Annotated in this window: 97 protein-coding genes, 2 pseudogenes and 1 riboswitch; of the genes and pseudogenes, 20 read left to right on the top strand and 79 right to left on the bottom strand. The window is 45.5% G+C overall.

The features are described from left to right. Positions 1 to 103 precede the first annotated feature (103 nt). Positions 104 to 310 carry a DUF6366 family protein gene (locus tag F4V51_RS13730; protein WP_236146759.1) on the bottom strand — a complete coding sequence of 69 codons (207 nt, stop codon included), beginning with the start codon at positions 308 to 310 and terminating at the stop codon, positions 104 to 106. A gap of 227 nt (positions 311 to 537) precedes the next feature. Between F4V51_RS13730 and metE the strand changes: the two genes are divergently transcribed. Further along, positions 538 to 2,832, top strand: coding sequence for a 5-methyltetrahydropteroyltriglutamate--homocysteine S-methyltransferase (gene metE, locus F4V51_RS13725; RefSeq protein ID WP_153978397.1), 2,295 nt, complete (start codon positions 538 to 540; stop codon positions 2,830 to 2,832). A gap of 90 nt (positions 2,833 to 2,922) precedes the next feature. Here metE and F4V51_RS13720 read toward each other — a convergent pair whose 3' ends face one another. The 8 genes from F4V51_RS13720 to F4V51_RS13685 all read right to left on the bottom strand — a co-directional run bounded on the left by F4V51_RS13720 (position 2,923) and on the right by F4V51_RS13685 (position 10,086). Beyond that, positions 2,923 to 3,759: an alpha/beta fold hydrolase gene (locus F4V51_RS13720; protein ID WP_153978396.1), complete on the bottom strand. Its 837-nt coding sequence runs from the start codon at positions 3,757 to 3,759 to the stop codon at positions 2,923 to 2,925. A gap of 232 nt (positions 3,760 to 3,991) precedes the next feature. Next, a complete protein-coding gene (locus F4V51_RS13715) occupies positions 3,992 to 5,077 on the bottom strand; it encodes a YhgE/Pip domain-containing protein (RefSeq protein ID WP_153978395.1) in 1,086 nt (361 codons plus the stop codon). A gap of 99 nt (positions 5,078 to 5,176) precedes the next feature. Then, positions 5,177 to 5,608: a MarR family winged helix-turn-helix transcriptional regulator gene (locus F4V51_RS13710; protein WP_162009932.1), complete on the bottom strand. Its 432-nt coding sequence runs from the start codon at positions 5,606 to 5,608 to the stop codon at positions 5,177 to 5,179. Between the two features lie 178 nt (positions 5,609 to 5,786). Then, positions 5,787 to 6,461, bottom strand: coding sequence for a bacillithiol biosynthesis deacetylase BshB2 (bshB2, locus tag F4V51_RS13705; protein ID WP_153978393.1), 675 nt, complete (start codon positions 6,459 to 6,461; stop codon positions 5,787 to 5,789). 23 nt (positions 6,462 to 6,484) lie between these two features. Further along, positions 6,485 to 6,829, bottom strand: coding sequence for a YojF family protein (locus F4V51_RS13700; protein WP_095287272.1), 345 nt, complete (start codon positions 6,827 to 6,829; stop codon positions 6,485 to 6,487). A 160-nt stretch (positions 6,830 to 6,989) separates the two neighbouring features. Continuing rightward, positions 6,990 to 8,375, bottom strand: a complete 1,386-nt coding sequence (locus F4V51_RS13695) for an MEDS domain-containing protein (protein WP_153978392.1) — start codon at positions 8,373 to 8,375, stop codon at positions 6,990 to 6,992. A gap of 200 nt (positions 8,376 to 8,575) precedes the next feature. Continuing rightward, entirely contained in the window at positions 8,576 to 9,259 is a 684-nt protein-coding gene (locus F4V51_RS13690; protein ID WP_153978391.1) for a hypothetical protein, read from the bottom strand. A 59-nt stretch (positions 9,260 to 9,318) separates the two neighbouring features. After that, positions 9,319 to 10,086: a hypothetical protein gene (locus tag F4V51_RS13685; protein WP_153978390.1), complete on the bottom strand. Its 768-nt coding sequence runs from the start codon at positions 10,084 to 10,086 to the stop codon at positions 9,319 to 9,321. A 257-nt stretch (positions 10,087 to 10,343) separates the two neighbouring features. On the opposite strand from F4V51_RS13685, the gene F4V51_RS13680 reads away from it, so the two are divergent. Continuing rightward, a complete protein-coding gene (locus F4V51_RS13680) occupies positions 10,344 to 11,123 on the top strand; it encodes a DUF817 domain-containing protein (RefSeq protein ID WP_153978389.1) in 780 nt (259 codons plus the stop codon). 159 nt (positions 11,124 to 11,282) lie between these two features. On the opposite strand, the gene F4V51_RS13675 is transcribed toward F4V51_RS13680, so the two are convergent. Next, positions 11,283 to 12,029, bottom strand: coding sequence for an SDR family NAD(P)-dependent oxidoreductase (locus tag F4V51_RS13675; RefSeq protein ID WP_153978388.1), 747 nt, complete (start codon positions 12,027 to 12,029; stop codon positions 11,283 to 11,285). A 327-nt stretch (positions 12,030 to 12,356) separates the two neighbouring features. Between F4V51_RS13675 and F4V51_RS13670 the strand changes: the two genes are divergently transcribed. Next, the gene (locus F4V51_RS13670) at positions 12,357 to 12,803 is read left to right on the top strand and encodes an Lrp/AsnC family transcriptional regulator (protein ID WP_153978387.1); all 447 of its coding nucleotides are present in this window, start codon (positions 12,357 to 12,359) and stop codon (positions 12,801 to 12,803) included. 77 nt (positions 12,804 to 12,880) lie between these two features. On the opposite strand, the gene F4V51_RS13665 is transcribed toward F4V51_RS13670, so the two are convergent. From F4V51_RS13665 to F4V51_RS13625, 9 genes are all read right to left on the bottom strand, one after another. Further along, positions 12,881 to 14,434, bottom strand: coding sequence for an acetamidase/formamidase family protein (locus F4V51_RS13665; RefSeq protein ID WP_153978386.1), 1,554 nt, complete (start codon positions 14,432 to 14,434; stop codon positions 12,881 to 12,883). 336 nt (positions 14,435 to 14,770) lie between these two features. Continuing rightward, the gene (gene tnpA, locus F4V51_RS13660) at positions 14,771 to 15,244 is read right to left on the bottom strand and encodes an IS200/IS605 family transposase (RefSeq protein WP_153980694.1); all 474 of its coding nucleotides are present in this window, start codon (positions 15,242 to 15,244) and stop codon (positions 14,771 to 14,773) included. Between the two features lie 186 nt (positions 15,245 to 15,430). Continuing rightward, positions 15,431 to 18,001 (bottom strand): glycosyl hydrolase family 95 catalytic domain-containing protein, encoded by a 2,571-nt coding sequence (locus F4V51_RS13655; protein ID WP_236146758.1) that lies wholly within the window; start codon positions 17,999 to 18,001, stop codon positions 15,431 to 15,433. Further along, positions 17,998 to 19,101: a glycoside hydrolase family 88/105 protein gene (locus F4V51_RS13650; protein WP_153980692.1), complete on the bottom strand. Its 1,104-nt coding sequence runs from the start codon at positions 19,099 to 19,101 to the stop codon at positions 17,998 to 18,000. The genes F4V51_RS13655 and F4V51_RS13650 overlap by 4 nt, the downstream gene beginning before the upstream one ends. A 126-nt stretch (positions 19,102 to 19,227) precedes the next feature. Further along, the gene (locus F4V51_RS13645; RefSeq protein ID WP_153978385.1) at positions 19,228 to 21,285 is read right to left on the bottom strand and encodes a glycoside hydrolase family 65; all 2,058 of its coding nucleotides are present in this window, start codon (positions 21,283 to 21,285) and stop codon (positions 19,228 to 19,230) included. 37 nt (positions 21,286 to 21,322) lie between these two features. Beyond that, on the bottom strand, positions 21,323 to 23,614 hold the full coding sequence (locus F4V51_RS13640) for a helix-turn-helix domain-containing protein (RefSeq protein WP_153978384.1): 2,292 nt from the start codon (positions 23,612 to 23,614) through the stop codon (positions 21,323 to 21,325). 179 nt (positions 23,615 to 23,793) lie between these two features. Further along, positions 23,794 to 25,326, bottom strand: coding sequence for an extracellular solute-binding protein (locus tag F4V51_RS13635; RefSeq protein ID WP_153978383.1), 1,533 nt, complete (start codon positions 25,324 to 25,326; stop codon positions 23,794 to 23,796). A gap of 23 nt (positions 25,327 to 25,349) precedes the next feature. Beyond that, a complete protein-coding gene (locus tag F4V51_RS13630; protein ID WP_153980691.1) occupies positions 25,350 to 26,219 on the bottom strand; it encodes a carbohydrate ABC transporter permease in 870 nt (289 codons plus the stop codon). Further along, the gene (locus F4V51_RS13625; RefSeq protein WP_153978382.1) at positions 26,219 to 27,178 is read right to left on the bottom strand and encodes an ABC transporter permease; all 960 of its coding nucleotides are present in this window, start codon (positions 27,176 to 27,178) and stop codon (positions 26,219 to 26,221) included. Before F4V51_RS13625 ends, F4V51_RS13630 begins: the two co-directional genes overlap by 1 nt. 79 nt (positions 27,179 to 27,257) lie before the next feature. Here F4V51_RS13625 and F4V51_RS13620 point away from each other — a divergent pair, with 79 nt between their 5' ends. Continuing rightward, positions 27,258 to 27,404, top strand: a complete 147-nt coding sequence (locus F4V51_RS13620) for a hypothetical protein (RefSeq protein ID WP_153978381.1) — start codon at positions 27,258 to 27,260, stop codon at positions 27,402 to 27,404. Positions 27,405 to 27,453: 49 nt separating this feature from the next. On the opposite strand, the gene F4V51_RS13615 is transcribed toward F4V51_RS13620, so the two are convergent. The 4 genes from F4V51_RS13615 to F4V51_RS13600 all read right to left on the bottom strand — a co-directional run bounded on the left by F4V51_RS13615 (position 27,454) and on the right by F4V51_RS13600 (position 32,070). Then, a complete protein-coding gene (locus tag F4V51_RS13615) occupies positions 27,454 to 28,146 on the bottom strand; it encodes a hypothetical protein (RefSeq protein WP_153978380.1) in 693 nt (230 codons plus the stop codon). A gap of 146 nt (positions 28,147 to 28,292) precedes the next feature. Next, positions 28,293 to 29,021, bottom strand: coding sequence for an amino acid ABC transporter ATP-binding protein (locus tag F4V51_RS13610; RefSeq protein WP_095358210.1), 729 nt, complete (start codon positions 29,019 to 29,021; stop codon positions 28,293 to 28,295). Continuing rightward, complete coding sequence (locus F4V51_RS13605; protein ID WP_153978379.1) at positions 29,014 to 30,456, bottom strand: amino acid ABC transporter substrate-binding protein/permease; 1,443 nt, start codon at positions 30,454 to 30,456, stop codon at positions 29,014 to 29,016. Before F4V51_RS13605 ends, F4V51_RS13610 begins: the two co-directional genes overlap by 8 nt. Before the next feature lie 378 nt (positions 30,457 to 30,834). Next, positions 30,835 to 32,070 carry an MDR family MFS transporter gene (locus F4V51_RS13600; RefSeq protein WP_153978378.1) on the bottom strand — a complete coding sequence of 412 codons (1,236 nt, stop codon included), beginning with the start codon at positions 32,068 to 32,070 and terminating at the stop codon, positions 30,835 to 30,837. Positions 32,071 to 32,209: 139 nt separating this feature from the next. Here F4V51_RS13600 and F4V51_RS13595 point away from each other — a divergent pair, with 139 nt between their 5' ends. Further along, positions 32,210 to 33,982 (top strand): ABC transporter substrate-binding protein, encoded by a 1,773-nt coding sequence (locus F4V51_RS13595; RefSeq protein WP_153978377.1) that lies wholly within the window; start codon positions 32,210 to 32,212, stop codon positions 33,980 to 33,982. 115 nt (positions 33,983 to 34,097) lie between these two features. On the opposite strand, the gene F4V51_RS13590 is transcribed toward F4V51_RS13595, so the two are convergent. Continuing rightward, entirely contained in the window at positions 34,098 to 35,822 is a 1,725-nt protein-coding gene (locus F4V51_RS13590; RefSeq protein ID WP_153978376.1) for an ABC transporter ATP-binding protein, read from the bottom strand. A 450-nt stretch (positions 35,823 to 36,272) separates the two neighbouring features. Between F4V51_RS13590 and F4V51_RS13585 the strand changes: the two genes are divergently transcribed. After that, positions 36,273 to 37,085, top strand: coding sequence for an undecaprenyl-diphosphate phosphatase (locus F4V51_RS13585; RefSeq protein ID WP_153978375.1), 813 nt, complete (start codon positions 36,273 to 36,275; stop codon positions 37,083 to 37,085). A gap of 187 nt (positions 37,086 to 37,272) precedes the next feature. Here F4V51_RS13585 and F4V51_RS13580 read toward each other — a convergent pair whose 3' ends face one another. From F4V51_RS13580 to F4V51_RS13570, 3 genes are all read right to left on the bottom strand, one after another. Continuing rightward, the gene (locus F4V51_RS13580; RefSeq protein WP_153978374.1) at positions 37,273 to 37,899 is read right to left on the bottom strand and encodes a spore coat protein; all 627 of its coding nucleotides are present in this window, start codon (positions 37,897 to 37,899) and stop codon (positions 37,273 to 37,275) included. A gap of 161 nt (positions 37,900 to 38,060) precedes the next feature. Next, positions 38,061 to 40,895: a glycoside hydrolase family 2 TIM barrel-domain containing protein gene (locus F4V51_RS13575; RefSeq protein ID WP_153978373.1), complete on the bottom strand. Its 2,835-nt coding sequence runs from the start codon at positions 40,893 to 40,895 to the stop codon at positions 38,061 to 38,063. A 162-nt stretch (positions 40,896 to 41,057) separates the two neighbouring features. After that, on the bottom strand, positions 41,058 to 45,131 hold the full coding sequence (locus F4V51_RS13570) for an S-layer homology domain-containing protein (protein ID WP_236146757.1): 4,074 nt from the start codon (positions 45,129 to 45,131) through the stop codon (positions 41,058 to 41,060). A gap of 358 nt (positions 45,132 to 45,489) precedes the next feature. Here F4V51_RS13570 and F4V51_RS13565 point away from each other — a divergent pair, with 358 nt between their 5' ends. Together F4V51_RS13565 and F4V51_RS13560 are read left to right on the top strand one after the other, a co-directional pair. Next, on the top strand, positions 45,490 to 46,125 hold the full coding sequence (locus F4V51_RS13565) for a TetR/AcrR family transcriptional regulator (RefSeq protein ID WP_153978372.1): 636 nt from the start codon (positions 45,490 to 45,492) through the stop codon (positions 46,123 to 46,125). A 263-nt stretch (positions 46,126 to 46,388) separates the two neighbouring features. Next, entirely contained in the window at positions 46,389 to 48,155 is a 1,767-nt protein-coding gene (locus tag F4V51_RS13560) for a methyl-accepting chemotaxis protein (RefSeq protein ID WP_153978371.1), read from the top strand. A 65-nt stretch (positions 48,156 to 48,220) separates the two neighbouring features. On the opposite strand, the gene F4V51_RS13555 is transcribed toward F4V51_RS13560, so the two are convergent. From F4V51_RS13555 to F4V51_RS13540, 4 genes are all read right to left on the bottom strand, one after another. Further along, complete coding sequence (locus F4V51_RS13555; protein WP_153978370.1) at positions 48,221 to 48,844, bottom strand: ABC-2 transporter permease; 624 nt, start codon at positions 48,842 to 48,844, stop codon at positions 48,221 to 48,223. Beyond that, positions 48,837 to 49,703, bottom strand: a complete 867-nt coding sequence (locus F4V51_RS13550; RefSeq protein WP_153978369.1) for an ABC transporter ATP-binding protein — start codon at positions 49,701 to 49,703, stop codon at positions 48,837 to 48,839. Before F4V51_RS13550 ends, F4V51_RS13555 begins: the two co-directional genes overlap by 8 nt. Further along, positions 49,700 to 50,083 carry a GntR family transcriptional regulator gene (locus F4V51_RS13545; RefSeq protein WP_095287751.1) on the bottom strand — a complete coding sequence of 128 codons (384 nt, stop codon included), beginning with the start codon at positions 50,081 to 50,083 and terminating at the stop codon, positions 49,700 to 49,702. Before F4V51_RS13545 ends, F4V51_RS13550 begins: the two co-directional genes overlap by 4 nt. Before the next feature lie 189 nt (positions 50,084 to 50,272). After that, entirely contained in the window at positions 50,273 to 51,679 is a 1,407-nt protein-coding gene (locus tag F4V51_RS13540) for an outer membrane protein assembly factor BamB (RefSeq protein ID WP_153978368.1), read from the bottom strand. A gap of 265 nt (positions 51,680 to 51,944) precedes the next feature. Between F4V51_RS13540 and F4V51_RS13535 the strand changes: the two genes are divergently transcribed. Beyond that, complete coding sequence (locus F4V51_RS13535) at positions 51,945 to 52,295, top strand: AMP-dependent synthetase and ligase (RefSeq protein ID WP_153978367.1); 351 nt, start codon at positions 51,945 to 51,947, stop codon at positions 52,293 to 52,295. Between the two features lie 75 nt (positions 52,296 to 52,370). Here the strand turns inward: F4V51_RS13535 and F4V51_RS13530 are convergent, their stop codons facing one another. After that, the gene (locus tag F4V51_RS13530; protein WP_153978366.1) at positions 52,371 to 53,225 is read right to left on the bottom strand and encodes a manganese catalase family protein; all 855 of its coding nucleotides are present in this window, start codon (positions 53,223 to 53,225) and stop codon (positions 52,371 to 52,373) included. A 166-nt stretch (positions 53,226 to 53,391) separates the two neighbouring features. On the opposite strand from F4V51_RS13530, the gene F4V51_RS13525 reads away from it, so the two are divergent. From F4V51_RS13525 to F4V51_RS13510, 4 genes are all read left to right on the top strand, one after another. Further along, positions 53,392 to 53,904 (top strand): DUF3231 family protein, encoded by a 513-nt coding sequence (locus F4V51_RS13525; protein ID WP_153978365.1) that lies wholly within the window; start codon positions 53,392 to 53,394, stop codon positions 53,902 to 53,904. A gap of 167 nt (positions 53,905 to 54,071) precedes the next feature. Then, complete coding sequence (locus F4V51_RS13520; protein ID WP_095287311.1) at positions 54,072 to 54,911, top strand: manganese catalase; 840 nt, start codon at positions 54,072 to 54,074, stop codon at positions 54,909 to 54,911. Between the two features lie 106 nt (positions 54,912 to 55,017). Next, positions 55,018 to 55,209, top strand: a complete 192-nt coding sequence (locus F4V51_RS13515) for a spore coat protein (protein WP_153978364.1) — start codon at positions 55,018 to 55,020, stop codon at positions 55,207 to 55,209. A gap of 14 nt (positions 55,210 to 55,223) precedes the next feature. Then, positions 55,224 to 55,535 carry a spore coat protein gene (locus F4V51_RS13510; RefSeq protein ID WP_153978363.1) on the top strand — a complete coding sequence of 104 codons (312 nt, stop codon included), beginning with the start codon at positions 55,224 to 55,226 and terminating at the stop codon, positions 55,533 to 55,535. Positions 55,536 to 55,654: 119 nt separating this feature from the next. Here F4V51_RS13510 and F4V51_RS13505 read toward each other — a convergent pair whose 3' ends face one another. Genes F4V51_RS13505 through F4V51_RS13495 form a run of 3 tightly spaced genes read right to left on the bottom strand, consistent with a single transcriptional unit; the run spans position 55,655 to position 59,631 of the window. Continuing rightward, entirely contained in the window at positions 55,655 to 56,752 is a 1,098-nt protein-coding gene (locus tag F4V51_RS13505) for a GerAB/ArcD/ProY family transporter (RefSeq protein WP_153978362.1), read from the bottom strand. Positions 56,753 to 56,772: 20 nt separating this feature from the next. Beyond that, positions 56,773 to 57,996 (bottom strand): Ger(x)C family spore germination protein, encoded by a 1,224-nt coding sequence (locus F4V51_RS13500; RefSeq protein WP_153978361.1) that lies wholly within the window; start codon positions 57,994 to 57,996, stop codon positions 56,773 to 56,775. A gap of 15 nt (positions 57,997 to 58,011) precedes the next feature. Continuing rightward, positions 58,012 to 59,631, bottom strand: coding sequence for a spore germination protein (locus tag F4V51_RS13495; RefSeq protein WP_153978360.1), 1,620 nt, complete (start codon positions 59,629 to 59,631; stop codon positions 58,012 to 58,014). A 146-nt stretch (positions 59,632 to 59,777) separates the two neighbouring features. On the opposite strand from F4V51_RS13495, the pseudogene F4V51_RS29060 reads away from it, so the two are divergent. Beyond that, a pseudogene (locus F4V51_RS29060) lies at positions 59,778 to 59,849 on the top strand (amino acid transporter); the annotation flags it as partial. A gap of 19 nt (positions 59,850 to 59,868) precedes the next feature. On the opposite strand, the gene F4V51_RS13485 reads toward F4V51_RS29060, so the two are convergent. From F4V51_RS13485 to F4V51_RS13465, 5 genes and pseudogenes are all read right to left on the bottom strand, one after another. Further along, entirely contained in the window at positions 59,869 to 61,299 is a 1,431-nt protein-coding gene (locus F4V51_RS13485) for an amino acid permease (RefSeq protein WP_153978359.1), read from the bottom strand. 138 nt (positions 61,300 to 61,437) lie between these two features. Beyond that, positions 61,438 to 62,427 (bottom strand): aldo/keto reductase, encoded by a 990-nt coding sequence (locus F4V51_RS13480; protein ID WP_153978358.1) that lies wholly within the window; start codon positions 62,425 to 62,427, stop codon positions 61,438 to 61,440. Between the two features lie 16 nt (positions 62,428 to 62,443). Then, positions 62,444 to 63,343, bottom strand: coding sequence for an AraC family transcriptional regulator (locus F4V51_RS13475; protein ID WP_153978357.1), 900 nt, complete (start codon positions 63,341 to 63,343; stop codon positions 62,444 to 62,446). Between the two features lie 208 nt (positions 63,344 to 63,551). Further along, positions 63,552 to 64,139 carry a sugar O-acetyltransferase gene (locus tag F4V51_RS13470; protein ID WP_153980689.1) on the bottom strand — a complete coding sequence of 196 codons (588 nt, stop codon included), beginning with the start codon at positions 64,137 to 64,139 and terminating at the stop codon, positions 63,552 to 63,554. A gap of 168 nt (positions 64,140 to 64,307) precedes the next feature. Continuing rightward, positions 64,308 to 64,887: pseudogene (locus F4V51_RS13465) on the bottom strand (esterase/lipase family protein). A gap of 213 nt (positions 64,888 to 65,100) precedes the next feature. Between F4V51_RS13465 and F4V51_RS13460 the strand changes: the two are divergent. After that, the gene (locus F4V51_RS13460; RefSeq protein WP_153978356.1) at positions 65,101 to 66,162 is read left to right on the top strand and encodes an S-layer homology domain-containing protein; all 1,062 of its coding nucleotides are present in this window, start codon (positions 65,101 to 65,103) and stop codon (positions 66,160 to 66,162) included. 76 nt (positions 66,163 to 66,238) lie between these two features. Here F4V51_RS13460 and F4V51_RS13455 read toward each other — a convergent pair whose 3' ends face one another. The 4 genes from F4V51_RS13455 to F4V51_RS13440 form a co-directional block, all read right to left on the bottom strand. After that, entirely contained in the window at positions 66,239 to 67,273 is a 1,035-nt protein-coding gene (locus tag F4V51_RS13455) for a helix-turn-helix transcriptional regulator (protein WP_153978355.1), read from the bottom strand. Between the two features lie 190 nt (positions 67,274 to 67,463). Then, positions 67,464 to 69,434 (bottom strand): 5'-nucleotidase C-terminal domain-containing protein, encoded by a 1,971-nt coding sequence (locus tag F4V51_RS13450; protein WP_153978354.1) that lies wholly within the window; start codon positions 69,432 to 69,434, stop codon positions 67,464 to 67,466. A 256-nt stretch (positions 69,435 to 69,690) separates the two neighbouring features. Further along, positions 69,691 to 69,999, bottom strand: a complete 309-nt coding sequence (locus F4V51_RS13445) for a hypothetical protein (RefSeq protein ID WP_095287322.1) — start codon at positions 69,997 to 69,999, stop codon at positions 69,691 to 69,693. 194 nt (positions 70,000 to 70,193) lie between these two features. Further along, positions 70,194 to 70,526 (bottom strand): antibiotic biosynthesis monooxygenase, encoded by a 333-nt coding sequence (locus tag F4V51_RS13440; protein WP_153978353.1) that lies wholly within the window; start codon positions 70,524 to 70,526, stop codon positions 70,194 to 70,196. Between the two features lie 225 nt (positions 70,527 to 70,751). Between F4V51_RS13440 and F4V51_RS13435 the strand changes: the two genes are divergently transcribed. Together F4V51_RS13435 and F4V51_RS13430 are read left to right on the top strand one after the other, a co-directional pair. Next, entirely contained in the window at positions 70,752 to 72,026 is a 1,275-nt protein-coding gene (locus F4V51_RS13435; RefSeq protein ID WP_153978352.1) for a stalk domain-containing protein, read from the top strand. Between the two features lie 122 nt (positions 72,027 to 72,148). Then, the gene (locus F4V51_RS13430; protein ID WP_153978351.1) at positions 72,149 to 72,574 is read left to right on the top strand and encodes a hypothetical protein; all 426 of its coding nucleotides are present in this window, start codon (positions 72,149 to 72,151) and stop codon (positions 72,572 to 72,574) included. A gap of 135 nt (positions 72,575 to 72,709) precedes the next feature. On the opposite strand, the gene F4V51_RS13425 is transcribed toward F4V51_RS13430, so the two are convergent. The 9 genes from F4V51_RS13425 to F4V51_RS13385 all read right to left on the bottom strand — a co-directional run bounded on the left by F4V51_RS13425 (position 72,710) and on the right by F4V51_RS13385 (position 82,648). Next, positions 72,710 to 73,897 carry an aminotransferase-like domain-containing protein gene (locus tag F4V51_RS13425; protein WP_153978350.1) on the bottom strand — a complete coding sequence of 396 codons (1,188 nt, stop codon included), beginning with the start codon at positions 73,895 to 73,897 and terminating at the stop codon, positions 72,710 to 72,712. A 180-nt stretch (positions 73,898 to 74,077) separates the two neighbouring features. Then, complete coding sequence (locus F4V51_RS13420; RefSeq protein ID WP_153978349.1) at positions 74,078 to 75,223, bottom strand: NAD(P)/FAD-dependent oxidoreductase; 1,146 nt, start codon at positions 75,221 to 75,223, stop codon at positions 74,078 to 74,080. 60 nt (positions 75,224 to 75,283) lie between these two features. Then, entirely contained in the window at positions 75,284 to 76,006 is a 723-nt protein-coding gene (locus tag F4V51_RS13415; RefSeq protein WP_153978348.1) for a methyltransferase domain-containing protein, read from the bottom strand. Continuing rightward, positions 75,993 to 77,153, bottom strand: coding sequence for a type III polyketide synthase (locus tag F4V51_RS13410; RefSeq protein ID WP_153978347.1), 1,161 nt, complete (start codon positions 77,151 to 77,153; stop codon positions 75,993 to 75,995). Before F4V51_RS13410 ends, F4V51_RS13415 begins: the two co-directional genes overlap by 14 nt. Before the next feature lie 207 nt (positions 77,154 to 77,360). Beyond that, positions 77,361 to 78,284: a UDP-N-acetylmuramate dehydrogenase gene (murB, locus tag F4V51_RS13405; RefSeq protein ID WP_153978346.1), complete on the bottom strand. Its 924-nt coding sequence runs from the start codon at positions 78,282 to 78,284 to the stop codon at positions 77,361 to 77,363. A gap of 286 nt (positions 78,285 to 78,570) precedes the next feature. Beyond that, a complete protein-coding gene (locus F4V51_RS13400; RefSeq protein WP_153978345.1) occupies positions 78,571 to 79,452 on the bottom strand; it encodes a carbohydrate ABC transporter permease in 882 nt (293 codons plus the stop codon). A gap of 15 nt (positions 79,453 to 79,467) precedes the next feature. Continuing rightward, entirely contained in the window at positions 79,468 to 80,358 is an 891-nt protein-coding gene (locus F4V51_RS13395) for a carbohydrate ABC transporter permease (RefSeq protein ID WP_127535888.1), read from the bottom strand. A 49-nt stretch (positions 80,359 to 80,407) separates the two neighbouring features. Then, entirely contained in the window at positions 80,408 to 81,682 is a 1,275-nt protein-coding gene (locus tag F4V51_RS13390; RefSeq protein ID WP_227780144.1) for an ABC transporter substrate-binding protein, read from the bottom strand. Between the two features lie 87 nt (positions 81,683 to 81,769). Then, positions 81,770 to 82,648 (bottom strand): AraC family transcriptional regulator, encoded by an 879-nt coding sequence (locus F4V51_RS13385; protein ID WP_153978344.1) that lies wholly within the window; start codon positions 82,646 to 82,648, stop codon positions 81,770 to 81,772. Positions 82,649 to 83,112: 464 nt separating this feature from the next. Here F4V51_RS13385 and F4V51_RS13380 point away from each other — a divergent pair, with 464 nt between their 5' ends. Beyond that, positions 83,113 to 83,538: a MaoC family dehydratase gene (locus F4V51_RS13380; RefSeq protein WP_153978343.1), complete on the top strand. Its 426-nt coding sequence runs from the start codon at positions 83,113 to 83,115 to the stop codon at positions 83,536 to 83,538. A gap of 340 nt (positions 83,539 to 83,878) precedes the next feature. Here F4V51_RS13380 and F4V51_RS13375 read toward each other — a convergent pair whose 3' ends face one another. The 18 genes from F4V51_RS13375 to F4V51_RS13290 form a co-directional block, all read right to left on the bottom strand. Next, entirely contained in the window at positions 83,879 to 85,645 is a 1,767-nt protein-coding gene (locus tag F4V51_RS13375; protein WP_153978342.1) for a glycoside hydrolase family 2 protein, read from the bottom strand. A 257-nt stretch (positions 85,646 to 85,902) separates the two neighbouring features. Next, positions 85,903 to 86,544: a carbohydrate ABC transporter permease gene (locus tag F4V51_RS13370; protein ID WP_236146756.1), complete on the bottom strand. Its 642-nt coding sequence runs from the start codon at positions 86,542 to 86,544 to the stop codon at positions 85,903 to 85,905. After that, entirely contained in the window at positions 86,541 to 87,431 is an 891-nt protein-coding gene (locus F4V51_RS13365; RefSeq protein ID WP_153978341.1) for a carbohydrate ABC transporter permease, read from the bottom strand. The genes F4V51_RS13370 and F4V51_RS13365 overlap by 4 nt, the downstream gene beginning before the upstream one ends. A gap of 78 nt (positions 87,432 to 87,509) precedes the next feature. After that, positions 87,510 to 88,802, bottom strand: coding sequence for an ABC transporter substrate-binding protein (locus F4V51_RS13360; RefSeq protein WP_153978340.1), 1,293 nt, complete (start codon positions 88,800 to 88,802; stop codon positions 87,510 to 87,512). Between the two features lie 188 nt (positions 88,803 to 88,990). Beyond that, entirely contained in the window at positions 88,991 to 89,932 is a 942-nt protein-coding gene (locus tag F4V51_RS13355; protein ID WP_153978339.1) for an ArsR/SmtB family transcription factor, read from the bottom strand. A 282-nt stretch (positions 89,933 to 90,214) separates the two neighbouring features. Continuing rightward, the gene (locus tag F4V51_RS13350; protein ID WP_153978338.1) at positions 90,215 to 91,552 is read right to left on the bottom strand and encodes a DEAD/DEAH box helicase; all 1,338 of its coding nucleotides are present in this window, start codon (positions 91,550 to 91,552) and stop codon (positions 90,215 to 90,217) included. Between the two features lie 109 nt (positions 91,553 to 91,661). Continuing rightward, positions 91,662 to 91,976: a DMT family transporter gene (locus tag F4V51_RS13345; protein ID WP_153978337.1), complete on the bottom strand. Its 315-nt coding sequence runs from the start codon at positions 91,974 to 91,976 to the stop codon at positions 91,662 to 91,664. Beyond that, positions 91,973 to 92,314, bottom strand: a complete 342-nt coding sequence (locus tag F4V51_RS13340; protein WP_095358261.1) for a DMT family transporter — start codon at positions 92,312 to 92,314, stop codon at positions 91,973 to 91,975. The genes F4V51_RS13345 and F4V51_RS13340 overlap by 4 nt, the downstream gene beginning before the upstream one ends. Before the next feature lie 104 nt (positions 92,315 to 92,418). Continuing rightward, positions 92,419 to 92,517, bottom strand: a riboswitch (guanidine-I (ykkC/yxkD leader). Between the two features lie 51 nt (positions 92,518 to 92,568). After that, positions 92,569 to 93,201: a pentapeptide repeat-containing protein gene (locus tag F4V51_RS13335; protein ID WP_153980688.1), complete on the bottom strand. Its 633-nt coding sequence runs from the start codon at positions 93,199 to 93,201 to the stop codon at positions 92,569 to 92,571. A gap of 151 nt (positions 93,202 to 93,352) precedes the next feature. Then, positions 93,353 to 94,432, bottom strand: coding sequence for a threonine aldolase family protein (locus tag F4V51_RS13330; RefSeq protein ID WP_153978336.1), 1,080 nt, complete (start codon positions 94,430 to 94,432; stop codon positions 93,353 to 93,355). Then, positions 94,429 to 94,851 carry a MarR family winged helix-turn-helix transcriptional regulator gene (locus tag F4V51_RS13325; protein WP_153978335.1) on the bottom strand — a complete coding sequence of 141 codons (423 nt, stop codon included), beginning with the start codon at positions 94,849 to 94,851 and terminating at the stop codon, positions 94,429 to 94,431. Before F4V51_RS13325 ends, F4V51_RS13330 begins: the two co-directional genes overlap by 4 nt. Positions 94,852 to 95,062: 211 nt before the next feature. Continuing rightward, on the bottom strand, positions 95,063 to 96,781 hold the full coding sequence (locus tag F4V51_RS13320; RefSeq protein WP_153978334.1) for an ABC transporter ATP-binding protein: 1,719 nt from the start codon (positions 96,779 to 96,781) through the stop codon (positions 95,063 to 95,065). 2 nt (positions 96,782 to 96,783) lie between these two features. Then, on the bottom strand, positions 96,784 to 97,146 hold the full coding sequence (locus F4V51_RS13315) for a hypothetical protein (RefSeq protein ID WP_153978333.1): 363 nt from the start codon (positions 97,144 to 97,146) through the stop codon (positions 96,784 to 96,786). Between the two features lie 203 nt (positions 97,147 to 97,349). Continuing rightward, on the bottom strand, positions 97,350 to 98,723 hold the full coding sequence (locus F4V51_RS13310) for a sensor histidine kinase (RefSeq protein ID WP_153978332.1): 1,374 nt from the start codon (positions 98,721 to 98,723) through the stop codon (positions 97,350 to 97,352). Then, entirely contained in the window at positions 98,720 to 99,394 is a 675-nt protein-coding gene (locus F4V51_RS13305; protein ID WP_153978331.1) for a response regulator transcription factor, read from the bottom strand. Before F4V51_RS13305 ends, F4V51_RS13310 begins: the two co-directional genes overlap by 4 nt. Positions 99,395 to 99,503: 109 nt before the next feature. Continuing rightward, positions 99,504 to 100,265, bottom strand: coding sequence for a hypothetical protein (locus tag F4V51_RS13300; protein WP_236146806.1), 762 nt, complete (start codon positions 100,263 to 100,265; stop codon positions 99,504 to 99,506). A gap of 89 nt (positions 100,266 to 100,354) precedes the next feature. Further along, positions 100,355 to 100,993 carry an NAD(P)-dependent oxidoreductase gene (locus F4V51_RS13295; RefSeq protein WP_162009931.1) on the bottom strand — a complete coding sequence of 213 codons (639 nt, stop codon included), beginning with the start codon at positions 100,991 to 100,993 and terminating at the stop codon, positions 100,355 to 100,357. Between the two features lie 26 nt (positions 100,994 to 101,019). Continuing rightward, positions 101,020 to 101,622, bottom strand: coding sequence for a TetR/AcrR family transcriptional regulator (locus F4V51_RS13290; RefSeq protein WP_153978329.1), 603 nt, complete (start codon positions 101,620 to 101,622; stop codon positions 101,020 to 101,022). 283 nt (positions 101,623 to 101,905) lie between these two features. On the opposite strand from F4V51_RS13290, the gene F4V51_RS13285 reads away from it, so the two are divergent. Next, the gene (locus F4V51_RS13285; RefSeq protein WP_236146805.1) at positions 101,906 to 103,345 is read left to right on the top strand and encodes a DHA2 family efflux MFS transporter permease subunit; all 1,440 of its coding nucleotides are present in this window, start codon (positions 101,906 to 101,908) and stop codon (positions 103,343 to 103,345) included. A 132-nt stretch (positions 103,346 to 103,477) separates the two neighbouring features. Here the strand turns inward: F4V51_RS13285 and F4V51_RS13280 are convergent, their stop codons facing one another. From F4V51_RS13280 to F4V51_RS13265, 4 genes are all read right to left on the bottom strand, one after another. Continuing rightward, positions 103,478 to 103,774 carry a hypothetical protein gene (locus tag F4V51_RS13280; protein ID WP_153978327.1) on the bottom strand — a complete coding sequence of 99 codons (297 nt, stop codon included), beginning with the start codon at positions 103,772 to 103,774 and terminating at the stop codon, positions 103,478 to 103,480. A 21-nt stretch (positions 103,775 to 103,795) separates the two neighbouring features. Then, a complete protein-coding gene (locus F4V51_RS13275; RefSeq protein WP_153978326.1) occupies positions 103,796 to 104,923 on the bottom strand; it encodes an NAD(P)/FAD-dependent oxidoreductase in 1,128 nt (375 codons plus the stop codon). A gap of 206 nt (positions 104,924 to 105,129) precedes the next feature. After that, positions 105,130 to 106,407, bottom strand: coding sequence for a BNR-4 repeat-containing protein (locus F4V51_RS13270; protein ID WP_201281198.1), 1,278 nt, complete (start codon positions 106,405 to 106,407; stop codon positions 105,130 to 105,132). Positions 106,408 to 106,683: 276 nt separating this feature from the next. Then, positions 106,684 to 107,571, bottom strand: coding sequence for a LysR family transcriptional regulator (locus F4V51_RS13265; protein WP_153978325.1), 888 nt, complete (start codon positions 107,569 to 107,571; stop codon positions 106,684 to 106,686). A 123-nt stretch (positions 107,572 to 107,694) separates the two neighbouring features. On the opposite strand from F4V51_RS13265, the gene dapA reads away from it, so the two are divergent. Further along, positions 107,695 to 108,591, top strand: coding sequence for a 4-hydroxy-tetrahydrodipicolinate synthase (dapA, locus tag F4V51_RS13260; protein WP_153978324.1), 897 nt, complete (start codon positions 107,695 to 107,697; stop codon positions 108,589 to 108,591). Positions 108,592 to 108,694: 103 nt separating this feature from the next. Here the strand turns inward: dapA and F4V51_RS13255 are convergent, their stop codons facing one another. From F4V51_RS13255 to F4V51_RS13240, 4 genes are all read right to left on the bottom strand, one after another. Next, complete coding sequence (locus F4V51_RS13255) at positions 108,695 to 110,959, bottom strand: hypothetical protein (protein ID WP_153978323.1); 2,265 nt, start codon at positions 110,957 to 110,959, stop codon at positions 108,695 to 108,697. 139 nt (positions 110,960 to 111,098) lie between these two features. Further along, positions 111,099 to 112,261, bottom strand: a protein-coding gene (locus tag F4V51_RS13250; RefSeq protein ID WP_416226484.1) for an IS3 family transposase whose coding sequence is annotated in 2 segments (ribosomal slippage) — positions 111,099 to 111,997 and positions 111,997 to 112,261 — 1,164 coding nt in all. Because the reading frame shifts where the segments join, the coding sequence is not laid out codon by codon here. 103 nt (positions 112,262 to 112,364) lie between these two features. Next, positions 112,365 to 113,327 carry an AEC family transporter gene (locus F4V51_RS13245; RefSeq protein ID WP_153978322.1) on the bottom strand — a complete coding sequence of 321 codons (963 nt, stop codon included), beginning with the start codon at positions 113,325 to 113,327 and terminating at the stop codon, positions 112,365 to 112,367. A 181-nt stretch (positions 113,328 to 113,508) separates the two neighbouring features. Continuing rightward, positions 113,509 to 115,209: an NAD-dependent malic enzyme gene (locus tag F4V51_RS13240; RefSeq protein ID WP_153978321.1), complete on the bottom strand. Its 1,701-nt coding sequence runs from the start codon at positions 115,207 to 115,209 to the stop codon at positions 113,509 to 113,511. Positions 115,210 to 115,343 lie beyond the last annotated feature (134 nt).

Here is a 115,343-nt window from a genome sequence, read left to right as displayed (position 1 = left end):
TTTACTCTATTGGTTTTATTGGTATTACGGATGTGTCTAAAATAACACCTGTTGATCCCAGCGTCAATCATTCCATTGATAGATCTTTTGTATAAGCAAAAAATTATTTCAACCATACAAAAACAGCAATAATTACTACGATCACCACGCCTGTACCGATCCATCCCAGACTGCTGGCCAGTTCCCCCAAATTACCGAATTGAGCACGATCCAATCCGTTCTTGAACGTACCCGCAGCATGATCACGCTGCTCTTCTCGTTGTAGTCGCTCTCTGATCATCTCGGGAGTTTCTTGATCTTTATTCATCATTTCCCCTCCATTGGTTCAGATCGAATACATACTCTCATCAGAGTCAATGTTTGTGTATACATTTAGGCAATCATACCATATGGAGTAAACTTCCAATTCTTTTTCAACCGATCTCCGCACTTCTGATATAGCTTCAAGCTATATCTAGATATAATTTAATGGAATTACGTTATAACTTCACAACTGTGATAACTTTTCTGTAGCACATTTGAAGAGGGGTTATGAAGATGACTAAAAGCAGTGTATTGGGTTACCCGCGAATTGGCGCTGATCGGGAATGGAAAAAAGCTCTGGAAGCCTTCTGGTCAGGCAAGCTGGATGAAGCCTCGTTTCACACCCGTTTACAGGAGATTCGATTAGACCATTTGCGCAAGCTGCATGATCAAGGAATCGACCTCATTCCAGTCAACGACTTCAGTTATTATGATCACATTCTTGATACTGCGGTGATGTTCGGGATCGTTCCCAAACGATTTACATATGATGGCGGGGTCGTTCCTTTGTCCGTATATTATGGCATCGCACGAGGCACCAAGGATGCTGCAGCCAGCGAAATGACGAAATGGTTTAACACCAACTATCATTATATTGTCCCGGAGCTGAATGATGTAACTCCCGTACTTACCGAAAATAAACCTCTTATCGCTTATCGCGAAGCCAAAGAGAAGCTCGGGATTGAAGGCAAGCCGGTGATCGTCGGACCTTTAACCTTCCTGAAGCTCTCCAAAGGTTATGACAAATCCGAGACGGAGACCTGGCTGGAACGTTTGCTTCCACTCTACACGCAGGTGCTTCAGGAACTTGCAGAAGAAGGTGTACAGTGGGTCCAGATGGACGAACCTGTTCTGGTTACGGAATTAAGCAAGGATGACTTACAGCTTCTGCAAAACATCTATACGACGTTTGCAGCCGCAGTCCCTAACTTGAACATTTTATTACAGACTTACTTTGAATCTGTGGAGAATTATAGCGACATTATTACCCTTCCGGTTCAAGGAATTGGACTGGATTTCGTCCATGGGCTCTCGGGCAACCTGCAATCCATTAAGACCAATGGCTTCCCCGCTGATAAGGTTTTGGGCGCTGGCATTATTGATGGTCGCGGAATCTGGAAGGCTTCACTTCAAGAGAAACTGTCCCTGCTTGATGTGCTGATTGAACAGGTCGCACCTGAACGTCTCATTGTACAATCGTCCTGCAGTCTGCTGCATGTGCCTGTTACGACAGAACGCGAATCGAACCTCGACCCTGCGCTCAAGAGCTCGCTCGCCTTTGCAGATGAGAAGCTGAAGGAAGTTGCTCTTCTGACAGAAGCATGCACATCAAGACACGCCGACATTCTGGAGTCGATTGCTCATGCAGATCAGGCGCTGCTGCCTCTTAAGCAGTCACAAGAACGTAATCGCATTGACGTGCAGCAGGCTGTTGCAGAACTGCGTATACAAGAGCCAGTGCGCTCCCTCCCGTTCGCTAAACGTTATATTGCTCAGCAGGAAAAATGGAAGCTGCCTCTTTTTCCAACAACCACGATCGGCAGTTTTCCTCAATCGGCAGAGGTACGCAAGACGCGGCAGCTATGGCGCAAGAGTGAGTTGAGCAATGAGCAATATGCCCAATTTATTCGCGAGCAAATTGATGCCTGGATTCAAATTCAGGAAGAGATTGGACTCGATGTTCTTGTTCACGGGGAGTTTGAGCGTACAGATATGGTGGAATTTTTCGGTGAGAAACTCGCAGGATTTGCCTTCACCCAGTATGGCTGGGTCCAATCCTACGGTTCCCGTTGTGTAAAACCACCGATCATTTTCGGTGACGTGGCGTTTGTTGAGGCAATGACGGTTGAAGAAACCAAGTACGCTCAGTCCCAGACCCAGCGACCGGTAAAAGGCATGCTGACCGGACCGATCACCATTATGAACTGGTCCTTTGTCCGAGATGATATTCCGCGCGAGCACATTGCTTATCAGCTGGCCTATGCGCTCAGACAGGAAGTGGAGGCTCTCGAACAGGCGGGTATTGGCATGATCCAGGTGGATGAACCTGCTGTTCGTGAAGGCCTTCCACTTAAGCAAAATGAGCAAGCCGATTATCTGGCCTGGGCGGTCAAAGCTTTCCGCATCTCCACATGTACGGTACAAGAAACAACGCAAATTCATACCCATATGTGTTACTGTGAATTCCATGACATGATCGATTCCATTGAAGCCATGGATGCTGATGTTATCTCCATAGAAACATCACGAAGTCACGGCGAGCTCATTCACAGCTTTGAATTAAATACGTACAAACTCGGCATAGGCTTGGGTGTGTACGATATCCATAGTCCTCGTATCCCGAGCGTGGAAGAAATGACAACCATGATTGAGCGCGCCCTGCGTGTGCTGGATCCCAAGTTGTTCTGGATTAATCCCGATTGCGGCCTGAAAACCCGTGGACATGAAGAAACAGTTGCTTCCTTGCGCAACATGGTTCAGGCGACCCAAATTGCTCGTGAACAACATCATGCCATCAAAGCGGTATAAATTGAAAAAGCAGGACGCCCCTCCTTCATATGGGGTGTCCTGCTCTTTTTCATTTCGTGCTTTTTTCAGAAGCCTTCAGTCCAGTTAACCTTAGCCCTGTAAAAAATCAATCAATGCAGCATTAAATTGTTCAGGGTGAGTCGCATTAAACCCGTGTGGTCCACCTTCTACAACCACCAGACGGCTGCCAGGGATCGATTCATGGGTGCGTTGTCCACTCACTTCCAATGGAACGATGGCATCGGAATCACCATGGATAACCAGTGTCGGAATATTGAATTTCTCCAGATCCTGACGGAAATCGGTAAGAGCAAAGGCAGCAATACAATCCAATGTTCCTTTAGGGGAAGCCAGAGCTGCGATATCCCGGTTATAGATGCGGAATGGTTCGCTCACGAGGTCCTTACGGTCTCCTGCAGTGAAAAAGTTAGTTGTGAAGCCATCCAGGAATGCGAGGCGATCCCCTTTTACGCCATTTTGGAATTCTGCAATCGTTGCATCATCCAATCCACCTTGAGGATTGTCTTCCGTTATATATAGATAAGGGGGCACTGCTCCGGCAAACACGGCTTTGGAAACACGTTCTGTTCCGTAAGTTCCGACATAGCGAGCTACCTCGCCGCCTCCCATGGAGAACCCGACCAGTGTAACATCGTGCAGATCAAGGTGCAGAATCAATTTATGTAAATCCGAAGCAAAGGTATCATATTCATAACCATCCCAAGGCTGGGAAGACTGGCCAAAGCCGCGACGGTCATACGTAATAACCCGGTAGCCTGCTTCGATCAGGGCAGGTACTTGCTTCTCCCAGGATCGTCCGCTCAAAGGCCATCCATGAATAAGGATGATGGGTTTTCCCGCGCCATGATCTTCATAGTACAGTTCGATTGGTTGTGCATTCTCTTCGCCTACATTTACTTTAGCCAAGGAAAATCCCTCCGTTAGTTATTATATTTTTGTTTGTTACTATTTAAATGTTACATATGTAAATGTGAATTGTCAATCGTACCCAAGTATTAAATGGAGTATGCCATTTGAACTGAATGCAGCAAAAAACCTTCGAAATGCCACCTTTCATTCCAGCAAAAAAGCCGCCTACTAGGCGACTTATCATGCAAACATATTTTCTATTTCTGTGCGTATATATTGCTTGTCATGTTTAATGTGCGTTACTGGTTGCTGAGCCAGGTGCTGGTGCTCTATGCAAAGCTACACGTACACAGGTTATTCCCCATGTAACCAGTGCAATCAACATAAGGTTAATCACGATTGAACTCACTGGCGCTCTGCTATAGATGAGTCGGACGTATCCCCGAACAGCGTTGGATGCGGGCAGGAAATCCCCGATGTGACGATAGAATGGTGTGAGCATTTCGGTTGCGATAATGTTGCCAGCTGTCATGAGCTGGAAAGGAATCATGGCTACGTTAAACAGTGCTCCCAATCCACCAAACAGTACAAATGACATTTGAGTCAGGCATACGCAGGCAATATATACGAGAATATGGAATCCCCACATTTGCCAGAAGGAAGCGACAGGTGTGACAAACAGCATGGCTACAGTCGTTATAATGAGAGGCGCTACGATACACACCATCAATAACAGAAGCTGTCTGGCCCAGAAAATGTTCCATCGGTCGTACTTGTGGCTAAGGATCATGGTTGACAGATTCAATTGAATATTCATGGTCATCACTGCGATATATGTGATAAATCCAAGGATCATAGGCAGCATGCTGAGTGCAAAATTGGTGATGTTGTTAGACTTGACCACATTTGTCGTGACCACTTCTTTTTGAACGATTCCTGTTAGCTGAGCGCCTACGCTGGCAGATATCCCTTCAGCCGAACCCTCCAGTATGGATCTGGAAACTTCCGAAGCGGCCTGATTCACATAATACGTTAATTGCCCCTCCCCTTTGTCCAGATTCGCAGCGAACTCGGCAGGAATGCTTACAATCATGCCAATATCCCCATCATTCATGACTTGCTCCGCTTCTTTAAGAGATGCATAGTTCTCTGTTTGGAAAGGGACTGTTTCCTGAATGATCTTTTCTATTTGCTGTCCATTCTCGCCGTCCGAGTTAATAATACCTATTTTAAGTTGGTCCACTCGTTCCGTTGCTCCGTTGTATCCCGTTAACCAGACAATGGTGAATATCAATGGAACAACCAAAGCAAAGACCAATCCGATCTTGGTTTGCAGAATCTTCATAAAATCCTTTAGTACTGAAAAAACAGACATGTATTTCTCTCCTTCTTGGATATGGCTCCAATATCAAATTAATAGGCTAGCATATAATAGGCTATGCATGTATATCCGCAAAAAAAGTCAGCTGACGAATCAGCTGGAGATTCCTTCATAAATTTTGTTGAGCAGTACGGTAAGTTGTTCTGCCCCTTCCGGGGTAATTAACTCTCTCAAGGACTGATCCATATCATTCATTAGAGGAACTACCTGTAAATAAAGCTCTTTTCCTTCCTCGGAAAGCCGCAGCAGGATGGCTCGCCGATCAACAGGATCAGTGCTTCGAATAATAAGATCCTTATGTTCCAATCGTTCCAATGTCTTGCCGACACTCGTTTGATCTTTCCCATGAAGTTCGGATAACTTCTTCTGTGTAATGCCTTCGTTCTGATACAGTTGTTCAAGCATCCCGAATTGTTCAGGGGTAATGCCGTAATCCTGCAGCAGATGGGTAACTCTTTTTTTGTGGACAAAGTACGTTCTGGATAATAACAATCCAATGGGATCTTTCTCTTGATGAGTTGACATCAGGTTAAGCCCTCCCCGAAATACTAGCATAGCCTATTAATATTCTTTATGAAGAATATCCCTAATTTGAACCTTTGTCAATCTAATGTTTCTGAGTCCTACGCCCTACTCGGTTAAAATGAAAAAGCCGCCATAATGGCGGCTACGCTGTTCTTGGGTTGAACAGAGATCAGATATTTTACTCAAAGCGATACGTCCAGAATGCTTCTCTGCCGAATCTGCGCTGGATTTCTTCGTCATCCAATTTTCGGTTGCCGACAAGCTCTGCAGCCTGAAATTGCGAACGGTGAGCCTGAATGGCTCCCATTTTTTGTTCCAGATATCCCCTTACATCAACATGTACATCTGGCTTTCCGATGGCCTGCTCATGGTTTTTGGAGAAGGCTACACAATATACGATAGGTCTCTCTTCTGCCGGCAGCCGGGAAATAGTCCGTATGACTGAAGCACCCGTAGCATCATGATCGGGATGCACGCTGTAACCTGGGTAAAAGGTAAATACGATGGTTGGTTTAAGTTCCTCTATCAAATCCATAATGCGGCTATCGAGCAGATGTGCATCCTCGAATTCGATCATCTTGTCGTGAAAACCAAGCATTCTCAAGTCCTGAATACCAATCGCCTGAGCAGACTCTTCGAGCTCCACCTTGCGGATCGAAGGCAGAGTGACCCTGTTCGCAAATGGCGGAATGCCCATATTGCGCCCCATCTCGCCTAAAGTCAGGCAGGCATACGTAACATACGCACCGCCATCAATATATTTCGCGAGCGTTCCGGCAACGGAAAAGGCCTCGTCGTCAGGATGGGGATATATTACTAAAATGCGTTCATTTTCGTGTGACTTATTGTTCATGCTGTTTCGATCCTCCGCTTCCATCAGAAACTCTCCCGACTAAGTTGGAAGGCCACAACCAATTTTCCCTGACTGTCATGACCAGCCAAAATCAGTCGATCCTTCTCATTTTCATCAATATGGGTAAGGCCTTCCGCATAAACCCAACCCGTCGTCGTTTTTAAGCCTACCCGGTATGGGTTCGTGCCTGAAATGGATCCCTGTGTGTACCGAATGGCCGCATTGGAAATGAAAGCCGAGGCAGGGTGACGTGTGCTATCGTAGTGATTGGCGTACGCACCTGTCGTCATTTCGAGGTGTAAGTATAAATCCTGATCAATGAAACCATTGAGCCGGGCTTGGACATCTTGAGGTTGTATAAGTTGCATAGTGATCTCCTTATGTGGTCTAAAAGATAAATACTTCATCCATTTTACCATATGTCCATGGGTAAATAACAATTCGTAATCACCTGACCGCTTACATTCATCAGTGAGCACTACTATGTCTTCTAAATGAGCCTCTAAGTAAATAGGTTTATTGCATTCCTTATGCTGTATACGTATCGAATTCCGCAGTGAAGGTAATTGTGGTCCCACGCTCAGTCAGATCTTCCGCTGCAATAGCAATTTCACCATTCATTAACTGTACAATTCGATGACATATTGCCAATCCAAGACCTGTACCTTCCGTCCGGCGAGTAACACTGTTATCCACTCGGTGAAATGGCTTGAACAACTGATTCCGTTTATCCTGAGGAATTCCGATCCCTGTATCCCTGACCGTAAAATGAAGCCTGACCTTACCAGCATCTGTGATGAGCAATCTGGCCTCCAGGGAAATATCACCTTCATCCGTGAATTTCACGGCGTTCCCCAGCAAATTAAGAATTACCTGTCTGAATCTTCCATCATCCCCCATCAGAATCTCTGGAATATCCGGATCAATGGAAACATGAACTTGCAGTTTCTTATTCAGAATTCCAACCCTAAGAATATCCAGCGTATCCGCTACGGCTTCCCTGATGCTAAAGGCTTCCTTCAGAAGCTGTTCATGATTTGAATCCAATTTGCTGAAATCCAGAATATCATTGACGATGCGCAGCAGAGACTTCCCGCTTTTTTGCAGTGTGGCCACATATTCCTTCTGCTTATCGGTAAGATCGGTTGATGCCAACAGATCCGTGATTCCCATCACGCCATTCATCGGGGTCCGTATCTCGTGATTCATGGTAGTGATAAACTCGCTCTTCACCTGGTTGGCCATTTCCATGGCTTCCTTTTCGATTAAGAGATGCTTCTGTTCGTTAAGCAATCTTCTCTGTACTGAAAGTGAAGGAAATACGACCTCGTCCGAGGGCAGATGGCTATATAAGGGTGATTTTACAAATTCCACGTCAGTCATCATGTACTCATGCTCTCTCATCATCTTAAGCTGTAATGACGAAGAAATGGCAGATGCGTTATATGCACATACAGATACCATTCCAAATTCACGGGCTACACCGCAAGTTTGCCGCTCATAATTGACCAAATTCCCCTGGATCTTGTCTTCGCTATGCTCCCCCCACGTCATAACATTGGCCCACGTACGAATGGACATGTTATTCTCTTGTACCGTCCCCATTACTTGATGAAAATGATTGAGAATATGCTGAAAACTAAAATCCCCTCGTGATCCGTAATACTCCACATTGTTAGCATAATGAAGATACTGAAGCTGGTCACCGGAAATAAAATCGTTAAGCTTGTTATAAATGTCAAGATATGTGTCTGCTTCTTCTATCAATAAGATGTGATGACCTTGGTCTATACCCGTGAGAATATAGGATACCGCATTATCAACATAACGATCGAAATCCTCGAACAAATAAATGATATGGCCTCCATCCGTGACACTGGTCAACGAATTTAACGGTACTGCTTGTTTGTTCATATAAGGACTCCTCGAATCTTGCTTTTATTTTCTACTATAAAGGATATGGATTCATACGTCACATTTATTATGGAAAAAATACGAAACTGTCGACATCATCGAAAAAAGCCGCCATTTCGGCGACTTGTATCGTAAACGATGTATCTGGTATCTATTTTGTTTATGGAACATTTATACGTCTTTCAGTGACACGATCTGGACTATCCTCCACACTCGCTCTTCAATTGGATTAGCTTCTCTAAATGAGGCTTAATGGCTCTCTGAGTAAGATCCTTAATCTGCTCTTTGTCTGAAAATTCTCCCCACTCCATCGTGTAAACAGCCTTTTCCTTGAACTCCTGCAGGGTATCATCCAGGGCTCTCAGCACTTTGGCCATGGAATGGAGCATTTCTTTTGTTTTCGGTGAAATCTGTTTGGGTTTATCTTTCCAATAGTTGTAACTAATCTCGTACATGGGCATAAAGACACCTGCTTGCGAAGCAAGAAGATACAGATCCTCCTGCTTCTTTGAATTCATAACTGTTTGATTAACCATGAATTGAGGATTAACATCATTCACATAACTATCACTAAACTGAATAAGCGTTCGAAGATAATAATCAGCTTCGTCTGCTTGGCTCTTGGCCAGTTCGATGAGTTTCTGCACCTTAGCAGGATCATCCTCGTCGGTTACTCTACTAATGTGCTCGAGTGATTCCGCCAATGGGATATAGGAATGTCCTTCTCTCAACAGCGTCAAAAAGCCACTATCATTCTTGGTTTGATACAGTTTTTTCAAATTATTCGTTTGTACCCTCGCCGCATGGAGTTGATAATTGTAGAACCCCATAAGGACTAGAAGAACGACGACGCATATCCAGACCAACTTGGCATTTCTCTTCATCCTATCATCATCTGCCGTTTCTAGACATATTACATGCCGAAATAAATATCGTTATTGCGTTACTTGTCATTCATGGTCACCACTAACGTTCGGGGTGTACCGTTCTTAACGACGATGGAATAGCGACCCTCATTAAAGTTAAAACTTTTACTTTCCAACGTTTCCACATCAATATCCTTATAACTCGCCAGGATTTGATCAATGGTTTCCTCACTAACGTTAAGCGCATGTAACATCAGAACAGGATATTCAAGATCTGCACCAATATAATAAATCTCGTTTAAAGTCCCATCCTCTTCGATTTCCAAATGCATCTTGTTCGAATATTGATTCGCATCATTAATCATTGCTGGATCGGATACCGTAATGATCGTGCCTTGTCCATCGTAAAAAGTTGTTCTTTTAAAATCCAGGCCTTCCGTCGAAATCGGCTGAAGGAACTCCCTGTCTTGATTTTGACTGACAAGGTTGTTGAATGTGGAGATGAACTCCTTCAGTTCTCCTTCCGGGTTATACTTTTTCTCTTCGGCCTTGGGCGCCTCAAACAGTTTTTTCTGAGATTTGAACAGAACCTGATCCTCTTTCGAAAATTCGATTCGCACCGTTGCGCCTCGTTCAATTCCATCTTGTCCATTATAAATCCATACATCATAGGGATTATTGGCTTCTTTCTCAGCGGGCTGACCCGCCAATTCTTCTACTTCCTGCTGGCTCATGCCTTCCCGAATCTGCTTGTACACTTCCGGGGTTACCCCCTTCTGCCCTCCACAAGCAACAAGTAAGCCTGTAAGCATAAATGTTAATAAAGGGTAATGCCATTTCTTCAACCCAATCTTCCTCTCTCATATGTATAAATCCTAATTTTCTCTCATGAAGAAACTTTTGTATATAGATTTAAACCTTTTTGGGCCATTTGACACGTATATGCCTAACCGAAAACAAGAAGAGATTCATCATTTAATTTCTCTTTTTTCTTCGGTTTCGACTCTGTATGATTAACGGTAGCTCTACATATGTACTTATAGAAGACAAACATGAATTCCACAACATATTTTGAACAAGTACCGGAAGGAGATTTCCCGATTTGAAAGCTTTTATTCAATTGCTGCATTTCGGCTATCATCAGGCGATGAGTTGCATTTTCCCTGTGGCCATCTTCGGCACCCTAGCCATAACCAGCGTGATCGAGGTTCCATTCTTTCATCGTTACGACGCCATTCTGCTGATCTTGCTTGGTGTCCAATATCTCATGTACCGAAGTGGGTTGGAGACCCGGGATGAAATTAAAGTCATATGTGTATTTCATATTATTGGCCTGGTTCTTGAACTGTACAAAGTAAGCATGGGTTCATGGTCCTATCCAGAGCCTGGATTCACCAAAGTATTTGGAGTACCGCTGTACAGCGGCTTCATGTACGCGAGTGTGGCAAGTTTCATGTGTCAGATCTGGCGGAGATTACGCATGGACATGACTGGATGGCCTGGATTTGCGCCCTCCTTTCTGCTCGGAGGAGCCATCTATCTCAACTTCTTCACCCACCATTTCATTCCTGATTTTCGTTGGTGGCTCACGGCTTTGGTCTTTATCGTTTTTTGGAAAACATGGATCATCTACCGAGTACGGACCAAGACATATCGTATGCCCTTATCGCTCGCTTTTATCATTGTAGGATTCTTCATCTGGGCTGCCGAAAATATTGCTACATTCTTTAATGGCTGGAAATACCCTGACCAGCACGATGCCTGGCAATTGGTTAGTTTCAGCAAAATCAGCTCCTGGTTCCTGCTCGTAATCATTAGCGTCATCATTGTCGCCCAGCTTAAATATGTCAAAGCCAATCGAACGAGCACTGGACCCAACTAAGTATAAGACTTGCTAATACAGGCTGATGATTTTGACAGCAAAGCTTTCTTGAAGCTTATTCCTCAATAACCACAACTCTAACGGTTTCCGCCCGGAAGATAATATTAAAGGGAATTAAAAAAGGCTCCCTCTTAAGGGAGCCTTCTTCATATTAAAATCTTATTTAGCCAGGTATCCGCCATCTACGAAGACGGTTGTTCCAGTAACGAAATCATTTTCAGCCAGGAATACAACGGCATGTGCAATTTCTTCCGGATTGCCCAGACGTCCAAGTGGATGTTTGGCAACCAGGCTATCATAGAACTCACCAAGAGCTTCTTTGTTAACCATGCCACTTTCCACAAATCCAGGAGCAACTGCGTTGACGCGGATGTTACGGTCAGCATACTCCAGCGCGAGTGATTTTGTAATTTGGTTGACTGCACCTTTACTAGCGGCATACGGCATCGATGTTGGTTCACCAACAGAACCCAGGATCGAGGAAGTGCTGATTACAGATCCACCACCGGTTTTCAGCATTTCACGGATCGCATATTTTGCACCGTAGAAGACGCCGTCCTGATTGATTGCAATGACACGTTTGTATTCTTCGTCCGTTAATTCATGCGAAGGTTTTTGAACACCAATACCTGCATTATTAAAAATGACATCCAGTTTACCAAACTGCTTCACTGTCTCGGTAACCAGGTTTTCTACTTGTTTTTCGTCGGCAACATTCACTTTGATGAACACGACATTATCATTATATGTTTGTTTCAATTCCTGCTCGGCAGCTTTGCCGTGCTCTTCATTGTAATCTGCAATAACAACTTTGGATCCTTTATCCAAGAAGGCTTTTACTGTAGCCAAACCAATTCCGGAAGCTCCGCCTGTAATGATCGCTACTTTGTCTTTAAGATTAGTCATGGTGATTCCTCCAGTAATTGTTGAATTTTAGACAAAACTAACGTGATTTTATATGTAACCATAATCATATGATTTAGTTAAAACGTAAGTTTTGTCGTTTATTTGACACAATTAATCGTACTCCTGTTAATGAGTATTGTCAAGCTACTATATATTTACCAGTTAACATGCCGAGTAATATTAAGCGGAAATATGGAAGCAACTCAGCAATTACACTTCATCCCACTACGGTTGTTAGCGTGTTCCAATTTTCAGGGGATTATGTACCCCGCACGGGCGGGTTGTCTTTTTTTCTGTTACAATATGAAGCGGAAAGGAGTGAAACACATGTTAGATTCAATTGATAGTCATATTTTACGAAGACTGGCTCAAAACAGCCGGATATCCTATACCGATTTGGCTAAAGAGGTTGGATTGTCTGGTGTTGCCGTCAAAGAGCGCATAGACCGGCTTGTCAATCAAGGAATCATTGAACAGTTCTCCATTGTAATTAGCGCTGAAAAGCTCGGCAAAAAGATATCGGCCTATTTGGAGCTTGAAGTGGAGCCTGCATATTTGAATGAGATCATAGACGCGTTGAAACAAAACGATAAAGTCGCTGTATTATACGAAATGACGGGTCCCTGCATCCTCCATATACATATTCTTGTCGAGAGCATTGAAGAGATGGAACAATTCATGAACGAATCCATCTACTCGCTAAGAGGTATCGTCCGTGCTGAAACGCAGATACTGATGAAACGGCACAAAAATCAGGATGGATTGAATATATAAAAAAACAAGAACCGTCAGGCATAGAGACCAACGGTTCTTGTTATGAATATGAAGGAATTGTTGCTTAATGAAATGAGTTAGTTTGTCTTGGAAAGCTTGGCTTGATAGAAATCGACGAAATACTCGCTGACCTCAGCTGACTTCTGGGCATTTAATTGAATAGGAGCAATCAGTCTAATGGTTTCTCCATTGAATGAAGCCTTCGTTTCTCCAAGTTTCGCTGATAGTGTATTGCCATTATACAGGATGGATACCCTTTTCGATTTTGGTTCCCATTCGATCTTGGCGCCAAATTGTTCAAAGCTGCTGCGTAATGGTGCCATATTTCGTTCAGCTTCTCCAAACAACTTTTTGTCAATGATCGCATGAACTCCCCAGTTTCCATCGACTACCTGTGTAACTCCAAAATCGGTAGTTACCGACATTAAAGAGTAAGCCTCGTCTTCGGTTAGTTCCATGCCTCTCATTAGAAAAGCCTTGGTTTTATGCGCAGCATCTTTCATCGCCTTATCGAGGGAAGATTTTTCGAAGATTTCCTTCTGGGCATCCTCACCCAGTTCTTCGAGATAGTTGGCGTAGCTGAAACCATGGACCACCCACTCGTTCTCATTTTCCAGCAATGGGAAGTTTAACGACTTTAATTTGTTATCCAGCTTATCCTTTTTATGAAGAATAATCTGAACATCACCAGTTACAGAAGTCTCAATGGCTGTTCCATTTAACTCAGAGTCTCCTTGTCCTGCGTGTGGATCACCGATCGACAGCAGTGCTCCCGGAACAGAAACCGGATAGTACATGGTTGCTCCTTCGGTAACACGCCAGTCATCGATATTTCCGCCATAATAGGAAGGTGGAACCGAATCAACGATATCTGCTTCCTTTGGAGCTACGCTCATGGTACCAAAATGGAGCCTTACAGGCACTCGAACGTCTTTCAGAACATTGTGATTTTCCTTCACCGTTGTATGATCAACCACAACACCAGGATAATCAATTGTAGGATGCACATTTCCATCCGGATCGGTTTGAGGCGTCCATCTGTAGCTATATAGTGCCTTGGCATAATCCGTACCGCCTTCTGAATCCATTTCGTATATTGTCACAACCTCCCGTGTCACCGGTTCTTCTTCCATCTCTCCATATAGTAATCCCCAGTTTGCAGCCACGTTGGAACCATATGTTTTGCCTGCATATTCGCCGTTGCCATTAGGACGAAGTTTCATATCCAAAATCTTCACTTCCAGCACATCTCCCGGTTCTGCTCCTTCAACCGCGATTGGGCCTGTCATGATATGTACTCCCGGACCACGATCTGCTTCCGTCTTCTCGGATTCGGTCCAATGAAAAATATCTTCGACGCCAGCGTCACCTTTGATCATTCGTTCATAATCGTCGCCGGAATGGTGAGTAATCGCATCCACCGTAACGATATCTCCGGAGTTAACGGTGAGTACTGCTTCACCCTTGCCGATGTTGCCCCACCGGACATTTTCGGAATTGGCCTTCAGAACATGTGTCTTTGGCTTCACAGACACTTGATCGATGTCAGCATTAACTACATTCACACCTGGTATAAGCAGTGAACCAATGGATAAAGCAGCGAAAACCTTCCATTTCAATCGATTCCCCATTCATAACTCCTCCTGTCATTTTCCCATGTTATATTATCTAACTTGTTATGAATCGAAGTATAACAGACAATTTCGGAGTTAACAATATAAAGTTTTAAGCGTATTTTAATTTATTTTCTTAATATAAACGGTGTAAATATATTAATAATATTAACTTTTACAAATCCACCAGAGATTCTATGGTCTATTAACACAATCAGGACCACCCGTCCAACGGGTGGTTTGCTCTTGGGGTATAACCCCTTGTTGCCAAACTGCGCCTAAAGACGCTAGCCTGACCACAAATCCGTTCAGGCTCAATGTTTTTGTCACTTTCACTTACCAGTTAAACTGGTCTTATTTCTTTTTGCTCCGGTTACTGCTAAATGGATCTTCATATTCTTTTACACTCAGCTTGTCTACCGCTTGATCATGTGCTTCTTGCTCACGAATATACTTTCTTACGGTCGCTTCATTTAGACCCACTGTACTCACATAGTACCCTTCTGCCCAAAACTTCCGATTCCCGTATTTATACTTCAACTGGGCATGTTTTTCGAATATCATTAGCGAACTTTTTCCCTTTAAATATCCCATGAACGTTGAGACTGCAATTTTTGGTGGAATGGCCACCAACATGTTGACATGATCGGGCATCATGTGACCTTCTATAATTTCTACTCCTTTGTATTTACACAAACGTTTGAAGATTTCGATTAAATCTCTTCTGACTTGATTATAGATTTCTTTCCGTCTATACTTCGGGGTGAACACAATATGGTATTTGCACATCCACTTTGTGTGAGCTAGACTGTAGCTCTTGGTTGCCATGAATGACCATTCCTTTCTTTTTGAGCCTGAACATCTCAATTGTATTGGAATGGTCATGGTGGTCAAACCTTCAATCCCTCCACCCGCATAGCGGGTGGTTTTTTGTTTCGCGCGTTTCACGCACTCAACTGGCTAAAGCCACAATAAAAGAAGTCGCCACTTGGGCGACTTCTTAAGCGTCTCATATTACACCGTGTTCAATTTCACTGACCACCTTTCCCCCTCTTCTAAATGAAGCAGGAATGCACCGTTCCCCATGGAGATTGATTTAAAATTCTTATTTCCGTGCTGTTTACACAAAGAGATATCGATCCAGTCAGGGAGCTGAACTTTCGAGGATATTCGCCGAGTGGCAGCTATCTCGGCTTGAAATGTCCCTGACTTGCGGTCCCATGCTAGTGACAGAGCTCCTCCGGGTATACGCCAATTGTGCAGCTCTCCACGCAGCATTCTGGCAGGTAGTGCCGGAAGCAGCTTGATCCGCTGAGGCGAGACCTGAAGCAGCATTTCCTGTACGGCATTAACCCAGCCCATATTCGCATCCAACTGAACTGGAGCTGCATCTAACGTCAGGCAAATTCCCATATTACGCCAATCGTTATGGATTGTGAATCCGTTAGATAGAACACAGGAACGGGCGAGATGATCCAGGCTGCACAGAGCCCGTTCTCCGTCGCCCAGCCGGGCATAGATTGAAGACATATGAGCCAGGGACCACCCACTCTGTGCTCCAAGTTTCCGGTGGTGTACTGCTTTCTCGAAGGCTTCGAATAGTAGTGGCTCCTCTTCCCTACTGAATTCCTGTCCAGGAAAAATAGGGTATAGATGGGACAGATGACGATGATCTTGCCGATCCTCAAACGCAGGATGAAGCCATTCCTTGACAGCTCCCTCCTTATTCAACATGTAGGAAGGCAGTCGTTCAAGTATGCCTTCCCACTCTGATATTTTGCTGCTATCAACACCGATGATCCGACTCGCTTGTATGGTATGCTGCAATAATTCCTTGATGATGGCGACGTCCATTGTGGCATTAATGGCTGTAGGCATGGGATGTGCGAGCTGTTTACCATCCTGAGGCATGAAATTCTGCGGTGTATTCTCGGGTGAAACGGACGGATATATCTTATACAAGCCCTCTTCATCCAGTACCAGAAAATCTTCATAGAACTGTAATGCCTCTCTCATAAAGGGCAGCGCCTGCTCACGCAGAAATTGCATATCACCGGTATACCAAAAATGTTCATAATAATGTCTGGCCAGCCACCCGGCTGCTCCGGTCCAGTTCATGATTACAGGAACAATCTGATTAGGGATGCCTATACCAGGCGTAGTTCCAGCAGGGATGTAGATCCCCCGACAGCCATAGAGCTTGCGTGCATTTTCCTTGAAGACATCCATCAAACCGGTATAATACCGAAATAAAGACAGATTCATGCGGGATAATCCGCCAACCCCCGAATGCCAATACATCATCTGAACATTTTCATTCGCCATGTGATGACCCCAGATTAATCGGTAATCTCCTCCCCACAGCCCGTAAAGCCCAAAAGGCATATTGCCTTCCTCAGAGGTTCCGCTAATGAATAAATATCGACCATACGCCCACATCTTCCGAATCAATCCCAAGGGAGCTTCGCCTTCATAGGCATCTAACAGAAGCTCCTCATTACTGCGCCCGTCATCAGCCGTATCATCCAGATCAAGCTCTGCGGAGTAAAACAAGGGCTGATGAAGCTCCTTATGTCTGGATCGTATTGAATTATAATCAGCCTCTAGTCCTGCCAGCTCCTGCTTCAGCCGTACCCATTCCTCTTCTCGCTTGCCTGTAACAAACATTTTTACGAGAACGAGCACATCGCCTGACGTTTCAAACGGGAGTGCTGCGTGAATTGCTTGTTTCCCGCTGTCATTTCGCTGTTCTTTGTCTGAAATGTCAACCCCTTTTCCCGGGAAATGTAATGGCATACGGGAAGCCATCATTCCAGCCCCAAGTTCATCTCCCACACAGATTAGCCGCATGACAGCACCATAATCCTGCCCATCGTCATTTCTGCCACCATAAAAAACATATTGCTCATCTTCATCCGTTCTGGCCGTAACGGACATTTTCAATTCCTTAAACTCTTCATCATCCCGCTCACGGTCACCCGGCGGAAATTGAAGACCCACACTTCCCGATATGACTAGCTTACTTCCGGTTTCCCGTACCTGTACCGAATCGCTCCTGCTCAGTATTTCAGCGTGTATTCTGTACACAACACAATCATCTGCACGAGAGACAAAAAGACTTCTTGAAATCTGTCGCTCCCCTTCCTCCCAACAGACATGAACTTCTCCCGTTTCCATATCCAGTTCCCTGCGATAATGGTGAAAAGCCTTGTCACAATGCATGGTGAGTGTCAGTTCAGCAAGAGGAAACCGGGAGGACAATTGGGAAGCATATGCTTCTGCTTGCACGGCACGGGTCAGATGCCAGCTTGCCTCCGAAAATTCCCCAGCGTCCATAAGTCTCCGGGTCTCCTGCAATGTGTGACTGACGTCAGGGAGTTCATCTTTTTTTCCCCAATGCCATAGTTCACCATGCTGCAGTAAAATCACTTCTTGATGTATACCACCTCGCACAGAGGCACCCATTATTCCATTACCGGAAGGAAGCGCCTCCCGCCACATCCCCTTCCACCATGAAGCGGGATACTTGAGAATCATTTTGTTTTTGTCGGGTCTGCCCGCTTGAGATCCGATAGATTTCTTCACGCTTTCCCTGCTCCCCGCATCTCCATTTCAATACTGGCCAGCAGGAATGGCGCTACTCCCATTTGGGCATCGCTGACGATCTGTTCGCTTATATAGTAAGCATAAGAACCGTCACGATATTTCTTGCCTCCAAGTCCAGCCCCATGACAAATGCGGTGCAGGTGTACCCCCTGTTCATCCTCCGTGACCAAGTGACGGAGAATACCGGCATACGCCTGATCAACAACTTTGCGATCCAGTTCAGCCAAATAATGCAGACGCTGACCCTTGGCGAGGGCGTAGGTCAGCATACACGAAGCCGATGCTTCCAAATAGTTGCCTTCCCTGCCGTTCTGGTCCATGACTTGATACCACAGCCCGCTCTCCTGATCCTGGGCACGGGCGATTGCATAGGCCATTCTCTCGAAGATGCCCATGATCTGGCCGCGCTGGGGATGATCCATTGGAAAATGCTCCAATGCATCCAATATAGCCATCGCATACCACCCCATCGCCCTGCCCCAGACATGGAACGATTGACCCGTGTCTTGGTCACACCAGCGCTGTTCCCTGCTCTCATCCCATGCATGATGCAGCAGACCCGTTCGCGGATCCCGGGTCTTCCGCTCAATTAGCAGGATCTGATGCGCGACTTCATCGAAGCTCTCACGGTGATCGAACACACGCCCATACTCGGCCAGAAACGGAGAAGACATATAGATCCCATCAAGCCACATCTGGAATGGATATATTTTTTTGTGCCAGAATCCGCCCTCACTGGTTCGAGGCTGCCCTTTCAGCTGGTCGACCAGTCGCAGGATGGCTTGACGGTATTTCTCATCCCCCGTATGCTTCCACATAAAAAAGAGATTTTTGCCTTCATTGATCATGTCCAGGTTATAATCCTCAAGCTGGTAGTTTCGGATGGTACCATCTTTATCGATCAGGCCGTCCATATGATGGAGAACCAGTTCACGATATCGAGATTCACTGTTCCATACCGCCGCACGTTCGAGGGCCAGAAGCGTCATTCCGGCAACGTACCCCCATTTCCCGGCAATTTTGGGGTGGTTTCCATCCCGACATTCGGAGACCAGCGTATCCGCAATTTTGGCAGACATTCTGCGATTCTGAGTAGAGTCCTTTGTTAACGTTTCAACCAACGTAATCGCTCCTTTTTCGCTCGCGTTTTATTGCCAAGCCATTCCCGACACCTCAAAGTGTGAACAAACGATCACCTAATCCGATCAGGTCAGGGGGTGCAGCCCCTCCCATTGAACGGACCAGCTCCCGTCCTGCGGAAATCCCGGATTGTTCCTGCCTTCCTCACCACTCCATCCGGCAGCCATCATCGCTACTGCAGTTAACAGTCCACCATTTCCAGGCAGATACGCCCATAATCCTGGCCTTTGATAATTATGTCCATTGGGCAAATAGGTGTTTTTGGTGGCATCCATCAATAAAAAGTCAACGGCCAGCTCAGGTTCACCCAACCTTGCTGCAGTCATCGCACACATCGGAAAGTCCCACCCCCATGCGGATTCCCAATCCCAGCATTCTTTCACTTTGAGAAGTGTATTTTTCATAATTTTGTCGTCAATCAGCGTTCCGGGAAGCAGGCCGAGCGCTCCGAGCATGGAAGGATGATCATGGTTTTTGGCCGTAAATGTGTCAGGACAATTCTCGTGCGCAAGATACACTCCATTCTCATGCATAGGACTTGCCATATGAGCCGCAACCTTCTTCCATTCCGGATTCGCAGGCTGCTCCAGCCGCTCTGCCCACATAGCGGCGATTTCCAAGCCGAATTTCCAGTATTCCAGCTCATATGGCGGATTCAGACTTTCACTCATGGCATGATTTTCCTGAGCCGGAATCAACGGCGGACCGAGTACATATGCCTCTTTTTCTGCATCCCAGTGGGCAAAGGAAACCATAAAGTCAGCTGCCTCGAATACGATGTCCTTATACCTTTCCAATACAGCCCTTTCAGGCTCCGCCAAATAACACATCTCGGCAAGTGCCATCGGATGAGGCTGCTGCCAGATTAACCCTGGTGCAACCGGTGAAGGGCTCTGCTCACCGTTATACCCAACCATTTTGGGCCAGCGTGCGCCTGCATATCCCTGTGAACGTGCCAGTTCACAAGCCTTGGGCAAAATGGCGATATACCAATCCATACTTTTGCGAAGCAGCTGTGTACGATCCCATAGAGGAAAATGTGAGGCATGCCACCAGTGCATTTCCAGATGCATTTTACCGAACCAGCTATTATACATGTAGCCCGTTTCCTGAGGCGGCATGGAGCCGCCACTGTGTATGGCACACAGGAACTGGGACAGTACAATTCGTCGCTCCAGTTCTTCTGCTCGGGGATCTTTACTGCCGGATAGATCCATAGCTGCTCCACTGTTCCAGAATCGCTCCCAGTGGACCGAGCTGGCGTGGAATACGGCCTCAGCTGGTTGAACAGATGGGCTCGACGCAGCAAAAGCAACACTGCAAGACCAGCTATCTGAATGCTCCATTGCCTCAGGAATAAGCGTAAACTCATGTGCTCCGGTCTGCTCCAGACTCCCCTTGTCCCAGATCCACCTCACACCATATTCGTCTTCATCCAAGATCCGTTTGAGTGAAGCTGAGATCGAATCCTTCGCCACTAGCTCGGTGCGATGTCTGCTGTCCTGTTCCCAATCAGGAAATACGGACTTGGACCAGCTTCGATGCGTCATATCCGGACAGGGGAAAATAAGGAACAAATGCAGACGTCCCTTGCGGATTAATTCTGAATGTACACGAATGCCGATGCCATCCTTCTCCGGATCACAGGCAGTCTCCACCTGAACCTTGACCCCATTTACGGTGAACTCACTGTGAATTGTACCTGTCCACAGATTTAATTCCTGTCGTACCGGATTCACATGTGACGTATCTGCTTCTTCTCCATCTTCTTTTAGTATCCGAAACGCAAGGCGTCCCAGTTGAAGACGATGCGGATTCTGCCGCAGCCAGTGATACGCCTCTTCTCGGTTCTCAGGTTTCATGGGGTACGCCACCTTCCGTCCATACGTTTCAAACGACTGGTAGACGATATCCTGATCGCTAAATACCTCATGCCCTCCGGTATAATGCCATCCCCAATTGGACTGCGAGCCAAGAGGAATTTCGTATGCTTCCGGAAAGGTCTGAAGGCCGGTAAAATCAGCACTGAACGCAAATTCGCCGTTGCCAACAGACAAAGGAGACCTGGGCTGAAGCTGGGTCAATACCGGATGGTTTCGAGTGACAATCGTTTTACGGTTCATGGGCGCTGTTCCTCCTTCTCTTCATTGGGATGAGGGACTAGGATTCCAACAAGGAATCCCTGCGGGCCCGCATCCTCTCTCTGTATTTCCCCGGTGTAATATCCTTGGTTTTGCGGTATACACGGATAAAACTATTCTCATGCTGATATCCCACCATGGAGGCGATCTCAGATATTCTGTAGTCGGTTTCCCTCAGGAGCTCACAAGCCCGGTCCATACGCAGCTTCGTAAAGTAACCAAGAATGGTGTCGTTCATTTCCTGCTTAAACAGCTGACTTGCCAAACTCGAACCGATACCCGCATGCTCAGCAATGTCCTGTATGCTAACCGGGTCTTTCAGATGATCATTCATAAAAGCAATCATCGTTTGGCAGATGATATAGTCCTTCCTGAGCTGCATGCTGTCATACCATGCTGCGAGCACTTCTGCCTCATTACGCAGAAGTGACCATGCAGACTCTAGATTCATCGTCCGCATACCGGAAATCCGGAACCCACAAGCCTCAGGATCCCGTTTCATGTGAATTCGTTCCAGCGTCTCCGCTACAGATTCAAGAAATACTATCGCCGAGGACGGATGCCACCGTTCACTCTTCATTCGGTGAAGTGTTTTTTCCATGAGCCTGATGGCCTCTTCACCACTTCCAGCTTCGATCGTTTCAATCAATTGGGACAGGAGTTCATTTTCCTCTGCACGTACATGTTCTTCGTGACCAGAGATGTCCCTAAACCGTATCACTTGTTCATATCCGCGGTACAACCTGAAATTCAGAGCGCTGTCTGCTTGCTGCATCGCCTGTTGAAGCTCCTTGAATCCATCGTGGTTCTCGCTTATGCCTGCGGAGACCTGGAACTTGAGCAGTTTCGGAATCATTTTCAGCGCTTCATCAATTGATGTGCATGCATCCGTCTCTCTGCTGGGATCAAGCGGTTGCAGCATGATGATGACTCGGTCCCTACCCAGATCTGCAGGAAGGAGACGCCACTCTCCTGACAGCAGTTCTGCAATGATATTGGCAATGGCAAATTTCAGAAGGGATTGATCCGACTTCTTAAACCTTTCGCACCATGCGTGATAATTATCAATAGACAACATAGCCATTGTCAGTGGACGATCACTCCATTCTTTGAAGTATCGATTCCACTTTTCACCAATTTCACGGTAACCCGTCATGTGTCCCGCATAGATATCGGTCAGAAATTTGGAGCATGCTTCAGGAAGTGTTTGTCTGAGATTAATGGCTTGCTGTGCATGGTCGGTCAGCAGTTGTCCTGTTATTTTCTCGAGATCAATCAACTCTGGACTGATACGGTGATGGTCATATCCGCTAAGCAGTTGTCTCATCCGTTTCACCGGTCTCAAGGCTGCTCTGTTATAAAAAGCAATCGTAGCGGCGCCTGCAGCAAGTGCCAACAGGGAAACGAAGAATACAATGTTCCTAATCTTCTGGGCATTGGACAGTAAACTTTCCTGGGAAATAATTGAAAGATAGCGCCAACCTGTATATGGGGACATCGTTTGTGAAGCGAGCAGCACTTGGCCCTCGTGCTTGAACTCACCAAGCTTTTCGCCTTCCAGAGTCGCGAGGACCTGGTCCACCGCTTCCTCTCCTATTGGATAATTTCCAAGATCATATAATGGCTTATTGTTGGCATCCAGAATGAAACGATGATTATCAAGGTCAGAGACAGAAGAGAGAAGCATGTGCTTGAAGATTTGATCCGTTTTGAAATTGATGGCAATGATCCCTTTGAGTTGACCCGCCAGCATAATCTTGCGATAAAGTGTGATCTGGGAGGCAGGAACTCCTGAACCTGCAGCAGTCTCCCGCCGTTTTACCAGCATGGGGCGGTCATTTAATTCAGCAGCCACACCCACCCAGCCCGAATCGGGAAAATTAACTTTGCTTGAACTATATCCCTGGGGAAAAGCGACCATGCTTTCCCTTTCCACATCATAAATGTAAGCGCTTTTAATAAAAGGAGTACTGCTCGTCAAGGTTTCAAGATACTGTACCAATTCGGTGATATTGCGGTATGACCCCTGCACCTCACTCGTGAGAAATTTAAACACATGGTTATTCAGTGCAATTTTCACAGCGATCTGGTCGCTTTCTCGTATCACTTCATCAATATCATTCATGCTGATGCGCAGCATCTGGTGCTGCGGTTCACTGAGCTCTTGTTGTAATACCGACTTGGCCGAATAATACGTTGTCATGCCTACTGCGATAATAATTGTGAAGACTACAATGGTCAAAATAAGCAGCAGCCGGGTCTGGGAATTGGTGAAATTGAATTTTAACCACTTCAAAAAGGAAAGGGTCACTGATATCTCCCACCTTATGTGCAATATACCGCAATTATACAGTTTCGACCTGCCCGGTGCGACCCGGCCTTACTGCCTATTTTGACTTCTTCAAGCATTTTGATCTCACACTTGCCCGCTGTTCTGACTGTATTCACCATCATTTAATATAATTAAATGTTCACGCACTTATTGCACTTTCACTTTTTCACCTTCTCATACCATTCCTGGACCCGCTGGGTGACCACTTCGCCTCCTGAGGCATTCCACTTTTTCACGTATTCATCATAAGCCTCCAGAGGCAGCTCACCAATAACGATCTTGGTCAACACTTCCTGAAACAGCTTATGTGACTGAATATCAGGAAACCCTTCATACACGGAAGCCGGGAGACCATCACCCGCAATTTGCCGGGCATCGGCTGTGCTCACAACGAACATATCTTTCACCATTTGCTGTTGGTCCTCCGGATACGTCTCTTCAATACGTTTGTTCATGTCCTCTGCAGTTGTCAGATTCTTCATTCCCAACGCAAGCGGTTTGTTGTCGGCAGGCGGAAGAATAACTTTGCGTCCGTCTTTGACTTCATGCTGCTCCCCTTCCAGGCCGAAACGGACAAATTCATCATTTTCAGGGTTGTAAAAGAAATCCAGCAACTTCAATGCATTTGGCGCATTATCCTGCTTCACGGCCGGGATCATCCATTCCGGCTCACCCATGCTCTTCTGCGTCACAAACGCCTCGAAGCCTTCGGCTTTGGGCAGCGGCATCGCTGCGATATAAGCATCCGGTGCCTGTGTCTGCATGGCATTAAGTCGATCGCGCACATTCGCCGGCAAGTGGTACCAGCTGCCCACCAGGTTATTGTTAATTTTGGCTTGCCATACTTCCCCTTTGTTCAAAAACGTTTCATTATCGAGCAGTTTTTCTTCATATAACATCCGGATGAATTTAATAGCTTCTCTCATGTTATCCGTTGTCCCCGCATACTGAATCTTGCCGTTGTATTCGTCCCATTCCGGATATCCTTCCCACATGGCGACTCCGTACATGGCAAACAGATGGTCCATCCACCTCCCGAATTCCCTTCCGCTCGTGGGCAGTTCATCTGCTTTGCCATTGCCGTTCGGGTCCTTGTCACGGAAGGCTTTGAGTACTTCAACATATTCATCAACGGTTGCTGGCATTTCCATGCCTACCTTATCCAGCCAATCCTTCCGGATCAAAGGTGCCCGTTCCGGGACGAGGAATACTTTAGGTACATAATAAATTTTGCCGTCGGGAGAAGCTGAGCGAACAATATCCCAAGCTTCCTGGGGGATACTTTCCCAGACATGTGGAGCGTATTCAGGGAGCAAATCATCCAGGGGCAAGGCTCCTCCTTGTTGGATCAGTGTTTGTTCAACGCCTCCGATCGGGCGCAAAATATCCGGCAGCTCATCGGAAGCGATCATCAGGTTCAGATATTCCGAGGGTTCCGAGCCGGGAGGCGTCGTAATCAGCTCGTATTGGACGCCCGTCTTCTCAGCGACATATTTCACGTGTGGATCGTCAGCTGCGGGCATGCTCCCGATGCCCATATGACTCTTGAATACTTTTACGATTGGAATACCGGAGTTCCCTTCAGCAGAACCACTCCCTGAATTGCTGGTGTTGGAACTGCAGCCGGCGACTACAAGCATGGCCATACTGAGCACAATCGGTACAAACTTTTGGGTCAGTCGTCTTCTCATCGAATCATCCCCTTGATCATGATTTATTCTTTCAGTGATCCAAGCAGCGAACCTTTCACAAAATATTTCTGTAAATAAGGATACACCAATATAATGGGAACGCTTGCAAAAAGAATTGTCGCTGCTTTCAATGTAGTTGTGTTGAAGTCGTAATCATCAAGGAACATATTAACCTGAGCCAGTTCTTCCGGACTGGTCAAGTAGGCACGCAGCTTCATCTGAAGCGGCCATAGATCAGGATCCCGAACGAAGAGTACGGCGCGTTGGAACGTATTCCAGTATCCTACGGCATAGAACAGGCTGACTGTGGCAAGAACCGGTTTGGACAGCGGCATATAGATCTGGAACAGGATTCGAAAATCATGGCAGCCATCAATCCGGGCAGTATCATCCAATTCCTTCGGCAAGTTCATGAAGAACGTGCGCAGAATGACCATGTTGAACGTACCAATGACCCCCGGAATAATCAGTGCCCATATGGAATTCATCATACCCAGCTCTCTGACCGTCAGGAAGAAGGGAATCATTGGCGCATTGAAGATCATCGTGATGACAATCCCGAGCATGACCTGTTTGCGGATTAGAAACTCTTTGCGTGATAGCGGAAAGGCAGTCAGCACAGAAAAGAGCATACTCAGCGCTGTCCCTGCGACCGTTATGAATACGGTTACGCCAAACGATTGCCAAAGACCCGTGCTCTGTAAAATATGTTTCCAGGAAGCCATCGTAAAGCCGACCGGCCACAGGAAAACTTCCTTGGAATCGGCTGCAACAGGCGAACTTAAAGATACAGCAAGCAGGTGAAGCAATGGTAGGATCATGGTTAGGGCAGCTGCTGTCAGGAAGACATAATTGGCGACTTGAAAGCATTTTTCACCAAAGGTTTGTTTCATCACCACAACCCCTCCCCTGTCTTTTTGGCCAATCGATTGAAGACCCAGAGCAGGATAAATCCGATGACGGATTGGAACAGTCCAATGGCTGTCGTGACACTATACTGTCCCTGCAGCACACCTGAGCGGTATACATATGTCTCAATAATATCCCCTACCGAATAGGTCATTGGCGTCAGAAGGTTATACACCTGATCGAAACCAAGCTCCAGGAAATTGCCGATATTCAGCAGGAACAGAATCAGGATCGTTGGGAACAACGCGGGCAGCGTAATATAAATTGCCTGTTTCCACTTATTAGCTCCGTCCATAACGGCAGCTTCATACTGGGTCGGATCAACACCGCTGATGGCTGCGAGATAAATAATGGTCCCCCACCCGACTTCCTTCCATATCGAAGATAAGACAACAATGGGCCGGAAATATTGCTCCTGCTGCATATACAGAATGGGCTCGAAGCCAAACCAACCACGGACAGCGTTTACAAAACCACCCGAGGCAAGAACTTCAAAGACGATTCCACCCACAACAACCCAAGAGAGGAAATGCGGTAAATAAAACAGGCTTTGCAGGAAACGTTTGGCCAGCATCTTCCGTACCTCATTAAACAGCAGCGCAAGCAGGATGGGAGCTGGAAATCCGAAGACCAGCTTGTATAACGCAATCAGAGCTGTGTTTCGAAGTACATGATAGAAGTCTTGATACGTGAAGATAAATTTAAAGTTATCCAGGCCTACCCATGGGCTGCTCCAGATCCCTTTCATGATCTGAAAATTCTGAAATGCAATGACGCTTCCTCCCAGAGGGATATACTTAAAAATAATGTAAAACAATATACCGGGTAAGATCATGACATACAGCATCCAATGTTTCCTCATGTTTCGCAAATACCCTTCTTTGACGCGTTTGCCCACTGTAACTCCGGGTTGCCGTGCAGGTGTTTCCGTGAGCTCAGCCATACGATCTCGGGCCCCCTTTAGCAGTTAATAGTGTGAATGATGAGCAGGATCCTCTGTTCACATCATATGGGCGAGCAGCATGATCAACAATCGTGCAATCGGCCAAATCATGAACCAATCGCTTACACAGCAAGCTTTTGCAGGATCGGTTCATTCGCTGGAGAATCGGTTGGTACGGGTAAAACCATCAAAAAGGCCGCCACATGTGGCGGCCTTGGCGACCTAAAATACTAGCAGTCCTATTGTTTTGTCGGTTATGTCTCTTGAAGGCTCCATTAATCTTTAATCATTACGGACCCGATGTCGTTTGGATCCTCAATCTCCTTACTCGCGATAAGAATTCCTTCTCCATTAAATGCCTTTATGTTGAGTGGAGTGCTTGCAGACGAGGGAAGCAATACGAACCATATGCTTCTTCCAGCCCCTACCTCAACCAATTTAGCTTCAGTTGAAATGTGTTTTCCATTTCCCTTCGTCTCGACCGTTATTCGCTTGATTGCAGGGTTCAGTACATTTCCGAATACGATAGGAAAGGGAGATTCAATGTGTTCCAAGCGAGGCATACTCATATAGTCCATTGCGGGTGAATTTGAAGAAGATTTACTAATCCCGTATCCTCCACCCCATCCCCATTTCCAACCGAAAATCCTCTTTCGTACATATTCTATCTGAAGGTTGCTGGATTCCGAGCTTGCTCTTTGTGTAAATACAATCATACCGCCTTCCACTGGCTCTTCATGGATAATTTGTGATGGTAACTGTTCTGTTCTATACTTTTGAATCGCTATTTCTGGAGTTTTCCCGGTAGGGATATGTATGGTCTCATCCAATCCCAGCAATCTAGACATCCGTTGATCTGAAAATCCACCCGGTCTATCGTTAAGATAGACATAAGATAAAAATGAGGAAATCAAGAGAATAATCACAACTAAAGGTATCCCACTCCGTCGTTTTATTTGAAATTTCAATATCTCCGAACCCCCTTGTTATTTAAAACAACTTATCCGAAAAACAAAACCCTTCTAATATTACCATATTTAACCTCTCAATTTCTGATTTATATATAACAAAAAAACCTTCAAGCACCGTGTCTTGAAGGTTTTTCCGCCAAATATTAAAGTACTTTTTCCAAAAAGCTGATCGTACGCTCATGCTTCGGATTACCGAAGATTTCGGCAGGTGTACCCTGCTCGATGATGTATCCGCCATCCATGAAGATCACCCGATCGGCAACTTCACGGGCAAATCCCATCTCGTGGGTTACGATCATCATCGTCATTCCCTCGCTTGCGAGATCCTTCATTACACCCAGAACCTCACCAACCATCTCGGGATCCAGCGCGGAGGTCGGTTCATCAAACAACATAACGTCTGGATTCATCGCAAGCGCGCGAGCAATGGCAACCCGTTGTTTTTGACCACCCGAAAGCTTGTTAGGATAACTGTCCGCCTTATCCGACAAGCCTACCCGCTCAAGCAAGCGCAGCGCGGTTTCCCGAGCTTGCTGCTCATTCAACTTACCAAGCTCTCTTGGTGCGAACATGATATTTTTGAGCACGCTGAAATGCGGAAACAAGTTAAAGTGCTGAAACACCATTCCGATATTTTCACGAGCTTTATTGATATTGGTTTTCGGATCATTCAGATCCTGGTCATCCACGATAACCCGGCCTGCCGTGATCTCTTCCAATTGGTTTATACAGCGCAGAAATGTACTTTTTCCCGAGCCGGACGGGCCGATGACACAGACCACTTCACCTTCGGAGACCGTCATATCGATACCTTTCAGAACCTGATTCGAGCCAAAACTTTTCTTCAATCCTTCAACCTTAATTTTACCCACGGCGAACTCTCACCTCCAGATAGTCAGCGATTTTAGTCAATGCAATGATGACAATCAGATACATGATCGCAACCGTTAACCAGATGTCAAAAGAGGCGAACGTTCTAGCGATGACAATTTTACCCGATTGCGTCAACTCCACCAGACCAATGACGGACAAGATTGACGTATCTTTCAGTGTAATGACCATCTGATTAATGAAAGAAGGAATCATAATCCGGATGGCCTGAGGGATAACGATCTTCATCATCGCTTTGCGATAAGGCAGCCCCAGTGAACGGGCAGCTTCCATCTGTCCACGATCAATCGATTGAATCCCCCCGCGGATAATTTCGGTAACGTATGCTCCGGCATTCAGACTTAGCGTCAGAATGGCGGCCAGGAACAGAGGCATCGTGAAGCCCAGTGCCTGCGGAATCCCGAAGTAGATGAAGAAAGCCAGGACAATCAATGGAATCCCGCGGAAGACATCCACAAATACGGTAGCAACACCGCGAAGGAATTTATTATGTCCCACTTTCATAAATCCGAAGATTAAACCTAGAATAAAGGCAAAAAATAGTGAAACGATGGTGTATAATAGCGTTTTGCCCAGACCTTTGATCAAAGAAGGAAGAGATTTTTGAACCAGCTCCCAACGACCCATTGTTGTCTGGGTGTTATCACCAACATATGTCTCAGTAATGCGTTTATACTCCCCGTTTGCCTTGATATTTGTTAGTCCATCATTGAACATTTGCAGAAGTTCCTGATTCTTGCCTTTGCTTACGGCGAACCCATAAGAACCTCCTTCTTCTTTTTCGGTAACAATCTTCAGGCCATTATTCTGCTTCACCCCATAAGCAAGTACGGGGAAATCTTCAAAACAGGCGACAGAGTTACCGGTTTTTACATCATCATACATTTGTGAAGAATCATCAAATGGAACAATCGTGAAGCCATACTTCGAGGCCACAGACTCTGCAAAAGTGTATCCCTCTGTTCCCGTTTTCACAGCAACTTTTTTACCTCTGAGGTCTTCGTAGCTTTTCACGGTATCGTTATTGGCACTAACGCCCATAACCACGCCTGATTCGAAATATGATTCAGAAAAGTCAAACTTTTGCTTTCTCTCGTCGGTAATACTCATCCCCGCAATAACGCCATCCACCTGGTTTGCCTCCAGTGCCTGCACGGCTGCGTTGAATCCGAGAGCTTTAATTTCATACTTGAAATTTTGATCTTTGGCAATGGCATCAAGCAAATCCATGTCGATTCCGACAAAATCACCATTCACATCCTGAAATTCAAACGGAGCAAAGGTAATGTCTGTGCCGATGACATAGGTTTTGCCGGTGTTGGATTCTGCATCAGCAGCCCCCGCCCAACCGGATAGTCCGGTCACCAAGAGCAGCACTAGCGAAAGTACAAAAAACGAGACCTTTGTTGTTTTCATATGTCCTCCCCTTCTCGGTCTACTACGTTACTGTGTTACATATTTTTCAGACGTATTGCCCATTATACAGTCATATTGTTTTTGTGAAAATAAACATTTTAAATTTTAAGTATTGATTTCTTTTCCAATAGGATGCTTCCCGTGTGACGGGTGAAGGCTCTTATGGCATTCACTCTTTATTTACCGTTGTAAAGCGCACTCGTCCTTTCTATCGTTCCACTACTCGGCCAATTTTTGGTGAGTGATGAATTTGTGTTTTTTCTTACGGGATTCATCCGGAATATGTTTATCATTTACAATATTCCCTCTTTCAATCAAAAATGTTTCGTCTCAACCATGTACTTATAACTGTCAACAGCCGCACCTTCCATTACCTTTTTAAGCACTCGCTTGAAACACTTTTTCTTGACGTTCCCGCGAAGTTTGATGTTGACGTGCCTTCCATAGAAAAGGGAGACCCAGCGCTGTTGCGAGTGCCAGCGGAACAAAGACGAAAACCCCATTCGCTGCACCAAAATGGCCAAGAAGCAGACCACCAAACACAGGCGCTATCACACTGCCCAAATGATTAAAGCCAATGGTTCCAAAATAGATCCCTTTGTTCTCCGGCTTAGCAATCCGGTCAATGAACAAGTCCATCATGGTAAACAGCAGCACTTCTCCAATGGTAAACAGGATGACGCTAATGAATAACAGAACCATTCCGTCTGCCCATCCGAACAGCAGCAAGCTTCCAGCGATAAGAATATTACCAAGAATGAGCGAGGCAATTGGCGAATAAAGCCTGGCCGTCCGTACAATCGGGTATTGTACGAGGAGCACGGTCATGGCGTTAAGAGAGAACATATAGGAGAATATTTGGCTTCCGTTCTCTATATTCGGATTCAGGGTCAGATACTGCGCTAACGTTGAACCGAAATGTCCATAACCCAGTTCGCAGAACGTTGTTCCAATGAGGACCATCAGGAAAACCCGGTCTCTAGTGGTTGTACTCAGAGCAGCTCTCAGGCTAGGTGCAAGAGCGTCGACTGGCCTAGGGAGATCGGTATGCCTAACGCTAAACTGAAGCAACAAGACCAGTCCGTACATGACATATACCATGCCTGCTATGATAAACGGAAACGTCGATTCTGCTGATCCAAGGTAAAGTCCGATTATTGGGCCGAAAACAACACCAAGATTAATTGCGGCATAGCGCAGATTAAAAACGAGCAGCTTATGCTGTGAAGGCGTTATATCCGACAATAATGCCCGTGAAGTCGGCTCAAAAAAAGCACGGCATAAGCCATTTAGGGTGTTGGCAGTGAAAAATACCCATAAATGCTGCGCCGATGAAAAGATGAAAAAAACGCCTGCCCAGCTAAACACTGAGAACAGCATGACCATTGGACGACCTATCCGATCCGAGATGTATCCTCCGTAGAAGCTAATGAGTACACCAGCCAGAGAGCTTACTGCAACGGTTAGGCCCGTTTCTGTCGGTGAAGCCTCCAATACGCGAGTTAGATAGATGGATAAGAACGGAATGCTCATGGATGTCACCAGACGTCCGAACATGGTACCGAGAATAATGGTCCACGCCAAAGGATGTATTTGCCGAAGAAGCTGCTTCATAAGGTATATCTCCTATTCCGGGTGATTAAAAAAGGACTGCGCATGTCACTTTCATTAGTTATAATTGTAAGGGTCAAAGGGGGAAATAAAAGTGTAAGCAATTTATTTTGCGTTTCACCTTTTATAAAGGAGCAGACCTATGGATACATACATCACACACTACCTTCGGCTTGTCACATCAGAGCAGCTGTCGCTTAAAGTGAATGAACCTGCTGCAATAACCATAGAAAATCTCTCGACCGCGCTGTTCTGTACTCCTCGGAATGTCAAATTCATATTGCGTAAGCTGGAAGCGGCTGGTTTCATTTGTTGGCAGCCGGGGATTGGCAGGGGACATCACTCCAAATTAACACTTCTAAAGAGTATGGACGAAGTAATGGAAGATCACTTTCTTGGCTTAATAAGCAATGGCAAAATGAAGGAAGCTGTCGAACTCATCGGTTCGCTGGAATCTTCGGACTGGAATGGCGTGATCAGGCAGAGATTGCTGCGTCTGTTGAACCAGCAGATGGGTTTTCACAGCCATATGGAAACAAGCTCGGGTCAGGATGTACTTCGAATGATGCGTTCTCGCCGTTTGGGGGATCTGGACCCGGCTTCAGTCTATACGGCATTTGAGACTTATCTGCTTGGACAGATATGCAACACATTACTTACCTTCGATGCTCAGTCCGGTACTTTTCAGCCAAGTCTTGCACACTCATGGGAATGCAGTGAGGACTACAAAATGTGGGTCTTTTATCTGCGTAAGGGTGTCCGGTTTCATCACGGACGCATCATGACTTCAGCAGATGTGCAGTCAACGTGGCAGCGGCTGCATGAGGTGCAAAGTCCTTCGCTATGGCTGTACAGGGATATCAAGCACAGCGAATTAGATGGTGATTACTGTATTCGTTTTTATCTCCATCGGCCCAATCGCTTTTTTCTACACCTGTTCAGCTGCATTCCCATGACCATTCTTCCCTATGATGTTGACAGTTCGAACCAACTGATAGGTACAGGTCCTTTTCAGATTGGTGAACTGAATAATGAAGTGCTCGTACTTCGTGCATTTGACAGCTATTATGGGCTTCGTCCCCTCCTCGATCAGGTATATATCTGGTTTGTACCGGACTTGGGCAGCCAGCATCGATATTATGAATTGCAAGGAACCGATCGCTTGAAGAAGTCTGCAAACGATGAAACGCCAACAGATATTGACTATCCTGCACTCGGATGCCAGTACTTGCTGTTTAACTTCCAGAAGCCTGGCGTTCACCATCATCCCCATTTTCGGCAAGCACTGAGAATGGTGTATGACTCTGCAGCTCTGGTCGCAGAACTGGGTGAGAATCTGATTAGACCCGCTAACAGCTTTCTCCCATGGAGAAGTGTACAGCAGCATTGGTCGGAAGCATCGCTTGATCATGCTCATCCATTGCTCGACAGCAGCGGTTATCAGGGCGAGACCCTCATTCTGTCCTGTACCGCTAACAAGGATATGCGTGTTGCACATTGGATACAGCAACGTGCAGCAGCAATTGGACTGCACATTGAGATCGCTGCTTCTATCGATAACCTCCAGCCTGAAGAGACATCATTTGCGGATTTAATCATGGCCGAGGAGATTCTGGAGCAGGATTGGCAATACGGCATGATTCACTATTTCAAGACGTCGTCCAATCAGTTCAATGCCTGCATGTCACCTGAGCAGATCTCCATATTGGATGATAAGCTGGAGCCTTTTGCACAGCTGGATGAACCTGATCGGATAAGCCTGCTGAATGAAGCTGAGGATATATTACGCCGTAATTGCTGGATATTGCATGGTGCTCATGTGAACAAAAAGGCTCATCTTAATCAGAGCCTGTCAGGCCTGCAGACGTCGGACTTTGGTTTTATGGACATTTCTAAGATATGGATCAAGCAGTAAAATAAAAAGAGGACTTCCGTCTAATGACGGAAATCCTTTTTTTGTTGTTACATCTTCTCATCTGTTCTGGAACAATCCAAACCTAGGCTATATATGAAATGGTTCTACCCCACCACTAACATTCAATCGGCTGCAAAACTTGCTCCTCGTCCTTTCTTAGCCACAGCTCCCGGAATGGTTCGCAGTTCTGAATCAATTTATCGAAAGGTCCATGACCGACAATGTCTCCTTGGTCCATAACCACGATCTGATCGACCTGCCGGATGAAATTCAATCGATGTGCGACGATAATGACCGTTTTGCCGCTGAACTCTTCCAGAATCGTTTCCATGATGCTTTTCTCCGTAATATTGTCCAGAGCCGACACCGGTTCGTCCAGAATCAACACGTTTCTACGCTGTAACAGGATTCGGGCAAAGGCAAGCCGCTGACGTTCCCCGCCGGACAACTTCAACCCTCTTTCGCCTACAAGCGTGTTTAATCCCTCCGGCCATTTCAGAATGGTCTGTTTAAGATGAACTTTATCCAACAATTCATAGAGAGCTTCATCCGAGACCGATTGATCAAAACAAATATTGTCCCGGATGGTCGCATCGAAGATTGGTGTCTCCTGTGACAAATATGAGATATGGTCATAGTAGCTATTCAGTTTCAGCTCGTCGATATCCACACCATCTACCAGCAGCTTGCCGCTCTTCTTTTTTAACAGGCCGGTTAACAGCTTGATCAACGTTGATTTTCCACTCCCACTCATGCCAACCAATGCGACTGAAGACCCTTGAGGAATGGTCAGCGAGATCTCATGTAAGACGCTATTCTTACCGTAACCGAATGACACGTCGCGAAATTCCACATTCCCCTTGAGCCCCATGACTTCATGACCATGATCCAGGTTGCGGTCCTCCGGAGCTTGAATGAACGCTTCAAACCGCTTATAGGTCACTTGATTCAGCCGATAATCCACAAACAGCACATTGAATATGGCGATAGGTGAGTATATCTTTTCTATGAAAAGAAACAATGCCACAATAACGCCAATGGAGGATTCACCTGTAACAACGCTCTTAACTCCAAAGAACAGGATCACAAGCTTAATGACGGTGATAAACACCTCAAATATCGCAAAAAAAGCTTCATGAATCATCCGCAACTGCGCGCTTTTGTTAATCATTAGCCTTGCTGATGCGCTGAGTTTCGCCATTTCCTTCTCATATCGCTTGTTCGTCCGAAATACGACCAGTTCCATGAATCCGCGTATTGAATATCTGGAGATGGACTCCTGTTCATTCAATATCATTGATTTCATTCGGTACAGAAATTTCAAGATCAGGTTCGTTACTCCAAAAACGAAGACATAACCCACCGCAATAACAATCATAATCCGTGGATCGTAGAAGGTGATAAACAGCAGACTGAACAAAATCGTCGGCAGGAGTTCATGCAATGTTTTAAGGTAAAAACCATAAATGATCTCATTCCCTGCTTCTGCACCATTTTCAATGACTTTGATCATTTGTCCAGTACCCACATTTTGATAGGCCTGATAGTCGATTTTTGCTATTTTGGCCAGTGCCATGATCTTCAATTGCTCGGTCAACCGTTTGGACAGATAAACGCTCGGGTACTCATCCATGTAGTTCAGAATGACCGTCCCCACAAGAAGTGCTCCGTAGATCATGATCAAATGGATCATCTCGTCCATCCGATTAACCTGTATTGCCGTATCCAATATCTTCTGGAAGAAGAATATCCCCAGGCTGCTGAATAGCTGAATGCCCCAGCCTAAGGCAATGTATAGGAAAATCCACCATTTTAACTGAAATAAACATTGTTTTAACACCGTTCTCTTGCCCCTTTATCTTTTAAAATGAGAAAAAGGCCAGGACGAGTCAGTCATGGACCTGTGCAAGACCTTCTCCATGAGAAGGTCATTGTAGTTTCCATCGATCTGATGTGTCCTGGCCTGCGAACAAAATGATTGCCTGGGCACCATCCGAAGTTTCCAGTTTCATGCGATCAAATGGGCAGACGCCCCCCTTGATAGCCGGTACGCGTTTTGATCCGGCCCGAAAACTAGTTACTTCGAACGATACGATAAGACAATCATTTCACCTCAATTCAAAAGATATGGTCTAGTATAGCCGCTAACCTCCCTTAAAATCAACCAATGATTTCAAGTGAATTCATTCAACTTTTATTAAAACTTGCAACTCAACAAAGGAACAGGCTATGATCATGATAGAATGAAAACCTATGTGTTTTTTCTGGAAATAACGTCAAGGAGGAGAAGATGGAAGACATTATTTTGTGGTTGAAGTACTTGTTTTTGGGTGTGGTCCAAGGAGCAACGGAACCCATCCCTGTTTCTTCTAGCGGACATCTGATCATTGCACAGCGGCTGATGGGCATTAAACAAAACGGATTATCGTTTGAAATTCTAACCAACACAGCTTCACTAATAGCTATTGTTTTTATCTTTCTTGAAGATATCAAGAAGCTGATTATTGGCGCGGTTCAATACCTTCGTACACGTGACCAACAATACAGGGCAGAATTTATGTTTGTGTTATATATTATTATCGGCACGATTCCTGCTGCGCTCGCTGCAGTGCTGTTCAAGGATCGCATTGAAGAAGTTTTTGCTTCCGTACATACTGTTTCCATTGCTCTCTTAGTTACCGGTGTTGCCTTATGGCTCATTCGCAACCTGCGCGGCCGCAAACGTGATGGAGATTTGTCTACCAAAGATGCGATTTTGGTTGGGTTGGCTCAAGCCGTAGCCCTGATTCCAGGCATCAGCCGTTCCGGAGCAACCGTAATAGCTTCCATAGCGGTCGGCATGAAGCAGGAAACGGCCCTGAGATTTTCCTTTATGCTCTATATCCCCATTAGCTTGGGGGGTCTGGTCTTGGGAGCATCCGATATCGCAAACGATCCCAATCGGTCAGAGCTTGCCATTCCTTATCTGATTGCCTTCATAACGACACTCGTAGTCACATATTTCTCAATGAGATGGTTCATGGGCATTATGGCCAAAGGAAATTTGAAATATTTCTCCTACTACTGTTTTATTGCCGGAACATTATTGCTTATCTTCTTGTAACTTTAAGACCTGTATTCGCAAAGGAACATCTGGCGTTCAGCCCGGTGTTCTTTTTTTATAGTTCACCTCGGATCAAAAACGACTCAAGATTAATGTCTCAGATATTTAAGTATATGAACAAAGCGCATGACAAACCCCATAGTAGACATGGGCATGTCCTCTATGGGGCCGGGTTATACGTTAAAGATTAGTGCGGCAAGTTTCCACCTATTTGTGATGCAATCATGGATGGAGCAAACCCATTCAGCATTTGCTGCATATCCTGCTGAGGCAGCTGCGGCACCTGGTAGAAACCATTTTTATTCTGATAAATGGAAATCTCATATGCCATCTCGATACAGTTGGGCAGCGAATCTGCCAGTACACGACGCACCACCGGATTTGTTGATTCAAGCGCAGCCGTTGTTTTCATTACTGCTCCCGATTTCACTGCATTTAACATGCTTAGAGAGATGCTTTGATCACAAATTTCAGTTGCAGAGAGCATTGGCTTCTTCGGTTGGCTTGGTTTCATGCCATATGTGAAGTCGTTGTCTTGTGACATTTTATAGCTCTGCGTTGGTTTGGATGGATCTTGTCCTGTTCTGAAGCATTCCAGCGTAATGTTGTACTCTTCGGACATGAACTGCTTCTGACGCAGCAAAATATCACGCAGTTCCGGATCTTGGACATGCTGACTCAGCATCGTATAGCTATTTAACGTATTGATAGCTCCAGCAAGCACCTCATGGACATCAAACATCTCATGGCCGCCATGGTTGAGTTGGGGTGGGATCGTTCCTGTTTCAATGTTTTGATGATTTTGCAATTGCATGTAGAATTACCTCCCATTAATCTGTTATTTTTGGCTGTCCCATTTCGCAGACTCATGTATTATGAAGTTTCGTTCTTCAAGATATTCGGTATAAATTTTGGTTAACGTATGCTGCAAAAAAAGAAAGACCATCACAAGAGACGGTCTTTCCTACATCCATTTTATTTAAACAGCAGTTGATTCATTGCATGAACAGTCATCTCGTGCGTCGGTTGAAAATCATCACTTTCCATATATTGCAGCAGACTGTGAATAAATTGTCGCCCTTCGATCTGACCGAGTAGCTGGTCATAATCCAGTGCCCCAACTAACACTTGGCCGTTGCCTACTTTGCACTCAAATAACAGTCCAAGCTTATGATTACGCTCAAAGTTATCAATTGTCTGCACAATCGGCTGTAAATCTGACGGGAGGTCGTCCAGAATGATGGAGCTCGAATGGGTAACTATATTCCACCATGGGTAAGTGGAGTGCATCTCGCTCGGGAAATGCTGAAGAGCCGGATGATCATTCTGAATTAGCAAACCAAGCGTACCTACCGGAACAGGTTTATTCATGCTTTCCGAGATCGAGCGGAACATGGGATAACACCAGAAATCAGTACTATATAAGCCCTCAATAGCGTTGCTAACCTGTCCGGGAGAAGCCAGCAGAAGAACTGAGCCCCCCTCTTCCAACCTCTGCAGCGCTGCATCTGTGAGCTTCTTAAACACAGGCGCATCAACAAACTGACGATCCTCTTGCTCAGGGTAGACCCAGATGTTATAGGATTTGTATATATCCGTATTCGATATGGACAACTTTAAAGATACCTGAGACATATTATCTACATTTGGCAGAGTTACATGGATGTTCCCAAGCTTCTGGTAAGGCTTCATGTGATCCTCTGTAATGAGCTGTTCTCCTTCGGATATAACGCGGTTTCCTAGAGTACATTCCCATCGCAACGTTTCCCCTATCAGAGGGACCTGACGATAATAACTCAACTCTACCAATGCGTTAAATGTCTCACGAGCCGCATAGTTGTACTTCTCAAAACGAGCCAAGAGCACAGCATCCGAGCAGAAGGTTCGCCATTCTTCAGCACGGATTAAACCTTTGGAGTCCATAAATGCGTCCAATATGCCGACAAGGGCCGTTCCTTGTCCGCTAAAGTCCTGCAAATCAAGCAGTTGAAAGCCTGCAAGTCGCTCAGATCGAAAAGCTGCCTCAAGCTCTTCCTTGTAACAATCTACGGCCAATTGACCTGAGGCACGGAAGAACGATTCAGCGAGATGCCCCATCCCCTTAGCCTGTAATCGTTCTCGAAAGATTTCAAAGTTATGAGCTTTGATCGAGCCTGTATACTTTTCAATCTCCGCAAAATCCGGATACATGGCATACTGCCCAATCTCGTGTGAGACCACAGGAAGATGCGGAATGAGCTCCTTGTCTGTTGCAGCCGCTTTCACCGTTTTGGAGACTGTCCCGTATTGGATCTGAATCTCCTGTTCCTGCGAATGGGAATCCTCTAGTCCAGTGTGCTGCTGAGGGTGAATATGCTCATCATAATCCTTCATCGTACCAGGCAGATCGGTTTGAACATGGCCCAGCGGCGCGTCACACATCGCATAGGAACCTCTGATCAAGCGGTCACGGGAGAACCGCACACCACTGAAGAAATCTTCTTCCTCCAGAATAACCGGGGTAAACTGAAAATTGTTGGAGCCTTGAGTATATAAATGACGCTGATCATATGCCTTATAATCTTTCAGAATAGCACTTAGCTTTTCCTTGCTCCCCCACAACTCATTCCCCAGTGACATCATGACAAACGAAGGATGATTCCCGAAGCTGCGCAGAATGGCGAAGCCTTCCTCAATCAAATAGTCCTGTTCTGCCTGGTTATGGTTCGCATCGCTCTCATCCGTAATCGTGCCCCAAAATGGCAGCTCGGGTTCCATGTAGATTCCCAGCATATCAGCTGCAGCAAATGCTGCTTCAGGCGGACAACAAGTATGGAAACGATAATGATTAATACCGTAGGATTTCGAAATGCTGAGGATTCTCACCCATTCGTTCACGTCCGTTGGTGCATAGCCAGTTAGCGGGAAGATCAATCCATCATGCTTGCCTCGTAAAAAGGTTGGTCGATTATTAATTGTAAACTTGTCTCCACTCGCCTTGAAATCCCGCAGTCCAATTACGATGTCACGATCATCGATGATTCTCCCGCTCTCTTCTCGCAGCGTGATGGCAATCTTATATAAATGAGGTGCATCATCACTCCATAAGAGCGCTTTATCTCCCAACGCATAAGAGATACTCATCTCGTTATGATCAACCGGGTACAAACGCTCTCTAACTTCATGTACAGCTTCTTCAAGGCCGGAAGTTTGTTCATCAATGGCGAAACTTTTGGCAGACACGGCGATTTGGGTGTTCTGCTGCTCTCCATCCAATTTCACCGAAAGCGTTATCGATTTATGCATCGCATCCGTGTAAATTTGCACATCACTCATCCGTGCTTCATTGCTGAATTTCAATTCCAGTTTGCCCGTAATGCCGTTCCAGTTCGTCTGTGTATCCTTGGAAGTCATATGCCCGCCTTTGGTTGGATAGCTGGTGTTGTCCACCTTGATTCGAACGGTATGTGTACCGGCAGAGAGCCCTTCCTTAAGCACATACTCATGGGGCGTATTGAGACTGTTGCATGTACCTAGTGGAATATCATCAACCCAGACTGTTGTAACCCGTGTACGCTCCAGATGCAGACAGCAGTACTTTCCTTCCAATTCCTCCGGAACCTCAAATTCCCGCTCCAGCCAGAGCCATCCCTCGAAAGCGTATTCGTCTGTGAGCGCCCCAACCTCGGCCAGCTCGTTTCTCTTTCCATTTCTGGCATGAGACGTTGTATTAGGCATGGTAATCGTGTCGTCATACGGAGTATTGATTCCCAGCTTGTTCTCGTCAAGCTGCATTCTCCAGACTCCTTGCAAGTTAATGATGGGCAACATGATTTCAACTCCTAATTATGGGTTAACCGCACTTGTCTATCATTGTATCAGAGAATGGATTATCGATCTGAGAAATTTAATGATAAGGATTGTTCTGTTACACAAAAAAACCTGACCCCAGGTAAATAACCGTCCAGGGTCAGGCTGACTATCAACGAATATTTAGTTTTCATCCAGAATACTTAAGATTAATTTGACCGATTCAGCTCGCGTTGCTGTTTGCAATGGTGCAAATCGATTACCGCCTACACCATCAATCAAGCCGGCCTCAACCATCGAAGCCACGTACGGCACTGCCCATGCAGGAATCTGATCCCGGTCTTCGAAAGAAATCGAAGCCGTGGAACCTTCCGGTGTGCTGCTTGCACGAGCAATCATGGTCACCATCTCAGCGCGGTTCAGTGGTTTATTCGGCTTAAATGAGCCATCCGTGTACCCACTTATAATGCCTGCTGAAGCTGCTTCCACGATGTATGGCGCAGACCAGATTGGAATCTGTTTTGCATCGGTATACGTAGTTGCCGTGCTGCTTGTATTCATTTTCATGGCTCTGCCCAGCATGGTAATGAACTCCGCCCGGGTTACTTTTTGATCCGGACGGAAGGTTCCATCGCCATAGCCTTGTACAAACTCTGCAGTCACAGCTTGATCGATTAGCGATTTCGCCCAGTGTCCTTCGGTATCTTTCAGCTGTGGTAGATTTCCATTGCTGCCGCCAACAGTTCCAGTGCCAGGTTGACTAGGATTACTGGTGTCCGGATTACTTCCCTGCTCTGTTCCTGGCTGCGTCGTCTCAGAACCCGTTCCAGGTGTTGGGGTAGTGGTTCCAGACCCTCCACTGCTTCCAGAACCGCCATTGTTTCCAGAACCGCCACCTGAGCCAGGGTTGGATGTACCCGTTCCTGGGTTCGGCGTTTCCGTATTCGACTTCTTGATCATGCCAAATTGATCAATAATAAACGGTTTTGCATCATTCATATTCTGATCAATCTCGTACGTTACGGCTGTAAGCTTGTTCCCATCGATGGTGATGCCCACAAAGTTTTGAACCTGTCCGCGTTTCGGGCGACGATCGTCATTGGGATCTGGTCCATACTTTGCAGCATGATTTTCTTCGGCCAACTCAAACAGGCTGTAATACGTATTCCCAAGAACAGGATCCTGATTTTTGTAGTATACTTTCGGTCCGGCTGTCGCTGGAATCAGATAAATGGTGCCATCCGGGTTCACTGCGTATTCAATCTTGTTACCGTTCAATGTTTCCGTAATCTTGACTGCTTCTTTCGCTTTCCCTGTCTTATCAATCGGTTTGGTGCGGGCGTAAATATGATCATGCCCCTGTAACACAAAGTCGATATCCAGTTCTGCCATCAGCGGAGCAATTTTGTTACGTACTCCGTTTGGTCCGATAATATCCGAATCTGTTGCATGATTGGACGTTGTATAAGGACCCTTATGAATATTGACGATGATCCAATCTGCCCCGTTTTTGCGAGCTTCTTTTACATCGTCCTGCAGCCACTGAACCTGTTCTGCCGAGAAATTGTTATACTCTTCTGAATCTTCGTTAGAATTCAACACCACGAAGTGTGCATTACTATAATCGTATGAATAATAAGCCCCTGTCTCTGTTGCCGAGTCCTCCGGTACATCCAGGTTGAAATGATCGATAAAAGCGAAGTTTTCATCTTCATGATTCCCCGCCGATGGAACGATTGTTGTATTCAGAAGGCTTGATTGAGAATGTCCGAGAAGCCAGTTCCACTGCTCTTCTTTAACACCTTTATCCACAATATCTCCATTGTGCACCACAAATTGTGCATTCGGAATGGTTGCAAGTGCCTTGTCCAGTGTCTCGGAGGAAAGGATTGCTTCATCCTCTTCCTTCGCCTGCGTATCGGCCAGATCAATAAACGTAAAGGCTCCTGTCTTCGGCGCTGTACGGAACGTGCCCGTCTTGCTCCACGTATTGCTGGAAGCTTCGCCCACTCTGAAGAAATAAAGCGTATCTGGCTTCAGATTCGTTGCTTCCGCTTTGTGTACAAGTTCATTAGGCGAATTCACGGAGCGGTCGGAACGTCCTTCATAAGAGATTGCACTTGAGAAGTCAGCAATATTAGCTGTTTTTTCAACAACCTGAAGATCACTTCCTGGAGCCTGTTCGGATGTGTACCAGGCAAATCCTTTGCTAGTGGTTGGATCTCCATTAAACGTAACCGTAACCTTGTTCACTTGCTCATCATTGGATTGTGTGTCCTTGGTAATTCCAAATGTATCAACGACAAAAGGTTCAGCATTAAATCGATTCTGATCGATTTCATAAACGATCGCTGTAAGCTTGCCTCCATCAACAGTCAATGAGGTAAAATTCTGTACCTGACCTCTTGCTGCACTCGTTGTATCCCCGTACACACGGGCATGATTCTCTTCTGCACGTTCAAACAGGCTAAAATATGCATCGCCCAGTTGAGGTTTCGTATTTTTGAAGTATACTTTGGCCCCTGCCGTACCTGGAATCATGTAAATAGTTCCATCCGGGTTAACGGTGTATTTAATGCTTTGTCCTTGAAATGTTTCCTCTATTGTGGAAACTTCTTCAGCAGTTCCATCCTGCTTGATCGGTTTGGTTCGAGCATAGATGTGATCATGTCCTTGAAGAACAAGATCGATGCCAAGCTCATTCATGAGCGGGGCAATTTTATTTCTAACCCCGTTATCACCAATAATATCACTGTCAGTCGCATGATTGGACGTGGTATACGGTCCTTTGTGGATATTGACGATGATCCACTCGGCACCAGCAGATTTGGCCTGCTCCACATCCTGCTTCATCCACTCCACTTGTTCGTTCGAGAAGTTCGCATAATCCGTCGAATTTTCATTGGAGTTCATAACGATAAAATGTGCATTACTGTAATCATAGGAATAATAAGCACCTGTGACCGTCGCCGCATTCTCCGGCTGTTTTACATTAAAATGATCATAGAATGCATAGTTTTTGTTCTCATGATTGCCTGCAGAAGGTACAATTGTCGTTCTCATCAAATCCTCTTGAGAATACCCAAGCAGCCAGTTCCATTCTTGTTCCGAGGTCCCATTCTCAACAACATCACCGTTGTGCACGACAAACTCTGCATTCGGAACGGTAGCTAGTGCCTTTGATAGCGTTTCCGCGGATAAATGGGCCTCTTCCTCATCCTTCGCTTGAGTATCCGTTAGATCAACAAAGGTAAAGGCTCCACCCTCTGGAGCTGTCTTGAACTCTCCTGTTTCACTCCAGAGGCCAAGCGTCTCGTCACCGACACGATAATAGTATGAAGTATTTGGTTCAAGTCCTGCAGCTTCTGCTTTATGAACCATTTCTCCCGGAGAGTTTCTGGAGATGATCGCTTCACCGGTATAGGATTGAGCCGTGCTGAATTCGGGAGCTCCATCCTGTTTTTTAACCACTTGCACATGACTATTGGTCGAAGCAAGTGGTGTATACCAGGTAAACCCTTTACTTGTTTTGGCGTCACCATGGAACGTAGCTGTGACTTTGGTAATATCGATTGCCGGTGCCTCAGCTAACGCTCTCAATTCCATATCGAAGTATAAATCCGAGCTTCCATCGCTTTGCTGATGGACTTCCACTGCAATGATGTTCTCCCCATCATGCAGGAGCGTTTGAAGCGGTTTGGTCAGATCCACATCGGTATACATAACGGGCAGATCCATAGAAGATGTTGCTTTGGTAGAGTAGTTGATCTCCCCATCAGGCATACCGAATCTGCGAACTTCCGTGCCATTTACATATAAAACAGCACCGTCGTCAATGCCGAAGGTACCCAGAATTTGACCATAATTTTGGATTTGCTCCTGATTAACTGTCAGCGTTGTCCGAAAATATGTAGTGCGGTGTTTCAGATCTTGGTTACCACCATAGCCCACTTCTGTCTGAAGCGGTCCGAAATATGTCGTTGATATGCCGCTACCATTGTCTTTGTAACCAAAAGGAGCTTTGTCTACTGCCCAGGTATTGTCTTCATAGACAGCCTGCCATACCGATTTTAAATCCTGACCTTGATCAAAATACTTCCACGTTGAATTTTTGCTAAGCAAGATGTCTGCTTGAGATTCAACCGCCTCCGCTGCTTTAACTACTGGTGCCGAACCCAGTCCCCCAAACCATCCAATAACCAGCGCGGTTGATAGCAGGATGGCCAGAACCTTTTTGTACAATGGGTTAATCATCATGTTCTCCTCTCATTTGGCATGAATGTGCATCTAGTGCTATTTCATTCATGATTACTAGATTAGCCAGCTATATCATACGAGAGGAATATGTTGATATTTGCATGTTTATGTAAATTACATGTTAATATATTCATATTTATTGAGAATTATGGTCGCCAGTTATGCCGGAGATCATCAAGGATATGCTGCAGGATTAACACAACCTATTCCAGCATAGGGATCAATATTGAACCATTGTTTGCTGGATTGCGGTTTGACAAACACATTCATATTCCTTATATTGTTGGTGCACTTATCCTTGGGCTCGCCCTTGTACGGACGATGCAAAAAAACCATGTGAAGGAACAGGTTATCTCCTATGACTGAGAACTGGCACCAAAATTTTAAAAACAAAAACCGCGAAGCTCTAATTGCAGCAGCCAAAGAATTATGCATGAAGCAGAGCTTCCTTAATGTGAATATCAAAGATATATGCAGCGAAGCGGGAATAAGCCGGGTTACCTTTTACAAGCACTTTCAATCCATGGACGAACTTATTCTGGCGGTCCAAGTGGAGATTCTGGAGAGTATGACCGGATACGTGAAAAATGCTGCTTCACCAGAAATGAACGGCCAAGAGATGCTTGCTTCCATGCTTGAAGCCTGGGTCCATTACGCCTCCACTCATCTCGGTTATATCAAATTCGTATTATTATTCGACCTGCACTATGATGCCTATGATTCAGGCCAAGAATTGAAAGAACAATACAATCTGTTTATCAAACGTAAAAAGGAACAACATTTCCTGTTAGATGCTCTGGAGACCGGATATCAAGATGGTACGCTGAAGCCTGATCCTGATCCCCTTAACACAGCCCATTTTATCTTTGTATCCATGATGAGTATGCTGCAGAAAATGAGTCTGGCTTCAGAAGAAGATCACGTTACTGTTCAAAGCGATCTGAAATTCGCCAAACGATTCGTTGAAATGCTGGTGCAGCATTTGAGTAACTGAAAAATCCCATGAACTCTTTTAAGACCAATCCAACCGGATAGGTCTTTTTTGTTTGTACAGCCTTCATTCTATCTCAGAGGTCCGGATCGTTTAGTTGAAACCGATTTATATCAGGGTCTTCGCTGTTTTCTGAGCAGCTCATCTTCACATATGTCAATCTAAATCTAGGACTGATCTTCATTTCTTCCTCTCAATTTACGATAAATAGTATGGGGTTATACGAAACACCCGTTGTTTTAACTACTTCCAAGGGGGAACAGAACGTGAGACAGACTCGCAAGATCAAGATGGACTTAAGACTCAAACTGTATTTAATCATTCTGGTGCCACTACTGGCCATGGGCGGTCTCATTATGTGGACGACCATCCACTCCAGTGAAAATGCATCTGTTTTGACCATGCAGCATAACAATCAGCAGTTAGCTGTAAACACCGCCTCCCTGCTGGGCCAGGAATCAGAATCGATCAAGACATTATACTCCACGGCTTCGGAGGAAAGCGAAGAATACAAAAGTCTTAGAGACGAACTCGTTAAAGTCCGGCTTCAATCGGGAGCCCTCTATGTATATATGTATAACAAAACGCCAGACGGCTGGATGTACACGATAGATGGAGCTGATTGGGACGATACGGAATATAGCCCTTACGGAACGGCAATGGAATTCAATCCCCAGATTCAGGAACGCCTGCTAAACGGTGAAGTCGTGACTACAGGCATTGTGGATGATCCAACCTGGGGACAGCTGCTCTCCTCCTTTACACCAATCAAGGATCCTCAAGATGAAATTGTTGGTTATTTGGGCATTGATATTTCTGCTGCAGCAGTGAATCAAGTATCCTCTGAATCGGTGAATAATGCGTATCGGACCATTATTCCGATTTTTGTGGTTGTATTGATTCTATCGCTGGTCATGATGCTATTGGTGGTAAGAGGCATTCTCAAACAAGTGCGCGATATCAAGTCAAGCCTCGAACAGGTCGCGGAAGGGAATCTCACAGTGGTATCCAAACATCTATCCAACGATCAGCTCGGTGACATCAGTGACCTGATTAACGTCATGGCTTCGCAATTGACGAACATACTGAAGGGAATACAGCAAGGGTCTGATACGCTGCAGCAGTCTTCGGCAAATATTGCGGAAACCGCTCAGACAAACCAGCGCCAGACCGAGGAACTTTCCAGAGCAATCGAGGAAATCGCCATAGGCTCCATGAAACAGGCGGAAGAGACAGAACACTCCGTCCAGCATTCAGAGAACCTCGGCAAGATTATGGATGAAGTTGGTACATACGTGCAGCAGTTCACCCATACTTCTGAGCAGCTATCTTCCGTACAAGTACAAGTTACACGCGAACATGAGGTTCTACTTGAAAAGGGCCGGGAAAATGCCAAGCGGGTTGAGCATCAGCAGGAAATTTCCAGGTCTTTAACCACTCAATCAGAGCTCGCTGCTTCCATTAGTGGACAAATTCATAATATCCTGAAACAAACCCAGATTTTATCGCTGAATGCTTCCATCGAGGCAGCCCGTGCCGGTGAGGCGGGTAAAGGCTTTGCCGTCGTTGCTGGTGAAATGGGCCAGCTCGCTCAGCAATCTGAACGTTCCATCCAGGAGATTGATGGGATTCTGAGTTCATTTGTTCAAGAAATCCAACGGATGGGCAGTCATTTTGAAGCGAATATGGTTGCGGTCAAAGAGCAGGAACAACAGATTGCTGATTGCCTTCAGGCGTTCAGACAGGTTAGCCAATTATCGACTGAAGTGCACGAGCTTGCTCAGCGTTTGGAGAACCGCACAATGAATATGCATTCCATTCGTCAGGAAGTGGAACAGCACCTAAGCTATATCGCTTCTGCAACAGAGGAAACTTCGGCCATGGCGGAAGAAGTTACGGCCAGTGCAGAGGAGCAGCAGCGATCCGCGAGCGAACTATCGAACATTTCCGGGCAGCTCGCTGGCCTTGCAGGCAACCTCAAATCTTATTCCGATCAATTTCAGATTGAAGTGACGAAATCCGATCCAAAATAATAAAGAACCCCGTTACCTGATGAATCAGGCGGCGGGGTTTTCTTAATATCATTTGTTTAAATTTCTTATAAATCCTTTCTCGCAAACAAATAAGTAGTTAACACATAGGATGCACCGAAGATGAATATTATCCCAATCGATATCATGGCTATAAGTTGCCCATCCAGACCTTTCTCATTGACCATGGTCATAAGAACAGCAAAAGGCTGAGCAAGAAGAATGAGTGCAACCATAAATATAGCATTGATTATTCCTGCTCCCTTTTTACTCAGTGCATAAAAGAGCGGCATATAGATGGATACCAGCACCAATACCATGCCTATGGAAACCATAATGTCCATGAAGGTATAGCTTGGCTTATTCAGCTGAGGGAAATTCAAGTGAACCAGCCAGTGAATTCCGAACGAGGCGAGCACACCAAATAAGGTATACAGGATCGCAGATACATACTTGGCTTGCACGATATTTTTGCGGCTGACCGGCAGGGTAACCAGGAAATTATGATTATGGTTTTTGATATCAATCATGGTTGCCAGAATCACGGAACCAAATGCCGTGTAGATCCCGACAAAATACATCGACATTTCATGGTTGGGTATGAATGCCAGGCTAAACACAACGAGATATAATCCAATCGTCCACAGTGAACTTCTTAGCGCTATGAAATCTTTGCGAAGCAGGTTAAGCATGTTTGCGTCCCCCTTTTGCCGTAAAGTAGATCAGATCCTCCAAGGTAGGTCTTTGCAAAAGGGCAAAGCTTCCGAATAACCTTGCAGCCTCTTCCCTATTGTCTGCCAGTGCCTCAAAACCAACGGCTGTCTCGCGAATTCCGATAAATTGATTTCGGGTATCCCCATCTAACAGCTCCCTATCTCCTTTTACGATCGTATATCTCTCCAGTACATCATCTTTCGTTTCGTTAAACACAAGTTTGCCCTGATTAACAAATGCAATATAGTCCGCTATACGCTCCAGATCCGTCGTGATATGCGTTGAGAAGATAATGGATCTTGTCTCATCCTGTATCAGATCCGAGAGCAGATCCAGAAGCTCTCTTCTAAATACAGGATCAAGACCGGATGTCGGCTCATCCATAATGAGAAGATCAGCATCGTGTGACATAGCGATGGCCAGAGAGAACTTGATTTTCATCCCCTTGGACAAATCAGCGATCTTCTTCTTCGGCGACAATTCGAATTGCTCCAGGTATCCATTGAATTGCTGCTCATCCCACTGCTTATAAAAGGGTGCAATCATTTTTTTCATTTCACGGATCGTCAGATGTTCATAATAAAAGCATTCATCCGATACGACACCAATACGCTGCTTAATATTTACTTCCTGAGCGGGCATCTCATGTCCCAATGTCCTGATCGTACCCGAGTCTGGGTGGATCAAGCCAATGATCATTTTGATCAGGGTGCTTTTCCCCGCCCCATTCGGTCCAATGAGCCCAGTAATATACCCCTGTTTTACATCCAGAGATATATTATCCACCTTAAATAAGGGATACACCTTGCTTAAGTTACGCAGTTCAATGGCATTCATGATGAAGTTTCCTCCTCAGACAACATAGTGAAAAGTTGAATTACATCTTGCTCCGTCATACTTAATTCCTTACTTTCCCGAATAATCTCCAGCATTTTCTCTTCCAGCCGTTTCATCCGCTGCTCCCGAATAAAGTCCTGATTGGCTCCTGAGACGAAACAGCCCTTGCCTACGACGGAGTCAATTAACTTCTCTTTTTCCAGCTCTTCATAGACACGTTTGGTCGTAATCACGCTGACTTGCAGATCCTTGGCGAGCTGCCTGATGGAGGGAAGACTATCCCCGGCAACCAACTCTCCGCTCAAAATACTCTGCCTGATCTGGGTTAATATCTGCATATAGATGGGATCGCTCGAAGCGTTGGATATCAGAATTTTAATGGTCATTCACCTCGTTGGTGTTTATTAAGTGCATAGTGTGTATATATAATATATACACTATGCACTCATTCGTCAATCCATATTTGCCCAGCTTATAAGACGATTACGCGCACAGCAAAAAAGGACGGAAATGTCCGTCCCTCTAAGTTCCATTTATTTTCCCTCATGGCACCACTCTTCAATCGCCCACTATTTCAGCGATGCTGGCAGCTTGACGCCAATCAGTTTGCCTTCGGCCTGTATAATAATCATGCTGCCGGTCTTCAGCGTTGCTTCATGCAAATCAGCCCCGGTTTTCACACGGAATACAGGCTGGCTTGTCAGCATATTGATTCCAAGCAGTGTACCGTTACGCTGCGCACGATAGATTCCTTTGCCATATATGCTAACCTGCGACACTGGAGCATCGCCATTCCATTGAACCGCACTGCCGTTTACCAGCTTAACACCCTTTAATTCGCTATCTGTAACAGAGTCCCTGTAGATTAGACGATCCTGAACAACCGCTACCAGTTCTCCACTCACCCCGCCAGGAGGCTGAAACGTCCTCGTTGGAGCATCACCATTCTTATACGTATTCAGATCATATTCAGCAATCTTGCCTGCCTGTTCAATATATATCTTCCCATTATCAGCCAATGCACTCCCTTGGCCGTGCTCATACGGCGGGTCGCCGGACATTTTCCAAGTGAAGTCCATACTTCCTTTACGTGTTCCTGTCTTGAGATTAAAGGCATTCACCTGTACCTTCCGGTCCGGGTCAGATTCATAATCTTGAAGCAGCGGAGTGTAATAATCGACGGAATATACCAATCCATTTTTAATTTGAAGTGCCTCTCCCTGTCCAAACTCACTCCATAGCTTTTTCCCGGTTTTCTTGTCATAAGCGTTTAATTGCACAGAAGTCAGTGCACCCTGCACAAAGAAGGTTCGCAGCACCACTCCATCGGATTCCTGCAGATACGCTGTACCATTGCCTTCGGCTAATGCTTCATCAGCCTTCCACCGCAGCTTGCCTGTCTTCCGATCAAAAGCATATGTGGTGCTTCCTTTGATGACGTATAGTGTATCTGCAGTAGGAATTAATGCTTCGGTCCGCTCACGCGTATCCACCCATGTGGATGTGCCCGATTGCCATACAGCCTTTCCAGTCTTGGCATTTACCGCATATGGCTTATGGCTGGAGGTTAGACCATACAGAACGCCATTGTCATAAACGATGCTAGGGGTCAGATCTTTACCATATGTCCAGAGCTGTTTGCCCGTTGCTGCATCCAAGGCGACCAGCTTGCGATTAGAAAAGGCAAATACTTTACCGTCTTCTGCAACAGCCTGTTGTCCTTGATAGCTTTCATTCTGATCTGTATAAGAGTCTACCTTCACTGTCCAGGAAGGTTTACGTTCAGGTACAGTTAAATTGGAATATGAATTCCAATTGTAGATGGAGATATCCGCTTTCTCCGCGAGTGCCTGGGAAGGCATCGCGCTGAACCCTCCGCTAACAGCGATGATGGCTGCGGTTAACCCTGTAAGCGTGCGAACGTAGGGATGAGATTTACGTTTTTCTGTTCGTGATTTAGTCTGTTTGTTCGGCATGGAAATCCTCCTTCATGAAAGTGTAAGCTATTAAATCTACTTAATCTTTATTGCGTAAAAAGTAAACATTTGGAACGAATCTAGTATACAAGAGGATTAATATGGGAGCAATTAACAAATTATATTTTGTCTGTAATTTTTTCAACTTGGATCATCTTAAGGTAACCTTTTAAGCTCCCTTTTTCTTAGTAAATAGTGAATATTTCACCAATCTGATTTGCATACTACTCCAAGTAATCCAAATGACATGTAGGAGGCTACTCACTTGAATCAATTTTCACAGTCCCAACAAATTTCCCATCTGGCTCAGCAGCTTACGCAGCAAACACAGCAAGCTTCCATGCAGTATCAACAACTGCTGAGACAGGAGCAAAGCAATGCTCAGCAGCTTGAACAATTGGCTCAACGCGAGCAGCAAGCGGCTCATATGATTCAAACCGCACTTCAAGGACACCAAACCGCTATTCAGCAATTACAACAAATCGCCAATCTCGCTCAACAGCTCGTGAGCACGACTTCTCAACATGTTTCATACTTAGAACAACCTTATAACAACCCAAATGTCAGTATTACTGGGCAAACGTTCGGACAGTATCCAAACCAGCATCGTCAATAAACATATGTATAAAAAAAAGGAACCCAATGATATGGGTTCTTTTTTTTGCAGTTATTATTTCATGTAAGTAAGTACTCAGGCATTCAAGTCATGCAGGCCAGGGCTATGCTCATTAGGAAGTTCCGGCATATATGGGAGTGGGAATCCCTGCGGAGGGTCAGTAACTTTCAGTTCGCCGCCATTACGACTAGGTGATTGGCCGCTATATATTTCAGCAATCCGGGTATTATCCAACCGGAAGTTAAACTGGGCATTATGGAAGCCAAGGTCAACGTATTTTTGGCATTCCGGGTATTTGTTGATATCGTAGTTCGGCACTGGAAACACTTTTCCCCAATTTACACCCAACGTTTCGAGGGCCTTCGCGAATGCATTTTGATGTGAATTATCACGAACGATCAGGAAACCCAACGTTTCACGAAACGCTTTGTTTGTACTCATTTCATAGATTCTTGTTTTTTGTAATACTCCCGTCGATTCCAATACAACGTTGTCAAGCAAATTGCTGACCAGATTGCCATGATCGTAGACGTAATTCCCAAGCCATGGGTTACCTGCTGCATCTACAGGCAGAGAACTCTGTGCCCCCATAATATAATGATGCGGATTCGCATGTTTGATGGCTTCGTCGAGTGGAGCTCCGTCCAGGCCGGCATCGCCTGCCCCCTCCGCTCCTGCTCCGGTCAATAATTGATTTATCGTTTGCTGTACCAATTCGATGTGGCTTAATTCCTCCAGAAATACACCACGAAGCAGGTCTCTGTATTGTGTTGCTTTTCCGCGGAAGTTGCTGCTCTGGAAGAAAAACTGCATCATCGTACGCATTTCTCCAAATTGTCCGCCCAATGTTTCCTGTAACACTTTGGCTGCTGCCGGATCCGGTTTATCCGGAACAATCATATTAATCAGATCTTCTCTATAAAAAAACATGGTTGTCCTCCATTCAAGTGAATTACAGCCTTAGTTTCTGCCTTCTTCCTGGATTTATGTGATATCAAGCTCACCCAATGATTGGATTCGGAGCAAGAATATAATTCTTTGATTAAGGAGAACCTAACCCGGTAAAACGACTGAATATTTGGAGGGATACGATAAAATGGGTATATTGAGTGGCAATCCCAAAGACGAACCCATGCACTACGGAGAAATCTTCAGCGTGTGGCAATGCTCCATGGTGGCAAAAGGCTCCATTTCCTGTTACCAGGCGTACATGAACCATGCAGGAGATAAGGATCTGAAAAAAATCCTTGATGACCTGCTGGATCAGGCCAAACTGGAAATTAAAGAGTGCGATGCTTTGTTGACCGAGAATGGCATTGCTCCGGCCCCAATGCTGCCCGAAAGACCTCCTGTCAAATTGGAGGATATCCCCGCTGGCGCAAGGTTTACTGATCCTGAAATCGCAGCCAAAATCGCAGCAGACACCTCGTTGGGTCTGGTTGCTGCGAGCCAGGTCATGGGACAATCCATCCGGGAAGATATCGGTGCATTATTCGCCAAATATCACGTAACCAAGACGGCACTAGGCGTGCGCATTTTGCAATTGGTCAAAGAAAAAGGCTGGCTTGTTCCTCCTCCTCTTCAAATCAAAAGACCAGATTCGGAGTAAGCATACGCAGCGCCTAATTTAAGGAACATTCAATGCCCGTTCAAGACAAAGAAGGAGCCGTCATTCTGCTCCCTCTTTGTCTTTTTTGTGTTTCCCTTTTGTTTAGAATTAATTGGACAGGTTATATAGATTTAGAATTAATCAACCATACCATTGGAGGGATTCACATGTTCAGACACCAAAAGGAATTACAATTCGAAGTAAAAGTAGATCGCCCGGATCCCGTATTTGCCCGTCAGGTCCAGGAAGTATTGGGTGGACAATTCGGCGAAATGACCGTAATGATGCAGTACCTCTTTCAAGGATTCAATTGTCGTGGCGAAGAAAAATATAAAGATATGCTTATGGATATCGGCACCGAGGAAATCGGCCACGTTGAGATGCTCTGCGCTTTGATCAGCCAGCTGCTGGATGGCGCCACACCTGCTGAACAGCAAAAAGCAGCTGAGGATCCTGTTACTGCTGCCATTATGGGAGGAATCAATCCTCAACATCTACTGGTGAGCGGACTCGGCGGTTTACCTACGAACTCTACTGGCGTACCTTGGAATGGTTCATATATTGTGGCAAGCGGCAACCTTCTTGCAGATATGCGTTCTAACCTGCATGCCGAAAGTCAGGGCCGTCTCCAGGTTGCACGACTCTATCACATGACTACCGATGAAGGCGTTCGGGCGACGTTCCGCAAAATGTTGGCACGTGACCGTTACCATCAGTATCAATGGATGGCTGCCATTCAGGAATTGGAGGAAAAGAACGGCGTCGTTGTTCCTGCTTCCTTCCCACCAGAGGCCGAGCAGGAATCTCAACCTGAAGCCTATGAGTTCTGGAATCTTTCCGAAGGTACAGAATCCAGTGAAGGTTTGTGGGCGAAAGGAAGTGCTCCAGATGGTACCGGGGATTTCGTGTACGTTTCCAATCCTGTTCCAAAAGGGCAAGTCTACGAGCCTGTCATTCCTGCCACAGAACTACATCATGACCTCGATGGAAAAGCGAGCGATAAATAATCGTTAACCCATTGAAGTATTCATTATATATATCATTTCTTTTACGTTTCTACTCTATTATTTTGGGTACTAATCAATAGACAACGATATCTGGAGGTGTTTCACGATGGCGACGAAAGAACTTGCAGTACACGAGAAACTTGAAATTCATGAACTGCTAACGCTCAAAACATCATGTGCTACTAAAGCGGTTACCATACTGGAACTGGTCCAAGACGAGAAACTAAAATCCTTGATTGAAGACGATCTGAACAATTCATCCCAAGCGATTGAAGAGTTGAAATCCCTATTGAAATAAGGAGGATTCTTATTATGTCTACGACAATGACCAAAGAAATGCTGGTAAAGGCCATCAAGCCAATGGATGATCTTGCGATTGCCACCGATATGCTTCTGTCAGCCAAGTCAGCTGTACGCACTTATGCGATTGCTCTTACCGAAACGGCAACACCACGAGTTCGAAAAGTGCTGAAGGCCCAACTGGACACTGCAATTGATACGCATCAAAAAATCGCCGACTATATGATCAAAAATGAAATGTATCATCCTTACAATATCGAAGAACAAGTTGAGCATGATTTGGAAAAATCGGATACGGCTTTGAAATTAGCGGACTCCAAATAAAATGTTAAAGTTAAACGACTCAGTGTCTACTGAGTCGTTTTGTAGTTCACTATTCCACATTTTCCTATATTCCAATATGTATTTAATATTCATTCCAACTTCATGATTGTCTTAAAGCATCACTTATTAATCTTCATTCTTTTCTTGATAAGAATAACAATTAATAATATGAGCGGAAGAACAATTTGAAATAACGGTGAAGAATAGATCAACGCAATGCCTCGCCCAACTTCAAGATGCTCTGTAAAATTCGGAGACAAGAATGACAGTCCATACAACACAATCCCTGCAGGCAGTACCCATCTCCGGTAACTAGCTCCAGTGATTCTTTCAAGCCCTATTACAGCACCTTGGAAAAAAAAAGCGATCTTAATCCCTAATCCCAAGAACAGGAGCAGCGTGAACAGGGCGTCCATCCGTTCAAGCACCTCTGTCATGTCAATTAATTGAACGGTTTGCAGCAGAGGGAGCGTACTAAACATTGCGATGTCGGGTCCCATAACGAAAATAATGAGTTGATTGATAAATGTTAAACTGACCGCGGTAGCGATATATGCTATGATCACGACTTTGTTCAGATTCTTTCCTTTACGGCCATAAGGATAAAAGACCAAAAACAAAACAACTTGTCCGAATGGAAAGGATATAATTTCTGGAATAGCAGCCTTGAATATGTTTCCCCACCCGTTTTCCAATACAGGCAAACTCAATTCAGTATGAAAAAGACCAGTGGCAGGAATAAGAATACTGATTAACACGTAACCGAAAACTATTACAGGGAACAAAATCATGCAAATGAGGAACAGCACACGATATCCGTACCGCACGGTGTTGGCTACAACCAGCAGACTGATTATACTGATCAACCACATGGGTGTTTTATTTAACAACGTCAACGTGGTAACCTCACTCAGATCCCGCAGATTCCGGGAAGCTTCATAAGCGAAATAACCGATAAATGATAAGCTTACTACTGTTCCCAGTATCTTGCCCATGTAGCGTTTCAACAAAAGGAACAAATCCAGGTCGGGTTCCTGGTGATGAATGGTAAGATGGATAATTAGCAGCAATAGGCCAGCAAATGCTCCAATTAGCATCGCTAACCATGCATCCTGCTTCGCTTCTCCGCCCATTAGAAACAAGGTTGTACTTCCAACTTCGAACAGGGAAAGACCAGCGGCCAATTCGGATACACGAACGGATCCGGCTGAATTCATATTTACACATCTCCTTGGCGTTAATGTTCCCCTTCACTTTCTCCACTTTCCTTATGAAGCAACCGACTGAATGAATCCTGCAGCAGCCCGGTTCGTCTTAGGCTTACGTCGACGTTTACGTTAATCTCCATCTGTGCCAACTCCTGCGGCCACTTTTCTTTTAATGTTTTCCAGTCCTTTGGATGTCTTTGATGAATTTTGTTAGCAATGCTTAACATGTCGGCATGGAGCCGCTGACTTGCTTTCCACCCCTCCATCATCTGCGAGGTAATGATTCGCTCAGCTTGCAGCTGCAATTCGTCAATAATATGTGGGCTTGTTATATCTGCAAGTGTTGTGCTCTCATTCAGTTCAGCTTTGACTTTGGCATTCACCTGAATGCTGTAATGATGACCCGACTTCACGGGCTCAACCTTGACACTTGCTTTTTGAATCAAAAAAGAATTGATTTCACCATGTGTATTGACATAACTCAAATTAGTTCTATTCACTCGGTCAGTTAGCCACGAAATGCCCATACTCTCTCTTTGATTCAATACACCGATTTGCTTATCTTTATAAAATACACTTAATCCTTGAAGTCTTAGCTTGCCTCGCGTTGATGTCTGCCTAAAAATATCGATGGACTCCAGTTGTTTAGTGTCTTGCCCTTTTACTGTGAGGATGGGAATGCCCGCTGAACCACTGTCGGAAGTTATTTTCAAAGCAATTTCATGCAGATTCATGACCGGATAATAGGATCCAAGCTCATGGTTACGTTCTATAATCTGAGATAGTGCCCGGCCAGGTTGTTTTTCTGGTGGTACCAGTTTCTTTAAGTAATCTTTCGCCTGCCCATCTGCGATGATCACCTTAACCGATTCCCTGGCATCGATATTGCGATAGTAGTCATCCAAGATCTCTGACAGTCCATATTGTGCGGCTTCTTGGCCAATTAATATGACATTGGTATGTGAAAAGTATAACTTTTTGGGATTCTCCAGACTGCTTTGGGCTACCGCTTCCCTAATCGTTTTCCCTTGAGATGAAAAGGTAGTCACCGCGGATTGGGATCCACCAGAAGATCCGTTTGTACTGCTTGCAGGAGGAACAATGATCTGATAGGTAATCAACCAGTTACCGTTCTTTCTGTCATATCCTGCTGCAGTCGTAATGCCCAGTTCATTCAGCTCCGTACGATTACCACACCCGGCAATAGAGATCACTGAAACGAGGAGTATAAGGATGTAGAAACACCGGATCACAAAACTGCCTCCCTCTTATCTATCAGGTTCAGGTTCTTGAATATGTTCTACAACACTGTTGGAGCCTGAGGGATATTGATTTGCCGATTGCCTTGTTTTGTTGGGCCCTGCTTTTTCATTCGGTCTCGTCTTCATCGCCCACCAAGGTACCCGCAAGATCAGATCCTTCATGTTTGACTTGTAAAACGGGCTGAAAGGCATCATATAATCCGCACCCAATGACTTGAGCGATATCAAATGAACCAACAATGGCACTGCACCTACCAATATACCGAACAATCCAAGGGTACCAGCCAGCAGCATGAATGGAAAACGCATCAAACGTACTGCTGTTGCCATGCTGAAGTAAGGAATAACAAAGTTGGAGATGGCCGTGAACGATACCACGATAACCATCGCTCCGGAAACCAATCCCGCTTCTACTGCCGCTTGGCCAATAACCAATGCACCTACAATGGATATCGCTGGCCCAATCGCTCGTGGCATCCGAACGCCTGCCTCACGAATGACCTCAAACGTAATTTCCATAAGTAACGCTTCAAGTAACGCAGGAAAAGGCACACCCTCCCGCTGTGCGGCAAGTGTAATTAATAAGGTAGTAGGAATCATCTCTTGTTGGAATGTGGTTAATGCAATGAAAGTAGATGGGAGCAGCAAAGAGACCAAAAAAGACATTAATCGAATGGCTCTCAAAAAAGTAGAAATATCATAACGCTGGTAGTAATCTTCTGTCGTTTGAAAAAAGTTAAAAAAAGTCACGGGGCCAATAAGAGCAAATGGTGTCCCGTCAACAAGTATCGCTACTTGTCCATCGAGCAAACTGCCGGCTACTGTATCGGGCCGCTCGGTATTGATCAGCGTTGGAAAAGGGGTGATCGGAGCGTCCTGAATGAACTCCTCTATGTAACCACTCTCGAGTATACTGTCCGTATGAATGGCGCTTAAACGCTTCGTCACTTCTGCTACCACTTCCGGCTTGGCTATGCCCTGAATATAAGCCACAGCAACCGATGTTTGTGTATAGTCTCCGATATGATGCATTTGAAATTTCAAATCAGGAGTCCGTATTTTTCGCCGAATTAAAGTCATATTGGTATTGATTTCTTCGGTGAAACCTTCCTTAGGTCCCCTAACTACAGTCTGAGAAGTCGGCTCTTCCACTGACCTTCTTGCTCCTCCGGGAATGGGAACTGCTATGGCATAACGCTCACCATCAACCAGTACAACCACATGCCCGGTTAAAATTGCGCGGTAAATCAGATCTGGTGAATCCAGATTTTCAATATGACCCGTAGGTAAAATCCTTCTCACGACATCGTCCGCTCGTAATTCCTCATTAGATGGGGCAGTATTAACAAAATGGACGACATGTTCCATTAGCTCTACAAGCAGGACTGGGTCAGTTAAACCTTCAATATAGCAAACCGCTAATGGGATATCATAGGCTGCAGATTCAGCAAATTCACGAACCACAAAATCCGGACTATTCTTAAAAGCTTCTCTAATGGAGCTAAGTGTATTTGAAAGTGATGGATCCAGTTTTGCAAATGGCTTTGTTTGATTTTGAAAGGATTTCTCGTTCTTCTGAGGTAGCGGTTGTGATTGAAATACTCTTTTCATCCAACGGAGTAGCATAATCTCACCTCCTTTATTTCCGTTTAATATGGATCATTTCCGTAAAGATTATGCCAAAATCTAGATGTTGTCCTATTTAAGTATTCCTTGGAATAAGCTGATAAAGTACATGAAAGGAGAGGACAACGTTCATGGTACTAGGATAAATCTTACTGGGGATTTCGTTATCAGCCCCAATCGGTCCCATCAATGCTGCTCAGTTGGACAAGGGTGCGAAAGCCGTTAAATTCCTTTTTTTCATTTAAGCTTGCTTTTGCGAAGTCTCATCCCGGTAATGTGGAAGCTGGGACTTTCCAGGGGGTTATGCGGCTCTTCTTCCTGAGCTGTGCTGGTGGGCTCTTCCTTTTGCTTCTTCCGAACCCTTTGCACAATCATATCGCTAATTCCAATAACTAAGACAAGCAGCAGACTGATAAAGAAGCCGGGTCGACTCAGGGGATGGAAAAGCGTACCTGTTACAGCGAGGCCAATCAGTACCAGCCCAATCCATCGTTTGACAACGCTGAACCTCCCTGCTTTCAGAAGGCGGCCAGAAGATAACAAAATGAACAACCAATTGTACATGAGCATCAATCCAGCCGCAGTTGTTACATATTCATAGACCTTGCCAGGAAGCAGCAAAGACATGACGATGGTTGCGATAAGGCCGCATCCGATCAGTGAGAGTGCGGATAATGGATACTTCTTCTTCCATTTTCGCGAGAACAACCGCGGAGCGTCTCCTTCCTGTGCCAATGTCAGCATCATGGAGGTCACCGCATAAAGTGACGCCGTCATGGTAGAGAAACCTGCTACAATCAACACTCCATTGAACAAATGCGGAACAAATGCCAAATGATCACTGCTCAGTGCCAGTACAAAGGGACTCTCTTTGGGATTAAAGGCACCAAGCGGAACCATGGTCAAAGCAAGTCCGATCGACACAACGTAAACCGTTGAAAGCGAGATCAGCATCACTTTGCCTGCCTTGGGAGCCTCTTCCGGCTTTTGAAGCCGGTAGGACATAATTCCGAGTACCTCAATTCCCCCATAGGCATAAAAAGCAAATAGGAATGCAGACCACAGACCGATCCCACCTTTCGGGAAAATTTCAGTCATGCTCAGCGGTACGTTATGCTCGTACTTCGTTCCCCCAATCCACCCTGCGAGAAGCGCGATAGCAAGTACCAGAAACATAAGAATGGCTGCGATCTTAATAATGGCAAGTACATTTTCAACCCGGTCAAACCCTTTATTTCCGAAGAACACGATGCATAGCCCTACAATTCCAAATCCGGCTGCAAATATCCAGAGAGGAACATTCGGGAACCAAAAACGCGAAAAAATGGACAAGGCCGTCAACTGACTTCCCATAATTAGCAGCTCGGAAAACCAATACACCCACCCACTGGCAAAGCCAGCCCAGCTTCCGAATGCCTTCTTGGCATAGGAACGAAAAGATCCCTGCTCTGGGTGATCCGATGTCATTCTAGCCAAGGCATCAAAAACTACATATGTACCGAGGGCAGCCAAAATGTAAGCCAGTAATACTGCCGGGCCACCGATCGAAATCGCGAGGCTGGAGCCCAGAAAGTAGCCTGTACCAATCGTGCCTGCTACACCAAGCAAGCTGAGCTGCCACCATTTTAGTTTCTTATCCTCCGTTGAGGTCTCTGATGCTTTACTCATTTCTTCATTCCTCTTCTGTAATATTTTGGACCGCTTAAGGTATCCTTTCCCAATTGGTCCTTTTTCATGTTGAAGGCAGAAAAACAAAAAAAGCGAACGATAGGGCAAGCCCTTCATCCGCTCATATATTCACATTAATTATTGAATTGGAATTAAACCCACAACCGGATGTGGCACATAAGTTTCTTCCAACCACGCGACTTCTTCTGCTGTCAGCTTCAGGTCCATGGCTGCAAGGGCATCCTCCAGATGTGATATCTTCGTCGCACCGATAATGGGAGCTGTTACGGGCTGCTTCTGCAGAAGCCATGCCAGAGCAATGTGAACCCGCGGAACACTGTGCTTACTTGCGATCTCTGCAACCCGCTCTACAATGAAGCGATCCGTATCGGCAGTAGAGTCGTATTTGGATTTCTGCACCTGATCCGTCTCCGAGCGATGCGTTGATTCCGACCAGTCACGTGTCAGTCTACCTGAAGCAAGCGGGCTGTAGGGAATGACTCCGATCCCTTCCTCCTTGCATAGGGGAAGCATCTCTCGTTCCTCTTCACGGTACAGTAAGTTCAGATGATTTTGCATGGAAACGAATTTGGTCCAGCCATTGCGCTCAGCGACAAACAAGGCCTTTTGGAACTGCCAGGCGTACATCGCAGAAGCACCAAGATATCTTACTTTTCCGGCTTTGACTACATCGTGTAATGCCTCCATGGTTTCTTCGATTGGGGTATGGTAGTCCCAGCGATGAATTTGATACAGATCTACATAGTCAGTTCCAAGCCGCATCAGACTCTTATCAATTTCGCTCATGATCGCTTTGCGGGACAATCCGGCGCCGTTCGGTCCTTCATGCATTCGTCCATGCACCTTGGTGGCAATAACAACCTCGTCTCGTTTGGCATAATCTTTCAAGGCCCGCCCAAGGATCTCTTCACTTGCTCCCAGAGAATAGACATTCGCTGTATCAAAAAAGTTAATACCAAGCTCCAGAGCCTTCTTAATGACAGGCCGGCTATTCTCCTCGTTCAGTACCCATTGATGAATCCATCGGCTGGCATCCCCAAATCCCATGCATCCCAGGCAAATTCTAGAGACATCCAACCCTGTCTTCCCCAGCTTCACATACTCCATTTTCTCATCCTCCTCGTTATTCTTTTCTTAAGTTCTGTCGTCTATATTCCGTTGGCGAAAGATCAAAGCGCATTTTAAACACCTTGGAAAAATGAGTCGTATTTTCGAAGCCGCAGGCGTAACAGATATCCGTTACCGATTGTGTCGACTCGAGCAGGAGCTGACTGGCCAGATCCAGTCTGCGATTACGTATCCATTTTAACGGAGAAGTGTTATACAATGCCCGAAATTCCCGCTTGAACGTCGACAGGCTTTTGCCAGACAAATAGGCCAGATCTTCGATGGAAACGGGATTGGTCACATTCTCTTCTACGACTTGTTCAATCTGACTCCGTTCAGTAGGATGGGGATACAGCAGCTGTTGCAGCAAGTTTGTGTTTGCTTCAGCAAGATGAAACAGCAGCTCCATGAACTTGACGCCGACCAATCCGTCGCTGATCGAATCAGATTGGTGAAAATATGATTTTAGGGAGTTAATATATGCTCTCATTGGGGCGGTAACTGTAATGACAGATACCTGGGCGACCTCACTTGTGAAAAGAATGGCCTTCCAATCTGCAAAATCTGCGAACTTATGAAGTATATCCCCGTTCAGATAAAACATCATATAATCCAGCAAATATTCAGTACCAGGCTCACCCGACTTTTCGTAGTCTACTTTGATCGCTTTGTGCAAGAATATCATTTCATTGCTCCGTACCGTATGCTTTTCGTTCTTGTATTTAACCGTATATACACCTGATTTAACGAACAGCAGCAGATGATTTTTCAGGAAAAAGCTTCCTCTGGTTCCCTGCGTATGCAAGCAAAACTGGATGACTGTCAGCCCATTCCATTTCAAGCTTCCCTCTTTGTCTGGTGCCTGTTCCATTCCTTTTGGAGCATGAATTAGTTTTTCAGTTCGTTGTACATCCATTCTTCTTCCTACCTTCTGTCATCTCCTGCAAACATAACCATAACGCTTTTCTGCAAGAAATACTTTGCTCTGAAGCTCAAGACATGTGATCATTTCGTTCATTCTTCTAAAGGGAATGCATCCGTCAACGCCAAATCAATGAAACTAAAAACGGGTTCCAGTAAACTGGCTCCCGTTCTCTCTTCTATTCTCTTGGGTTATGACCCATTTACCCTCTAGGATATTTATTCTTATCCGCTTCCGTAATCGCTCGAATGACTCTGCATGGGTTGCCTGCAGCAATGACTCCTGCCGGTATATCCTTCGTCACTACGCTTCCCGCGCCGATCACCGTATTATCTGCAATCGTTACACCTGCAAGCACAGATACGCCTCCGCCAATCCACACATTGTCCCCTACGGTAATCGGGAGGGCAATCTCCAACCCTTGATTGCGCTGTTCAACATCCAGGGGATGGCCAGCAGTGTAAAATCCACAATTCGGTGCAATGAACACATTGGCGCCAAAGGTAATCTTCGCTGCATCCAGCATCACCGTATTATGATTACAATAGAAGTTTTCTCCAATCTCAATGTTGTATCCTTGATCACAATAAAAGGGCTGTTCTATCCAAAACTTCTCTCCTGTTTTCGCCAAAAGTTTTTTCATAATGGCTTCTCTTTCGGATATCATGCGCGGACGAAGCTGGTTGTAGTCGTAGCACAGCTCTTTTGCTTCAAGGCGTTCGTTTACCAATTGTGGGTCGTTGTTATTATCATATAAGAGTCCTTGTTGTGCTTTTTCTTTCTCGGTCATCGTCATTCGTGTAAGCTCCTTCGATGTGTCTATTTGGGTAGCCAATATTCTATGTATGGACGCAGCAATGCACAATACAACTATTATAAATTCATCCATTAGCAAATTACAAAAAAACACGAGTGACCTCCTGGATCACTCATGTTTCATTCAGCTGCCGCTGTCTCTCTATTCATTCAATGCTGTCTTAATTAAGGCATTAACCCGTGAATTGAAGAGCAGACCAATATGGGAAACCAGCGAAACCTGTATGTTATTCGCGCCGCTCAAACGGGAAAGTGCAGGAGATACAATCGTGTCACTGGTAGAGTAGATGGAAGTAACCTCAACTCCCTCTGGCGCTGAAGATGTTGTCAAACGATTGGCGCCTCCCAAGGTGACCAGCTTGTCTACTTTGGTAGAACCCCCACGGTTTAATATGTAATATAAACTATTAGCCCCGCCCATACTATGAGCCACAATGTTGACTTTGCTATGACCTGTTTCCCTAAGTACATTGTCTACGAATTGACTGATAGCTGCAGAATTCAACAGCTGATTTTCCCTGCTTGCTGGGCAGATCAATCGCAAACAGCTCATCTCTGGACCAGCCTTGACCACGCAGATAACTTTCAATATAAGTGAAATTGCTATCGGAGCCTGTTAATCCATGAACAAAGACAACAGGTGTCCGTTCTGTCGCAGCGAATGTCTTAGAGCTCTGACCGATACCAGGTAACGAAATGGCTATAAGTATGCTCATGACCATGGCAAAAAACAATTTACTCTTTTTCACATCATTCACTCTCCTAAAATATAATTTACACTATATATAATATAAGTTAATATATGGAATATAAATGGATCTTTAGTCTCAAATTTAATAGATTAAATCGTTAGTAAAGATTTCCTTTAGCCATCCACCCCCTTCTCTGTTATGCTGAATGACGGCAAATTTCAATTTACAGGAGGAACTTCCTAGATGAGACAAACGATTAACCGCATCACTCTTTGCTTCTTCGCCATGATCCTTGTGGTATTCCCTATTTCGTGGAGCAAAGCCCAGGCTGCCGATTCGTACAAATCGCTGGATTTGTATTTCCCGACAGATATTGATGGCCACTGGGCATACGATACGCTTGACAACTTCGTTAACGCTGACCTTCTTAACGGTTACAGCCTGGGCAATGGCGAGGTCGCTCTTAAGCCCAATCATCCCATCACTCGTGCAGAATTCGTAGCTATTCTTGTTCAGGCTACAGGACTACATAGTACAGCTCAGGGAAAATCCTTCAGTGATGTAAAAGCAGGCAAATGGTATGCGGAGTCCATTCGGATTGCCAGTTCACTTGGCGTCGTTGGGGGTGTAAGCAGCACTGAATTCGGACCTGACCTCCCGATCACACGCGGTGATATCGCGGTAATGGTCGTACGTGCGTTCTCCGATACAGTCGAGTTTAAAGGTGAATCCATAACCTTCAAGGACGTTCCAAACTATTATGCAGCTTCCGCCATTACCAAAGCGAGCCAGGCTGGTATTGTTTCAGGAATGACAACAACTACGTTTCAGCCTTTCGCAAAAGCTACACGTGCTCAAGCTGTAGTTATGCTTGAACGAGCTTTACAATTGGAGCAAACCGAGCTGCCGGAGGCATCTGAACTGACGGCACTGGCTTCCACTGCTACGGACTCGGAAATTCAAGCCATGACGGATCATAACTATGATCAGCTGTCCGTAACCTATGCAACCTATTACACCGGATATCAGCTTTCATCCAATTTTACGTCTCTGGAGGATATCACTTCTGTAGTAGATGAGGGAACCACAATGGATATTGAGATGCTCTCCCAACCGAATTTTACTGTCATCGAAACCTCTAACCGTTTGGCTGTATTAGAAGCAGAAGGCGGCAAGATGAAAGTAACGATCCATTCGGGTAAAGAACAACAGGAAGAAACGGTTTCCATGGACGGATTGTATAAACTCAAAAAAATGAATGATAACAGCTGGAAAATCTATGCCATCCTGCCTTATGAAGAATAGGGACTAATCTATCATTCATTTCATTAACACTAAAAAACCACTGAATCCTCATTCAGTGGTTTTTGGTTCTAATAGATTATCCATCAATTCGTAACACCCTGTTACGGCAGCTTTCTTGCTTTGAGCGCCAATTCGTAGGCGTTTCCCCCTCCCATAGCCGGAATGCCCGATAAAATGAATTCTGGTCTTCATACCCTACAAGAAAGGCCACTTCTTTGATATCAAGTGACGGATCAGCTAGGTATACTCGAGCCTGCTCATGTCTGGCTTGGGTCAGCAGCTGCTTGAAGCTGGTGTTCTCATCGGTGAGTCTGCGCTGTAGTGTCCGATTACTTACGCCTAACTCCTGCGCTACGATTTGGATATCGGGACGTCCACCTGTTAGGCTCCGTTTAAGAATCCATACGACCGCTTCTGTCATGGATTGAGCCTGTTTCTGTTCGTCCAGCGAGCGATCCAGTATGGGCGTCAGCATCTCAAGCAGCTCTTCGTTATAGGAGATGAAGGGCAGATCCAGATCTTTTTGACGCAAAATCAATCGATTCCTTGGTGCACCCATCCGGATATGGCAGCCGAAGTAAGCTTCCAGAGCCTTTACGTCTCCCATGGGCTGTGAGAATTCGACCTGCATTGCATTCAAAGACTGCCCTGTACCACGACGTCCCAGCTCCAGAAGAAAGGCCAGCGTAATTCCAACCAGGACGGGAGGTCCGAATGGTCCACCATTCATCCACTCCAGTTCAATAATACAGCGATCCTCCTCCTCGGTAATGTGCAAGCTTTCGGGAGGACACATTCGTTTGTACCGAGCCATCCGATATAGCGCATCACGGTAGTCACGGGCATGGTAAGTGGCTAGTACACTTGGTGGATAGTGGGCTGTTTCATAAGCGGTTGCCAGTTTGATGATTCCTTCAGCCGTGTCACCCATGAGGTCGGAATAAGCCTGCCAGATTGCAAAATATTCGTCAGTATTGACGATTGTATTCGTAAGCTTGGTGAGTGGCAGTTGTGCTCTGCGGGCTACGACACGGGTGTCGATCCCCATTTGCTCCAAGCCTGCCCAGAATCCGGCTGGAATCTTAATACGTTCAATGGAATGCGGCTTCATCTTTCGGTCTCCTTCGATTGATCATAAGTATAAACAAGAATACTCCTTCATCTACCAGATGTCTAATCTCATGGTCATGCCAAATAGAAGAACAACCAAAACCACACCCCCCTCATAAACTGACCTAACCCCTTTGCCTTCAATGCAAAAAAGCCGCCATGATGGCGACTTCTTGTTCTTGCAATATAAATTATTTCTTAATAATTCCTTGCTTGATCAGCTCGTTCACATTAAGCGATTGGTCATAAGGAACATCGATCTTGCCTTCATTCACCAGTTGAATGATCTCATCCCGATAAGGGCTTTCGAGGTCGATTCCAACGATCTCCCAGTTATTGTCCACTTCCGGAGAAATCTCCTGATGCTCTTGAATATATTCCACCAGGTAATCCCGAATGCTGCGTGGTGATTCCCAATCGCGGTTTGCTTCTACCAATTTGTAAGCTTTCAGTGCACTGCTGTATCGATAGTTGTTTACAGCAAGCTTCAGTTCTTGTGTATCAGCCAGAGGCTTGCCTTGATACATTACATCGATGATACGCTGCCCTGCAGGCTTGGACAGGTCGATTTTGTAGTCTACGCCAGCAAACATGTCATACAAATAACCTGGAACCTCAGGATCGAAGCTGATCGAAACGTCTCCCTCTTTCCACTGATTGTAGTGTGAGGCAGACCATTCCATATACGCCTTCAGTTCTTTACCCGTAACCTTAACGGTATAGAGCACATTATCGAATTTGTAAATATCGAAAATATTCGCATATGTGATATTGCCTTTTTTCAGATTGGAGGTGTCTTTGAAGAGTGCAGCGGCCGAAACATCCGCTCCGCTCACTTCCATCTGAACCTTGTTGATCAGATCAACCACGGCTGTATCTTGAAGCTTGCCTTCAGGAATCCCATTAATTTCATTCACAGGCTGGAAGTCCTCGGTTGCCTGACCGAAAATACCACCAGACGATCCTTCCGCTCCAGCAGAACCACCACCTGTAATGAATTGGATCGTAGCTTCGTGCTCTTCCTTCACCAGGTCACGAATCGCTTGATCAGGGGTGTAGGAAGCCATGTCTACCACTTGAACCTGACGGTCCGTCACTTTATTTTTACCTTTTTCTTTTTTCACTTCGATATCAAAACGCACAATGTCACGGCCAAGGTTGCGAGGGCCACCGATAACGGTTTGTCCGATTTTTTCGTTAACCACGATGTGCATGTGCCCAACCAGCATGGCATCAAGTTCAGGCACCATATTTACAATTCGTTCAGCGGAGTCTGAAGCTCCGTCTTCGTCGAACTCAGCAAACATGCCTGCATGAGCGCTCGCGATAAGTACATCCACTTTTTTCTCATTTTTGAGGTATTGTGCATACTTCTTCACCGTTTCACCCATATGCTCGAACGTAAGGCCGTCTACCTTATCACCGTCCCAACGAGGTACATTGGGTGTCGTTACACCGATAATCCCTACTTTTATGCCATCTACATTGATAATCGTGTACGGCTCGCCAAGTGTCCCGCCATCTTCTGTCTTGATGTTGGCTCCAAGTACGGGGAAGTTCAGTTCTTTCATAATTCGATCCACATGATCCAGTCCAAAATTGAATTCATGGTTACCAAAAACCATGGCATCGTACTTCATGGCGTTCATGGCTTTGGAAACAGGATGAATGACATCCGTGTTTTTACGATAAATATCATCTGTTAAAATATTGCCTTGATATGTGTCCCCATTGTCAATCAACAGCACGTTAGGGGAGGTCTTCTTCACTTCATTGACATATGTAGATATCCGTGCGAGCCCGTTATTCGTTGTTTCCGCACTATCTTCATAAGTATAGCCCCACAGATTCCCGTGCACGTCAGAGGTGCCCAGAATGGTGATTGTAGTGGATTCGGCTTGCTCTTCTTTTTGAGGAACCTCAATCCCTGTGGATGGCTTCTCAAGAAGCTTTAGCTTTTGGCCCACTTGAAGGACATTCACGTTTTTCAATCGATTGAGCTTTTGCATCTCTGCTACGGTTGTCCCATTTGTTTTGGCGATGGTCCACAACGTATCTCCTTTTTTAACGGTGTACGTCTCGGCAGCCGCAATTCCACCAAAAAGAGTAGAGAACACCAAAACCATGATGACAATCCAGCTGAGCTTACTACGATGCTTCATAAATCCCTTTCACCTCTTGTCTTATGATGTATGTTACCAGGTCTTTCCTCTAGATCATAACAAGATAAATGAAATAATTGGAGATTAAATTTACGTTTTGAGCTAAATTATTACATTTTGCAACACATTCTTTTCGTTACGGCAGATACATTACATATATTATTGATAATCATCCAACATTTAGGAGGTTATGAATCGAATTATTGTATTGTCATAAAAAAAGCCTGATCCACTTAAGGACCAGGCTTCAAATGAACTATCCTTCCACGATATCTGCTTGCAGAGCAGTCGCGACTTCAATCATCTTGGGAACCACAGCTTCACTGGAAATAGCCACGTACAAATCCCCAGAATATAGCCGGAAAGGAATGTCCACGTTGTCCTGCTTCCACATAAAGAAATCTCCATCAATGGACATGGTACTTTCGGTTCCCTGTACAGTGTAAACCTGTGAATACGTAAAGTCAGGCTGGGTTGCAAAGTATGCCTTGCACTCTTCCAGAGTAATGGATGGTTCCCCATTTTGTTCCTGCATGGTTCGGGTGATACGGAAACGCTGATTCATTGATATGCCTCCAGATTGATTAATTCAAGACTATATTATCATTCATAATAGCAATTTACGTATCGTTTCGGCAAGAAAGGTGCTCGGCAGCCGACAGGCATGTTCATTTTTCTATATAGGCATGCGATCTATACGTTGCTGGTTGGAATGGAAAAGAACCTCCCTTGGGAGGTCCTGATGATCTTCATATGGACTTATTGTTGAACCGTGCCTTTGCCTGCTTTTACAGTTTGGACTTCATACATATTTACGGTTGTGCTGATCAGATATGCAGGTTTTTCCTGCCCTCTCTTGTTGCGGTGGCCCTGGATGTGTGCATCGCTTTTCTCCCAGTTTTTCCACGCTTCCTCCGATTCCCAACGAATCATAACCATAACCTCTTCATGTTCCTTGCTCTTCTTGTTGACCATGACGCTAAAATCAATCAGACCAGGCATGTCCACCACTGGGGTTGGGCCATTGAAACGTTCCAGCACCTTGTCACTGTGCCCTTTTTCGATAACCATACTGCGTGTTTGTATCAACATCTGTATTCCTCCTGATTGCAGTTACACTGGAAACCTACCAGCCTAACCGCATTTGGTTTACTCTTTCCACTATTGTAGCCCAATTGAAAATGATTATCAATAAAGCCGAATTAGTCTATCTTGTAATTGGAACTCTATGAAAATTTTGCTATACTACACTATGCTAGATTACTGTCCATACGTCCTTTTTTCTACTATTTTATGAATGTGGAGGAATATAAAAACATGGCTCGTAAACACATAGGCAAAACCATTGCTGCCACCTTGATTGGTTTGTCCTTGCTTGGAACGACGGTAAACATCGGTGATGTGCATGCAGCACCTGCCATATCAGTCAAGTTGGATAATGTAGCACTCCAATTTGATGCCGCCCCTCGAGTTGACAAAGGCGTTACTTATGTCCCCTTCCGTACCGTAGGTGAAGCATTGGGGATCCAGATTACGTGGAATAGCAAAACACAAACCGTCAAAGCCGTAGGCAGTGTAAAAGGTCAGGCTACAGAGGTCCTCCTTCAAGTGGGAAATACCAGCGCTACCGTTAACGGCACCAAAGTGAAGCTTGCCGCAGCCCCGGTTCAACGAGAAGGACGCGTACTCATTCCGCTGAGTTCGTTCAGCAGCCAATTCGGCGTAGGTGTGAAATGGGATCAGGCCACACGTACAGTTTCTCTCGTATCCCCACAGCGTGAAATGCATTTGAGAGCCTTTTATGCCGTGCGGGCATTTCATGAAATCGATCTGGTCCCATCCATGAACTCTATAGCTTTTGGCTGGAGTCGAATTGACCGGAATGGCCAATTTACGCTTCAAGGAGATGAATATTATCTGCCTGAGGCAGCAGGCGAAGTGACCCCTCAGACCATCGTAGCGGATGCTGCAGATCAGAATATCATACCGTACCTTATGGTATACGCACTGGATGGTCAAGGCGAGCTAACCAAAGTTTTGAGTGACAGCAGTCTGCGCGACAAGTCGATTCAGGGCATTAACGAGGCTGTGACTGAGAATGGATTTGGTGGCGTTGTTCTTGATTTTGAAGGTCTGGGTTTCAAACTGGATGCCAAGCAGCAGCAGAAACTGCTTAACGATTATGTCAAACAGTTAAAAGCCTCTCTGCCTCGTGACATTTCGATATCACTGGCTGTTCCGCCTCTGAACAGCGCATATAAAGGCTATGATTACAAAACGCTCGCTTCCTTGGCAGACGATCTTATTATTATGGCTTATCAATATAACCCTGCCGGTACCAAGGCACAGGTCCCTGAACCCAACAGTCTTGTTGACCAAGCGATCCAGCTTGCACTTAACGCAGGTGTTCCAAAAGACAAGCTGCTGCTTGGGATTAACTTAAACAGCGAAACGGGAACCTCCGTTGATGACAAGCTTGGCTTGGCCAAGAGATATGATCTCAAAGGAGCAGCATTCTGGCGCCTTGGCTTATTCCGTGAATTCAACAATCAAATGGTAGATGCGGTGAATTCGTCAGTGATCAAAGAGTAAATGAACATTCATTTTGATGTGTAGGGCATGATGAAGGATCTCCTGCCCTACAGGAGTTTGTCCACGCAAACTTGTCTTCTATGAATATACTATTCTATCTTATCGGATAGGAGGTATGCAGAATGACTCAGTTTCTGGACGCAAGAGTCTCACAAAATGCAACGTGGACCAATTCCATCAACATACCGATTCCAGCAATCAATACCCCTATGCTATTTGCCCAGATCGGTCTTGTGACCACGGGTACTGGGACCAATCCCAGGGTTCAACTCAAAGGGACGATTACAGTTCAGTTACCTCTGGCACTTTTCGTAGTGAGAATTACCATTGTGAGAGGTACGCTGGCGACAGATCCTATCATCTATTCGGCAAATAGCACCTATGGATTGAGCGGTATACTCGCACCTGAAATCATTACTTTTTCAGCGAATGACTTCAACCCGCCCATTACACCACAACTGACGTATTCAGCGTTTATCAGTACGAACCTGCTCGGAACGGTTCGAGTCGGACCCGAAAATTTTGACGGCTTCCTCGTATCAGATTGATCATTAATCGATTTACATTCAAAAACCCTACCGCTGCAAATCCGGTAGGGTTTTTTGAATGAAGAAAAGCCCCCTCACAGTTGAAAGGCTAGATGCCACTTCAGCTGTACAGGGAGCTACTTTAATCAGACGTTATTAAGAATACTGCTTCAATACCTGCCCCAGAATTTCAATCCCCTTCACAATCTGTTCATCGGAAGGTGTGGAGAAATTCAATCGGATCGCATTGCAAGGTTCACTCTCATCAACGAGGAAAGCCGTGCCTGGAACAACGGCTACGCCGCTGGCTGCAGCTGCCTTGGCATAATCCAGCATCGGAATATGAGCCGGCAGATCACACCAGAGGAAGAGGCCACCATCCGGTTGGGTAAATGTTATTGAATTCCCCATGTGTTCCTTGAGTTTGTCCATCATTAAGGCAGATTTTCTGCGATATATTTCGCGAATACTGCTGATATGTTCTGCATACTGGTATTCTGCCATGAACTTGTAGGCCAAGATCTGAGGAAGCATCGCCGTATGTACGTCTTCTCCCTGTTTGGCAACCACCATTTTCTGCACGACTTCGTTTGGTGCCAGCACATAACCAACACGCAAGCCAGCAGACAGGATTTTGGAGAAGGAGCACACATAGATCACTAGTCCCTCTTCGTCCATGGATTTGATCGTAGGCACATCTTCGCCACTGAACCGAAGCTCACCGTATGGATTATCTTCCAGAATCATTACACCATACTGTTTGGCAAGAGCATAAATGGCTTTGCGTTTCTCCAGACTTGTCGTTATTCCCGTGGGATTTTGGAAACTCGGAATCAGGTAGATCAATTTCACATTCTGCTCTGTCTGCAGTGCCTGTTCCAGCTTGCCGATATCCATACCGTCACTTTCCATTGGAACACCAACCAGTCTCGCACCTGAAGCCCGGAAGGAGTTCAACGATCCTATGAAGCTTGGGCTTTCACAGATGATCGTGTCTCCCTCGTTGCAGAATACTTTGCAGGCAAGCTCAATGCCTTGCTGTGCACCCGAGACAATAAATAGCTCGTCCGATGCTGTGCCCGTGTTATAGTTCGTCTTCAGGTGATGGGTCAATGTATCGCGCAGCGGGCCGTAACCTTCGGTTATCCCGTATTGCAGAGCCGTTACCGGATCCTGCTCCAGAATGGACTGTGTGAATGTCCGAATGGCTTCAATGGGAAACGTCTCCGGAGCGGGATTACCCGCAGAGAATGGAATAACGTTCTGACCCGAGGATGCCTTCAGGATCTCTCGAATAATGGATGGCTGCAGCGCAGCAATCCGGTTAGAAAATGAATAGTTCATCTTAATATAATGCCTCCCTGCTTCAAATCTGACGCTCAATACTACTTCTACATTCTTTTCTATTATACGAGTACTTCTCTGTTTTCAAAATGGTCTGCTTCAAATTCATCAAAAACAATAAAAAAAGAGGTCGACATACGCCGCCTCTTACAGATCTACCAATATGCTCGTTTTCCCACATTATCCGCGAGCTGCATTCATTTCTGATAACCTTGTAGCCTTGATCAGATATGCTGCCAAACCAGGAAAAACGCGTGCGAGCGCGGGATAATATTTATTAGTTTTGGCAAAAGCCAGCTTCTGAATTCTGCGTGCACGCCGAAGCAGCTCTGTAAATTCCTCACTCGCGTCTTTTGTGTATCCTTCCTTCCACTCCGCAAATCCGATGTCCTTTTGCAAGTAACGGTGGGTCCACTCTGCACACAGGATGGAAGATCGCAGCGCAATGGACATGCCATCACCGCACAGGGGAGGAATCATCAGCATCGCATCTCCAATCTGCGGGAACTGAGACCAAGGCTCAGGCATGTTCGACAAGTGAAGTGGAGCGATGGAAACCTGAGTTCCCTGAACAGGCTTTCCAGCTGCCAGTCTTGCTGCGAGCCTTCCATTCGTTTCCGAGGCGGCCTGCAGGATATCGGTTACAGACTTGCCGCTTCCCTGCACCGTATCCAGCGTTAATAAGGCTGCAACATTCGCATAGCCATTCTCGATCGGTGAAATGCCGACGTATCCTCCCTCACAGAAATAAAGTTCAACTCTAGCAGGCATATCAAGTCCACTGTAATGAGACTTTAGCCCAACGTATACAGTATCATCCCGAGTTTCAGGCGGAGACGTCATTCCTCGCGGCTTTTTCGTTCCATACGCTCCGATGACAGCCTTCGTTCTATAGCTTAACCGTTCATTCCCTTGTTTGACCTGCACCTCGTAACATTCATCTTCAAGCAGCTGAATACCAACGATGGTCGCTTTTGTTATTATCTCCACCCCCGCAGCTTTAGCTTGCTTGTGGAGAAGGCGATCCAGTTCATGTCGACTGATACCATAAGCGGGTCCTGGCAAGGGGGCTTCAATCTGACCACCCTGAGGCATAATGATCTGTGCATGATCCATCGTGCTGGGCTTCACTTCCTGAAGCTGAATATTTAGATACTCCAGCATTTCTTTGGTCTCCGGTGACATGAATTCGCCGCAGGTTTTGTGTCTGGGAAATGACTGTCGATCCAACAGAAGCGTACGATGACCCTGTCTGACCAGCTGCAGGGCGCACGAACTGCCAGCGATTCCAGCACCGATAACTATGACATCTATTGATTCGGACACCTAGTATCACCTGCCTTTACATTGAATTTTGAGCAGCCGTGACGATACACGCCACTTTCATTAACCTGCCTGATGATTCGGTATCACGACAGAGTAGCGAAACAGCGGCTTCCATTCATAGGTCATGGTGTCATGGTTCAATTGCTGTTTTAACTCCTGCCAATCCTTTGCCGTGAAGCCCTTGGCAACAGACAGCGGACCGTCATGCCGGATATAACGATTACGCGAGATCATCCGGGTTGTCAGCCAGACCGCAGTATAAGATACCGGGTGGCGGTGGATATCGTTAATCACAACACCATATCTGGAGACACGCAGCATATGTGAAACGATATCCAGCAGCAGCTGTCCGTCAAAATGATGTACAAACTGCGATCCTGTAACGATATCTGCCGATGCATCCGACAGTTTCATGACATCGGCACGCTGTACTTTGACCCTTGGTTCATTTTGAAAGAGCAGTCTTGCCTCTTCGCAAGCTTCCTCGGTCAGATCGACCAATGTAATCGTGAGGTCAATCCCCTTCTGCTTCGCCCACTGAAGCAGCTTCTGATTCACGTCTCCTGAGCCTGCTCCTACATCCATAATGCTCAGCTTAAGAGGTCTACCGACAGATATCCATAATTTCTCCACACCATCAAGAGTAGGACCAGGAGCGGCAAATATTTTATTGAGACGACGTAAGTGCTGCAGTGCTTCACGCAATTCTTCCCCGCCCATGGAGAAATCATCCATCAATTCATCTTCCTTCGCCCGGATCGACAAGTTTCTAAAGAAGGACATGATCCTTCTCCTTCAGCGCAGGCGTATAGGACGGAACGTACGTAAATTTCATGAGCTCCGCGATCAGCCCAGGTCCAAAAGCCATCGCCACACCCTCCGTTACAGATTCATTACGGGCTTTCATATCCTCCCGCATGGCATGAAGTACAAATAAAATGGTATTGGATGATAGGTTACCTACGGTTCTAAGAATTTCCCTGCTGTACATCGTCTGTTCTGCTCTTAAATTCATGACTTCCTGGACAGAGTCAACGATCCCCCGGCCGCCTGGATGAATGGCCCATAGTTCGGGTAAACTGTCGCTTCCGAGCAATTGATAGAGCTCGTTCTCCAAGTGCGTACCCAGCAGTTTGGGGATGCGAGGTGATAAGTACAGATCGTAACCTTGATTGCCTACCTCCCATGTCATATCCTCGGTTGAATCAGGAAGCAGAACTGAATATCCGGTTCCAAGCGCGAGATAATGCCGCTGCTCGGATGCCGGTGCTCCAACGATACAGGCAGAAGCCCCGTCCCCGAAGAATGAGGCTGCAAACAGCGCCCCTCTCTCCTTAACCGGTTGAAAATGCAGGGTACAGAGTTCAACGCACACGACCAGCACTTGGGCATCAGGCGTTCCCTGGACGACATCCCGAGCCATCTGTATGGCTTTTAATCCCGCTGCACAGCCCTGAAAAATAAGCGGTAACCGGTTTACGCGGGGAGATAATCCCAAATCACGAATAAGCATGACATCCAGACCAGGCAGATATTGTCCCGTGCAGCTGACCGTTATGATATGTGTAATCTGTTCAGGAGACATGCCCGCATCCTTCAATGCCCTCTGGGCAGCCTCCATCCCAAGCGGGAGAGCCTCCCGTTTATATGTATCCATTCGTTCCTGCGTGGACGGAATCTGAGAATGGTCCCCCGAAGGAATGTAACGACAGTCCTCAAGTGTCCCCAGATAACTGGGTTCAACCGTATAGCGTGTTTCTACGCCGCAGGACCTGAACACTCTTTTGGCAAACCGGGCCAAATCCTGTTGATCCTCAAGCGATGAGGCAATGAGTTCAGCAATATCGGACTGGGCAACTTCATGAACAGGCAGCGCAGTCCCCATGCCCAGGATGGCGATATCCGTATGGTTATACGAGGGTTGATTCATTTTAAACCTCCTATGGTGGATGAGAGACATCCTTTAATTAACAACATTTACCCTTAAGAGCGTCGTTGTAATCTGTCGTATCCTTTATATTTATGTATATGGTTTATGCTGACCCACATTCTCCATTCAGCTGCTCTTCTTCGGGAAAGTGTAAAAAAAGAAGCCGCCCGAAGGCGACTTATCGAAAAAGTGTGGACTTGCGTCCAATTATTTATTCAATTCATCGCCAATGATGACGACTTCCGTTTCCAAATTCACATTGAACTGGCTGCGCACCTTCTCCTGAATGAGCGCAATCATATCGATGTAATCCTGCGCTGTAGCATTATCCACATTCACGATGAAGCCCGAATGTTTGCGAGATACTTCGGCACCGCCGATGCGAGTCCCCTGAAGTCCGCAATCCTGAATCAATTTGCCCGCAAAGTGGCCTTCAGGACGTTTAAAGACACTTCCGCAGGAGGCATATTCCAGTGGTTGCTTGGACTCTCTGGCATAAGTAAGTTCATCCATCTTCGCCTTGATCTCTACCGGATCTCCCGGCTGCAGCTGGAACTTCACCTCGATGATGATATCCCTTTTGCCCATAAATACACTCTTGCGATAACCGAGCAGCAGCTCCTCGCTCTGCATCGTGATAATTTCGCCTGCCTCTGTTACGACAATGGCAGACTCGACCACATCGGACATCTGTCCTCCGTATGCTCCTGCATTCATATAGAGCGCACCACCTACCGAGCCCGGAATGCCGCAGGCAAACTCGAGTCCGGTAAGACTTGCATCTAACGCCTGCCGGGATACATCAATAATGGCTGCACCGCTCTGTGCTGTCATCGTATGACCATTCACAAGGACCTGATTCAGATTCTGCAGCGACATGGTAATCCCCCGGATGCCGCCATCTCTGACAATCATGTTGGAGCCGTATCCCAATATAGTCAGCGGGATATCATGCTGAACCGCCAGCTTCACAATTTTGGCTACTTCATCTATAGTCTCGGGGAATATGAGAATATCTGCTTCCCCGCCGAGTCGCGTGTACGTATAATTTCGGATCGGTTCGGAATATCGAATGCGGTCTTCGTGAAAGTTGTCAAACAGGGTTTTGCTTAATAACTGATATGAATTCATGATTTTCTACCACCTTGTCTTGATTGCATCGTATAGGTTATTTTACTCTGAATAGCTCCATTTTGTCGCAATTAATTCGAATTAATCATTAATTATTTAAAATGATGGTGCAGGACTGGAAAAAGCCGCCATATGGCGACTTGGTAAAGCGTTGCTTTGGCCTTACTCATTATAACTCATTTCAAGTGAGTGAGCACAATGCTTGCTGTCTTCCTTTTTTCATTTTTAAATATAAGCACAAAAAAAGGGCACTTGGCCCAGAGGTTAATCTTTCTATATAAGGTACCTATCCCTTCACAGCTCCCAGCGCCACGCTGCCAATAATCTGCCTGGAGAAGATCGCAAAGACGATGATGATCGGCAGGATGGAAATCGCAACTCCCAGATATAACAACCCATAATCCATACCATAATAGCCCTGAACCAGAGCAACGAGGACCGGAAGCGGGTATTTATCCAATGAGAAGAACAGAACAAGCGGTGTGAGGAAATTGTTCCAGGAGCCGATGAACGTAAATATGCCAAGTGCCGAAATGGCAGGCCCCAGAATGGGTAGCACAATCTGATTGAATGTCCGAAACTCTCCTGCACTGTCGACACGTGCCGATTCGATGATTTCGTCAGGGATGCTGCTCTCCATAAATTGTTTGATAAAAAATACGTTAAAAGCATTCGCTGCCGCTGGTAAAATAATGGCCGCATAGCTGTCCAACAGCCCCAGTGTACTGAACAGCCGGTACATCCCGATCAGAGCCAGCTGCCCGGGCACCATCATCGTGGCCAGCAAAAACATGAACAGCCAGGTACGTCCCTTAAACTTGAACTTGGCAAATCCATATGCGGTTAATGAACCGATATACAGTGACAGTACTGTCGAAGTGCCGGCAATAAAAAGACTGTTCGCAAATCCGCGCCAAATGTTGATTTTGGAGGCCATGTTGAAGTAATTATCCGCTACGAATGGTCCGGGAAGGAAAGTAAAGGTGGATGCAATGGTCGCATTATTATGCGTGGCATAGATAATCATCAGATAAAACGGAATGATACAGATCACAGCCAGACCAATTAGGAACAAGTAGATGATCACTTTACCAATCGTAAGCTGCTTCGTGCTGGCATATTGCTGGATGGCTGCATTCGGTTGCTCAATCGATTTTGCGGTTTGCATAGCACTTCCTCCTCCCTATGAACGACTCTTCCGACTGGTCATGATGAAGGATACAACGGATAAGAGAATGATGATAACGAACAGACAGAAGGCGATAGCTGCGCCGTAACCGAAGCGTGTGCTCTGGAATGCTACATTATAAAGATACATAATACTGGTCATGGCAGCACGGTCCGGTCCACCATTTCCATTCGTGAGCGTGAACGGCTGGTCGAAAATCTGAATGCCTCCAATAATGGAGGTAATCATCTGAAACAGAATGATCGGTCGCAGCATTGGAACGATAATATGAATGAAAATGTGCTTCTTCTTCGCCCCATCCATCTGGGCCGCTTCCTGTAGAGCCGGGTCTATTCCCTGAAGCCCTGCAAGGTAAATGACCATTGAGTATCCGAAATATTGAAAGAACAGAATGGCTGACACAATGAGTCTCATAAACCACGGATCATTCTTCCAGTTGATCGGATCATCAATCAGCCCAATCTGCACCAGGAAGTGATTCAGACCGCCAGACTGCCAATCGAAGATCAGGCTGACTAGCAATCCAAGTGATGCTGCTGTAACGATATTCGGGAAAAAATATACGGCTCTGAAGAAATCTCTTCCCTTAAGCAGCTTGTCGTTCAAGATAAAAGCAAGAACAAGAGAGACGGTAAGCTGCGGGACGACAGATACTCCCCAGATAAATAAGGTGTTGAACAGCGTCTTATAGAACAGCGGATCTTGCAGAACAGCAATATAGTTCCCGATCCCAACGAATTCAGGGGTCGTAATGCCATCAAAGTTGGTAAAACTGATATATAGGGAATAAAGAATAGGATAGAGTCCAAAAATAGCGAAAATGATAAAGAACGGAGCGATAAAATAATAGCCATAGTGGTCTTTGCGGATCGATTTGGCAAACATGATGTGTTCCTCCAGTCATCGGATGATTAAAAGGTTTCGTTCTCCTCGGCTAATCCACTTCCAGCTCAGGAAATCTCAATTTCACATCGCGTTTGATTCGCTTCACCGCTTCTTCTTTGGTCTGGATATCATTATTGAGATACAACTGAAGGACATTTTTATAAATGTCATTATTAATAATGGAGTCATACTTCGTTCGCTCATACACCGGAACCTGTTTGGCTGCCTCGGAGAAAAACTCGAAATGCTTCTGCCCTCCCAAATAAGCTGAAGTTACGGATGGTGCCAGCTGGTCATTTACGACCATGTTGCTTGTAAAATAATCCTGTTCCTTCGCCAGCTCAGACAGGAAATCATGGTCAAAGTTATAAAACTCGATAAACTTCCAAGCTGCATCCTTTTTTTCACTCTGACTGTACATCGCGATATACGTGCCTCCTGCGCTAAATGAAGACGGACCAGGTGCTAGCCCCCACAACCCTTCGGTGTCCGGCGCATTCGCCTTGAAGGTATATTGCAAAGCCCAGGTTGCACCAGGGTAGAACATCACTTCCCCCTTTTGCATTGAAGCGGCATGCCCCGCACTTCCTTCTTCATATTCCGCAAGCACCTTGCGCTGACGAGCTTCCCGCACCAGGTCCAGAACCTCCATATACGTTGGATCAATGACAAGCTTGCCATCCTTTACCCAGGGGATTCCATCATAGGAGTTGGATATGGCATTCCAGTTTGCCAGTGCATGTACTTTATTTCCGCTCTCCTGCTGCACTCTCTCTCCAATCTCAAATATGTCTTCCCATGTACCAATCTGCTCTCCCACTTTCACGGGGTCGTCCGTTCCCAAATATTCTTTGGCCAGGTCCCTGCGATAATAGATGCCCCCAGGTGTCCCTTGATACCCAATGGCGCGAATATGGCCTTCACTGTCCTTTTCATTCGCCTGCACAAATGGATATTGTTCTGGAATCAGCTCATTCGCGTTATACGGGGATGAAGACAGATTCTCCAGATAAGGTACATCAATCAGTTCTCGGATGTTTGCATTTTCAATCATAAATACATCAGGTGCTTTCGACGTGGTCTGCAGGGCGGATTTTAATTTGGTAATGTAAAAGTTTCCGGGGATATTGACGAAATTCACCTTGATGTCAGGATACTTTTCTTCGAACTTCTCAATGGCATAACCGGCTTCATCCGTGAAACTCCACACCGTAATTTCTTCCTGCTTGGATGCCTGCTCTCCCTTGGACTGACAACCGGATACGATCATCACTGCACTTACAAGTGCAATGATGGAGAGATACTTCAACTTAAATGTCTTCATGGGCCCCCTCCTTCGATAAAAGGAAACGCTTACATTTTATTCGAGTATAGTGATTTTGGAGAGGGCTTTCTCCTCAAATATTGTGAATCATCCTTCATATTTTGTGATATGGGTCTGATGCTTCTTCCTGAATTCAGAAGGTGTACAGCCATTATATTTTTTGAACAGTCGGTTATAGGAATTCACATTGTTAAATCCATGCCCGATGGCGATATCCAAAATGGAGGTCTGACTGAACAATAATGCCCATTCCGATTTGATAATACGAAAGTGGTTCAGGTACTCCATCAACGTGACTCCCTTAGTCTCCTTAAACAGCTTGCATACATGAAATTTGCTGAATTTAATATGCTCAGCCACATGATCCAGCTTCACGGGTTCCGCGTAATGTTCCTCCAGATATTCGCAGACCGATTCAAGGAATTCGAATCTTTTGGCTCCGTTACAGGTCTCTTTGGAAGCGCATGGCTCTGTAGTTGGTTCCTTGGTCCGAAGCAGGTGGACGATGAGATCGTACAATCTCGCTACCATTAACCAGCGGTATCCCGGCTGCTGCCTCTTCTCCTCTTCGGAAATGGCCTTGATATATCGGTCCAGATTCTTCTCATTACAGATAAGTGACGGAATCATTGTGGTCTTATGAAAAAGTTCGCGAAGGTCATGGGATTCAGGATCTGCTGCCACATTTCCCGTCACCCACTCCAGCCGAAACAGGATAATGGTTAAATTCCCGGTACCTGGCAAAAAGCAGTGCACATCCCCCGGCTTAATCAGCAGAACGTCTCCTTGTACAAGCTCATAGACCTCGTTGTTCACTCCAATTCTCGCGCGTTCTCCATTCACAACGACCAATTCAACCTCTTCATGCCAATGTGCAGCAAAATTAAACTGTTCACCCGTGTGAATTACCCGGATCGGAAACCCTTCTGTCATATGACCTGTTTCAAGAAACGTTGGCACTCCCATCAGATCACCCTTTCCATATTTTCCAATTTCCAAGCCCTAGTAATCATATTATGCATGAAGAGCAGGATTCCTTTCGAACAGATCAGGAAAATTAATTTCACACATGAAAAGAGCCGCCCTATAGGACGGCTAAGCATGTCTCCTCGGCAATCCCTTATTTATAGAAAAAGGAAAATGTTAACGGTTTGTGCTTTTGCCATTGCCAATGCAAACATAACAATCGTTAACATGGTTGTTCCCCCTGCTGCTCTTTTTTTCTTTAATTATAGAAGAAGTGTTCAGTGCGTAAAGGTTATCCATGCATTATGGTACATTTGACCAAATTGAAGTTACTATGGCACATTAATATTGGGCAAAATGTTCAATTGAACATCATTTTGACACAGAGTCTCCCCAAAAATTTGCTATAGGCGACATGATGAATGATATCTAAATAAACATTCGAAAAGAACGAGGTGCCCGCATTGAAATTTAGTGAATATGTCGTAGGTCAGCGCTACGAAACCAAATCGATTAAACTGTCCAAGAGCGATATTATGGAGTTTGCGAAGATCTATGATCCTCAGTACATGCATTTGGATGAGGAAAAGGCTAAAAAAGGACGTTTCGGCAGCCTGATTGCTTCCGGCATGCAGACGATGAACATCTCCTTCAAGCTGTGGATTGAAGTAGGCGTATATGGAGAGAATGTTGTCGCAGGTACGGGGATGAATCACATTCAGTTTATCAAGCCTGTATTTCCCGATGATGAGCTGAGCGTAGTTGCGGAAGTGATTGAACTGCTCCCCAGACGAAGAGGCAATGGCATTGTTACCGTACTGCTCACAACCTATAATCAAAATCATCAAAAAGTATTTCAGGCCGAATTAAGCGCATTGATTGATAATTAAGCTTCCTTGCAAAAGGAATATTCAAAATGTTGGGGAGTGGCATCCAAATTATAATGGTCTACTTTTGGTTTCAGAAGAAGAACCGAATCCGTACGGAGTCGGTTCTTCTTCACCATTTTTATGCAACAGCTTAGTGCACATAAAGCCTTCTCATCGCCCCATACCTATCTCCTGGTTCCAGACTGAATAATCCAACTTCAGCAGCTTGTAAATTCAAATTCCCATTCCCCATTCAAACTCATCCAGTTCTGTCGCACAAATTGCGGCCTTGGGCAATCTTCACGTAACATTGTGATCTACACTCCTGATCCCCATGAAACGGTAATGTATACTTGAGCCTTTATGCGAGATTGATTTTGCGGATGACTTCCAGCGGCACTTTCGGCTGACGGTCTTCAGTTAACAGACCATTAATCTCCTGCTGCACATCCGTGACCTGTGTATAACAGTAGCCCGAGATATAAGGAATGGCCTTGATCGCTCCCGTAATGGAACGAAAACGTTCAACAAAGGCTTCAACGGAGTCCACCTGATTGCCATAGCCCCAGCCTTTATCCGATTGAAAGGCAATGCCCCCGAATTCACTGATGATAATGGGCTGTCCTTTATACTCGTAACCTTCCGCAAAAGCAAACTTCCATCGATTAGAGGAGACCTTGTTGGTTACAATCATGTCCTTATCCTGATAACGTTCCAAAAAGACATCTCCTGACTCCACATAATCATGGATGGTCAAAATATCCGATACCGTATGCTCCCATCCGTCATTGGTAATGACCGGACGATAAGGATCAATGGCTTTGGTCAGATGATAGATGGATTGCGTAAACTGCTGCTGTGCCACCTCATGAGCGATTGTCGGTATTCCCCATGATTCATTAAACGGAACCCAGGTGATCACGCTTGGATGATTATATTGTTGTGGTACAATCTCGAGCCACTCCTTGGTGAAACGGCTAACCGCTTCATCATTGAATTCAAAGGTCGCCGCCATTTCCGACCAAACCAGCATCCCTTTTACATCACACCAATATAAAAAGCGGGGATCTTCCAGTTTCATATGTTTGCGAATGCCGTTATATCCCATCTCGGCAATTTTATCAATATCTTCGATCAGCGCTTCCACCGATGGAGGAGTCAAATGGCTTTCAGGCCAATAACCCTGATCCAGAATAAGTCGTTGATAGAGCGGAGCATTATTCAGCAGAACCTGCCCATTTTCAATCGATATTTTTCGCATGCCGAAATAGGAATGCACCCGATCGATTTCCTTCTCATTTTCGTACAAAACAAACTCAATATCGTACAGGTTTGGTGAATCCGGAGACCACAACGACTGTTTCCACGGGCCGCCCGCCTCATGTTTGACACTGGCCTCTACCGTCATCCAAGGTCTATCCGGAGACAGGCTGATGGTTTGCACATGCTGACCCTTCAGCTCAATCCTTGTTTCCAGACGCAAGTTGTTCCTGCCTTCAATCCCATTCAATTGAAAGTCCAAACGAATCATATGACGGTCGATATCGGGCGTCATCTTGACCGTTTCGACCCTTGCTTCACTCACATGCTCCAGCCAGACACTCTTCCAAATTCCGGTGCTTTGCACATAAAAGCATTCAAAATTTTCATCGACCCAGCGCTGTTTCCCCCGCGGCTGCATTGCACTCTGACTGTCCGCTACTTCAAGAACAATATTGTTCTCCGAACCGTAAGTAAGATAAGGTGTAATGTCGAAGAAAAATGCTGCATATCCCCCCTCATGCTCACCCGCAACCCTTCCATTCACCCAGCATTTGGCGCGATAATCCACCCCTTGGAAATGAAGAATAGTTCTCTTGCCCTTAACCTCTTGAGGAATGGTTACCAGTTTGCGATACCAAACCAGTGGATGAAATGTCTCGATTCCGATTCCGCTTGCCTGAGTTTCATAGGTAAAGGGAACTTTAATTTTGAGTCCTTCCGGAAATTCAGCTTGATCATACCAATGTTCACTCTCACCCACCTGATGGTCATCAAAACTAAAATCCCATTCGCCATTCAAATTCAGCCAGTCTTTACGTACAAACTGTGGTCTTGGATAATCCTTATTGTAAAATTGGGTTGTCATATCGTTTCTCCATTCTCCTTGAGCTACATTGGGCTCGCTGGCCTGACATAGCCGTTTTATTGTTTTATGAAATTCAGACTTGCTCACATTACCCCTTAATTCCGGACATGCTGATTCCCTTGACAATCTGCTTCTCGAAAATGATAAACAAAATAATGATAGGTACTGAAGCCACTGCATTAATAACCATTGGTTTGACATAATCCTCAGAATATTGACCCATCAACGTAGGAATACCCATTGGCAGTGTAAATAGATTATCGTCGGTGATCGAAAGGAACGGGCCACAGGAAGTTGTTCCAGGAACCGATAAACGTCAGAATGGCCATGGAAGCCATTGCTGGACGAGTGAGAGGTAACATGATGCTGGTGAAAATTCTCCAGAAGCCACCCCCATCAATCTGTACACTTTCGAGCAGATCATTGGGAACACCGTCAAAGAAACTTTTGAGTACAATGACAGCTACGGGCGAGGCAAGAGCCGGAATGATGAGTCCGCTGTACGAATTCAGCAAATGAAGATCTTTTGCCACCTGATAGAGTGGAATAATGGTAGCTTCCCCCGGAATTAACAGCCCTCCAAGGATGAAAAAGAAAACAATGGTACGATAGCGAAATGGGACCTTGGATAGCGCAAACCCCGCCATTGCTGCAAAAATGACAGTAAGCACCGTTACAATGACGGCCACGAACAAACTGTTGGCAATCCATTGAGACAATTTGGTCGTCGTTAGAATCTCTTCATACACAGCCAGTGAATACGGAGGCATAAACCAATCCAGGACTGTAATGATCTTCATGCCTTCTTCCTTGATCGATACAACAAGCATCCAAACCAACGGAGCCGCAAACAGTACAGCCATCAATGCAGAACTTATACGAAACAGCCACTTCATCATCTATCCACTCCCTTCCGGTTGTTCATCCAGTATTGCAGCACGGATAACACCAGGAGTATGAAGAATAAAATATAGGACATCGTCGCGGCATAACCGAGGTTGTTATTTCTAAATCCGGTTTGATAGATTAACTGGATAATCGGACGTGTCTGATCCAGCGGGCCACCGCCTGTGATAACATAGATCTGCATGAAGACCTTGTATGAAGCGATAATTTGCAGCATGGTTATGGTTTTGGTGAGTGGAGATAGATATGGAAGAGTAATTCTCCAAAATATTTGCGAGTCACTCGCTCCATCCAATCGTGCAGCTTCATAGATCTCATCCGGTATTTCCTGAAGCGCCGACAAATACAGAATAAAGTTAAAACCTACCGTCCACCACAACGTTACAACGGTAATGACGATCCAGGCCAGGTTTGTTTCGGTCAGCCAGAAAATTTCGGAATTTTGGGGTAACAGGCCAATGAGATGCAGTACAGAATTGACAAACCCGGTATAAGGCTGGAATACGAACAACCCCAGATAAGCTGCGACTGCCACCGAGAGTACACTTGGGATAAAAAAGATAATCCGATAAAACTTTTGCAGAGCCGATTTTCGATTCGCAATCAGAGCCAGCACAATGGCAAGTATAATCATGGTCGGAGTACTTAGAAAAACAAAGAAGGTCGAGTGCCATATCGCTTCCCAGACTTCCCTGTCCTGAAGTACCTTGCGGAAGTTATCCAGGCCAACAAAGTCCATTTTCTTAATGAGTGTCCATTTGTAAAAGGTCATTTCAATGCCTTTAATCATCGGCCAGATGGTAAACAATACATACACAATTAGGAAAGGAAGCAGAAAGACAAGTGCCTGCATCTCCGTCCTCATTTTTTTGAACTTCATACCCGTCTCCCCTTTGATTGACACGCAAGCCAGCGTTAATGCTTACACATGCGCAAGCTTGCGTGACCCGTCTTCCTTCTACTCACTCAGTATTTTCTGAATGCCTGCCTCCATGTTGTTCATGGCATCAGCCGGAGTCATTTTATTGACCCATACTTCATTCAAAAATTTAAAGGCGACTTCTTCACGGATTTGGGCAGTTTTGGTTGATTTTTTGCTAAACTTAACGACACTTGCTACTTCAGAATAATCGCTTCGGTAAGGCATATCCTTAAATTCCTGTTTTTCCAGAACGGATGGTTTGGAAGGAATATGACCGGCTTTGGCCCATACCTGGCCATTATCTGCAACCCAATCGGCGAAAATCATCGCTGCTTTCCGTTTTGCTTCGTCTTCATCCTGAGTCAAAGGCAGAATAATCGTGTGAGAGTCTCCCCATGTTGCTTCCTGGTCGTAAAATTTAGGTATCGGCATCGCACCAAACTCAAAATCTTTGGTGGATTCCCATGTCCCTGTCGTCCAGACACCCGTCATGGTCATTGCGGCTGTTCCGCTTTGGAAATTTTTATAAAAGTCCGGATCATTTTTCTTGATGTAGCCTTCGGTATACAACTTCTGGATATAGTCGGCTGCTTGGATCCCCTTTTCTTTATCAATCGCCGCAGATTTCAGATCGTCCGATATGACATCATTTCCACCCAATTGCGAATACAATGACCACCATAGACGGAAAGGATCATCATTGTTATTGGATAATGCAAATGGTGTAACCTTTGCTGGCAACTTTTCTTTTAATGTTTTAAGGAAACTTACAAAACCATCAGCTGATTGTTCCAACACGGGTTTTCCGTCTTCGCCAAGCAGACCAGCTTCTTTTAGCAGCTTTTTATTGTAAAACATGATAAAAGCATGTGTATCAATGGGTACTGCATAATGCTGATCGTCTACTGTAACCGCACTCAAAAGATTTTGATTGTAGGAATTCCAATCTACGCCTGCATCTGCAGCGGGTGTATCGAGTTCAGTGACTACCCCCTGATCAATCAGATCGGGCAGCCTAGAGGAATGGGATATGCCGATGTCCGGTCCGTTGCCGTTACCAACCGCGGTGACAAGTTTGGTATAATACTCGCCCCAGGCAAGCTTGGTATTTTTCACTTCGATGTCCGGATGGGTTTTGTTGAATTCATCAACTAATGCTTGCATGTTTGCCCCATCGCCACCATCGAACAATGTCCAGAAGGACAAGCTCACTTTCCCATCACTTGCGGCATCATCGTCGGCACCACCACTGTTTCCACTGCATGCACTTAAAATCATAGACACAGAGAGAAGTAATGTTAGTGCCAACAAGCCCACTCTTCTTTTCATGCGAGCATCCCCTTTATTCTAATATTATAGATACAAACGACATACTTGATTTATTACATTATTATTGTATCTATAGTGGGATTATAGCCACCAAACCCCTTTATGTCAACGCTTTCAATTATATTTATTGTAATTATTGAATCAAAAAAAGCCTTAGTTACAATTTATCCGCAACTAAAGCTTTCTCTTCAATCCACATCAGGATTCATTACGTAATTGATGGTCATTTTGATGTTCTGATCGTGATCTCCAAATTCTCTGCCAAACAGGTTCATCCCACCTTGGTGAACAGCATCCGGTTTGATGCCCACCCGCAAGCGCAATTTGTGACTATCCAGGAGGTTCAGTTGATTTAATGTAACAGGGGAAACCTTCTCCATATCAAGCGAAGTCTTCTCCTTGTCTACTCGCCAGGTCTTTAGCAAACCATATTGGGTTGACCACTCATGCCACCAGGCGGGATTAAGATTTCCCCTTCTGTCACCAAAGTCCCCAGGACATGTCCACATGCCAATCTCCACGCCATTAATCCATACCGAAATATCGGAAGGCCAGTTGTGATCGTAGTTAGGCGCCTCAGAACACATTTCCATAGATACTTCAAGCGATTCAATCCTTGCTCCGGGCGGTAGTTCCAGTGGCATCAAATATTCAACATATCCTTTTCGAAACCACATGATCTGAGCTCCAATATGCTTTGGGTGAAAGAAACTCGCAGGTTCATCCTCACGTATAATCATTCCATCCGCATTGGCCATGCCACAGGTTGGGGATACCTCGCAATCGCTATAATGACCTATGGGCATGTCTACCTCATAGACTTGAACACCTCCTCTGGGACCCGCCTTCTCCAAATTCAGTGCAATGTGTATATCATCATAATTACGACTGCATACCTTCATCGCGCCGCGAGAAGCCGGCAGCAGCTCTGTATTAATTAATCTTGCAGCCTCCAAAATCTTGATATTGTTGGCTACAGTGGATACCGGAAGTTTAAGAGCTTCAGCAATCTCCACAATATTGAGGTTTTTGGAATTAAGGAGGCGGAGGATATCTACCCGGGAACGTGTAGATAAAGCATGGGTAACCGTTACCAGCTTGTCCGGGTCTTCAAAACTAAGCTCAAGCATTGCGTAATCCACCTCATTCTAAGATTGTATTTCAATAATTTTACTTGTATGTTACCAAAGAGTCAAATTTGCTGTATTAAACCTTATATTTTGTATTAAATGATTTTTATCGAATGCCTGCTTTCAACTTCACTTCTACAGTGTGATCCCCTCTTAGAGCCCACACAACGAATAAACACCTCAAAACGGTCCTCCATTTGATACAATACGGAAGGCGTTTTGAGGTGTTTGACTTGCCGAACGATTCGGGGACAGTTCACTTAAGTAATTCTGCCCGTTTGATTAGATCGTTTTTTTATTGACTTTACTGCTTTTGGATTTATTGGGTTTGAAGTTGCTGTTTTGTGCTTTCCCCGGCTTGGTAAACCATTCAGACTTGGGTTTGCGCGCGGGATTCTTCTTATTCTTGGCCGGTTTATTGCTTACGGAATTGTCGGCTGCAGCCTTCGATCCCTTACTGTTTTTTATAAACACAGAAGCACTCGTCATCGGATAAGGATGATCTTTGACTTCGGGAATGCTCTTCTTGATTACCTTCTCAATATCCTTGAGGAACGGCATTTCTTCCTTATCGCAAAAAGAGATGGCCATACCGCTATGCCCTGCTCTGCCTGTGCGGCCGATTCGATGTACATAGGTCTCTGGAATATTAGGCAGGTTAAAGTTGATGACATGCGAGAGCTCTTCCACGTCAATTCCTCTTGCCGCAATATCTGTCGCTACCAGCACTCGTGTGACTCCGCTTTTGAAATTGTTCAGCGCTTTTTGTCGATCATTCTGAGACTTGTCACCATGAATGGCTTGAGCAGTCACATTTACTTTGGTCAACTCACGTGTAACACGGTCAGCGCCGCGCTTCGTGCGGGTGAACACCAGTGCCGAAACAATGGATTTATCCTGCAAAATATGATTCAACATATGTTGTTTCTTGCCATTCTCCAATAAATACACAGACTGTTCAATTCGGTCTACCGTAGAAGACACCGGTGTAATTTCAACTTTCACAGGATCTACGAGTAACGTTTTGACCATTTTTGTAATTTCCGGAGGCATCGTAGCTGAGAAGAAAAGGGTTTGTTTCTTGCTCGGCATCTTGGAGATGATTCGCTTCACATCATGAATAAAGCCCATATCCAGCATCCGGTCAGCTTCATCTAATACCAAAATCTCAATGGATTTCAAATCTATCCGTTTTTGGTTAACCAGATCCATCAATCTGCCTGGCGTGGCGATAATAATATCTGCACCCTGGCTCAGCGCTCGCTCCTGCGCCTTCTGTGAAACACCACCAACGATCGCGGCGCAGCGAATATCCGTGTATCGGCTATAAATCTTAACGTTATCCGCAATCTGGATAGCCAGCTCTCGGGTTGGACTTAAAATCAAGGAGCGAATACGGCGTCCTTGTCTGGGACCACCTGACTTTTCGCTTAATAATTGAATGATCGGCACCGAAAATGCTGCCGTCTTCCCTGTTCCTGTTTGCGCGCACCCAAGCAAGTCTCTGCCTGCCAATACGGCTGGGATCGCTTGTTCCTGAATTGGTGTAGGGTTCGTATAGTTCGCTTTGTTCAATCCTTCTAAGATTGGGGGTATAATATTCAAGTCTTTAAAGTTCATTGAGTCTCCTTCATGACGTCCATATCTATTAGATGTGTCTTGTTATCACACGTAACGAATAAGGATACCATTAAAAAGACGATCTGTATATTATCTTTTAATCCCAATGTCAGCTCACCAGCTTCAACCCAACCGCAGATCCAAGCACCATGGCAATAAACAATATTCGAAGTGCGTTTCGGGATTCTCCATAGAAAATCATGCCAAGAATCGCTCCTCCGGAAGCACCTATTCCTGTCCACACGGCATATGCCGTCCCCATGGGCAGTGTTTTCATAGCCAGAGACAGAAGCCAGAAGCTTAATCCAAAACCTGCAACTAAAAGCAGGATAGATAGAACATTACGTTCTTTGTTCCATTTATTAATCATCAATACACCCAGCATCTCGAATAGGCCTGCCATAATAAGAAATACCCAGTTCATGAATGATGCGCCTCCTTCGTTTTCTGCTTGCTTACCATTTTCAGTCCGATTACTCCGAGCAATAACACACCAATGAGTATCATTTTTCCAGCCTGGACAGCAGCTCCGAATAGCAGAATCTCTGCCAGTACCGTGCCAGCCGTTCCCAATCCAACAAATACGGCGTATACCGTTCCGACATCGAGTGTACGGGAAGCCGCAATCATTAAGGAAAAGCTAACACCAATGGCGATCACCGTTGCTCCCCATTCCAACAGACCACTCGCATGCTTTAAGCCAATCACCCAGCCCACTTCAAAAAGGGCTGCAATCACAACAGACAACCAGGTTTTGTTCATCTTGACCTACTCCTTTTGGTATCCAATTTCATACAACAACGTTTAGGTTTTGTCTTAGAGACAAAATAAAAAAGCCCGGGAAACAAACTGCATTCAAGCAGTTTATCTCCCAGGCTTTTATCCCTCCGTGGCATAACCAACAGGTTATGAGCTTTCTCTCGGACCAGGCCGATCTCACTCGCGGAACCCTAGAAAGCATGTCGTATGATTTTATGTAACCTATTATACACACTTCTCCCATTGGGGCAAGTCTTTTATGACTTGATCACAATCCCCATTAATCCGACGAAGGTCGCCGCTTGATAAGGTGATATAACGCAGCCATTCAGATCTTCCATGTTCAATACGAGCGAGTCAAATTGGCAATTGCTAAGATCCAACCCCTTTAATTTTGTACCTGTCATGAAAGACTGATCAATATTACATTGGTCCAGCAGCATTTTTTGCAAGGCTAGATAGGCAAAGTCAGCACTAACTAATGAGCATTCGGCAAAAGCGACTTGTTTAAGGTGGGCAAATCTAAAATTGGAGTAGTCCCCCACACACTGGGCAAATTGAACGTTTTGCATTCTGCTGGTGGAAAAATCCGTGCCGACAAATTTGCAGTTGGTCCATGCGGCCCGGTGCATGATAGCACCTGAGAAATTGACGTTGGAAAAATCACAATTTTCAAAAACAACATCCGTAAATTCAAATTGCTCCAGCGTGGAATCAGAGATTATCACATTTCTGAAAATGACATTCTCAAAGGATACTTTAAGTGCTTCCTGGTTATCGAGTGAGATCTGTTCAATGAGTTGATTCCGGTATTCTGTTTTGGATTCCAATACATGAATGGTTTCTACGGTCATCGATTGTTCCTGAATTTTCGGGCTATCTATTTTCATGTGTCCATGGTAACTCTGTTTAAGACAACCTGTCAATCGGGTCACGACTTTGCTTCCAATTCACATTCACGTTATTTCCCATCAAAAAAAGGACGACCATATGTCGTCCTTTTTCAGTATATCGCAACGATTCATCCTACATTTTCACTGTTTAAACCATTGCTTCAGCCAATTCAAGGATTTCACCTGATTCGTGCATTAATCGAGCGATATCACGGGCCAGAGCATCCACATTATCCTGCTGCGTCGCCCAACTGGTGCAAAAACGGACTGCACTATGTGTGGCGTCTACCTTCTCCCAGAAGGTGAACGTATATTGGCTGCGTAATTTCTCAAGCAAAACATCAGGCAAAATTGGAAACTGTTGATTGGTTGGTGATTCATACAGGAACCGGATATGCTGTTCTTCGAGCGAATCGTGAATTCGCATGGCCATATCAATGGCATGTCGTGAAATTTCCAGATACAATCCGTCTTCGAACAACGTTTCGAACTGAATGCCCAGCAATCTGCCTTTTGCGAGCAGACCGCCCTTCTGCTTGATCATGTAACGGAAATCAGGCTTCAATGCATCATTCAGGATGACTACAGCTTCCCCCATCAGAGCACCGATCTTGGTTCCTCCGATATAAAACACATCACATAGACGCGCGAGATCAGCAAGGGTCATGTCACATTCCGGAGACGCAAGCGCGTAGCCGAGCCTTGCCCCATCCACAAATAAAGGAAGTCCGCATTTTTTACTTGTCTCAAATAATGACTGTAATTCGGCCTTACTGTACATCGTCCCGTTCTCTGTTGGCTGGGATATGTAAACCATTCCTGGCTGTACACAGTGCTCTGGAGAAGACTCACTCCTATGCGCTTCATAGACTGCTTTTACTTGTTCAGCTGTGATCTTCCCGTCTTCGCTGGGAACGGTAAGTACTTTATGACCAGTTGCTTCAATTGCCCCCGTTTCGTGAACAGCGATGTGGCCCGAAGTCACCGCAATGACACCTTGATAGGGACGAAGGATGGATGCAATGACCGTTGTGTTGGTTTGAGTGCCTCCGACCAGAAAATGCACATCAGCCTGCTCACTGTCACACGCTTGACGAATCAGAGCTCTCGCCCGATCACAGTGAGGATCTGTGCCATAACCGTTCGTTTGTTCCATATTGGTCTCGATCAGTCTTTGCAGAATGCGTACATGCGCACCTTCGTTATAATCACATTCGAATCGTATCATCGTGTTGTCTCTCCTGCTTTCTTTGTCAACTTCTCTTGTATGTTCATCATGGAAGCATAGACCTCTTGGATCTCTTCCTCATCCAGATTCTGCATTAACTTCAATATTTGCTGGTCAGACCGATCGTTTAATTCAGCGTAAAGTTCCTGGCCTTTATCCGTCAGCCGAATGAGGCTGACACGGCTGTCAGCTTCCGAATTCACCTTGGTGAGCAGACCTTCCTTAGTCAGCTTGTTCACAATTCGGCTCATATAACTGCGATCAATGGTCAGTGTATCCACCAGATTGTTGGCAATACTTTCTCCACGAATACCAATTTCAATGATGACCCTTACCTCGGCAAACGAATACCCCGTACCAAGGATGTGCTTATCCAATACGCCAAGAATATTGGTATAAAAGCGGTTAAAACGCCGCATGTCAGCCAGAATATCAGAATGTATATGCTGAGAGTCGATGCGAAACCCTCCCTTTTAGTGGACATTGTCAACATTATAATAAGTTGATTAGTGGACGTTGTCAACATAATGATCGTGCCTGCCGAAAAATAATACGATGCAATCATTTGAGGGCAAATGAAGCAGCAAAAAACCGCGCTTATTTGCGCGGTTCAGCTTCCAAAACCTTTTTCTATGAATGACTGTACTGTACCTGATGAAGTCGGCTGTAGATCCCACCAGCTGCAACCAGTTCATCATGATTCCCCTGCTCGGCAATGCCATCCGCGTTCACAACCATGATGCGGTCTGCATTCTTGATGGTTGTCAGGCGGTGTGCAATGACCAGCGTAGTTCTGCCCACAGACAGTTCTGCAAGAGATTTTTGAATTAAAGCTTCCGTTTCCGTATCCAGAGCTGATGTAGCTTCATCAAGGATCAGAATCGGTGGATTTTTCAGGAACATGCGAGCAATGGACAAACGCTGCTTCTGCCCTCCTGATAGCTTAACCCCACGTTCACCGATGATCGTATCGATGCCGTCCGGCAAGGTGAGAAGCAATTCCTCCAGCGACGCCCGGCGGGCAGCATCCCAGATTTGCTCATCTGTTGCCGTAAGATCCCCATAGGCGATATTCTCCTTGATGGTTCCCGAGAACAGGAATACATCCTGCTGAACGATACCAATGTGTTTGCGAAGGGATTGCAGCTGGACATCCCGAATATCAACGCCATCTACTGTGATTCTTCCCTCTTCCACTTCGTAGAACCTTGGGAGCAGACTGCAGATGGTTGTTTTTCCTGCACCGGAAGGTCCAACGAAAGCAACGGTTTCTCCCGGTTTAATAGACAGACTGATGTTGTTCAGTATACGGCGGCTGGATTCATAACCGAACGATACATTCTCGAAACGGATATCGCCCCGAACATGTTTCAGCTCAACAGCGTTTTTGGCATCCGCGATTTCAGGCTCCGTATCAATAATTTCAAGATAGCGCTTGAAGCCGGCAATCCCCTTCGGATAGCTCTCGATGACTGCGTTGATTTTCTCAATCGGACGGAAGAAAATGTTGGAGAGCAGCAGGAATGCCATGAAGTCTCCCATATCGATTTTGCCGTCAATAAAGAACCACGCACCGCTGATCATCACAAATACAGTGACCAGTCTCATCATCATATAGCTGACCGAGATGCTCTTGGCCATCGTTTTATAAGCAAGCAGTTTGGTTTGACGAAAGTTTTCATTGTCGACGGAAAATAGTTTTTTCTCATGCTCTTCATTCGCAAAGGATTGAACGACACGAATTCCGCCTACATTATCTTCGATCCGGGAATTGAAATTACCCACGTTGCCAAAGAGGCGACGATACGTTTTGGTCATGCGTCCACCAAACACGATAATGACCCAGGCCATGATCGGTATAATAATAAATGTAATCAAGGCCAGCTCCAGATTAATATTCGCCATGAGCCAGAATGAACCAATCAATGTCATAACGGCGATGAAGACATCCTCCGGTCCATGGTGAGCTACCTCTCCGATGTCATTCAGATCATTCGTTAAATGACCAATCAGATGACCGGTTTTTCGATTATCAAAGAAACGGAAGGACAACTTCTGCAAGTGAGCGAACATTTTCTCACGCATGTTGGTCTCAATGTTAATACCGAGCATGTGACCCCAATATGTAACAACATAATTCAAGGCTGTATTAAGTGCATAAATGGACAACAATACAATACAAGCCAGGATAATGAGCGGCCAGTCCTGACCTGGCAATAATTCATTAATAAATTTGCTCACGGCAAGTGGAAATGCCAGTTCCAACAGGCCTGCGATAACTGCACATCCAAAATCAATGACAAACAGTTTCTTGTAAGGCCGATAATACGAAAAGAAACGACGAATCATTCTTATTCACTCTCCAAATCCTTATTAGGGCTCTCATGTTCATCTTGAAGCTCGAAGAGATGAATATATTCATCGATAACCTGATCGATCGCTTTTAATTCACCGCTAATCATCGGACGAATATGCTCATATTCCGCTTGACCCAGCTGTCTGGCCAAAGTCGTTCTTCGATTTTGCATTTGCTCCAGAAAAACCAGAATGCGACCACGCCGGAACGTTTGCGCTCCGTTCCCCCGCTTACCGTGATGTTCACCATGTCCTCTGCCCCTTCTGGACCGTTCACCACGCTGCTCTTCTTCTCCGCGTCCACGTCCTGAACGCATATTTTGACGTTCTGCAGACTCACTAGCGTATTGTTCTCTCATTTCAAGAACACCTCCATATCGTATACATTTGTATACGAGTTAATATGTATACGATTGTATACGCAGAACTTTATCCTGTCAACCTGTTTTTTCCAGTTATGCGAGTTTCCCCTTTTCTATAAAAAAATGCTGAGGACACATACAATGCTCTTGTATGTAATCCTCAGCAAATAGTGGCCAGACCACAGAAGACACTGCAATCTTTATCTATGTTTTTCGGCAGGATGGATCGGCAAGGTCACAACAAATGTTGTTCCCTCACCCGGCTTACTCTCTACCTGAATGTCTCCCTTATGAAGTGAAACAATCTGTTTAACGATAGCGAGTCCCATCCCGCTACCCTCGTATTTGCTGCCATGGGAACGATCCGCCTTGAAAAAGCGCTCGAAAATACTCTGGTGATCCTCTGGTTCAATGCCAATTCCGTTATCGGATACGCGTATGATCACATCAGAGTGAACTTGTCTCATACTGACAGCCATAGCACCATGATCTTCGGAAAATTTGATGCCATTCCCGAGAATATTCATCCAAACCTGATCCAGCTGATCATGATCTGCTGTAACTTTAATCGCCTGCAGATCCAGCTCGAAATTAATGTTTCGGACAGTCCATTGTGGCTGCAGTGCCACAATTACGCGCCTGATCTGTTCATCGAGATTGCGCTCCGTGAATCGCAATGATTGCGAATCGGATTCCAGCAAGCTCAGTTTCAGCAAGCTGTCACTCATTTTGGACATTCGCTTTGCTTCAGCACTAATAATATCCAGATAACGGTCTCGTTCTTGCTCCGCAAGATTGACCTGCTTGAGCGCTTGGGCATACCCGGAGATGGAAGTAAGCGGCGACTGAACCTCATGTGAAACATTAGCGACGAATTCTCTGCGCATTTGTTCCAGGTGCTGCAGATCATGTGTCATTTCTTCAAAGCTTCTAGCCAAAGCTCCAAGCTCTCCCGTTTGCTTAATATTCACCCTGACATTAAAATCACCTGAAGCGAGACGCTTGGTTGCCTTGGTGAGCTTGTTGATTGGTTTGACTACAAATATGGAAGCTGCCAAAATTAGTAGACTGCCGATAACCAAAGAATAGATCAGGAACGTGGATATCCATTTTACATTAAAAGAAGTATAAGGCGAGACAAGAGGCTGAACAAATAACGCATTTGTTCCCGACTCCGTTCTTAAAGGCATTCCCAAATAACCTGTATACTCTTTGGTTGCATTGGCCCGAACAATGTCTCCATTCCGTACGTTTTCGATTTGCTCTGCTGATACAGGAGCTGGGGACTGTTCACCTAGCTTACCGAAGGAGCGGAACTCATTATTCTCATCATAGATGCGAATATGATAGGTATCCAGCTGCTTCATCTCAGCTACAAACCAGTCTGCTTCACGCTCAGGCATCGTTTCATAGATTCGCACAATATCCTGTCCAAAGCTTAATAATTTGTCCAGCAAATTTTCATTCAGATTCTCGCGGAACACCAGAAAAGTAATGATAAATGCTAAAATGATACCCGCGATAACAGACACAAGAAAAGTCAGGACCACACGGATATACAGAGATCTGATCATCCACAAACCTCAAGCCTGTATCCAAGACCCCGCACCGTTTCAATCCGAAAATCTGTAGAAGCTATAAATCTTTCCCGCAAACGTTTAATATGTACATCAATCGTTCGATCATCTCCGGCATAATCAATTCCCCAAATTTGATCGATCAGTTGTTCACGCGTATACACCTGTCCAGGTGTCCCCGCAAGTTTATATAGTAGCTCGAATTCCTTCAGCGGCAGCGTAAGAGATTCTGTGCCATTCGTAATTTTATAGGTTTCCTTATCCAAAATGAGCTTGCCCAGCTGAATCATTTGTGTTGAACCGATCCGGTAGCGCTTCAGCAGTGCCCTAACCCGAACCGTCAATTCCAGCGGATCAAACGGCTTGGTCAAATAATCATCTGTTCCCAGTTCAAAACCCTTTACCTTCTCCCATGTTTCACCTCGTGCAGTCAACATAAGCAAAGGAAGGTCAGGACTTGCCCTGCGAAGTTCCTTGCATAATGTCCAACCATCCATAATTGGCATCATAATATCAAGCACAACCAGATCGACAGGTGTCGAAGCATAAAGCGCAAGCGCTTGCTTGCCATCTGCAGCTTCTACCGTTGTAAAACCGTCATTCTTCAGAAATAAACAGACAAGTTCGCGAATGTTCGCATCATCGTCAGCAACAAGTATTGTCGGCATGTGCTTCTCCTTTTCCTCCAATGCATTCTAAGTAGTCTCAACTATTATACTATTAATTTACTTGGTTGACCCTCTGTGTGATGTTTATCCAGACTGCCGAGTGAGACTTTCATTGCTTTTTACACGCAGGAGCAGTTGTATGGAGATTTCTCAATCTATACTGCATGTCTGCCTTGTTCTGTTGAAGCTGTTTGAGCCGGGAACCGTTGGCCCCGGACGGATGAGGGAAGCCCCACAATATCCTTTTCTCACGTATTCGTTTCTCCTCAAGCAATTGACGAAGCACAGCTTCAACGGACTTCCCGAGCGGAATAACTAAGGGTTCGTCCAGTTGACTCCACTCAGGCAGAAAAGACCCAAGCACAGCTTCATATAAAAAGTTATTCTGGGTAATGGCAGGCTGATGTCCCGTATAATTTTGCTGCTTCACTAAGATTGGATACCGGATCAGTGAAGTGGTGTGCAGAAGTGTGCACTCCGGATCAAAAAGCTTACTCACATGAGGTACATTTAAAAATTGGTGCAGTCCTGTCTCCTGAAGCATTTGGATTACGTTTGTTCGCATGACTCCAGCCATTCTGGCGGCAAACTTTGCTTCCTGACAGGCTGCTTCGTAGGTGGCCTGACGCTTCAAAGCTTGAACGGCTGTGCGAAAAGCAATCTCCATCTGCTGCCAACCGGGTGTAATGCCAACAAGCATGACTTTGGCGGAGGAATTGATGTATTCATTATGCGGAGAATAGTACATCTCAACGTTCCCTGCTTCTCCCAATTTCAGATCATTGATTAACAGATCCGCTTTGGAGTACCTCTGTTTCAGGGGAAGTGACTTCATGATCTCAATCAGATGTTTATGTTGGATAGAATCCATCAGCAAAAAACGCCCCCTCCTCACCTTCTAGCCTTTGGTCATTTGAAAAAAACCGCCGATGGGCGGTCATGAAATGGTTTCCGGAAGACCTACTCTGTAACCAAGACAGCTTTACGATCATACGTGCTATCGTTCACATGTTGAAGCATAAAATCAGCCAGATTGGCACGCGACAGCTTGAGTTTCCGAGACTTGTCCGGGTGAATCTCCGCTTCGTGAACATACTGTCCATTATAACGATCCATCGTGAGCACGGGAGGTTGAACCAGTATCCAATTCAGCTTGCTGCTGGTTACGAGCTTATCCTTATCCATGTGATCGCGAAGCAGATTGGTCATAACGTTCGGGATGACATATTTGTATAAGAAACCGAGCTTACCAGCCTCCCTGTGAGTACCAATAAACGACACATGAATCAATTTGCCAGCTTCGTTGTTTTCCATCGCCTGGATGATATTTTTCAGCGCGTCGATAAGAACGAGATCTCTTTTGAACATGCTCCTCGCCCCAAGAACCGAAAAGACTGCGTCAAATTTTTCATTTTTCAGGACATGATCGACATCCGTATATCGGGTTACTTCTCCCTGCACGATCTTTAAATTTGGATGAGGAATAGCCAGTTTGGAAGGGTTTCGAACAAATGCGGTTACGGTATGCCCTTCATTAAGTGCACGCTGCAGCAGTTCCTTGCCTGTTCTTCCTGTCGCTCCAAATATGATGATGTTCAAGTGTCCCACATCCATTCTTTTGTTATTTACATGAACCCTTTGTACGCATACGAGCGAATTAACGAAAATTGTTTGGCCAGAAAATGTGGTGCATATGGCATGTCATTGCGAAGCCAGGCCACAATGGTTCCGATCAGTGCCGAAGAGGTGTACCAAATGGCAATTTCCTTATGGATGCCTGCCTGCGCAAAAGCACTTTCCATCTCCAGCTTCTCTATCTTCTCTGTAACAAGTCTAGTGAGTAATTTCAACAACCGTTCTGTAAAAATTGGGGTTCGTTTGGAGGCGAGCACGACACGATAGAATTTGGGATGATCGGCAAAATGCTCAAGCACTTTCACCAGAACTGGCCAGGCGTCCTCTGTCTCATGATTGTCAAATCGGTGGTACTGATCAACAATCCGTTCAATATGCTCGTTCATCTCGTCCGCCATTTTCTCCATCATATCCGTGATATCACGATAATGAAGATAAAAGGTTACCCGGTTAATGGTTGCACGTTCGGCAATGCGGTTCACCGTTAACTTCTCGATATCCACTTCCTGCAGCAGATCTACGAAGGCATCCCGAATAAGCTGTCTTGTCCGAAGTATTCGAGGATCGGTAGCTGACTTGTTATCGTTTTTCATAACGTATCACTCCTTCAGTTTCAGAAAATTACAATTTTAAATAATGAGTCGTTTATTTTCGCATTAAGCTACATAATTAACGGTTCTGTAAAATAAGCAACAATTATGTCCAGATGTGTAAATTGTAATCTGCGGGAATATGTATATAATTCAATAAATACAATGTAAACTATACAACATGTTGTAAATTTAGTCACGTGTAGATTGAAAGGATGGAATGGACTTGCGTCAAGCTAGATTAGACGAAGAGAAAAACATCAAAAAAGGTCCCATACTGTTTGTCATGATTCTGGGTGCATTTCTGGCCACATTGAATCAAACCCTAATGAGTGTTGCCACGCCTGAGCTGATGGGAGATTTCAATATCTCCGCTACAACGGCGCAATGGTTAACCACTGGCTACATGCTGGTAAATGGCGTACTTATTCCAATTACTGCGTATTTTATGCAGCGCTTTTCCACAAGGCAGCTCTTTCAGGCTTCCATGTTCATTTTCCTGATCGGTACGATCATATCGGCATTAGCGAGCAACTTCGGTACACTGCTTACAGGTCGTATGGTGCAGGCTGCTGGAGCAGGTATTATCATGCCGCTGCTGATGCATGTCATTCTCACTTTGTTCTCCCCTGAGAAACGAGGAGCTGCCATGGGAATGGTCGGCTTCGCAGTCATTTTTGCACCGGCAATCGGCCCTACCCTCGCTGGATACGTACTCGAGAACTATTCATGGCAAACGATGTTTTACGGCATGATCCCATTGACGGTGATTGTTATCGGTTGTGCATTTGTATATCTGAAAAATGTATCGGAACGCATTGATACGAAGTTCGATACAGTTAGTGTGACCTTATCGACCATTGGTTTTGGTGCCCTGCTGTATGGATTCAGCCGCGCAGGAAGTCTCGGATGGTCCAGTGCGGAAGTGCTCATCTGTCTTGCCGCAGGGATTGTGGCTCTCGCCTTGTTCACTTGGCGTCAGCTCGTTTCTGCAGCCCCGCTGCTCGACCTTCGTGCGTTCAAGTATAATATGTTCTCCTTGACCACGATCATTAATATCGCAATTACGATGATTATGTATGCAGACATGATGCTGCTGCCTCTGTATCTTCAAAATGCACGTGGTTATACCGCACTCGAATCCGGATTATTGCTGCTTCCAGGTGCTCTTGTCATGGGATTCCTGATGCCGGTTACTGGACGTTTGTTCGACCGATTCGGGGCAAAATGGCTTGCCATTATCGGTATGGTCATTACAATCGTTACCACGATTGGCTTTATCGATCTGACCGATTCGACCAGCTACACTTACTTGGTTCTGATGTCTACTGGACGCCGGATTGGTATGGCTCTGCTCATGATGCCAATTCAAACAGCAGGTCTGAATCAGCTGCCGCCGAGACTCGGTCCTCATGGTACAGCAATTTCCAATACGGTCAGACAAGTCGCTGGCGCGGTTGGTACTTCATTGCTCGTGAGTGTCATGACCAGTCGTACAACGACACATGTACAGGATATGATTGCAAGTGGCGCTGCGAACGGCTTGTCCCGGGAACAATTGGCGATGGAGTCCATGATTCAGGGAATCAACGATGCTTACGTCGTTATTATCGGCATAGCAGTCGTAGGGCTCGCTCTTTCCTTCTTCATCAAACGTACGAAGCAGGCAACCGAAGAAGAAGTCAAAATGCCTGTTAGACAGAAAGTTTCCATGAATTCGAACTAAATCGGGAACAATATAAACTAAAAAGCGGCAGATCAGGACGAACTTCATGTCCTGTCTGCCGCTTTTTACCTGAATAATCGCTAGCCTTGCCTTCCATTAAAAAGGATTCATTTATTCATAAGGTAAGGCCTCTTAATCTGCCAACTTCTCCATATCATCCTGCAATTGAACCAGCTGTGTACGAATCGCTTCCATACGACTCTTCACATCGGCTATTTGTTTCTGCAGTTTTAGCTCCCTCTCAGTGTCCCTTGATGAAATGGAACTTGACTCATCCTCAAGAGACGTCCTGAGCCGATTCAGTTCAGACTCGTATATACTCTGCTGCCTTTCGGCTTGTTTCAATTCGTCCTCCGCTGCCCCGATCTGATACTCCAGATAGGATACATCGGAAGAGCTTGCTTGGGTTAATCGCTGTGAATAGGTCATGGTTCACCTCAACAATTCTTCTTAAGATTCGTCCATCGCTTTGGCAAGATCATACGGCTGGATGTCGATATCCAGCTCCTGATTCAGAGCCAGCTTCGCTAACTGACTGCCGATAAAGGGGCCCATCGTTAAGCCTGAAGCACCAAGTCCATTGGCTGTGATCAATCCCTTCCATCCGGGAACAGGCCCCATTACCGGAAGAAAGCCTGGCGTAAACGGCCGGAATCCAACTCTTACCTCCTGAAACGTGCTGTTCGACAAGCCTGGTGCGAGTTCCAGTCCTTTATTCAAGATTTCCTGAATACCGCCCGGCGTGATTCTGGTATCGTATCCTTCAATTTCATTTTCATGTGTGGCGCCGATCACGATTTTGTGCTCGCCAAAAGCCAAAAGATATTGATCAGATGGTGGCATAACCACAGGCCAACTTTCTGTCTCTTCCTGATCGGATACCTGCAAGTGCATAATTTGTGCTTTTTGGTAATGAACCTTAAAGTGAATACCCAGGGGCTTCATGATCGAATTGGCCCATGCACCGGCACATACAATCACTTCATCCGCCAGAAATTGCTCTGTATCAACCGACACTCCGGTTACCCGATCAGAATCGAACAGAAGTGCAGCATTCCCATGAACGAGGACGGCTCCATTCCGCTGCGCGGATCGAATTAAGGCATCTCGCAGGGCACGGCCATCTATACGCGCTGCGCCGCTAATATATACGGAATGATAACCTGGACCGAGCAAAGGAAAACGTGCATGTGTTTCCTCTTCGTTAAGCCTTGTAATGTCCCCGACTTCCGGTGCATCTGCTCTTCGAAGATGGGCACGCTCCTCCATTTTGCCGATCTTTTCGATATCTGAATGAATACTCAGTGCCCCCACTCGGGCATACCCGGTTTCGGTTTCTCCCTCGCTCTGCAGTTCTTCAATGAGTTCGGGGTAAAAGCGTGCGCCGGCCTTGGCAAGCTGATACCAATCCTGATTACGCCTTTGCGACAACCACGGGCAGATGATGCCTGCGGCAGCATCCGTAGCTTGTCCGATATCACCACGATCCACAAGGATGACTTCCGCACCCCTTTTTGCTAACTGATAGGCTGTCGAAGCCCCCAGTATTCCTGACCCTACTACGATGACTTTCTTCATGCTTGCATCCCTTTCCTCTATCACTGCTTCCAGTATAGCGTATACTGTTTCGCATTCGATTAGCAAGAGATGCCCATTTTAGTATGCCATACTAAAAGGCTTTCGCTCCGATATTTGAATATAATCAAAAAAACACCTCTGGAGTGATTCCGCACGGCCTGTGCGGTTGACTCTCCAGAGGTACTTATCAGAAGTAGTTAAGCAGTTTAGTTTCTGCCGTAATACAGCTTACGATTGGTGATATCCACCAGGTACAGAATATCGACACCATTGGCATTGCGCTCAACACTGAGTCTCTCAATCGGCTTGCCTGGAGCAATCGACGTTTGGGTCCATCCGCCATTGCCGTCCGGAACAGCCATATATGCACGGTCGGTGCCGCTATATTTCGTATAATAGACCCGGACTTCTGACCCCGTCCACGTAATATCAATTCCCGCTCTAGTTGCCGTGGCATTATATACAGTCTGCTGCGTCCATCCACCTGCATCATAAGAAGCATATTTCACGGAGAAGTTCGTGCTTCCTTCCTCACGGTACCGATAGACAATCTTCGGATTGCCTGCTGAATCTACAGCCAGCTTGGCGCTCTGGATTCCCGGTCCGCCTGGATCGCCTCCATCCTTGACGTAGGCCTCGGTTGGAGCAAACGGCTGCACAATATCCACATTACTTAGCGATACGGGTGAAGTTATGACGCTGCCATCTGCTTTATAGAAAGTACCTGTTGAAGGTCTGTACTTCACGTAAGATAAATCATGACGTAGTGCGCTCGAAACAAAAGTTGACCATTCAAACAGGATGTGCAAGTCGCCTTGCGCATCGAAAACCAGATCATTGGGATAGAATGAACGACCCGCGTTCGCACCGACGACCGCCACTTGGCTCCAGCTGGACTGAGCATTGTTCCAGCGATACAAAATTCCTGGACGATATCCAGTCGTGTCATCGCTTGATCGGATCAGAAGATAGACATCACCATTTGGTGCTGTTGTCAGAACGGGGTATGTCCCCTTGAAAGTGGAGAAGGAAGGCATATCGGAAGAATGATTCTGCGGAGCGCCTCCAACGGTGTCTGACCTGAAATAACGCCAGCTATCGTTGTGCATGGATGCAAAGACATGAAATCGGCCGCTGCCGTCTCGTGCTATGGAAGGTTGGTTGTGCCCAATGTCATCACTATACTGGGCTATGCTGCTGCCATTCATCACCGGAATGTTGGACCACGTTCCAGATCCGTCCCGTCTTGCGATATTTACAGTATGTGTGCTCTCTGTGCCTCCCGGGCCGTTATATGCCAAGTACGCATACTCATTTCCCGTGCCATATGTCTCCAGCGGCGTCCACCATCCCGCCTGATTGCTTGAATCCATGGCATAAGGAACCTCCGTGAGTGCTGCTGCTGCCATACCAGAGCTCGTTGGCAGTATCGATATGAGCAATGCGGCAGCGGCGCCTATCTTCCAGAACCTGCTTTTTCCCAAGATCATTCGCCTCCTTCATGATTGGTGTAACATGAATTCGTAGAGAAAGAATCCCCGGCCGGGAATAATTAAAGCGCTTACAGTTTGCTGGGTGCTTGTTAGCGCCATCACCATGGTAACATGAGTTTTCCGCTGTAAGTCATATACAAAATCATGCTTTTAATAGAACAAAAATTTGATATTTAAGCTTCAAGATAAAATGGAATAGAACATTTCATCACTTCCGGTTTTGCTAAACGTTTTCGAAATCTTCCATCACCAAAAAGACCGAATGGGTTACCATTCAGTCTCCTTGGCTCCGAGGTTTGTGACAAATTGGCGCAATGCATGAGATACCCATTTTCGGGTGTGAATGACTAATTGGATTTCGAGTCTGAATTCGCCATGCTCCAGTGGCAAAACGGTGAGTTCCTCCCGCCGGATCTCATCGAGGGCGATCATTTGAGGCAAAAGCGAGATACCCGATCCTGCCATAATGCTTCGTTTAATCGCCTCAGGACTTCCGAGCTCCAGACCTACTTTGTAAGGAATACCGTTAGCCCTGAGCACTCTCTCCAGCAGCTGTCTGTAGTTGCAGGTATCCTCGGGCATAATCCATTCTTCGTCAGCCAGATCGCTCAGTTCGATTTTCTGCTTCTTCGCAAGGGGATGATCTGTGTTAACGATGAGGACGAGCGGCTCTTCCCGGATGGTGATCCACTGCAAGCCTGATTCGAGTGAAGCATTCGCGAGAATAAGTCCCACATCGGCTTCTCCCTCTTTTACCTTCTGCAAAATCATGTCTTCCCGATCGGTCTGCAGCCGAATACCTAGTTCAGGATACTGCTTGCGCGTCGTCTGAATCGGGGCAGGAAGAAAATAGGAAGCCAGTGAATCCATCGTTGCGATGGTAAGTGAGCCTCCGCCCTGTTTGGTCAGCTTTTCCTGCGAATGTTCATATATCTCCAGGAGTTGTCCGGAGAGCTTGAACAATTCTTCCCCGGCTGAAGTAAGTCGGATTTTATTGTTATTGTAACGTTCGAATAATTTGACCTGATAGATTTTTTCCAGCTTTTGAATCTGTGTCGTTACACTCGACTGTGCGTAGCCAAGCTCTTCTGCCGCCTTGGTGAAACTTTGCCGCACGGCCACTTCACGAAAGGTTTGAAAATAATTCAAATCCATGTTCCTGATACCTACCTTATCAAAATAATCGATAACACCCATCATCTATTATAGTTAACTATGATGCCAATTCCCATGGTAAAGTGAGTTTAATGTCATTTCAACATAAATGGAGGCCATATTATGCTAACCGAACAACAGATTCAAGGTATTTATGTACCGGTAATCACCCCTTTTACGAAGGATAATCAGCTCGATATCCCTTCCTTTCGGAACTACATCACACATATGGCGAATAGCGGAATTCACGGTTTAGTTATTAACGGCACTACTGGAGAATCACCTACGGTTTCATGGGATGAAGTAGAACAGCTTGTTCAAGTCACGAAGGAAACCTTGCAAAGCATAAATAAATCAATACCTATCGTCGTTGGAACCGGAACCAACGATACAGCATCTACGGTCAAGCGTACACAAATGGCTGGTGAACTCGGAGCAGACGCTGTTCTTGTAGTCACTCCCTACTACAACAGACCAACAGAGGAAGGCATTTATGAGCATTTTCGCGTGACTGCCGAAGTGGGAGTACCCATTATTGTATATGAAATCCCTGCACGCACGGGTGTACGTGTCTCGGTGGATACGATGAAAAGAATAATGAACTTGGACGGGGTTATTGGCCTTAAGGACAGCACCAACGGCGTGGAATTAATGTCGGAGTTGGTACGCAGCGGATCTAAGCCCATTCTGTGCGGGGATGATGGATTTTTTTACGATATGTTAAGTGAAGGTGCTGCTGGCGGCATGCTGGCATCTGCCAATATTAACACGGAGCAATTCATTGAGGTGTACGATCGCTATAAAAATGGGGACAAAGAGGGCTCGCGTGAGCTGTTCACTCGAGTCGCTCCTTTTATTGATCACCTCTTTGCAGAGCCCGCTCCTGCCATGATCAAATGGCTGCTTGTCAATCAAGGAATCATTACTTCCGATCAACTGCGCCTGCCGCTGATGCCGGCATCTGAGCAATTAAAAGCGAAGATGGATCAATACATGGTGAGCAGTAACGCAGTAGGTTAAACCTTATCATTAAACGTCCTTCCATAGACAACAAAAGCCGCAGATCTGCGGCTTTTTCAATGTGTTTTATGAAATTCTAAATATATACGTTAGCTGAGGGATGCTATCCATTTGATGAATAATGTAGGATAAGAGCTTCACGTGTCTGTTCATCATAACTGATCCAGAGCTCGTCGCCAATCTCTACACCGAATATAGGATCGATCGACTGACGAATTTCATAGACCTGTCCACCTCGATCCACAGTAATCTGTGCCATGGGACGCTCGCCAGCTGTTATCCCTTCATACATGACGGTTCGAATCGTGGCCGCACCCTGTTTACCTTTGGCTAACCGAAGTTCACGCTCATAGTCTTCACGTTTCATATGCATGGGAATCCTCGTTCCGTTCTGAACAACAGTATCCAATGGTACGAACAGGCTGTTTGTTTTGCGGATACTGTCCTCACCGCTTGTTATGATCAAATCCATAACCAACAGCTCCCGATCCAGGAACTCCGTCTCCTTCTTCTCCATCCGGACAACTTCTGCCTCCAGCGCCAATTGATCGGCAAGTTCTGAAGTACCCACACCATAACTTTGAAGGCGAACCTGGCCTCCAGCCAGAATCAACGTTGCCTCGGTCCCTACACGGTAGATGAAGCCCGGAGGCTGCACAACCGGCACCTCGTATTCTTGTTCATCCGCTATAAAATGGAGCAGGAGGACCTTGCCGCGATTCAGGAATCCATAGTGATCAATACGTTCAAGAACAGCATGATGTATGGTTGATGGCATCTGGCCCTGTAAATCCTCATCGGATATCAACATGGCCTTGTCCTTTTCCCGATTATAGCTGATAACTACCTGATCGCCGATACGATTAGCATTCAGGAGAGAGAGCACCTTTTTGAGTTCAACCTCCTTCCGTTCACCATCCACCTCGAAACGAATTTTGAAGCGAACGAGCGGCTGATTGTTGACGTAGGTGCCTGTCTCTGCCATCTCCATGATCGTACCATTCAACAGTTCACCCTCGTTAATCTGCCGTGTACGCCTTCTAAACAACAACGGCAGGACGAATTGTGGCACAATGATGACTAACAGCGGAATGGCGAGCCAAACTGCCCAGTTGAGGACAAGAACCCCCCCTTCACCAATATGACCCAGGAATCCACGGAAGGATAACTGTCCTTCATTCGCTGTTTTGATCCATTCGAGCATCTGATCCTTCGTCTGTATATGGACTAGTCCTGACTCCACGTTCATAGCGCCTGCCAACTGTTCGCCGCCGGAGTAATAGAGCGTATCATCTTCGAGGGCTTTGTAAAATTGAACGTCCGTGTTCTCCAGATCCTCAAATGATAATTGCCCAACCATTGCTCCTGCATCCACAAAAGACTTTTTCTTTTCATTGTAGATATAACCGCGAACTTCACCTTGTTTCTCATCCTCCATGGAAGATCCAACAATGAAAACCTCCTGGTCATTCAATAAGAATACACTGGCTTGGTATACCGGTTTGGGAGTATTAACGACAGATCCCCACTCATTCGTTTTGGCATTATAGAAACGGACTTGTTTGGGATCGGAATCCTCAGCCCGAACCAATCGAGTGTTATCGACGCCGAATAATTTGGCAAACATATTGGAAGCCTGTTCCTGTGCGAGGGAAATGCCTACATCCTTGGATTGGATCTTCACAGCCGGAAGGCCATCCTGTTGAAGAATTCCACTTACATGGGCCCTTTGGCCATGTTCAAGTACGACTTCAAATAGAGGAACAGGCAGCTCGTTTTTGAAGCTCCCGTCTAAATCAGAGATATTTTCAGGATCCGACGGAAGTACATCTGGACTATTAAGAATCACTTTTTTTACTTCTGCGTCCCGGACTTCTGCAAGGTATGTCGTTGAACCTGATGTTTCTCCATTCACAATGAGCCTGCCACGCCAGGCGTGTACACCTGCCCAAGGAGTATCGAGCTGCAATGTACTTCGGGCTAATTCTGTCACTTCTCCCGTATCCCGTACGTGAGTCAGCTGTAAGCTCTGACTGCTGTCTACTGTTGGGATGATCACACCGTTATTCTGATATGTAGCTGCTGCTAATGGACCTTCATAATTGGCAAGAATCATTTGTTCTTTGATCAGGTTTCCCGTGTTAGCCTCATACATGTGGAGCCTCAAATACATGCCGTCCCTTTCATCCGTTAAAGCTGCAATTTTGTTCCCGCCATCAAGATAATACATGCCTGCCAGATTGGAGTATTGATCCTGGACTCTCATAACCCCACCTCGATAATCATTCCAGATCTGTACCGTCAGGATCATCGCAGGAACAAATATTACGAGAAGTGTAAACGGAATTCTATTCTTCTTCTTTTTCAAAAAATGCCCCCCTTCCGCACATCTAAACATTATTCATAATTTTCATCGTATACGCAACTTTTTTAAGTTCAGAAACGGAAAAAAGCCGCGAATATGGTCATAACCCTGTCAAGTAGACAGTACAAAAAAAAGACAAGATTTAAGCTGCGGCCGTTTCCCGGTATTCTACCGGGGAACGGTCGTTTAGTTTTTTCTGAAATCGGTTTTGGTTGTAAAACAGTATGTATTCATTCACTTGCTGCTCAACCTCTGCTTTGTTTGCCGCCTTATTCAAATAAATTTTCTCCGTCTTCAAATGAGAGAAAAAAGATTCAACACAGGCATTATCTAAGCAATTTCCACGCCTGGAGTGACTGCCTAGCATGCCAAGCTGGTTTAGTTTACGGTTAAATGGCTTCGACGTATATTGAAATCCTTGATCTGAGTGTAGGATTACGCCATTCAGATCCACGTGCTGACGGAGTCTATCCAGCGTGTCATGAACTAAAGCAAGGTCATTTCGTTCAGAAAGATGCCACGCTACAATTTCGTTATTGTATAAATCCTGAATAACAGACAGATACACAAAGTGTTCTCCAGCACGAATATAGGTAATGTCCGTAACCAGCTTCGTTCGTGGTGTATCCGCCTGAAACTGACGCTCCAGCCGATTTGGGTTTACCACAGAGGCTTGTTTTCCAAAGAATCGACGCTTTTTTCGAATGACAGAACAGATGCCTAATTGTTTCATTAATCGGTACACCTTTTTGTGGTTGACTCGAAGGCCTTCCCGTCGTAAAGCAACGGTCATTCGAAGATAGCCAAAGTAAGGATGCACGCGATGAATGGCAAGCAAATGGGATTCTAGTTCATGTTCTTTGTGTCTACGCTCTTTTGCGGCTGCTATGCTTTTTCTCCACTTGTAATAACCCGAGCGGGAAACCGCAGCTAACTTCAAGAGCCAAGCCAGACCATGGCGTGCTCTCAGGTCCTCAATGATTTGAAATCTGGCTGCTTTACTCGTCACTCCTTGTGTAGATTTGGATATTGCTTTTTTAAGTATTCAATCTCCGCCCGCAAATACGCCATCTCTTCTTCCATACTGGAAAACTTGGTTCTAGGGCGTCCCCGTTTGGGTGTAGCAGGTTCTAGACTCATTCCCTGTTTCGCTTTGGCTGCCCACACTTGTACCTGAGATTTATTTTGAATATCTAAACGCGTCGCTACTTCACGTATACTCATATGTTCTTCGTTGACCAGCCGGACGGCCTCCAATTTCAACTCCAAGGAGTACCGCCGGTATGTTTGTCCTTTTTTAGCCATGAAAAAATCCCCTTCGTTTACATGATTAAGTTCATCTTAACAGATGTCTTTTTTCTCATGTCTACTAAAAGGGGATAATACCAATATCGCGGCTTCTTCTGAATTAAACCAATATGGAGATGAGGATCGGCAGTGAGATCAATGACAGCACGGAGCTCATGACAAAGGATGATGCCGTCTCCACCTCAAGTGTATCGAACCTGGAAGCAATCATTGCAGCTACGGCTGAGCCTGGGAAGGAAACTAGCAGGATGACCATTGTCATGTCGGTTGAAGAGAGTCCCATCAACAATGCAAACATGTACGTAAACAATGGCAGGGCAATCACTTTCAACAGCGAAATGCTGATGGCATTCAGACTGAATTTGATCCGGTTAATGCCCACCGTTACCCCGATTGCAAACAGGGCTGCTCCGGATGTGATGCTACCGATCTGATCAAAGGAGCTTTGCAGCAGCTGAGGTGACTGGAAGCCAAAAAGTGTCAGGATTACACCCAGAAGCGGAATGCAGGCAAGCGGTTCTTTCAAACCATGGATGATGGAATGCACTGTAAGTTTAAACAAGCTCTCGCCATGACCACTCTGCTTGCCTTCTTCCGTTTTCTTCCCCACAGAACTGACAATGGTCGCAATTGGATCAAGCAGCGCATTAACTACGATGCCCGTAATTGCAATTGGAATGGTGACTTCAGCGGCACCGAACAGGTTACCCAGCACCGGAATCCCCATAAATGCAAACGAAGGTTGTGTAGCATTCAATGAAAAGATCGATGACTGGCTAAGATTGACTTTGAAAATGAAACGCATCACCAGCAGCAGCACAACATAGAAGCCAATAATCCCGAGGAATATGGTCATGAAGAATGGCCACTTGTCAATCAGGGTCTCTTTTTTCGTCGTCGTGATACCAATGAACAAATGCGCCGGAAGCGCAAACTTGGTCACCAGTGTATTCAGGCCTTTGGAGGATGCGGAGTTAAATACTTTGAAATAGCCTCCAAAAAAACCGAGTAAAATTACGAAAAATATAGGAATTAATATAATGAAAATGTCACTTACTGACATGTTGGTCAAACCTCCATTTATGATCTGAGCATTTGCAACACTTCAACAAATGACAAAAATTTTGATCATGTGATATGTTATTTTCAATTTTGGACACAGCCAAGGAATACCTGTACGGTTGGACAGGTATTCTCTCGGTGTGACGTATTGTCATATTCAAATTATTGCGTGTTCACAGTTATCAAACTGCTGCAAGGATCGGTCTATATACAGGGTGCCACATGGCATCCTTAATCGCCTGTTCCACGTTTTCGAGTTGACGGCGGGCAACGCCGTCTTCGATTGCTGCTTTCGCAACTGCAACGGCCACTTTGTAAGAAACATCCTGCAATTCTTTCACCCTTGGCAGCAGTGGAGCTCCTGGTTCAGAAGAATCTACTGCACCTGCTACCGCGATCGCGGCTGCTGTAAACATATTTTTCGTAAATTTCGAAGCTTTGGCTACAATAGCTCCCAATCCCAGACCAGGGAAAACAAATGCATTGTTGGATTGACCGATTTCGAACTGAATATCATTATACATTACAGGTTCAAATGGGCTTCCTGTTGCAATCAATGCTTTGCCGTCCGTCCATTCAATGAGGCTTTTTGGAGCTGCTTCGGCGAGAGAAGTTGGATTGGACATCGGCATAATGATCGGACGTTCCACATGCTTGGCCATTTCCTTCACAACCTGTTCGTTGAAGGCACCTGTAACACCTGATGTACCGATCAGGATGGTCGGTTTAATACGAGTCACAGCTTCAAGCAGATTAACCTGTCCTTGTTCACCCCGATTCCAGTCTTTGATCTCATCCGCTTTGCGTACATATGGCTTTTGATACTCGAACAATCCTTCGATCTCGTCCGTCAAAATACCGCGATAGTCGAATGCCCAGAACCGGTTTTCCGCTTCCTCCTGCGTAAGTCCTTCTTCCATCATGGCATCCCTGATCTGATCCGCATTACCAATACCGGCAGCACCTGGGCCAAATACCAGTACACGATGCTCACGAAGTGGTACACCCGTAACCTGAACACCTGACATTACAGCAGCCAGTGTGACTGCACCCGTTCCTTGAATGTCATCGTTGAAGGTGAGCAGCTCTTCTCCATATTTATGGATGATGTTTCTGGCATTTACGCTGCCCATGTCTTCCCAGTGAAGCAGAACGTCGGGGAACCATTTGGTCGTTTCCTTCACAAAAGCCTCAATAAACTGATCATACTTCTCACCGCGGATACGTTCATGACGATTCCCTACATATAATGGATCATTCAGCAAAGTAGGATTGTTCGTTCCTACATCAAGTACCACAGGAAGTACTCGGCTTGGATCAACCCCTACGGCAGCGGTGTACACCGCCAGTTTACCGATGGCAATGTTAATGCCGCCTACACCCCAGTCTCCGATACCGAGGATGCTTTCCGAGTCGGTTACCACAATGAGATCCACGTCTCCAGCTTGCAGACCACTGTTTCGGAATGCCTCCTCCAGGCCGTCCATATCGTTAATGGAGAGGTACACTCCGCCAGGTCTGTGGTATTGATGGCTATATTCCTGTATCGCTTGCCCAACCGTAGGTGTATATACAATCGGCAGCATTTCACTAAGATGTTCTTTCAATAATCGATAAAATAAAACAATGTTTCGGTTGAACAAGTCATTCAGCATGATGCTTTTACGCAAGTTATCAGACTCATTTTGCAGCTGCTGATAAACCCGGCTCACCTGTTCTTCAATATTTAAAACCATCGGCGGCAAAATGCCGTTCAGGTTCAGTTCTTTTCTCTCTTCTTCGGTAAAGGCAATACCCTTGTTCAGAATTGGATTGGATAGAACCTCTTTACCTCTTAATTGTGTTTTCAGATTCCCGCTCGAATCAACAAAAAATGTGTTCATTACGAATAGCCTTCTTTCATGATGTCTCTTTAGTTTCTTTTTAATACTAGATAACTTTAAGTTAGTTGTTAACCTTCCGATGACAATTATATGACTTTTTCACTTTGATGTAAACGAAGTTATGAAACTTTCAT

Origin of the sequence: Paenibacillus xylanilyticus (assembly GCF_009664365.1) — a bacterium.
GTDB classification, from domain to species: Bacteria; Bacillota; Bacilli; order Paenibacillales; family Paenibacillaceae; genus Paenibacillus; species Paenibacillus xylanilyticus_A.
The sequence above is the reverse complement of the archived record's forward strand: the minus strand, read 5'-3'. Positions and strand labels throughout refer to the sequence as shown.

Excerpts from the sequence above, each read along its gene's own strand:
- F4V51_RS13730 (WP_236146759.1), bottom strand. The coding sequence starts at position 310 with ATGATGAATAAAGATCAAGAAACTCCCGAGATGATCAGAGAGCGACTA.
- metE (WP_153978397.1), top strand. The coding sequence starts at position 538 with ATGACTAAAAGCAGTGTATTGGGTTACCCGCGAATTGGCGCTGATCGG.
- F4V51_RS13715 (WP_153978395.1), bottom strand. The coding sequence starts at position 5,077 with ATGTCTGTTTTTTCAGTACTAAAGGATTTTATGAAGATTCTGCAAACC.
- F4V51_RS13710 (WP_162009932.1), bottom strand. The coding sequence starts at position 5,608 with ATGTCAACTCATCAAGAGAAAGATCCCATTGGATTGTTATTATCCAGA.
- bshB2 (WP_153978393.1), bottom strand. The coding sequence starts at position 6,461 with ATGAACAATAAGTCACACGAAAATGAACGCATTTTAGTAATATATCCC.
- F4V51_RS13700 (WP_095287272.1), bottom strand. The coding sequence starts at position 6,829 with ATGCAACTTATACAACCTCAAGATGTCCAAGCCCGGCTCAATGGTTTC.
- F4V51_RS13695 (WP_153978392.1), bottom strand. The coding sequence starts at position 8,375 with ATGAACAAACAAGCAGTACCGTTAAATTCGTTGACCAGTGTCACGGAT.
- F4V51_RS13690 (WP_153978391.1), bottom strand. The coding sequence starts at position 9,259 with ATGAAGAGAAATGCCAAGTTGGTCTGGATATGCGTCGTCGTTCTTCTA.
- F4V51_RS13675 (WP_153978388.1), bottom strand. The coding sequence starts at position 12,029 with ATGACTAATCTTAAAGACAAAGTAGCGATCATTACAGGCGGAGCTTCC.
- F4V51_RS13670 (WP_153978387.1), top strand. The coding sequence starts at position 12,357 with ATGTTAGATTCAATTGATAGTCATATTTTACGAAGACTGGCTCAAAAC.
- F4V51_RS13665 (WP_153978386.1), bottom strand. The coding sequence starts at position 14,434 with ATGGGGAATCGATTGAAATGGAAGGTTTTCGCTGCTTTATCCATTGGT.
- tnpA (WP_153980694.1), bottom strand. The coding sequence starts at position 15,244 with ATGGCAACCAAGAGCTACAGTCTAGCTCACACAAAGTGGATGTGCAAA.
- F4V51_RS13650 (WP_153980692.1), bottom strand. The coding sequence starts at position 19,101 with ATGTCTGCCAAAATTGCGGATACGCTGGTCTCCGAATGTCGGGATGGA.
- F4V51_RS13645 (WP_153978385.1), bottom strand. The coding sequence starts at position 21,285 with ATGAACCGTAAAACGATTGTCACTCGAAACCATCCGGTATTGACCCAG.
- F4V51_RS13635 (WP_153978383.1), bottom strand. The coding sequence starts at position 25,326 with ATGAGAAGACGACTGACCCAAAAGTTTGTACCGATTGTGCTCAGTATG.
- F4V51_RS13630 (WP_153980691.1), bottom strand. The coding sequence starts at position 26,219 with ATGAAACAAACCTTTGGTGAAAAATGCTTTCAAGTCGCCAATTATGTC.
- F4V51_RS13625 (WP_153978382.1), bottom strand. The coding sequence starts at position 27,178 with ATGGCTGAGCTCACGGAAACACCTGCACGGCAACCCGGAGTTACAGTG.
- F4V51_RS13620 (WP_153978381.1), top strand. The coding sequence starts at position 27,258 with ATGATCAACAATCGTGCAATCGGCCAAATCATGAACCAATCGCTTACA.
- F4V51_RS13605 (WP_153978379.1), bottom strand. The coding sequence starts at position 30,456 with ATGAAAACAACAAAGGTCTCGTTTTTTGTACTTTCGCTAGTGCTGCTC.
- F4V51_RS13600 (WP_153978378.1), bottom strand. The coding sequence starts at position 32,070 with ATGAAGCAGCTTCTTCGGCAAATACATCCTTTGGCGTGGACCATTATT.
- F4V51_RS13595 (WP_153978377.1), top strand. The coding sequence starts at position 32,210 with ATGGATACATACATCACACACTACCTTCGGCTTGTCACATCAGAGCAG.
- F4V51_RS13585 (WP_153978375.1), top strand. The coding sequence starts at position 36,273 with ATGGAAGACATTATTTTGTGGTTGAAGTACTTGTTTTTGGGTGTGGTC.
- F4V51_RS13580 (WP_153978374.1), bottom strand. The coding sequence starts at position 37,899 with ATGCAATTGCAAAATCATCAAAACATTGAAACAGGAACGATCCCACCC.
- F4V51_RS13575 (WP_153978373.1), bottom strand. The coding sequence starts at position 40,895 with ATGTTGCCCATCATTAACTTGCAAGGAGTCTGGAGAATGCAGCTTGAC.
- F4V51_RS13570 (WP_236146757.1), bottom strand. The coding sequence starts at position 45,131 with ATGATGATTAACCCATTGTACAAAAAGGTTCTGGCCATCCTGCTATCA.
- F4V51_RS13565 (WP_153978372.1), top strand. The coding sequence starts at position 45,490 with ATGACTGAGAACTGGCACCAAAATTTTAAAAACAAAAACCGCGAAGCT.
- F4V51_RS13555 (WP_153978370.1), bottom strand. The coding sequence starts at position 48,844 with ATGCTTAACCTGCTTCGCAAAGATTTCATAGCGCTAAGAAGTTCACTG.
- F4V51_RS13550 (WP_153978369.1), bottom strand. The coding sequence starts at position 49,703 with ATGAATGCCATTGAACTGCGTAACTTAAGCAAGGTGTATCCCTTATTT.
- F4V51_RS13540 (WP_153978368.1), bottom strand. The coding sequence starts at position 51,679 with ATGCCGAACAAACAGACTAAATCACGAACAGAAAAACGTAAATCTCAT.
- F4V51_RS13530 (WP_153978366.1), bottom strand. The coding sequence starts at position 53,225 with ATGTTTTTTTATAGAGAAGATCTGATTAATATGATTGTTCCGGATAAA.
- F4V51_RS13525 (WP_153978365.1), top strand. The coding sequence starts at position 53,392 with ATGGGTATATTGAGTGGCAATCCCAAAGACGAACCCATGCACTACGGA.
- F4V51_RS13520 (WP_095287311.1), top strand. The coding sequence starts at position 54,072 with ATGTTCAGACACCAAAAGGAATTACAATTCGAAGTAAAAGTAGATCGC.
- F4V51_RS13515 (WP_153978364.1), top strand. The coding sequence starts at position 55,018 with ATGGCGACGAAAGAACTTGCAGTACACGAGAAACTTGAAATTCATGAA.
- F4V51_RS13510 (WP_153978363.1), top strand. The coding sequence starts at position 55,224 with ATGTCTACGACAATGACCAAAGAAATGCTGGTAAAGGCCATCAAGCCA.
- F4V51_RS13505 (WP_153978362.1), bottom strand. The coding sequence starts at position 56,752 with ATGAATTCAGCCGGATCCGTTCGTGTATCCGAATTGGCCGCTGGTCTT.
- F4V51_RS13495 (WP_153978360.1), bottom strand. The coding sequence starts at position 59,631 with ATGCTACTCCGTTGGATGAAAAGAGTATTTCAATCACAACCGCTACCT.
- F4V51_RS13485 (WP_153978359.1), bottom strand. The coding sequence starts at position 61,299 with ATGAGTAAAGCATCAGAGACCTCAACGGAGGATAAGAAACTAAAATGG.
- F4V51_RS13480 (WP_153978358.1), bottom strand. The coding sequence starts at position 62,427 with ATGGAGTATGTGAAGCTGGGGAAGACAGGGTTGGATGTCTCTAGAATT.
- F4V51_RS13475 (WP_153978357.1), bottom strand. The coding sequence starts at position 63,343 with ATGGATGTACAACGAACTGAAAAACTAATTCATGCTCCAAAAGGAATG.
- F4V51_RS13470 (WP_153980689.1), bottom strand. The coding sequence starts at position 64,139 with ATGACCGAGAAAGAAAAAGCACAACAAGGACTCTTATATGATAATAAC.
- F4V51_RS13460 (WP_153978356.1), top strand. The coding sequence starts at position 65,101 with ATGAGACAAACGATTAACCGCATCACTCTTTGCTTCTTCGCCATGATC.
- F4V51_RS13455 (WP_153978355.1), bottom strand. The coding sequence starts at position 67,273 with ATGAAGCCGCATTCCATTGAACGTATTAAGATTCCAGCCGGATTCTGG.
- F4V51_RS13450 (WP_153978354.1), bottom strand. The coding sequence starts at position 69,434 with ATGAAGCATCGTAGTAAGCTCAGCTGGATTGTCATCATGGTTTTGGTG.
- F4V51_RS13445 (WP_095287322.1), bottom strand. The coding sequence starts at position 69,999 with ATGAATCAGCGTTTCCGTATCACCCGAACCATGCAGGAACAAAATGGG.
- F4V51_RS13440 (WP_153978353.1), bottom strand. The coding sequence starts at position 70,526 with ATGTTGATACAAACACGCAGTATGGTTATCGAAAAAGGGCACAGTGAC.
- F4V51_RS13435 (WP_153978352.1), top strand. The coding sequence starts at position 70,752 with ATGGCTCGTAAACACATAGGCAAAACCATTGCTGCCACCTTGATTGGT.
- F4V51_RS13430 (WP_153978351.1), top strand. The coding sequence starts at position 72,149 with ATGACTCAGTTTCTGGACGCAAGAGTCTCACAAAATGCAACGTGGACC.
- F4V51_RS13425 (WP_153978350.1), bottom strand. The coding sequence starts at position 73,897 with ATGAACTATTCATTTTCTAACCGGATTGCTGCGCTGCAGCCATCCATT.
- F4V51_RS13415 (WP_153978348.1), bottom strand. The coding sequence starts at position 76,006 with ATGTCCTTCTTTAGAAACTTGTCGATCCGGGCGAAGGAAGATGAATTG.
- F4V51_RS13410 (WP_153978347.1), bottom strand. The coding sequence starts at position 77,153 with ATGAATCAACCCTCGTATAACCATACGGATATCGCCATCCTGGGCATG.
- murB (WP_153978346.1), bottom strand. The coding sequence starts at position 78,284 with ATGAATTCATATCAGTTATTAAGCAAAACCCTGTTTGACAACTTTCAC.
- F4V51_RS13400 (WP_153978345.1), bottom strand. The coding sequence starts at position 79,452 with ATGCAAACCGCAAAATCGATTGAGCAACCGAATGCAGCCATCCAGCAA.
- F4V51_RS13395 (WP_127535888.1), bottom strand. The coding sequence starts at position 80,358 with ATGTTTGCCAAATCGATCCGCAAAGACCACTATGGCTATTATTTTATC.
- F4V51_RS13390 (WP_227780144.1), bottom strand. The coding sequence starts at position 81,682 with ATGAAGACATTTAAGTTGAAGTATCTCTCCATCATTGCACTTGTAAGT.
- F4V51_RS13385 (WP_153978344.1), bottom strand. The coding sequence starts at position 82,648 with ATGGGAGTGCCAACGTTTCTTGAAACAGGTCATATGACAGAAGGGTTT.
- F4V51_RS13375 (WP_153978342.1), bottom strand. The coding sequence starts at position 85,645 with ATGACAACCCAATTTTACAATAAGGATTATCCAAGACCACAGTTTGTA.
- F4V51_RS13370 (WP_236146756.1), bottom strand. The coding sequence starts at position 86,544 with ATGATGAAGTGGCTGTTTCGTATAAGTTCTGCATTGATGGCTGTACTG.
- F4V51_RS13365 (WP_153978341.1), bottom strand. The coding sequence starts at position 87,431 with ATGAAGTTCAAAAAAATGAGGACGGAGATGCAGGCACTTGTCTTTCTG.
- F4V51_RS13360 (WP_153978340.1), bottom strand. The coding sequence starts at position 88,802 with ATGAAAAGAAGAGTGGGCTTGTTGGCACTAACATTACTTCTCTCTGTG.
- F4V51_RS13355 (WP_153978339.1), bottom strand. The coding sequence starts at position 89,932 with ATGCTTGAGCTTAGTTTTGAAGACCCGGACAAGCTGGTAACGGTTACC.
- F4V51_RS13350 (WP_153978338.1), bottom strand. The coding sequence starts at position 91,552 with ATGAACTTTAAAGACTTGAATATTATACCCCCAATCTTAGAAGGATTG.
- F4V51_RS13345 (WP_153978337.1), bottom strand. The coding sequence starts at position 91,976 with ATGAACTGGGTATTTCTTATTATGGCAGGCCTATTCGAGATGCTGGGT.
- F4V51_RS13340 (WP_095358261.1), bottom strand. The coding sequence starts at position 92,314 with ATGAACAAAACCTGGTTGTCTGTTGTGATTGCAGCCCTTTTTGAAGTG.
- F4V51_RS13335 (WP_153980688.1), bottom strand. The coding sequence starts at position 93,201 with ATGAAAATAGATAGCCCGAAAATTCAGGAACAATCGATGACCGTAGAA.
- F4V51_RS13330 (WP_153978336.1), bottom strand. The coding sequence starts at position 94,432 with ATGATACGATTCGAATGTGATTATAACGAAGGTGCGCATGTACGCATT.
- F4V51_RS13325 (WP_153978335.1), bottom strand. The coding sequence starts at position 94,851 with ATGCGGCGTTTTAACCGCTTTTATACCAATATTCTTGGCGTATTGGAT.
- F4V51_RS13320 (WP_153978334.1), bottom strand. The coding sequence starts at position 96,781 with ATGATTCGTCGTTTCTTTTCGTATTATCGGCCTTACAAGAAACTGTTT.
- F4V51_RS13315 (WP_153978333.1), bottom strand. The coding sequence starts at position 97,146 with ATGAGAGAACAATACGCTAGTGAGTCTGCAGAACGTCAAAATATGCGT.
- F4V51_RS13310 (WP_153978332.1), bottom strand. The coding sequence starts at position 98,723 with ATGATCAGATCTCTGTATATCCGTGTGGTCCTGACTTTTCTTGTGTCT.
- F4V51_RS13305 (WP_153978331.1), bottom strand. The coding sequence starts at position 99,394 with ATGCCGACAATACTTGTTGCTGACGATGATGCGAACATTCGCGAACTT.
- F4V51_RS13300 (WP_236146806.1), bottom strand. The coding sequence starts at position 100,265 with ATGGATTCTATCCAACATAAACATCTGATTGAGATCATGAAGTCACTT.
- F4V51_RS13290 (WP_153978329.1), bottom strand. The coding sequence starts at position 101,622 with ATGAAAAACGATAACAAGTCAGCTACCGATCCTCGAATACTTCGGACA.
- F4V51_RS13285 (WP_236146805.1), top strand. The coding sequence starts at position 101,906 with ATGATTCTGGGTGCATTTCTGGCCACATTGAATCAAACCCTAATGAGT.
- F4V51_RS13280 (WP_153978327.1), bottom strand. The coding sequence starts at position 103,774 with ATGACCTATTCACAGCGATTAACCCAAGCAAGCTCTTCCGATGTATCC.
- F4V51_RS13275 (WP_153978326.1), bottom strand. The coding sequence starts at position 104,923 with ATGAAGAAAGTCATCGTAGTAGGGTCAGGAATACTGGGGGCTTCGACA.
- F4V51_RS13265 (WP_153978325.1), bottom strand. The coding sequence starts at position 107,571 with ATGGATTTGAATTATTTTCAAACCTTTCGTGAAGTGGCCGTGCGGCAA.
- dapA (WP_153978324.1), top strand. The coding sequence starts at position 107,695 with ATGCTAACCGAACAACAGATTCAAGGTATTTATGTACCGGTAATCACC.
- F4V51_RS13245 (WP_153978322.1), bottom strand. The coding sequence starts at position 113,327 with ATGTCAGTAAGTGACATTTTCATTATATTAATTCCTATATTTTTCGTA.
- F4V51_RS13240 (WP_153978321.1), bottom strand. The coding sequence starts at position 115,209 with ATGAACACATTTTTTGTTGATTCGAGCGGGAATCTGAAAACACAATTA.